The organism is Pseudomonas sp. CC11G, from assembly GCF_056174845.1.
Genome location: NZ_JBWBZC010000004.1, coordinates 1 through 115,343 on the forward strand (window position 1 = coordinate 1; position 115,343 = coordinate 115,343).

Genomic DNA, 115,343 nt, shown 5'->3' on the forward strand with positions numbered 1-115,343 from the left:
GAGCCGAAGCTTTTGCCGAGCAGATCGTGCTCCCAGAACAGTTGGCGGATGGCCACAGGGTTGGCGTGTTCGATTTGCCCGTGTTCGTCAATGATCACCAGGCCATCGTCGATGCTGTCGAGCACCGCCTGCAGGCGTTTCTGGCTGGCCACCAGGGCATCGACGTTGGTTTCCTTAACCTGACGCAACGCATCGGCCATGACGCCAAAGCGGCTGCTGAGCAAGGCCATTTCGCTGACGGAAGACACCGGCAATGTGACGTCGAAATCGCCCTGGCCAATTTTGTCGGCCGCCACCGCCAACGCCTCAATCGGCGTACCAAAACGGCGCGCAATGCTCTGCGCCGTCAGCACGCCGATCAACAATACGGCGAGGCCTAACAGACTAAGCAAGAACGCAATCAGTTTGGCCCGGTCGCGCGCCTGCGCTTCGGCCATGCTCACCTTGTTGATGGCCATCTGCTGAACTTCCAGCATCTGCTGGCGCACCAGATTGAAAGCCTGGCTGACATCGTTTCGTTATTCACCCCGCCCTCGGCCGGGTTGGCCTTGTCGAGGATGACCAGAAACTCGCTGTACACCTTTTCAATCCGCTCGAAGCCGGCGCGGTCGTTGCGGTCGTCGAAATCCAGGCTTTCTTCCAGCAGGTTGCGGAACTGTTTCCTGCGAAGCACGCAGTTTCTGCATGTCCGGTTTTTCGCGGAGCATGATGGTCAGCTGGTCGCCAAAGCTTGAGCGCAGGCGCTGGCTAAGGTCGATGGTGGCAAAGCTGTTTTGAATCAGTCCCTCCTGAGTCTGCGCCATACGCAGCACGCTCACTACGCCCAGCAACAAGCCGAGCAGCGCTACCGTGATCAGCGCCGAAAAGCTCAGGAAGAACCGCGTTCGCAGGGTCATGGCTGGCTTCATAGGGAGCACTTCACAGGTTGTACTGCTTGCGTTTGCGGTACAGCGTCGAGGCATCGATACCCAAGGTTTTCGCGGCCTGGTCGAGCGTATCGCTGGTGGCCAGCACGGCGGCGATATGGGCTTTTTCCAGGTCTTCGAGGCTGAGATCCGCCCCCACGCGCGGCGCGTTATTGCTGGTCGGCGCCACCAGCCCCAGGTGGCTGACATCCACCAACTCCTGCGGGCAGATAATGCTCGCGCGCTCGATCACGTTGCGCAGCTCGCGGATGTTGCCGGGCCATTGGTAATCCATCAGAGCATTGCGCGCGTCGTCACTAAAGGCGCGTGCCGGGCGCGCATAGTCTTTGACGAAGCGGGCCAGGAAGCGGTCGGCCAAGGTCAGCACATCGTCGGCGCGCTCGCGAAGCGGCGGCAGCTTGAGGGTGATGACGTTGAGGCGGTACAGCAGGTCTTCGCGGAACTTGCCTTCGCGCACCATGGCATCGAGGTCGAGGTTAGTGGCGGCCACGATGCGCACATCGGCGCGGCGGGTAACGGGGTCGCCGACGCGCTCGTATTCCTTGTCCTGAATAAAGCGCAGCAACTTGGGTTGCAGGCTCAGCGGGAAGTCGCCGATCTCGTCGAGAAACAACGTGCCGCCGTCGGCCTGGCTGACCCGGCCCAGGGTGCTTTCGCTAGCACCGGTAAACGCGCCGCGGCTGTGGCCGAACAGCTCGCTTTCCATCAGCTCGGCAGTGAGCGACGGACAGTTGATAGTGACCGAGCCTTTCTTCGAGCGCTGGCTCCAGCCGTGAATGGCCCGGGCCAGTTCGCCTTTACCGGTACCCGACTCACCGAGAATCAGAATGTTGGCATCGGTGCCAGCCACCTGCCGTGCGGTTTCCAGCACGGCCATCATCGCCGGGCTGTGGGAGTCCAGGTCATCGCCCGGCTTGCGCGCCTGGCCTTCCAACTGTTCAAGGCGCGCGGCCAACGAGCGGATTTCCAGTTGTTTGGAGGCAACCATACGCAGTTGGTCGGGGCTGCACGGCTTGACCAGGTAATCGCTGGCGCCGGCCTGCATGGCGTCTACGGCGGTGTCGATGGCCGAGTGGGCGGTGACAATGATCACCCGCATCCACGGCGCTTGCAGGCGCATCTGCGCGAGCACGTCGAGGCCGTTGTCCTCGCCCAGACGCAGGTCCAGCAGGCACAGGTCGAACACCTGGCGTTGCAGTAGTGTATCGGCCTGCTGAGCGCTGGTGGCGGTGGCTACGGTGTAGCCCTCGTCTTCCAGGCAATAGCGGAACGTACGCAGGATTGCCGACTCATCGTCGACCAACAAAATACGGCCACTTTTCGGGCTTGAGGCTTCCATGTGCGTTCTCAGATCGGTTGCAGTGAGCGTTAGTCACGGAAAGTACTAGCAAGTTCGTGCAACTTGCACGGTGGATTTAAACCCATCCTGCAAGGTGCATGGACTTGGAGTGCCATCACAATGGTTAACCCATTGTTTTTAAACAATTAAAAAACTGAAAGAAAGCTGGCACAGCGCTTGCGATATCCCTCTCAACAGGCCAAGACGGCCACGACCACAAGAGAGGAAATCATCATGAGCAGTCGCACCAGCCAACTGAACGAACTGATCGAAATCACTCGTGACGGCCAGCGCTTCTATGAGCACGCCATCACCGAGGTGAAAGACCCTCAACTGCAAGCCCTGTTCCGCGACATGTCGCAGGCCAAGATCCAGGTGATCCAGGCGCTGGCCGTAAAAGTTGCTGCCAACCACGACACCCCCGCTCAGGGCGGCACCGTGATGGGCAAACTGCGTCAGGTTTACGCCGACACCAAGGCCTCCATGACCAAGGATGAAGGCGCTGCTTACGTAGCCGAACTGGAAGATACCGAAGACCGCATCCTGCATGCCTTCGAAGACGCCATGGAAGATGCCGATCCGGACGTTCGCGCAGCCCTTGCCGTAGAGATGCCAAAAGTACGCGCCTGCCACGACCGTATGCGCGAACTGAAACACGCCCTGAAGTAAGCCTGCCTTGGCCAGGGAACGGCCCGGGCTTCGGCCTGCGCAGGTTTTGTTTTCCCCGAGCAACACGCAAATTTTTAACCGAGATGTACAGCAAAGGAACCTGAACCAAGCCCGCTGGGCACGGTTCCAACCCAGTAAGGGTTCCTGACAAACAGGGTTCAGACCCTAACCAAATGGAAGGAGAGACATCATGTTGAGTTGGGCCATTACCTTTCTGATCATCGCCATCGTCGCAGCGGTTCTGGGCTTTGGTGGTATTGCGGGCACCGCAACCGGCATCGCGAAAATTCTCTTTGTCGTGTTCCTGGTGATGTTCGTTGTTTCGCTGATCTTCGGCCGTCGCGGACGAGTCTGACGCATCAGCCGCACCACGCAAAACGCCCTCACAAGAGGGCGTTTTTTTATGCGTTTTTTGCAGTGGTGCGGTGGCAATTACGGTTTGAAATTGCGCGCATCCTTGGCCCACACATCCAACACCGGCTTCAGGTCTTTTACTGTCAGCTGGGTGGTGTCGTTTTCCAATGCGAGGCCCGTGCCTTTGCGCACAACCTCGGCCACCGGTTTGCTGGTGCCGCCATCCAGGGCCTGCATCTCTACATAGATATCAGTGGCCTCGTCGCGGGTACCGGCAGCGGTGCTTGCAGCGGCGACTACCAGCGCAATTGGAATCACCTCGTAGAACTTCAAGCCTTCGGCGGAGACATCCACCGCAGTAATCGCTGAGCGGATCACCAGCGTGTCGGCGTCTGCCTGATTGACCACCCGCAGGCGCCCGGCCAGTTCACGCTGCATGGCTTGCTGCAGGTAGGTGGATACGTCGTCGAGAGTCTTCTGGTTCACCTGGTCGGTCGGTTTTGGCTTGGGGTAGAACTGTGGTTTTTCTACATACACCGAGCTGTACTTGTTCAGGTCCAATCCCGGCTGTACCCAACGCATCACCGGCGCGCCGCTGGCCGAGGTGGCCGGCTTGAGAACCGAGTAGTCCGGCAGAAAACCCGAATACTGCTCAGGCTTGGTGGTGGAACTGGAGCAACCGGCCAAAAGCAGACTGGCGCTCACGGCAAAACTGGCAAGCAACTGTTTAGTCATCCTTGAAGCTCCCAATGGCGATAAAAGGCCGGATTTCACCGGCGGTTAATGCATAGCGACTTCAGCCTAGACGATAAAAATGACAGCGCTCGTCGGCAGTGAAAACTCTGTGCTTGGTGGCATTGCGAGCGGGTGCGCCGCTATCATCCGCGGCACATCAAGAGGACACACCATGCTCAACGGCTTGTGGCTGAGCTTTTTTATCGTCGGCACCATCGCCGCCCTGACCCAGTGGCTGGTGGGCGGCAACGCCGGCGTATTCGCCGCCATGGTCGAAAGCCTGTTCGCCATGGCCAAGCTGTCGGTGGAAGTGATGGTGCTGCTGTTCGGCACGCTCACCTTGTGGCTGGGTTTTCTGCGCATTGCCGAAAAAGCCGGCATCGTCGATTGGCTGGCCAAAGTGCTGGGCCCGTTGTTTCGCCGGCTGATGCCGGAAGTGCCGGCTGGCCACCCGGCGCTCGGCCTGATCACCATGAACTTCGCCGCCAACGCCTTAGGCCTGGACAACGCCGCGACCCCGATCGGCCTCAAGGCCATGCGCTCCTTGCAAGAGCTCAACCCCAGCAGTACGACCGCCAGCAACGCGCAGATTCTGTTTCTGGTGCTCAACGCCTCGTCGCTGACCCTGCTGCCGGTGACCATCTTTATGTACCGCGCCCAGCAAGGCGCGCTCGATCCCACCTTGGTATTCCTGCCGATTCTGCTGGCCACCAGTGCCTCGACCTTTGTCGGCCTGTTGTCGGTGGCGGTGATGCAACGCCTGCGGCTGTGGGACCCGGTGGTGCTCGCCTACCTGATTCCCGGCGCCTTGTTGCTGGGTGGGTTTATGGCGCTGTTGGCGGGGATGTCTGCCACCGCCATCGCCAGCCTGTCGTCTCTGCTGGGCAACCTCACGTTGTTTGGGTTGATTCTGATTTTTCTGCTGGTGGGCGCCGTGCGCAAAGTGCCGGTGTACGAAACCTTCGTCGAAGGTGCCAAGGAAGGATTCGACGTCGCCAAAAGTCTGCTGCCCTATCTGGTGGCGATGCTCTGCGCCGTGGGTGTATTGCGCGCGTCCGGTGCTCTGGAGTTTGGCCTGGATGGCATTCGCTGGGTGGTCGACCAATTGGGCTGGGACAACCGCTTTGTCGACGCCCTGCCCACCGCGCTGGTGAAACCCTTCTCCGGCAGCGCCGCGCGGGCGATGCTGATTGAAACCATGCAAAGCCAGGGCGTGGACAGCTTCCCGGCACTGGTGGCGGCCACCATTCAGGGCAGCACGGAAACCACCTTCTATGTGCTGGCGGTGTATTTCGGCGCGGTGGGCATTCAGCGGGCGCGGCATGCGGTGGGGTGTGCGCTGCTGGCCGAATTGGCTGGCGTGATCGCGGCAATCTTTGTCTGCTATTGGTTCTTCGGCTAACGCGACATTGCCCGTGCAGCCTCGCGCTCACTGACTAGACTCAACGAACCCCTTGGTATTTCTGGAGTTCGCCATGTCTTTGCGTTCCGTGAGTGTGGGCCTGCGTAATTTCATCGGTTTCGGCGCATTGACCCTGTGCTTGTTAATCACCGGTGGCGTGGCCTTGAGCGAGCTGTCCAGCCTGAAGAGCAATTTGCTGGAAGTGAAAGACGTGTGGATGGGCGGGCTCGATCTGATGGCCAAGATCAAATCCGACCGTCAGCTGATGCGCCTGGATGAAAACGAGATCGTCGCCCAGCCCAACGAACTCGCTTCGCTGACCAGCGAAATTCGCACTATCGAGCAGCGCGTGCGCGGCTACGACAAAGAATACGAAGGCACCATCATCCTCGACGAAGACCGTCGTCTGTTCGGTGCCTATCAGGAAAAAAGCGCGGCGTACGAAAAAGCCCTGGACGCCGTACTCACCGCCTTGGGCAGCGGTGCGGTGCCCCCGGCAGTCAGCAGCCAATCCGAGCAAAGCTTCGATGCTTTGATCACCTCACTGGACGCCCTCATCGCCCTCAACAACCGCGGCGCCGCCGATGCCGGCCAGCGCGCCGAAGCTAGCGCCAACAAAGCCACCATTACGTTTAGCTTGATTCTGCTGGCCTCGGTCATCTTCACCGTCTTTGCCGCCATACTGCTAAGCCGCAGCATCACCCGGCCGTTGGCCATGCTGGCCGCCTCGGCCGAGCGGATTGCTGCCGGTGATCTGACCCAACCTGTGTCCGCTGAAGGCGCCGACGAAGTGACTCAGGTGCAACGTTCGCTCGGCGGCATGCAAGGCACCCTGCGCGAGACGCTGCTGAATATTCAGAACTCCGCCACCCAGCTTGCGTCTGCGGCGGAACAGCTGCACGCGGTCACCGACGACTCTTCGCGCGGCATCACCCGTCAGAACGACGAAATCCAGATGGCAGCCACCGCCGTTACCGAGATGTCGGCCGCCGTGGATGAAGTGGCGCGCAACGCCAACCACACCTCCGACTCCTCCCGCGAAGCCCAGGAAACCGCCCAGGCCGGCCGCGAGCAAGTGAGCAGCACGCGCTCCACCATCGAACAACTGACCGAACGCCTGAACATCACCTCCACCACCATCGCCACCCTGGCCGATGAAGCCATCGCCATTGGCCGCGTGCTGGAAGTGATCCGCACCATTGCCGAACAAACCAACCTGCTGGCACTGAACGCCGCCATCGAAGCCGCACGCGCGGGCGATCAAGGCCGGGGCTTTGCCGTGGTCGCCGACGAGGTGCGGGCATTGGCGCAACGCACGCAAACCAGCACCCAGGAAATTGAACGGATGATCACCGCCATCCAGAACGCCAGCCAGCAATCGGTGAGCGCCATGGCGCAAAGCAGCGAATACGCCAGCCGCAGCCAGATCATGGCCAGCCAGGCCGATAGCGCGCTGGTACTGATTGCCGAGCGGGTCAACCAGATCAACGACATGAACCTGGTGATCGCCAGCGCCGCCGAAGAGCAAGCCAGTGTGGCGCGGGAAGTGGACCGAAACCTGGTGGCCATCCGCGACATCGCCGAACAGAACGCGACCGGGGCGCATGAGACGTCGGTGGCGAGTGATCAGTTGGCGAAGCTGGCGAGTGACTTGAATGGGATGGTGCAGCGGTTTCGGTTGTAGCGCGGCAATCACGATAAGGTTAAGAAAACCTCCGTCGTCCCAGCGAAGGCTGGGATCCAGAATGCCGGAGCGAACGTTGATTACCTGGACGATTCTGGATTCCTGCCTGCGCAGGAATGACGGTGGTGGGCCGAGGTGCCTCGGTCTTAGCTCACCAACTCATCCCACAAATCCACCCAGCGTGGATTTCGCGACTCTATCAACGATACCTTCCACTGCCGCTTCCACCACTTGAGCTGCTTCTCCCGCGCGATCGCGCCCTGCATGTCCTCGTGCACTTCGTAGTACACGAGCTTGTGAACGCCATAGGTCTGGCTAAAGCCCGGCAAGCAATCGTTGCGATGCTGCCAAATGCGCTGAATGGGGTTGGAAGTGACGCCGATATAAAGCGTGCCATTCTTGTGGCTGGTGAGGATGTAGACCGTGGGAGTCCGTTCCATAAGGCCTTCCTGGGCTGTGATGGGTGGTCACAGGCTAAGGGTGCTTATGGATAGGCGAAGCCGCTCGGGTCTCTATGTGTGGCTGAATATTCTGGGTCCCCGCCTTCGCGGGGACGACGGTGAGTTTTGAAAAGACTTCGTCATTCCCGCGCAGGCGGGAATCCAGAATCCCGAATTGAACGACGTACCCCCACCAACAGAAAAACTGCAAATTAGCGTTACGGCGTCACCTCAAACCGCAACACCCCAATCACCTGCCCATCCTCGGTCAACACCCGCACTTCCCAATCCCCCGCCACGTCCTGCGGGAAGTTCTGTTTGTGCGTCCACGAGCGATAGCCCTTGTCGCGGCCACCGTTGATATCCAGGGCAATGCGGTCCATCTCTTCGCCGTTATGCCGCCACACGTGATAAATGCGTTCGGCCAACCCGCGCGGGGCGTTGATCGCCGTGTAGGCGTACAGCCCCTTGGTGCGCAGATCGGTGGCGGTCATGGTGGTCAGGCTTTCGCCGGGCGAGCGGTTGAAGTCGTCGAGCTCGGTGGTTACCGCCACTTCCGTCAGCCATAACGTGGCCGGCGGCACCCAGGAGCGGAACAGCCAACCCACGCCGCCCAAAGCCAGGGTCAGCACAATCAACGCCAGCCCGCGCCACCAGCGCTGCACCGGGAAGGTCACCAGCAAGCTGGGGAACGACAGCGCTACGGCAATGCCTAGCGCGAGCTTGTAACTCTGCGCGGTGGTCAGGTGCAGGATGATCGGCAGCGCGGTCAGTAACGCGGCGAAAAGCGTCAGGGTGTGCATCGCCAGGTACAGCCAGCGGCGCGGCGCCAGCCATTTGTTGTAGATCGGGTCGATGATGCTCACCAGCCCGGCGCAGGCCAGCAGGCCGGTAAACATCAGCTGGCCGCTGTTCCACGTGGTGGTGATGATAAAAAACGGCAGCACGAAGAACAGGCTTTCCTGGTGGATCATCTGCGTCAGATAACGCACCAGCGGCTGCGGCAGCTCGCGCCCGAACAGGCGGGCAAACACGCGGGTGAATACGCTTTCCAGAGTCAGCCACAGCCAACTCACCAGCAGCATCACGGCGATGGGCGTGGCGAGCCGCGCCTGGCGATCCACCAACATGAAGCTGCAAATACCCGAAATAAAACCGAACGCCGCCACCGTCCCCGGGTAGCGTTGCAGCAGGGCAATTACGGCAAGAGCGCGGTTTTTCCAGATCAGCATCACGGTGGCAGGTCAGCAGGTAAGTGAAGAGGTGCGCAGGATACGGGTGAGCCTCTGTGGGGTCCATGTTCCTCGCGCTTAATGTGGGAGTGCGCGCGCGGCATTACGTTGCTCACCGTTGATCTTAAAAGCGCAGCGCTTGGCCGTGCGCTATAGCTATTGGCGCAAAAGGCCACAGCCCGTGTCGGGCTCTGCCACTGTTGCCCCTTGCCTGCGCCCTTACAGTGCTGCGGGCTAAAACAAAAAGAAAAGGCCCGTTTTTATGAACTACGACGCGAGTTCGCAACTTATCCTCGGCCTGGTGCTGGCGGCGCTGATCTTCGGCGTGTCGCTGGAACTGCGCCTCGAGCAATTTCGCGCAGTGTTGCGCCACCCGCAACCGGTGCTCGCCGGCATGCTGGGGCAATGCCTGCTGCTGCCCTGGCTGACGCTGCTGGTCACCCTCATGGTCGACCTCAACCCCGGCCTCGAATTGGGCTTGCTGTTGGTGGCTTGCTGCCCCGGCGGCAACCTCTCCAACGTGATGACCCACCTGGCACGCGGCAACACTGCGCTGTCCATGAGCATGACTGCGCTTTCCAGCTTGCTGGCCCTGGTGCTATTGCCGCTCAACTTCGCCCTTACCAGCTCCTGCAACCCCGAAGCGTCGGCTTATCTGGCTGAACGCCTGAGCACCCTGCACGTCGACCATATGAGCATCATCCTCAACCTGCTGTGGCTGCTCGGCCTGCCGCTGGTACTGGGCATGTTGGTCGGCAACCTGTGGCCGCACGTGGCCGAACGCATCATGCCGTGGTTCAAACGCTTCGCCCTGCTGGCCTTCGCTTTCTTCGTGATTGGCGCGCTGGCCAACAACTGGAAAATGTTTACCGCCTCCCTCGGCCTGGTGTTGGTATTGGTCGTGTTGCACAACGCCAGCGCCATCGGCCTGGGCTGGCTGATGGCCAAACTGGCCCGCCAGCGCGGCGCCAACCTGCGCGCCATGGTCATCGAGATTTCCATGCACAACTCCGGGCTCGCCCTGGGGCTGATCTTTTCCCAATTCGGCGGCGAGCCCAACATGGCCCTGGTGGCCGCACTGTGGGGCACCTGGCACCTGGTCAGCGGCCTGGCGCTGGTAGCGTTTTGGCGCAATCGCCCGCTGGCCGTTTCATCCACCCCCGAGGAGCCGCTGACATGCGCGTCCTGATTACCGGCGCTGCAGGTTTTATCGGCCAGCAACTGCTTAACGAACTCGCGGTACAGCACCCCAAGTGGACGCTGATTGCCGCCGACATCCGCCCGCAAACCAAGCAGGGCCTGAAAATGAATGTCGAGCCGGTGCTGCTCGATATCAGCGACCACCAACAAGTGCTCGAATGCGTGGCTGCCTGGAAGCCCGACGCCATCGTGCACCTGGCCTCGGTAGTGACCCCGCCGCGCGGCATGAGCGATGCGCAACTGCACGCCATTGATGTCGGCGGTACCCGCTCAATCGTTGAAGCGGCGCTGGCCAGCAAGGTGCAGCAACTGATCGTCACCAGCTCAGGCGCCGCCTACGGCTACTTCCCCGAAAACGCCGACTGGATCGACGAAAACGACCCACTGCGCGGCCACGACCACTTCGCCTACGCCAAGCACAAACGCGAAGTGGAAGAACTGCTGGCCCACACCCGTCGCAAACACCCCGAACTGAAACAGCTGGTGCTACGGCCGGGCACCATTCTGGGCAAACGGGTGAACAACCAGATCACCGACATGTTCAAAAAGCGCTCGGTGCTGGGCATCAAAGGCAGCGACAGCCGCTTCGTGTTTATCTGGGACCAGGACGTGGTCGCCATCATCCGCAAGGGCCTGGATAGCGGCGCACAAGGCATCTACAACCTGGCCGGCGACGGCGCGCTTAGCCTGAGCGAGATCGCCGGCATTCTCGGCAAACCCTACCGGCCATTGCCGGCCGGGTTGATCAGCGGCGCGTTGCGGATTCTCAAACCGTTGGGGCTGAGCCAGTACGGGCCAGAGCAGTTGGACTTTCTGCGTTACCGGCCGGTGCTTAACAACCGGCGGTTGAAGGAAGAGTTTGGGTACCAGCCGCGGTATACGAGTCGGGAGGCGTTTATGGCGTTTCTTGAGGCGCGCAATGGCTGACTCTCGCAGCGCTTGATCTTCAATGGAACAGTCTGACCTGAAGTGGTTTTGCTGGGGCAGGCTTGTGGAAATAGTCCGTGCCGGCTTACTGAAAACGTCGGTGCAAATCAGGAAATATTTCAGCGGCGAACCACGCGGGCAAACCAGGCTCAATGGTTCTCGACTTAGGGGTAGGGCTTACCACAATGCCTGCTTTGATCAGACGCGATAGCTCGTCAATCGCCGGTCGCTCCGTCAGGCCGGTAAAGGTTTTAAAGTCACTGCGCGGCATGGCGCCATGCAGTAACAAAGCAGCAACGGCAGGGCCACTCTCTGGGCGAATGCCCATTTCCAACAGGCGCTCATTGTTTTTGAAGGCACGGACAAGGCGCTCGTGCATACGCTTACGATCCAGCGCTGCGGTCATGTAGTCCACTTGGTCATGGCAGACATCAAGCATGAACTCGATAAACGCGAAGTAGTGTTTCTGGGACATTTGCCCACGGCCGTCCAGATCGCCTTCTCGTGGCCGGTCAGCCATCGCCAGCAGGCGGTAGTAATCCTGGTGCCGGCGCGCGATGCCGCGAGACAGTGACCACAGATGCGGATTCAGGCCCAGTTGAAACAGCTGCAAATGGGTCATCATCCGGGTAACACGGCCGTTGCCGTCGAGAAACGGGTGAACCCAGGCCAAACGATGGTGATAGGCCAGTGCCGAGAGGAGTTGGCGCCTGCCATCACGATTACGCCCAAAGGATGTTTGCAGGTGAGTGAGTAAGGCACTTACTGCGCTGGCGGCAGGCGCTGCATGGTTTCCCACCATCACTTCTTCATTGGGCAGCGCACGTAAGTGCCCCGGTTGCATCAGACGCCCGTCGGTGAGGCGTAACGCCTCTTCAGCAGCTCCACTGAAAAGCCGGCGATGCACTGCACAAAGCAGTTGCGGATCAAACATGTCTTGGAAGTCGGGGCCGGCCATGCGTGTCGCGCGCTCAAAGAGCAACTGCACTCCCATATGCTTGACGGCGATATCTTGCAGCAACTGGCGCTCTCGACGTGGCACGTTTTGCGCGCGCTGCATATCGGCCAGCTCGGTGTACTGGCCCTCAATCATGTTCGAGTAATAGGTGTTGGTGATCTGCAGCAGCGTTGCAAGGCAAGCCGAAGTTTCTGGCGCGAGAAGGCCATCCAGGAAGGCAACCTTGGCGGGCAACGCATCGGCCTTTTCAATCAGGGCCTGAGGGAGCTGCTCGGGAAGCACGGGGTCGACATAGTGAACGTTCGTGATGAGCGCGCTGGCCATGCTGCTTCCTGCATAAGCTGAAGTAAGGACAGGCACTCAATCCACCTATCAATCTTCACATTTTTTATCACATTTTTTATCGCTGTATGCCGCTATTTTACTGGCCTAAAGAAAATACACGGAAAGACAACCTTCACATTTTTTATCACATTTACTTCCCCGCCCGCTGCCGATACTCCCCCGGCGTCAGCCCCGTCCAATTTCTGAACGCGCGGAAGAACACGCTCGGCTCCGAATACCCCAACAGCAACGCAATCTCCGCTGCCGGCAACTGGCCGTCGTCGAGGTAGCGCTCGGCCAATTGCTGGCGGGTGTCGCTAAGCAGCTGTTGATAACTGCTGCCTTCATCGGCCAAGCGCCGCTGCAACGTGCGTTCGCTGAGGTTAAGCGTGCGCGCCAGCTCTGCGCGGTCCGGTTCGCCGTGGGCCAGCTGCGCGCCGAGCAATGTCACCACGCGGGCCACCAAGCCTTCGCTGGGCAAACGCGCCAGTAGCGCTTCGGCGTGTTGGCGCAGCAGGGTTTGCAGGGGCGGGTTGGCTTGTATCAGCGGTGCGGCGCGCAGCTCCAGGGGCAGCACCAACGCGTAATCGGCGCGCCCGAAGACCAACGGGCAAGCGAAGGCATCTTCGTAGGGCGTGAGGTCGTCGGGCTGCGGATGGGCGAACTCGGCGCGCAGCAGGCGGTAGTGGCTTACCAGCGGCGCCATCAGTTGAATCCAGAACACCATCAGCGCCAGCACACGCGTGCGGGTCACCGGCGCGTGCGGGTTTACCGGGCGGTAGAGCACGCGCAGTTCGTTGCCGTGTTCCTGCAACTGCAGCTCGCCGCCCTCGCCTACCAGCCGCTGGTAACGCAGCGCGGCGGCAAGCGCATCGCCGAGGGTGGCGCTGCTTTGCAGCAGGTAGCCCAAGACGCTAAAGGGGCCAGGTGCGAGCTTGGCGCCGATGGCCAGACCGGGCTCGCTCAGCGCCAGGCGGTTGTGCAGTTCCTGCCACAGCTGTTCGTGGGCGTGGAAGGGAATGCGACCGTCGGGGTCGCTGAGTTGGCTTTCACTTAAGCCGCTGGCTCCGAGCAGTTCGGCGCGCGGCACGCCCAGGCGCACGGCCGCGTGCAACACCCCGTGGGTGAGGCTGGCGCTGACTGAGGCGTGGCGTGGATCGATGGCGTTGGGCATGGCGCAAGATTCTGCCCAAGCCGTCCGTTAAAAGACAGCGCTCAGCGCGATGCCGGTTTCACCTCGTGCAGCGGCACCTCGTTGGCTTGCTGCTCGGCGGCTTCGGGGCGCTCGTCCTCAACGTCTGCCAGCGTGCCGTGTTCGTGGCTTTCCAGGGCCGCGTAGGCGCTGCTGCAGAACAGCGAGTTAAGGCGCTTCATATCGGCAATCAGCTCAAGGTGCAGCGAGCTGGTTTCGATGCTTTGCACCACGTTGTGATGCAGGCGGTGCACGTGGGCGTGGGCCATCTGCCGTTCCTGGGCGCGGAAGCGGCGTTTTTCCCGTAGGAGTTGGCGGGCGCTATGGGCGTCGCCGGAGAGAAACACGCTCAGGCCCAAGCGCAAGTTAGCCACCAGTTGCTGGAGCATATCGGTGAGTTCTTGCAGCCCGTTTTCCGAGAACGAATGCTGCTGCGCGGTCTTTTGGTGCTGCACTTTGCCGAGCATGCGTTCGATCAAGTCGGCGGCTTGTTGCAGGTCGACGCTAAGCTCAATGATTTCGGCCCATCGACGGCGATCGTGGTCGGCCAGTGCTTCGCCGGGTACTTGGGCGAGATAAAGTTTTACGGCGCTGTACAGCGCGTCCACATCGTCGCCCAGGCGGCGCAACTCTTTGGCGGCCAGCGGCTGCGGGGCACGCAGAATGACGCCCAAATGGCCGAGCATGGTTTCCACAATGTCGCCGATGCGCAGCGTTTCGCGCACGGCGTTGTTCAGCGCCAGGCTCGGGGTGTCCAGCGCGGTCATGTCCAGGTGGCGGGGTTTGGCCACGCCGTTGTCCAGCTGGCGGTCGGGCAGCAGCCAGTTGCAGAAGCGCGCCATTACGTTAACGGTGGGCAGCATCAGCAGGCAGCGACTGGTGTTGTAGGCCAGATGGAAACCGATCACCAGCGTCTGCGGGCTCATTTTCAGGGTGCTGAGCCAATGCACCAGCGGATGAATAAATGGGGTGATCAGCAGCAGCCCGATCACTTTGTACAGCAGGCTACCCAAGGCCACGCGGCGCCCGGCTTCGGTCTGCATGCTGCTGCTGAGCAGGGCCAGAATGCCGCTGCCGATATTGGCGCCAATCACCAGGCCCAGGGCCACCGGCAGGCTGATCAGGCCGGCGCTGGCCATGGTCGCGGTAAGCAGCACCGCGGCCAGGCTGGAGTAGGAAATCAGGGCGAATAGCGCGCCGACCAACGCATCGAGTAGCACATCGCCGGTCAGCGACTGGAACAGCACCTTGATGCCGTGGGCTTCGGTGATGGGTAGCGCAGCGCTGACGATCAGCTCCAGCGCCAGCACGATCAGCCCGAGGCCGATACCCACGCGCCCCAGCTGCCCGGCACGGCTCTGCTTGCGCGAGAGAAAGAAGACCACGCCGAGAAAAATCAGCAGCGGCGACAGCCACGACAGATCCAACGTGAGCACCCGCGCCATCAACGCCGTGCCGACGTCCGCGCCGAGCATGATGGTCAGCGCAGGCGTCAACGCCATCAGCCCTTGCCCCACAAACGAAGTCACCAGCAAAGCGGTGGCGTTACTGCTCTGCACCAGCGCGGTCACGCCGATGCCCGAGGCGAAAGCCAGCGTTCGCGTGTTCATGTTGTGGCTGAGGATTTTGCGCAGTTGCGAGCCGTACACCCGAAGGATGCCGGTACGCACGATATGAGTACCCCAAATCAGCAGGGCGACGGCGGATAGCAGATTAAGCAGGGTCAGCATAAGGCGGCCTCCCTGGCAGCGGTATATGAAGCTGGCGTGACACTTACGTTACGGGCATGGGACCGGATTAACACCCTAGTCGTTCGATTTTTTCTTGTCCGCCATGCCCTTAGCTTTAGTCGGCGAATGCCGTCGGCGCCAGTTTTTGCAGCGAGATTTGCCGATCCCGAAGGCGTTGCCGAGCTGTTAACCTACGCCCCACTTTCGCCTGTGATTGCGCCCATGCTCACGCTCTACCACGCCCCCGATCTGGAAACCCTCGGCGAGTTGGCCACCACCTTGTTGGCCCAACCGCAGCGTGAACCCTTTGCCCCGGCATTGGTGGTGGTGCCCAGTCAGGGCATGGGCCGTTGGTTGACGTTGGAGCTGGCGCGCAAGCAAGGCATTGCCATGCAGTTGGAAGTGCAACTGCCGGCCAAGTTTGTTTGGGAAGTATCGCGCCTGGTGCTCGGGCAGTTACCGGAGCAATCGGCTTTCTCGCCCACCACGCTCACCTGGCGGCTCTACGACTGGCTCTGCGAGCCCGCCAATCTCGAACAAGCACCGCGGCTCGCTCAGTATCTGGACGGCGGCGATGAGCGCCGGCGTTTGTCGCTGGGCGCGCGTATCAGCGACGTGTTCGACCAATACCTGCTGTACCGCGATGACTGGCTGGCCGCCTGGGAGCGCAACGAGCTGCTCGACCTGGGCACCGACGAAGCCTGGCAAGCCTTGCTCTGGCGCGAGCTGACCCGCGACGGCCACCCGCACCGCGCCCGCCTGCTGGAAGATTTACTGCGTCGCCTGCACGACGACACCCCGATTCCCGGCCTGCCCGAACGCCTACTGGTGTTCGGCATCAGCAGCCTGCCGCCGCACCATATGCGCGTACTGGAAGGCTTGGCGCGGCATGTGGAGGTGGTGATCTGCGCACTGAACCCGTGCCGCGAAGCCTGGGGCGATATCCGCGATGTGCGCGAGTTGGCGCGTCAGCCGGTGATTGCCAGCGCTACGGCTGCCGATGATTGGTACCTCGACGTCGGCCACCCGCTGCTGGCCAGCCTGGGCAAGCAGGGCCGCGACTTTTTCGATGCGCTGTTCAGCTTGAGTGGCCAGGAAATCGGCCTGTATTCCGAAGACGCCGACCTGCACGACACCTCGCTGCTGCGCGCCCTGCAAAACGACATTCTGCGCCTGCGCACCCGCAAGCCCGAAGAGCGCCTGGCGCTGCGTGAGGACGACCGCTCGCTGGAAGTGCATATCGCCCACTCGCCGCTGCGCGAAGTGGAAATTCTGCATGACCAACTGCTCGCTCGCTTTGCCGCCGACCCGACGCTGACGCCTGATCAGGTGGTGGTGCTCACCCCGGATATCGAACGCTACGCCCCGTATATCGAAGCCGTGTTCGCCAGCCGCGAAGCCAGGGTCGCGGCCCGCGTTCACCGCGTATTCCCTTCAGCCTGGCCGACCGCAGCCTGCGCGCTGAAGTGCCGCTGATCGAAGCCTTCCTCGGTTTACTGACCCTGGAACAAAGCCGCTTTGGCGCCGAAGAAATCCTTACCTGGCTGGAGCAACCCTCCATCGCCCGCCGCGCCGGCATTGAAAACGAAGACCTGCCGCTGCTGCGCGACTGGCTGCGTGAAGCCGGCGTGCGCTGGGGCCGCGATGCCGAGCACCGCGAGCAGCTGGGTTTACCGAGCGACGCCGCCTTCACCTGGCGCCAAGGGCTGGACCGTTTGCTGCTGGGCTTTGCCGCGCCGCCGCAACTGGCCGGCGATGCCGCGCCGCTCTTGGGCGACACCTGGCCGCTGGATGCGCTGGAAGGCGCACGCGCGCAATTGCTCGGGCGCCTGGCGGGTTTCGTTCAGCGTCTGGCCTCGCTTGCCGAAGACCTGCAACGCCCGCGCTCGCTCGCCGCCTGGGCCGACACGCTGCAAGCCCTGATCGACAGCCTGTTCGACGAACGTGAAGCCGGCGACACCTTGCTGCTGCTTAGCCAGGCCTGCGCCGCCCTGCGCGACCAGGCGACAGCGGCCGGCATTGAGCGCCCGCTGGAATTGGCGCTGGTGCGCCAGCAACTCAGCACGGCGCTGGAACAAGGCAGCGGCGCCTCGGGTTTTTTAACCGGCGCCGTCACCTTCTGCACCATGGTGCCCATGCGCAGCCTGCCGTTCCGGCTGGTGTGTTTGCTCGGTCTGGACGACGGCGCGCTGCCGCGACGCACCCCGGCTGCCGGCTTCGACCTGATCAGCCAGCACGCCCGCCGTGGCGACCGCGCGCGGCGTTTGGACGACCGTTATCTGCTGCTGGAAATTCTGCTCTCGGCCCGCGATGCGCTGTACCTCAGCTACGTCGGCCGCGACCCGCGCAATAACGCCGAACTGCCGCCGTCGGTGTTGATCAGTGAAGTGCTGGAATCGGTCGACCTGACTGCCTTTGTTCCAGGTGGCTCTGTATCTGCCAGCAAGCACCTGACCATCGCCCACCCTCTGCAACCTTTCGCCCCCGGCAACTTCGCCAGCGGCGCGCAGCGCAGTTACGCGGCCTCGTGGTATCGCGCGGCACAGCGTTTGTCCGAGCCACCGCAAACCAGCGCCGCCGCCTTTGCCGGGCGCCTGCCGGAACCGGATGCCGACTGGCTGCATATCGAGCCGTCGCAGTTGCTGCAATGCTTCCGCCACCCCGCGCGTTTTCTCTTGGAACAACGCCTGGGTCTGCGTCTGGCCGACAGCGACGAAGCCCTGGCCAGCGACGAGCCCTTTGCCCTCGAAGGCCCGGCCTGGCGTGGCCTGCGCCAGCTCGCGCTGGAAGCGGTGGAGCGCGAATGGACGCTGGAACAGGAACGCAATATCGCCCGCGCCGCCGGTTGGCTGCCCACCGGCGAACTGGGCCAGGCGCTGTGGGGCAAATTGCGCGGTCCGGTGCGCGCCTTTGCGCCACGGCTGTTCGAAGCCCGCCCGGAAGAACAACCGCAACCGCTGCTGGTGGATGTGCAATTGGCCGGCGTGCATATCCACGGCTGGCTCGACGGCGTTACCAGCAGCGGCCTGTTCGAATGGCGCCTGAATGCACCGAGTGCTTGGGACTTGCCCTCGTTCTGGCTGCGCCACTTGCTGCTTAACCTCAGCGCTACGCCGGATATTGCCCGGGAAAGTCTGCTGATTTCTCCGGCGCAGGATTGGCAGCTCGGCCTCTTGGTCACCCACGGGAGCTGCTGTTGCCCTGGCTCGAGGCCTACCGTGAAGCGCTGTGCGAGCCGCTGCCGCTGATGCTGAAAAGCAGCTACGGCTTTGCTGACGGCTTGCTCAAACCGGGCCGCAAAGAGCCGATTGAAGCCGCCCGCTACAAGGCCAAGGTCGCCTGGGAAGGTGCCGACTTCAGCCCGCTGCCCGGCGAGTCGCAAGACCCGTGGTACGCCCTGGCCTTCCGCGACCGCGAGGTGCTCGGCGAGCGCTTTGAAGCGCTGGCCCAGGAGCTGATTGTGCCGGCCTTGCAGGCATTGGCGCCGGCTGGGGAGGATGAGGAATGAGCTTGGATCTGCACACCTCATCCTTCGCCGGCCGCTCGCTGATCGAGGCCAGCGCCGGCACCGGCAAAACCTGGACGCTCACCGCGCTCTACGCGCGCCTGTTGCTGGAGCGCAAGCTAAGCGTCGGGCAAATTCTGGTGGTCACCTACACCACCGCCGCTACCGCTGAATTGCGGGAGCGTATTCGGGCGCGTTTGGCTGAGTTGCTGGCGGTGTATGAGGGCACGCCGAGCAAGGACGACTTCCTTACGCGACTGCATGCCGAGAACCCCGGCGAAGAGGCGCGGCGCCGGTTGTTGTTGGCGGTGCATGGCTTCGATGAAGCGGCGATTTTCACCATTCACGGTTTCTGCCAACGCGCGCTTCAGGACGCCGCCTTCGAGGCTGGCGGCGATTTTGATAGCGAGCTGGCCAGCGATGACCGCGAGGTGCTGGATGCCTTGCTTACCGACGCCTGGCGTCATGAACTGGCGGCTGCAGACCCGGCGTGGGCGCGCTTTTTAGCGAAGAAGAAAATCACCCCTGGCGTGCTGCGCCAGCGGTTGCGTCCGCACTTGGGCAAACCTTACTTGCGCATCGAACCGCGCTTTGACGAGTCGGCCCCGGTCTCGGATGAACTGGCGAACGCCAGCCAGGCCTGGAGCGATGCCGCCGCGTTGTGGCGGCGTAGCGGCTACAGCTGGGTGGAGCAATTGCAGGAGCATGGCGGGCTAAGCCAGAGCACCCACAAGCTGCCGAAATTTCCGCTGTGGTCGGCCGAGTTGGACAGCTATTTCGCCGACCCGGCCGCGTTGTTCGAAGTGCCCACGGGCCTGGAAAAATTCACCGCCAGTGCGCTGCACAAGGCCACGAAAAAAGGCCACGACGCGCCCAGCAGTGTCATCGCCGATGCCTTCGATACATTGCTGCTGGCGATTGCCGATGCCCTGCCGGCCGGCGAGCAACGGCTGATCGCCTTGCAGGTGCGCCTGCTCGACAAACTCAACGCCGAGCTGCCGGCGCGCAAAGCGGCGCAGCGCATGCTGGCGTTCGATGACTTGCTCAATCGCCTGAACGAAGCCCTGCACGGCCCCGCCGGTGATGCGCTGGCGCTGACCCTGCGCACCCGTTATCCGCTGGCCCTGATCGACGAATTCCAGGACACCGACCCGGTGCAGTACCAGATCTTTGATCGGGTGTACCAGGACGGCAGCGACCTGTGTTTTGTCGGCGACCCCAAGCAGGCGATCTATGCCTTCCGTGGCGCTGACCTGGCCACCTATTTGAAAGCCCGCGAGGCGGCCGAGCGACGCTACGACCTGCCGTTCAACTACCGCTCCACCGCCGAACTAATTGCCGCGCTGAATCTGTTGTTCGCCCGGCCGCAGCCGTTTGCGGTCGAGGGCCTCGACTATCCGCCGGTAAAAGCCGGGGTGAAGTCGCGCTCGCAACTGGTGCTGCCACCGGGCAACGAGGCGCCGTTGGCGCTGGTGTGGTTGGGCGAGGAGCCGTTGAACAAGGGCCGCGCCGATACGCTGGTGGCGCTGGATACCGCGCAACGCATCGCCACCTTGTTGGCCGCCAGCGCGCAGGGCCAGGCGTATTTCGACAAAGACGGCGAACGCACCCCGCTCAAGGGCGGCGATATTGCGGTGCTGGTCTCCAACCACCGCCAGGCCTCGGAAGTGGCCGAGCAACTGGTGGCCCGTGGCGTGCCGAGCGTGCGCCGGGGCAACCAGAGCGTGTGGCACAGCGAGGAAGCGGCGGAACTGTCTGCCGTGCTCGCGGCCTATGCCGAGCCGGGGCGTGAGGGTGTGTTGCGCTATGCGTTGTCGACCCGTTTGCTCGGCCGCGATGCGCAGCAACTGGCGCGCTGCCAGGACGATGAACGCGCCTGGGACCGTGAGCGCGAAGACGCCGAGTTGTATCACCAGCTCTGGCAACAACACGGGTTTATGCGTGCCTTCCGCGCCTGGCTGGATCAGGAGCAAGTGGCCGAGCGCCTGCTGGCAGCCGCCGATGGCGAGCGCCGTTTGACCAATCTGTTGCACCTGGCCGAGCTGCTGCAAACCGAAAGCCAGCAACGCCCCGGTCTGGAACCGCTGCTCGCCTGGCTGAATGCCCAGCGCGGCAGCGAGGGTGCCGGTGAAGACGCGTTGCTGCGTCTGGAGAGCGATGCTGAACGGGTGCAGATCGTCACCATCCACACCAGTAAGGGCCTGGAGTATCCGTTGGTGTTCTGCCCGTATTTGTGGAATGGCCGTCTGCTCGGTCAGCACAAAGACAGCGCCAACTGCCATGACGATAACGGGCAGCCGTTGCTGGATATGGGCAGCGAAAACCTGGAAGCGAATCTGCAGCGCGCCCGCGAAGAAGTGTTCGCCGAGCAACTGCGCCTGGCCTACGTGGCGCTGACCCGCGCCCGCGATCGCCTATGGCTGCATTGGGGTCCGGTGGCCGTGCCGGCGCCGGTGAAAAAGACCGGTTTGTTGCCGGAGGAAGGGCTGCACAGCAGCGCGTTGGCCTGGCTGTTACATGGCCGCGAACTGGCCGGTGCCGATGCCTTGGCCGAATTGGCGCAGCACCTGAATGAACGCAGCGGCGCCGAATTGGCTGCCGAAGTGGATGAGTTGGTGGCGCTTGGCGGCGGCACGTTTGCCCGCTTGCCGTTGCTCAATAGCGAAGCCAATGCGGCCGGCGAACAACGCGCGTCGGCGCCGCAACAGCTGGGCCAGTTCGATCGTAGTTTGCACAGCGCCTGGCGGATCGGCAGCTTCACTGGCCTGTCGGCCGGCATGCATATGGAAGCGCCGGACCGCGACAACCTGAGCATCCCCGATGCCAGCGATCCGGGCCTGGGCTTTTTTGCCTTTCCCCGTGGCGCCCGCGCCGGTACCTGCCTGCACGCGGTGCTCGAAGAATGGGCGCGCGGCAAAGGCGAGTTGCCGGTGTTGGTGGAAGAAGCACTGACCGATCACGGCCTGCCGCGAGACTGGACAGAACTGGCCGCTGCGCATTTGCAGTTGGTGCTGGACAGCGACCTCGACGGCCAGGGTCTGACCCTGGCCAGCCTGGTGTCGGCGCGGCGTTTGCCGGAGCTAGGCTTTACCTTCCGGTGGCCAACCTGGATGTGCAGCGCCTGCGCGCCATTCTCGCCGACCCGCAACACGGCCTGGCGGCGCCCATGCGTGAAGCCGCGCAACGCTTGGAATTCGACAGCCTCAAGGGCTTTCTCAAAGGCTTTATCGACCTGACCTTCGAGCATGAAGGCCGCTGGTATATCGCCGACTACAAGTCCAACTGGCTCGGCCCGGACGCCAGCTACTACAGCGGCGACCGCCTGCTGCAAGCCCTGGCCGGCGAGCATTACTACCTGCAATACCTGATTTACCTGGTAGCGCTGCGCCGCTTCCTGCGCCAGCGCCTGGCCGACTTTACCGACAACCAATTGGGTGGCGCGTATTACCTGTTTCTGCGCGGCATGCCGAGCGCCGGGGTTTACTTCTCGCGGCCCGCCGACAGCCTGCTGGATGCCCTCGATACCCTGTTCAACGAGGAGCAGCCATGAGCCTCGCCGATATGCCCCTCGGCCCGCTGGAGCGGGCATTTGTCGCCAGCCTGCAGCGGTTGGATCAAAGCGCCAGCGAGCCCGTTTTGGTGGCGGCTGCGTTGACCTGCGGTGCGTTGGTCAATGGCGATGTGTGTGTGCTGCTGCGGCGCTGGGCCGGGCAACGGGCGTGGCCGGAAGTCGGCGGCGGCATTTTGCTGCCGTCGCTGGAAAGCTGGACCGCGCTGTTGCAGGCCTCCTCACTGGTCGGAGCACCCGGCGCGTTTGCGCCGCTGATTCTGGATGGCGAGCGGCTGTATCTGGCGCGCTATCACCATTACGAAACCCAGCTGGCCGAGCAGTTGCTGGCCCGTGGCAGCGCCAACCCCGAGGTAGATGAAACGTTGCTGGCCGACGGCCTGGCGCGGCTGTTTGCGCGCAACACCCAGGCCGGCCCGGACTGGCAGCGCCTGGCCGCCGCGCAAGCGGTGCGGCGTAACCTGGCGGTGATTTCCGGCGGCCCCGGTACCGGCAAAACCACCACCGTGGTTCGTCTGTTGGCGGCATTGTTGGAGCAGCCGGGTGGGGAGCGTCTTGCAATTGGCCTTGCAGCGCCGACCGGCAAAGCGGCGGCGCGGATGGCCGAGGCGATTCGTAATGCCAAGGCCGAGTTGCCGGTGAGCGATGCCATCAAGGCCGCCTTACCCGAGGAAGCCCGCACCTTGCACCGCTTGCTCGGCAGCCGGGGCGACAGCCCCAAAGTACGTCACCACGCCGCCAGCCCGTTGCCGCTGGATGTGCTGGTGGTGGACGAAGCCTCGATGGTCGATCTGGCATTGATGGCCAAGCTGCTCGACGCCCTGCCGACCAACGCGCGGCTGATTCTGCTGGGCGACAAAGACCAACTCTCCGCCGTAGAGGCCGGCGCCGTATTTGCCGAGCTGTGCGAAGGTCGCGGATTCACGCCCGAAACGGCGGCGGCGTTGCAACGTCTCACCGGTCAACCGGTAGAAGCGCAAGTACCATTTTCGCGGCTCGGAGATGCCGTAGTACTGCTGACCCACAGCCACCGCTTTGCCGGCGACAGCGGTATTGGCGAACTGGCGCGGCGTATCAACGGCGGCGATGCGGCCGGCACGCTAAACCTGCTGAAAGAAAACCGCGCCGACCTTACCTGGCAAGCGGCTCCCACGCCTAACGCGTTACTGGATCGTCTGGAGCAGGGTTATGCGCCGTACCTGGCGGCCGCTCGCAGCGGCGATGTGGCGGCGACCTTTGCGGCCTTCAACGGCTTTCGCGCACTGACTGCACAACGGCAAGGCGCCTGGGGTGTGGAAGGCATCAACGAGGCGTTGGAAGCGCGCATCAAACGGCGTTTCAGCCTGCCCAGTCGTGAACGTTGGTATCCCGGCCGAGCCATCATGGTTCGGCAAAACGACTACGCCTTAAGCCTGTTCAACGGCGATATCGGCATTTGCCTGGCCAGTGAAAATGGCCTGCGGGTGTTCTTCGAAAGTGCTGGCGAAAGTGAGCCAACCTTCCGGCCGTTTTCGCCGGCACGCCTGCCGAGTCATGACAGCGCGTTTGCGATGACGGTGCATAAAAGCCAGGGCTCGGAATTCAGTGAAGTGCTATTGGCGCTGCCGGATACGGCGAGCCCGCTGCTCACTCGCTCGCTGTTTTACACCGGTATTACCCGGGCCAAGCACAAGGTGGAAATCTGGGCGCTGCCGGCGCGGTTGGCCGAGGCGGTGAGCACCCGTGCCGAGCGGGCGGCGGGGTTGGCGGAGCGGTTGAAGGTAGAGGGGTTTGTGGCGCCGGTGGCTGCGCCGATCAGTAAGCCTGCGGGCGATCAGGACCAACTCAGCCTGTTCTAGGCACAATAAAAACGGGACCTCGAAGGTCCCGTTTTTTTATCCACAGGGCAGCGTTACTCCCCCGGAATGTCCTTGCGCAGCTTCACCGCCTCGCCCTTCTTACGGTCGCGCGCCGAGCGCATCTTGATGTTCACCGCTTCCACCGCCAGCGAGAAGCCCATGGCGAAGTACACGTAGCCTTTTGGCGCATGCACGCCAAAGGCTTCGGCGATCAGCACGGTACCAACCATGATCAGGAAGGACAGCGCGAGCATCTTCAGCGATGGGTGCTTGTCGATAAAGTCGCTGATGGTGCCAGCGGCCAGCATCATCACCATGACGGCCACCACGATGGCGGCGATCATCACCGGTACATGGGAGACCATGCCGACGGCGGTGATCACTGAGTCCAGCGAAAACACGATGTCGATAATGGCGATCTGAATGATGGTGCCGATAAAACCGCCGCCCATGCCTTTTGGCTCGTCGCCGGTTTCGTCTTCGCCTTCGAGGCTGTGGTACATCTCGGTGCTGCTTTTCCACAGCAGGAACAGGCCGCCGAAGAACAGAATGAGGTCACGACCGGAGAACCCTTCGCCCATCACGGTGAACAGGTCGGCCGTCAGGCGCATCACCCAGGTGATGGATAGCAGCAGCAGAATGCGCGTGACCATGGCCAGCGCCAGGCCGAAGAAGCGGGTCTTGGGCTGCATGGCTTTGGGCATGCGGCTGACCAGGATCGAAATCATGATGATGTTGTCGATCCCCAGGACGATTTCCAGCGCCGTCAGGGTAAAAAATGCAATCCAGATTTCCGGGCTGGTCAGCCATTCCATTTACAGCTTCCTCTAAATTCAAATAGACCTTGTAGGAGCTAGCTTGCTAGCGAACTCCTGGAAAAGCCAAGTTTGCAGGGTTCGCCAGCAAGCTGGCTCCTACAGGCGATTGCGTTAGTTAGCCGCCAAACACCGGGAAAATTCCCATAAGCAGCGCGGCGACAAGGATACACAGGCAAACCAGAACTGCCCATTTCAAGGTGAAGCGCTGGTGGTCGCCGAATTCGATACCGGCCAGGCCCACCAGCAGGTAGGTGGACGGCACCAGCGGGCTGAGCAAATGCACCGGCTGGCCAACGATGGAAGCGCGGGCCATTTCCACGGCGCTGATGCCGTAGTGGCTGGCTGCTTCGGCCAGCACCGGCAGCACGCCGTAGTAGAAGGCGTCGTTGGACATGAAGAAGGTGAACGGCATGCTGACGACGGCCGTGATCACCGCCAGGTACGGGCCCATGGCGGGGGGAATTACCGCCAACAGGCTTTTCGACATGGCGTCGACCATGCCGGTTCCAGAAAGAATGCCGGTGAAAATGCCCGCCGCGAAGATCAGCCCCACCACTGCCAGCACGTTGGCCGAGTGCGCGGCGACGCGCTCTTTCTGCTGCTGCAGGCACGGGTAATTGACGATCATGGCGATGCCGAAGGCCAGCATAAACAGCACGGGCAGCGGCAACAGGCCTTTGATTAGTGCGGCCATCAGGGCCACGGTCAGCGCCGCGTTGAACCACAGCAGTTTCGGCCGGCGCGCATCGGGATACTGCGACACGCTGATCTCGCCGCCTTCCACCTCATCACCCGGCAAATGCAATTCGCCCAGGCGGGCGCGCTCACGTTTGCCGTAGAAATAGGCGATGGCCAGAATCGCCAGCACGCCGGCGATCATGGCCGGAATCATCGGCACGAAAATATCCGAAGGGTCGACATGCAAGGCACTCGCCGCGCGCGCGGTCGGCCCGCCCCAGGGCGTCATGTTCATCACGCCGCCGGCCAGAATGATCAGCCCCGCCATGATCCGCGGGCTCATGCCCAGGCGCTGATACAGCGGCAACATGGCAGCCACGCAGATCATGTAGGTGGTGGCGCCGTCGCCATCCAGCGACACCACCAGCGCCAGCACGGCGGTGCCGACCGACACTTTCAGCGGATCGCCTTTGACCAGCTTGAGGATCTTGCGCACAGCCGGGTCGAACAGGCCGGAGTCGATCATCAGGGCGAAGTAGAGGATGGCGAACATCAGCATCACCCCGGTGGGAGCGAGCTTGGTGATGCCTTCGAGCATCATCGGGCCGATCTCGCCGGCAAAACCGCCGAGGGCCGCGTACACGATGGGGATGATGATCAGGGCAATCAGCGCCGACAGGCGCTTGCTCATGATCAGGTACATAAAGGTGATAACCATGGCAAAGCCAAGGAGGGTCAACATAGCGGTTCTCCGGGTATCAGCGGGCGAGGTGGCGGACGGGGGTCAGCAACGGGCGCGAGGGGGACGGAGAGCGGGCGTACGAAGGGAGCAAGCAAACATGGCAATCACCACTTTTTATTGTTGGAAGTAGCCGGTCAGGTGCCGGCAGTGGGGCGATGCTAAGGGGCGAAACTTTCAGCCAGCTTTCAGCGGCCAATCCGGCGACGAATGCGCGCGCGGGCTAGGATGGTGAACGAACAAGGAGTTTGCCCATGACCGACATCCACACCGGCGGCTGCCAATGCGGCGCCCTGCGCTACCGCTTCAACGCCCCGCTCACGGACATCGCCCACTGCCATTGCACGATCTGCCGGCGCACCACGGGCGGCATCGTCACCACCTGGATTACCGTGCCGTTGGAGCGTTTTGAATGGCTGCAAGGGACGCCGCAGGGCTTTGTGTCTTCGCCCGGCTGCACGCGCTCGTTTTGCGGGCAGTGTGGCGCGCAGCTGACGTTTTTTACCGAGCAGAGTCCGCAGAGCCTGGATATCACCATCGCCACGTTCGACCACCCGGAACAGGCACTGCCGGATCGGCATATCTGGGTGACGACGCGGTTGCCGTGGTTGCGGTTGGATGAGCAGTTGCCGAGCGAGGATGGCGAGAAGCTCTAGGAGTTGCTCTACGTGGGAGAGGCTTCAGCCTCGATGCTTTTGATTGTGGCTATGAGCTGAAATACCCGCTTTCAGGCCTGACCAATCGAGGCTGAAGCCTCTCCCACAAAGACCTCGTTATTACGGGAGGATCAGACCGCCGGAGGCTTTGTGCAGCGCGCGCAGGTGCTCGCTGACTTGCTTGAGGTTCACGTCAATGGCATCCAGCTCGGCCAGACGTGCGGGTTCCAGCAGCGCGCGTACCTGGCCGTCGAGGTCGTCGCTCAGCTGGCGCAGTTGCTTCTGGCGGCTGTCGCTCTCTTGTTGCAGGTGCTGCCATTCGCTGGCTTGCGGCAGGCCGTAGCCCCCTTCCAACAGCTCCGCCGGACGACTTAAAAAACCGCTGTTGGCGAGGATTTTTTCCAAGGTTTTACCCGCTGGGCCGGAGCTGCCGTCTTCCAGCGCGCCGCTGCTCAGGTAGCGGCGTTTGAGTTCGTCCTGGGCCAATAACAGTTGCCGGCGTTGCGCGGCTTGCTCCAGTAACAGCATCGCCGCGCTCGCGCGCAGGTCGGCTTTTTCGAACCAGGTGCGGCGTTCGCTGGCCGGCAGGCTGATCCAGTCATCTACGGCTTTCTGCGGGATCGGCAGGCGCTCTTTGAGCACGTCGAACATCGCCTGGTAACGGTCGCGGAACGAGTCGAAACGGTAGCCGCGGCGCAGCGCTTCGCTGCGATCATCCAACACGCTGACATCGGCAAGCCCGCGCCCAGCCAGCACTTCCAGCAGGCCGTTAGGCATGATGTTGTCGAGGTTCTGCAACTGCGGTTCAGCGCTGCCGCTGCGCAGCAACTTGAGGGTTTCCACCGCGCAGTTGTTGGACAAAAAGTAGTAATTGCCGTCGTAGCTCCAGTGTTGTTCGGCGGCATGTTCCACCAGCGCTTCCAGCTGCGGACGGTCGAGTTTGATTGGCACGGAGACGAGGCCCCGCAACTCGACCTTGGTGTATTCCTCGATCACCTGGCTCAGCGGCAACACGAACAGGCGCGAAGGATAGACGCCGGTCAGGCCGTCCCAGCTGGAAAGCTGCAAGTCGCCGACAAAGGCGCGGTAGGACAGCACCAGGCTCTGGTCCATATCCAGCCGACAATCCGGCCCACGCGGCCGGCCGGGCGCACAGATGACCAGGCGCAACATGCTGTGGCCCCAGCGGCTGGCCCATTGGTCGTTGGCTTCGGCCAGCAAGTAGTCCACTTCATACACGCGCTCGGGGTCGAGCTTGCCCAGCGGCTGGCGAGCAAAGTCGCGGCCGGCGTTGAGGTAGGCGAAGGTGCTCGGGCACGGTTCGGCGTCGGCCGGCGCCCAGCCGTCGAAGTGGTCGCGGTAGTAGCGGTACAGCGCGGGGCGGCGGCAGGCGTAGGCAGGGTCGAGGAGGAAGTACTCCATGTTCACCGCCACGAATTCGCGCGGGTTGCTGAGCTCGTAGCTATCCGGGCTGCGCGCGACCTGGCCGTTTTTGGCTTCGCGCTCGCCGCGGCGGCCGACGTATTGCGGCCAGCCGGCCAAATCGAGCAGGCGCGGGTCGTCGCTCAGGGTAAAACGGCGTTCGGTCTGACCACGGCAGTTGTCCATCTGGCCGATCAGGCCCTGGCTTTTTGCCTGGCGCTGGCAGCGCAACAGCAGCGTTTGCTCGGCGGGGGACCAGAGGCGCGCGCGGTCGTAGATATGGGTGAGTTCGTGCAGCACGGTCGCCAGCAATTCCTGGCGCTGGGTTCCGTGGGGGCGGTTGGTTTTGGTTTGCGCGGCCGAGCCGTCGGTGAGCGCGGGCAATAACTTTTGGTTCAGCAGCAGCTGGGTGGGGCTGCGCGCCTGGCCGTAGGTGTCGGCGTCGAGGGCGTCGGTCCAGCTGACGTGCACCTGGCGGTCCAGACGCTGGACGAAGCTGGGCGGCAGTTTGCTCAGGGCTTCGTCCAGCAGGGTCTGGCTGGCGTGCTGCTGGCTGGCGCTCAGCCCTTCGCTATCGAGCTCAAGCTGCAGCTGCGCCTGGGCCGTGCTGGCGCCGCACAGCAGCGCCGCAGTCAGCAGCCAGGCGGCCAGTGGCCTCACAGAGCGAGGATGGCTTCGGCCAGGGTTTGGTCGCTGGCATCGCGTGCTTCGGGTACGCGCACGCGCAGGGTGCTGAAGGCGGCTTCCAGTTGGGCACCGCGAATGGCGCCTTCGCTGGCGACAAAGCTGGCGGCGTCGTCACGGGCTTCGAGCACGACTTTGGAGTCGCGTACCGAGGTGGTGGTGTCGGAGGTGAAGTCGATGGTGCGGCCGAAGGCGCGAACGATGATGTCGCTGGTGGCCACCAGAGTGTGGGCTTCAGCCATGCCGGTGGTGATCAGCAGGGCAAGAGCGGCGAGCGAAAGCGAACGGCGCATGAGAAATCTCCGAAACAAATGCGGGGTAATAGGTACTGGAACAGTTGGACGAAATTGTGCGGCGCCAGTTCCAAGCCAATTATGGCTATTTGATGGCGGGCACACAGCGCCCGTAACAGCGGGCGCCAAGGCTAGCTGAAGGCGCGGCGGGGAGCCAGCGTAAAGCCTGCGTTCTGTGGCTTAGAGCACCAGAATGGATTGGGCCAGTTGCAGGTCGCTGCTGGCCTGCAATTGCGGGGCTTTGAGGCGGATATGAGCCAAGGCCGCTTCCAGGCGCACGCCGCGGATGTCGCCGTTGGTGGCGACGAAGCTGGCGGCGTCTTCGCGGGCGGCCAGGACGATTTTGTCGTCATTAAAGGACGAGGAAATATCCGAAGTGACATCGGAGGTGCCTTTGAAGGCGCCGACGATACCGTCGGTGGTGTACACAAAACTGGTGGCCGAAGCACTGGTGGCGAGGGCCAGCAAGGTTGCAGCAGTGAGCAGGCGCAGTGTGGACATGGCGGAACTCCGGGTGAAGGCAGATGTGTGTGTGTCGAGGGATAGCCTAGCGCAGCGGAGGCGCTTGGGTGGGTTTGAGGGGGAATGGGGTGAAAGGTTCGCGCAGACGGTGCACCTGCCACCGCAGCCCTCTCCCCTAGCCCCTCTCCCGCAGGCGGGAGAGGGGAATCCAGCGCCGATCTAGCTGATTACGCGGTCTTGCCCCCTCTCCCGCTTGCGGGAGAGGGCTGGGGAGAGGGCCGCGGGAAAAGGTGAAATCAGGGAAGTGCTCTCACTCTCGCCAGAACGGTTTATCCAGCTCCATCTCCCGATCACACGAACTAATCCCCGCATCGGCCAGCTGCCGATCATCAAGGCGCGCCAACTGGCGGCGGGTGCGGGCGTTGCGACGCCATACGGTAATCATGGCGAGAATGCGCAGCGGCCAGTTGGTCGGTTTGGCAGCAGCAGTCGGTTGGGTAGCAGCAGGGCTGAGAGTGCGATCCATGGCACGCTCCTTCTCGCTTTGGCGCGAGTTCTGGGTATGGGGAAACAGAGTGCCCCAGCGCTACCCCAGCCCGTCAGTCACAGCTAAGCGCAATTGTATGGCTTCAGTTCTTAATTTATTGAAACTGTACTGCTTGTTGCGCCAGTAGCTGTACGCCCGCTCCAAAAAACCCCGGACCCGTAAACGACGAAGCCCGCCGGCAGTCTCCTGCGGCGGGCTTCGTTTTATTCAATTCGGTGGCTGATGCTCTAACGACGTGCCTCAGCCAGATACAACACTTAACGCCAGAACGGCTTGCTCAGCTCGGCGAAGCGTTGTGCTTCACTGATACCGGCATCGGCCAGAAGGCGTGGATCCAGGCGTGCCAGTTGGTGGCGGCTGGACATACGACGTTGCCAGAGCAGCAGGTTAGAGATAACGCGCAGTGGCATTGCGGCTTGGGCTTTCGAACTATCGCTTACGAAGTCGGAACTGAGGGTACGTTCCATGGTGTGCTTCCTTCCGCTTATGGCGGCATTGGTTATTTAACTGGAGGCTATGTTGCGCTTCGCACAGCTGACCTTGTAGTCACAGTTCATTGAAATTGTGCTGGTGGTGGGAAGTTCTTACTCAAACTGTTTTATCCATAACGGTGCAAACTGTACCGGTTTGCCCATATATGGGGCGTTTTTACTCAAATAAACCTGTCCTTTTCGTCAACTTTCCCTACAGACCTTTCCGAAGACCAGTACAGTTTCAGTTTCTTGAAAGGTGTTTTCCCTGTTGTGCCCCCTGGAAAACAGATTTTCTCGGGTTTTATCGCAACTGTGCGGGTGTCCCTGCTTAACGCGCCATTTCCGTTTCTTGCGCTACGCTCAACCAGCCAAGCAACAGACAGCAAAAAGGCGCATCAGATCGATAACCTGTTGCGCCTTTCTCACCGCTTACGCTATTCAAGCCAACTTGGCGTGCTCCGCTGTCGGCCAGAGCATGTGGCCGTTTTCGTCCAGATTGATATGCCACTGCAATGCTTCACGTAACAGATGTGGGGTGTGGCCACCCTTGGCACAGGCGTCGGCAAAGTATTGATTCAGCGCATCGCGGTAGTCGGGGTGCACACAGTTGTCGATCACCACCCGCGCCCGCTCACGGGGCGCCAGTCCGCGCAGGTCGGCCAGGCCTTGTTCGGTCACCAGAATGTCGACGTCATGTTCGGTGTGGTCCACGTGACTGACCATCGGCACCACGCTGGAAATGGCCCCGCCCTTGGCAATCGACTTGGTCACGAAGATGGCCAGGTGCGCGTTGCGGGCGAAATCGCCCGAGCCGCCGATGCCGTTCATCATCTTGGTGCCGCCGACGTGGGTGGAGTTCACGTTGCCGTACAGATCGAACTCCAGCGCCGTGTTGATCCCGATAATGCCCAGACGGCGGACCACTTCCGGGTGGTTGGAGATTTCCTGCGGGCGCAGCACCAGTTTGTCTTTGTAGTGCTCCAGATTGCCGAACACATCGGCATTGCGCCGCTGCGACAAGGTGATCGAACTGCCCGAAGCAAAACTCAGCTTGCCGGCGTCGATCAGGTCGAACGTGGAGTCCTGCAGCACTTCGGAGTACATGGTCAGGTCGTGGAACGGCGAGTCGATCAGGCCGCACATCACGGCGTTGGCAATGCTGCCGATGCCGGCTTGCAACGGCCCAAGGCTGTTGGTCATGCGCCCGGCGGCCACTTCACGCTTGAAGAAGTCGATCAAATGGTTGGCGATGCCTTGGGTCTCGGCATCGGGCGGCAGCACGGTGGACGGCGAATCGGGTTTGTCGGTGACCACGATGGCGACGATCTTGGCCGGATCAATCGGAATCGCGCCGCTGCCGATGCGGTCTTCCACGCGAGTCAGCGGGATGGGCGTGCGGGTCGGCCGATAGGTGGGGATATAGATGTCGTGCAGGCCTTCCAGATTCGGGTTGTGCGCGAGGTTGATTTCGACGATCACCTGCTTGGCGAAAATCGCGAAGCTGGCCGAGTTGCCCACCGACGTAGTCGGCACGATATGGCCTTGCTCGGTAATGGCCACCGCTTCGATCACGGCGATATCCGGCAGTTTGAGCTGGTGGTTGCGCAGCTGCTCCACGGTTTCGGACAGATGCTGATCGATAAACATCACCTCGCCGGCGTTGATCGCCTTGCGCAGCGTGCTGTCCACCTGAAACGGCATACGCCGGGCGAGCACGCCGGCTTCGGTCAGTTGCTTGTCGAGGTCGTTGCCCAGGCTCGCGCCGGTCATCAGGCTGATTTTCAGCGGCGAGTGCTTTGCTCGTTCGGCGAGCGCTTGGGGCACGGCTTTGGCTTCACCGGCGCGGGTAAACCCGCTCATGCCGACGGTCATGCCGTCTTCAATCAGCAACGCAGCGTCAGCCGCACTCATCACTTTGCCCAGCAGGGAGGGCAAGCGCACGCGATCGGTATACATGGGGGAAGCCTCGGACGGTACGGACGAACAAAGGCCGACAGTCTAAGGATTTGGCCAGGCGCCGCCTTTATACCTACGTCTAATAGGGATACTCCGTCCGTAGGAGCCAGCTTGCTGGCGAAGGGTAGCAACGCCGAATTCCGAACAGAGCTTCGCCAGCAAGCTGGCTCCTACAAGGAACGTGTGAGGGGCAGAAACGAAAAACCCCGGCTTTCGTGGGCCGGGGTTCAAGGGTGTAGCTACGCGGTTCTTACTCGACCGCTTTAACCATATCTTCGATGACTTTCTTGGCGTCGCCGAACACCATCATGGTCTTGTCCAGGTAGAACAGTTCGTTGTCCAGACCGGCATAGCCGCTGGCCATCGAGCGCTTGTTGACGATGATGGTCTTGGCTTTGTAAGCCTCGAGAATCGGCATGCCGGCGATTGGCGAGTTCGGGTCGTTCTTCGCCGCGGGGTTAACCACGTCGTTGGCGCCCAGTACCAACACCACGTCGGCCTGACCGAACTCGGAGTTGATGTCTTCCATCTCGAACACCTGGTCGTACGGCACTTCGGCTTCGGCCAGCAGTACGTTCATGTGGCCAGGCATACGACCGGCAACCGGGTGGATCGCGTACTTCACGGTCACGCCACGGTGGGTCAGCTTCTCGGTCAGCTCTTTCAGGGCGTGCTGGGCACGGGCCACTGCCAGGCCGTAACCGGGAACGATGATCACGGTGTCGGCGTTGGTGAGCAGGAAGGTGGCGTCGTCAGCCGAACCGGATTTAACCGGACGGGCTTCTTTCGCGCCGCCAGTGGCTGCTGCGTCAGTAGCGCCGCCGAAGCCGCCGCCGATCACGTTGAAGAACGAACGGTTCATCGCCTTGCACATGATGTACGAGAGGATCGCGCCGCTCGAACCCACCAGGGAGCCGGCAATGATCAGCATCGAGTTGTTCAGCGAGAAACCGATACCGGCCGCCGCCCAGCCCGAGTAGCTGTTGAGCATCGACACAACTACCGGCATATCCGCGCCACCGATCGGGATGATGATCAGCACGCCGAGAATGAAGGCCAGAGCCAGCATCGCAGCGAACGCGGCGTAGTTGCCGGTGAACATAAAGAACAGGCCCAGACCCAGAGTACTCAAGCCCAACACGAGGTTGAGTTTGTGCTGGCCAGCGAACTGCACCGGCGCGCCCTGGAACAGACGGAACTTGTATTTGCCCGAGAGCTTGCCGAACGCGATGACCGAACCGGAGAAGGTAATGGCACCAATGGCCGCGCCGAGGAACAGTTCCAGACGGTTACCGGCTGGAATGGCGTCGCCCAGTTGCTTGACGATACCCAGCGATTGCGGCTCAACCACGGCGGCGATTGCGATAAACACCGCCGCCAGGCCGATCATGCTGTGCATGAAGGCAACCAGCTCCGGCATTTTGGTCATTTCAACGCGCTTGGCCATGATGGAACCGGCAGTGCCGCCCACCAGCAAACCGACGATGACGTAACCAATGCCTTGGGTGGCGATGTCGGCGCCGAGCTTGTAGATCAAGCCCACGGTGGTCAGTACGGCCAGGGCCATACCGAGCATGCCGAAGAAGTTACCGCGACGCGATGTGGTCGGGTGCGACAGGCCCTTGAGCGCTTGGATAAAGCAGATCGAAGCGATCAGATACAGGGTCGTTACCAGATTCATGCTCATTACTTGTCACCCTCTGCTTTGGCCTTGGGCGCTTTTTTCTTGAACATTTCCAGCATGCGGCGAGTTACCAGAAAACCACCAAACACGTTCACAGCGGCCAGGGCCACAGCGAGGGTGCCCATGGTTTTACCCAGCGGCGTCACGGTGAGGGCGGCGGCCAGCATGGCACCGACGATCACGATGGCGGAGATGGCGTTGGTCACGGCCATCAGCGGGGTGTGCAGTGCAGGCGTTACGTTCCAGACCACGTGGTAGCCAACATAAATGGCCAGCACGAAGATGATCAGGTTGTAGATACCGGGGGAGATCAACTCTTCCATTTTCTAGTCCTCAGCCGTTCTTGCGTACGACTTGGCCGTCGCGGCACATCAGGCACGCGGCGACGATGTCGTCTTCGAGGTTGACGTGGAACTTGCCTTCGCCGTCGATGACGAGCTTCAGGAAGTCCAGCAAGTTGCGGGCGTACAGGGCCGACGCATCGGCTGCCACCAGGGCTGCCAGGTTGGTGTGACCGACAATGGTCACGCCGTGCTTGACCACTACCTGATCGGCTTCGGTCAGCGGGCAGTTACCGCCCTGGGCTGCCGCGAGGTCGATGACCACGGAGCCGGGTTTCATCTGCTCCACGGTTTCGGCGCTGAGCAGCACCGGCGCCTTGCGGCCCGGAATCAGTGCGGTGGTGATGACGATGTCGGCTTGCTTGGCGCGCTCGTGCACGGCAACCGCCTGACGCTGCATCCACGAGGCCGGCATCGGACGGGCGTAACCGCCAACGCCTACCGCGGCTTCGCGCTCTTCGTCGGTCTCGAACGGCACGTCGACGAACTTGGCGCCGAGCGATTCGATTTGCTCTTTAACCGCAGGACGCACGTCGGAGGCTTCGATCACCGCACCCAGGCGCTTGGCCGTAGCGATGGCCTGCAGGCCTGCTACACCGGCGCCGAGAATCAGCACGCGAGCGGCCTTTACGGTACCGGCAGCGGTCATCAGCATCGGCATAAAGCGCGGGTAGTGATGGGCCGCCAGCAGCACAGCTTTGTAGCCGGCGATGTTGGCTTGCGAGCTCAGCACGTCGAGGCTCTGCGCGCGCGAGGTGCGCGGCGCGGCTTCGAGGGCGAAAGCGGTCACGCCGCGTTCAGCCATCTGCGCGATGTTTTCGCTGTTGAAGGGGTTAAGCATGCCGACCAGTACCGCGCCAGATTTGAGCTGAGCCAGCTCGGCGGCATTGGGTGCCACGACCTTCAGCACCAGGTCGGCGCCCAAGGCTGCGGCGGCGTCGCCAATGCTGGCGCCAACGGCTTCATAGGCACTGTCCGGGACGCTGGCGCTAAAGCCGGCACCGCTCTGTACAGTCACCTGATGGCCCTGGGCGATCAGCTTCTTAATGGTTTCCGGCGTAGCGGCTACCCGCGTTTCGCCAGTAAAGGTCTCGAGAGGAACACCAATGTGCACTTCATATCTCCTGCGTGATCGTTTTTTCAAAAAAACCAGAGCACTGCGGGTGGCGCACTGGGGTGGATCAGCACAATCCCTGCTTCGGCACCTCTGGCGGTAGCCTTGCGATAGCGGGGCGCGGCATTTTGCAGGCGAACCGTAAGGCCATCAAGAAGTTCTGAAGGCCAACCTGGAGATAACTACAAGTCACGCTGTGACTGGTGGTATCTGTCATCTTCCCCAAAGCAGCGGCCGACAAGGCTTGCAGCTTGACGCCATGGCCATTACAGCGACATTGGCATCCCTGACGTGAATAACCGTTCATCAGGTCAAGGCAGGTAAGTGACACTACAAAACCAGTAGCTTGCTTTGCATCTGTAAATTGCTGTTTATTATGATAATTATCAGTTATTGCAGCGTTATTTCGGCGGCAAAACTGTAGCAAGCAGGTTTATTGACTACGGGGTCAGCTAATTGGCGCGATTCACTGTGTATATCGCTGCAAGCCACGTGGCTATTGATCTTGAGTCAATTTTGCACGCAGCGCAGGGGATGCTTTTTATCAGGCTTATGTCGCGTTTTCGACTTTTTTATCGCCAAGGGGCGGGGAGAGGACAAAAACGGCTGGTTTTTGTCGTAAATCCACTAGGGATTACCTGGGTGAATCGGGAGAAATAAGGAGCAGGGAGGGACGAATCTTAAAACTGAAGCCTCTCCCGCAGGTCATTCGTTCGCGGTAGACGTTTGCCGGTATTCCTTCGCCGTTTGCACCAACCAATCACGAAACGCGCGCAGCGCTGCCGTTTCGGTTTTGCGCTCGGGAATCATCAGGTGGTAAGCCTTGTCGCTCAGGCAAACGTGCTGCATAGCCACCACCAAACTGCCTTCGGCCAGTTCGCGCTGAATCAGAAACGGCGGAATCAGGGCGATGCCCATCTCATGCTGAGCCGCCTGCGCCAACATGGAAAACAACTCGTAGCGCGGCCCCGTCATATCCCGCGGCACGCTCATGCCCAACGAACCGAACCACTGCCGCCACGCATACGGCCGGGTGGTCTGTTGCAGCAGCGGCAAACTGGCAATGCGCTCGGCATCCAGCGCGCCACCGGCCGGCAGCAGCGCCGGGCTGCACACCGGCAGCGAGTTTTCCGGCATCAGAAAATGCGCCTCGGTGCCAGACCACACGGCATCGCCGAAATAAACCGCCGCATCAAACTCGGTATCGGCAAACAGAAACGGCCGGGTGCGGTTGGTGAGGTTCACCGTCACTTCCGGGTGCAGCGCCTGAAAGTGTTTGAGCCGCGGCAACAGCCATTGCGTACCAAAGGTCGGCACGATGGCCAGCTCCAGGCTATTGGCGCCGTGCTGGCCCATCACCGACAGGGTGTCGCGCTCCACCGCATCCAGTTGCGCCGCCACCCGCCGGCCGTAGCTCATCCCGGCTTCGGTTAATTGCACGCCCCGGCGCGAACGGCGGAACAGGGCAATACCGAGAAACTCCTCCAACCCGCCAATCTGCCGACAGATGGCGCTTTGCGTCAGCGAAAGCTCTTCGGCGGCCTTCGTAAAGCTCTGGTGGCGAGCGGCGGCCTCGAAGGCGACCAAAGCGGCGGTGCTGGGGATTTTGCGGCGCATGGGGCACTCGTATGCGTTAGTTGCACTTGAAACTGGCCTAACAAGGCTTTTTAACCGTTTCGGAGTGAGAAATTAGCACAGATGTGTGCGAAAACCTCGTTTGCGCCCTTTCCCTACGACTGTCTAGGATTAACCCCATTGCCAGCCACGGGCTGGAACGCACCCATCACTTGAGGATTTCGCACATGGCTTCCAACGCTCGCTTCAACTGGGAAGACCCGCTGATGCTGGACCAGCAGCTCACCGAAGAAGAACGCATGGTGCGCGATAGCGCCCAGCAGTTCGCCCAGGACAAGCTGGCGCCACGGGTTATCGAAGCGTTCCGCCATGAGCAAACCGACCCGAAAATCTTCCGCGAAATGGGTGAAGTCGGCCTGCTCGGCGCGACCATTCCGGAAATCTACGGCGGCAGCGGCCTCAACTACGTGAGCTACGGTCTGATCGCCCGTGAAGTGGAGCGCGTGGATTCGGGCTATCGCTCGATGATGAGCGTGCAGTCGTCCCTGGTGATGGTGCCCATCAACGAATTCGGCAACGAAGCCACCAAGCAGAAATACCTGCCAAAACTGGCCAGCGGCGAGTGGATCGGCTGCTTCGGCCTGACCGAACCGGACCACGGTTCCGACCCCGGCTCGATGATTACCCGCGCCAAGAAAGTCGACGGCGGCTACCGCATCAGCGGCGCGAAAATGTGGATCACCAACAGCCCGATTGCCGACGTCTTCGTGGTCTGGGCGAAAGATGACGAGGGCGCGATTCGCGGCTTCGTGCTGGAAAAAGGCTGGCAGGGTTTGAGCACCCCGACCATCCACGGCAAGGTTGGCCTGCGCGCCTCCATCACCGGCGAAATCGTGATGGACAGCGTGTTCTGCCCCGAAGAAAACGCCTTCCCCGATGTGCGCGGCCTGAAAGGCCCGTTCACTTGCCTAAACTCTGCTCGTTACGGCATCAGCTGGGGCGCGCTGGGCGCCGCTGAATACTGCTGGCACACCGCCCGCCAATACACCCTGGACCGCAAGCAGTTCGGGCGCCCATTGGCCGCCAACCAGTTGATCCAGAAAAAGCTCGCCGATATGCAGACCGAAATCACCATGGCCCTGCAAGGCTGCCTGCGTTTGGGCCGCATGAAAGATGAAGGCACGGCGGCGGTGGAAATCACCTCGATCATGAAGCGCAACAGCTGCGGCAAATCCCTGGATATCGCCCGCATGGCGCGCGACATGCTGGGCGGCAACGGCATCTCCGACGAGTTCGGCGTGGCGCGCCACCTGGTGAACCTGGAAGTGGTGAATACCTATGAAGGCACGCACGACGTGCACGCGCTGATCCTCGGCCGCGCTCAGACCGGTATTCAAGCGTTTTTCTAAGCCGCCACACCTCTCGTAGGAGCGAGCTTGCTCGCGAAGCTCTTGATCTAAAAGCTTCGCGAGCAAGCTCGCTCCTACGGGGATGTTTGCTCCCAAATCGATGTGAGAAACCCCATGCCCGGCGCCCTATCCCACCTGCGTGTTCTCGATCTTTCCCGCGTACTGGCCGGCCCCTGGGCCGGGCAGATTCTCGCGGACCTGGGCGCCGAGGTGATCAAGATCGAGCGCCCCGGCGTCGGCGATGACACCCGCGCCTGGGGCCCACCCTTTCTGCAAGATGCCGCCGGCGAAAACACCAGCGAGGCCGCCTATTACCTGTCGGCCAACCGCAACAAACAGTCGGTGACCGTCGACTTCACCCAGCCCGAAGGCCAGCGCCTCGTGCGTGAGCTGGCGTTGCAGTCGGACATCCTGCTGGAGAATTTCAAGGTCGGCGGTCTGGCTGCCTATGGCCTGGATTACGCCTCGCTCAAAGCTATCAACCCGCGCCTGATTTATTGCTCAATCACCGGCTTCGGCCAGTACGGGCCGTACGCCAAACGCGCCGGCTACGACTTTATGATTCAGGGCCTCGGCGGCCTGATGAGCCTGACCGGCAAGCCGGACGATGAAGCCGGCGGCGGCCCGGTAAAAGTGGGCGTGGCGCTCACCGATATCCTTACCGGCCTGTACTCCACCGTGGCCGTGCTGGCGGCGCTGGCCCACCGCAATGAAGGTGGCAGCGGCCAACATATCGACATGGCCCTGCTCGACGTGCAGGTGGCTTGCCTGGCCAACCAGGCGATGAATTACCTCACCACCGGCAACGCGCCCAAACGCCTGGGCAATGCGCACCCCAATATCGTGCCGTACCAGGATTTTTCCGACCGCCGATGGCGACTTTATTCTTACCGTCGGCAACGACGGCCAGTTCCGCAAATTCTGCGAAGTGGCCGGGCATGCCGAATGGGCCGATGACCCGCGCTTTGCCAATAACAAACAACGCGTGGCCAACCGCACCGTGCTGATTCCGCTGATTCGTCAGGCCACCGTGTTCAAGACCACCGCCGAATGGGTGGCCGCCCTGGAACAGGCCGGCGTGCCGTGCGGACCGATCAACGATCTGGCGCAAGTATTCGCCGACCCACAGGTGCTCGCCCGTGGCTTGCGCGTAGATGTGCCCCATAGCCTGGGCGGCACCCTGCCACAGGTGGCCAGCCCGATTCGCCTCTCCGAAACCCCGGTGGAATACCGTCAGGCGCCGCCGTTGTTGGGCGAGCACACCGACGCCGTATTGCAGCGCTTGCTCGGCATGCAAGCCGCACAGATCGCCGCGCTACGCGATGCCGGCGTGGTGTGATTGCCTAGTGGCGATGCGCTAGTTTTCGTAGCGCATCGTCAACTGTTTGTAACAAGGCCAACGCATAGTCCCCGCACTTTTCTTATAAGAGCGGTGCGAGCTATGTCTTTCCACACCTCCAGTTTTCGTTTGCTTCCCCTGGTAATTGCCCTGCAAGCCGCGACCATCGGCCTGGTGCAGGCAGCTGATTTCACCGTAGCCCCTGGCGCGACCGACAGCGCCGCCAAAACCCTCACCACTGGCAATACCGGTAGCGTCGGTGCAGGCGGCAGCCTGAGCACCAGCGCCGCTACCTCGGTGGATATCACCGGCACCAGCGGCACCGTCACCCTGAACAACAGCGGCACCATCGCCAACACCGGCAGTGGTCGCGGCATCGACAACAACACCAATGGCGTGAGCCTGGTTATCACCAACGACGGCACTATTTCGACCATCAGCAGCGACGCGCTGCGCCTGAACAAGGCCAACTCGTCCCTGGTGCTGAATAACAACGGCACCATCAAAGTCACCGGCAGCGGCACCAGCGGCGGCCAAGCGCTGGACCTGCGCGGCGCCGACGGCACGGGCACAAAAGTGATCAACAACGGCTCGGCCAGCAACCGCAACGCCGTTATCTCGTCGAGCAACGACGATGCCCTGCGCCCGGGCAGCAACACCACCATCAACAACTACGGCACGATCATCAGCACCGGCATCGTCAACACCAAATGCCCGGACTACATCAGTGCCTGCAGCAGCGCGGCCAGCGCCATGGACGCCATCGACTCCAAGCTCGCCGTCACCGTAAATAACTGGGGCACCATTTCCGGCCCACGCCACGGCGTCACCTCCGACGCCGGCGTCAACGTGACCAACTACGCGGGCGGGCAAATCATCGGCCGCAACGGCTCGGGCGTCGGCAGCGATGGCGTCGGCACCGTGGTCAACTATGGCCTTATCAGCGGCCGTTACGCCGGCGCCGGCAACGTGTACGAACACCTCGGCGGCAGCACCGGCTACAGCACCGCCAACAACGGTGACGGCGACGGCGTGGATATCGACGGCATCGCCAGCATCACCAACTACGGCCGTATCGAAGGCCTCGGTGCCGGCGGCGTGGACTCCGGCGGCTTCCCCAACGGCGCCGACGGCATTGCGGCCGGTGGCGGCACCATCATCAACAACGCGGGCGGCGAAATTTTCGGCCAGTCCAAAGGCATCCTGATCGACGACGGCTCCAACGGCACCGCCATCGCCGCCCAACGCGGCACGGCAACGGCGGTCGGTGGTGTGGCTACCATCACCAACGCCGGCAGCATCGTCGGCGCCGACAGCACGGCCATCGGTCTGGTCGGCAACTTTGCCGACAGCCTCACCAACCTGGCCGGCGGCGTGATTCGCGGCGGCGCGCAATCGGTACGTGTCGACCAACTGAACAGCACCACCGCTGCGGCGGCTGTGCAAATGGGCGCCGGCAACGACACCCTGAGCAATGCCGGTTCCATCGTCGGCCTCAACGGCCTGGCCGTGGACATGGGCACCGGCGACGACGGCCTGACCGTATTCACCGGCGGCACCTTCGGCGGTCTGGTGGACGGCGGCGCCGGCACCGACACCCTGACCTTGAGTGGCAGCGGCAAGGGCACGTTCGGCAACAGCCAAAACTTCGAAAACCTGGTGATCAGCGGCGGCAACTGGACCGTCAGCAGCACCGACTTCAGCAACGGCGGCAGCGTGGCCAGTGGTGCCAGCCTGATCAACCAGGGCAGCATCGGCGGCCTGCTGACCATCGCCAACGGCGCCAGCTACGGCGGCACCGGCCAGCTGCACAGCCTGCAGCTGAGCAGCGGTTCGGCCTTCAACTACGCCGTCACCGCCAGCAGCGCACCCGTGCAATTGAGCGGCAGCGCCAGCCTGGGCAACGCCACCCTAAACCTCGCGGTGAATGGCACAGGCTACGCCGAGCACACCACCCTGCTGACCGCCACGGGTGGCGTCACCGGCCACTTCGGCACAGTGACCAGCAACTTCGCCTTTCTGACGCCGACCTTGACCTACGGCGCCAATACGGTCGACCTGCAACTGACCCGCAACGACACCGCCTTCGCCGAACTGGCCACCAATGACAGCGCGCGCAACCTGGCCAACAGCCTCGCCGCGCAGAGCAATAACAGCCTCTACAACGCCCTGCTGACCACCGACAAAGCCACCGCCGCCCAGGCGTTGGAACAACTGTCCGGCTCCAGCAACGCCAGCATGGCTGCCGCGACCCTGGCCGGTTCCAGTCAGGTGAGCAACGTGATGCAAGGTGCAATGGCCCAGTTGGGTAGCCTGGGTGGCAGCCTGCAAGCCTCGATCCTGCGTGATGACGGCCCGCAACTGGTGGCCGTCGGCGTACCCAACGAAGCCCGCGGTTTGCACGATCCGAAAGCCGCCGGCCGCCTGTGGGTGCAAGCCCTCGGCAGCCACGGCAGCGTGGATGGCGAAAACGGTAACCACAGCGTCGACCAGAACACCGGCGGCACCTTGTTCGGCGCGGATTGGGCAGTAAATTCCGATTGGCGTCTGGGCGTGGTGGGCGGTTACTCGCGCACCGATATTGATGCCGGCCAAGGCGCGTCTGGCGATGTCGACAGCTACCACGTCGGCGTATATGCCCTGACCCAACTCGACCAGCTTGCCCTGCGTCTCGGTGCGGCCTACAGCACCCACGATGGCGAAAACAAACGCCGCGTTTCCTTCGCCGGGGTGAACGACAAACTGCATGGCGACTACGACGCCGACAGCCAGCAAGCCTTCGCCGAACTGGCCTACCCGATTGCCAGCGGCCGCTTGTTGGCCGAGCCGTTCGCCGCCCTGGGTTACCAGCGTTACGAGCGCGACGCGTACAACGAAAAAGGCGGCGACTCGGCCCTGCACGTGGACTCGCAAGACCAGCACAACGTGAGCAGCACCGTGGGTATCCGTATTGCCCGTCTGGATCAATTCGCCAACGGCATGAGTTTTACCCCGCGCATGAGCGTGGGCTGGCGCCACACCTACGGCGACGTGGACAGCGAAACCAGCCAGGCCTTTATCAGCGGCGGCAGCGCCTTCAGCGCGCAAGGCACGGCACTGGATCGCAACAGCTTTCTGCTGGAAGCCGGGTTCGATGTGGGCATTACCGCTACCCAGAGTCTGGGCCTGGGCTACACCGGCGAGATGGGCACCAACGCGCAGAACCATGGCGTGGTTGCGCAGTGGCAGTTGGCGTTTTAAACCCACCTCCGTCATCCCCGCGAAGGCGGGGATCCAGAATTTCGGATTGAGCGCGATATCGGGCTCGACTCAAGACTCTGGATTCCCGCCTGCGCGGGAATGACGGTGTGTTGTTTGAGGTGTGTATTTTCCCGAGCGGGCCTATTCGATCTCGAACAACCCATTGCTGATCGGCCCAACCGTCAGCCGCTGACGAATATCTTCGTCAATCCGCGGATCGTCGGGCCGGTACAGCATCACCTGCCGATACGCGCTCACCCGATTGATCTCATCCCCCAAGTACTCCCATACCACCCGGGTGCAGGCCGGCGTGCGCCGGTCGCCGCTGGAGACACCGGTCTTCAAGCCGTTCAAGCGGGTAATCCGGCTCTTGTAGCTGGGGATCAGAATGGTCTGGCTCATTTCATTGAGCGTCAGCGATTCATAGTCGATCAGAAACACCCGGTCCTGCAGGTGAAACGCCGCACCTAAATAGCGACAGCGCACCCAGTCCTCAGCCTGCACATTGGCCGTGGCCGAACGCTCTTGCCGTTCCTGCCGTTCGAACAGGAACGTCCCGCGCTCCTCGCGCAAATGCACCAACGACAGCAGGATCGTGCCCGGCACCGACATGCAGTTGGAGTATTCGAAGTAGTAACCGCAGTACCGCGACAGGCTGGTCGAATGCTCGCGCAGCGGTTGCAGCAGATTGGCAAGCGGATCGTTGGTCGGGGTGCTGGGTGTATCGGTGATGCGCGCACCGATCAACCGGGCGAACTGCTCCGGCGGCAAGCTCAGCTCGTACTCCTCCACACCGAAGAAATCACCGATGCGCTTGCGGTTGTAGCTCGTCGGCTGGCTTTGCCCGCTCAGGTACTTGTTGAACTGCGCCCGGTTGATCGACAGCAGCCGGCAAACCTCCGCAATAGAGCGGTAGTGGCTGCACAGCAGTTTGAGATTGATGCCCAGATTGTCCGACACAACGCTGCCCTCCGGTGATGCGAGCGGCGCGACTATAGCATCAACTCGCATCACTTCGAATCGACCCGCGAAATTGCCTATACGACGAGCACTGGCCAACCATGCGCCCCACGAATTTTCCGCACAGTTTTTTCTGCCAGCTGTACCGCTCCACCTATTGGCTGCAACCCACCGCTGCATTCGAACAATAAGAGTCGAGGAATCCTTCCATGCTTGAAATGCTCAATGACTTCCTGTCCGGCAAGCTGCTGATCGTGCTGATCGTCGGCCTGGGCAGCTACTTCACCATTCGCTCGCGCTTCGTGCAGTTCCGCCATTTCGGCCACATGTTCAGTGTATTCAAGCAGTCGTTGCGTAGCAGCGGCGGGCAACTCAGCTCGTTTCAGGCGCTGATGCTGAGCCTGGCCGGCCGCGTCGGTGCGGGCAACATTGCCGGTGTCGGCATTGCCGTTACCCTCGGCGGTCCTGGTGCGGTGTTCTGGATGTGGGTTACTGCATTGGTGGGCATGAGCAGCAGCTTCTTCGAATGCTCCCTGGCGCAGCTGTACAAGCGCGCCGACGGTGACGGCCTGTATCGCGGCGGCCCGGCTTACTACATTCAGCACGGCCTCAAGCTGCGCTGGATGGCCATGGTGTTCGCCGTGTTGCTGCTGGTGACCTACGGTTTTGCCTTCAACGGCTTGCAATCGTTCACCGTCACCCACTCGCTGGAAAACGCCTTCGGCTTCCCGGTGCAGTACACCGGTATCGGTCTGGCGGTGTTGTTGGGTCTGGTATTCATCGGCGGGATCAAGCGCATTGCGTCGGTCTCCGACCTGCTGGTGCCGGTAAAAACTCTCGCCTATATCGGCGTGACGCTGTACGTGATCTTCACCCAGATCGACCTGGTGCCGGGCATGCTCGCCACCATCGTGAAAAGCGCCTTTGGTCTCGAGCCAGCGTTTGCCGGTCTGCTCGGCAGCGCCATCGTGATGGGCGTAAAACGCGGCGTGTTCGCCAACGAAGCGGGCCTGGGCAGTGCGCCTAACGTCGCCGCCGTGGCCAGCGTGCACCACCCGGTTGCGCAAGGCGTGGTGCAAGCGTTCAGCGTGTTTCTCGATACCTTCGTGATCTGCACCTGCACCGCGTTGCTGATTCTGCTCTCCGGTTTCTACACCCCGGGTTTTGAAGGCGACGGCATTGTGCTCACCCAGAACTCCCTGGCCGCCGTGGTCGGCGATTGGGGCCGAATCTTCGTCAGCGTGGCGCTGAGCCTCTTCGTGTTCACCTGCATCCTCTACAACTACTACCTCGGCGAAAACGCCCTGCAGTTCCTGCTCGGCAAAAGCCGCGTAGCGCTGCTGACCTACCGCGGTCTGGTGTTGGCGCTGATCTGCTGGGGCTCGATGCAGAACCTCTCTACCGTATTCGCCTTCGCCGACATCACCATGACGTGCCTGGCCTTCGTAAACCTGGTGGCCCTGGCCATGCTGATCAAGGTCGGCCTGCGGGTGATGCGTGACTACGACGAGCAGCGCAAAGCGGGTGTCGCCACCCCGGTGTTCGACGCAAGCAAATTCGCCGATCTGGACCTGGATCGCGATGCCTGGCCTACCGCGCCACAAGCGCAGGCCAGCAGTGAAGTGGTACCTGGGCGGCTGGCTACCAGCCACCGATAACCCACGCTTCACTTTTCAATGAATGCCGCTCCCGTTTGAACGCGGGCGCGGCATTCTCGTCTCTGGGGTATGGTTGGGCTTCGCTACGCTCAACCCAACCTACGGCAGTTTATTCAAGGAATCCGGCATGAAGCTTTTCGTGCTCTATACCGGCGGCACCATCGGCATGCTGCAAACCGCTCAGGGCCTCGCGCCGGCCGGCGGCTTCGATGTGCGCATGGGCGAACACCTGCGCAGCCTTTCGCCGCGCGTGGATATCGACTGGCAGTTTCATGAACTGCTGCCGCTGCTCGACAGCGCCAATATGAGCCAGGCCAATTGGCTGGCGATGCGTGATGTGATCGTCGAGGCCGTGGCCAACGGCGCCGTCGATGGCGTGCTGGTGCTGCACGGCACCGACACCCTGGCCTATAGCGCCGCCGCCTTGAGCTTTCTGTTGCTGGGCCTGGAAGTGCCGGTGGTGCTCACCGGCTCCATGCTGCCGGCCGGCGCCGAGGGCAGCGATGCCTGGGGTAATTTGCTCGGTGCCATGCAGGCGTTGCAGACCGGGGTCAGCCCGGGCGTGCATTTGTACTTCAATGGTCAGCTGATGCACGGCGCACGCGTAAGCAAACTGCGCAGCGAGGCGTTCGATGCCTTTACCGTGCAGCCGCGCCATCGCGTGGGTGAACGCGCTGACAGCACTCCGGCGGCGTTGGGTTATCGGGTGCGCCGTCAGCCGGTGAATATCGCCGTGTTGCCGCTATACCCCGGCGTGCTCGCCAGCCATGCCGAAGCACTGCTCAATACCGGCGCGCAGGCGTTGCTGCTGGAGTGTTATGGCGTGGGCACCGGGCCTTCCGATAACGCCCAGTTGCTCGCCGTGTTGAAAGACGCCCATGACCGTGGCGTGGTGCTCGCAGCCATCAGCCAATGCCCGCAGGGGCATGTGGAGTTCGGGGTATATGCAGCCGGTAGCGCGTTGCTCAGCACCGGGCTGATTTCCGCCGGCGGCATGACCCGCGAAGCGGCGTTGGGCAAGTTGTTTGGCTTACTGGGGGCGGGGTTGAATCAGACAGATGTGGAGCAGTGGTTTGCGCTCGACCTGTGTGGTGAGCGGGTTTCGTAGAAGATCAAAAGCTCGAGGCTGAAGCCTCTCCCACAAAGGACGCAAATCCCCTGTGGGAGAGGCTTGAGCCTCGATTCCTGCAAAAGGCGATACCGGCCTTACGCCTCGATTTCCACCAACACTTCACCCGGATTAACGCGGTCGCCCTTGGCCACGTGAATGGCTTTGACGGTACCGGCAATCGGTGCCTGCACTTCGGTTTCCATCTTCATCGCTTCGGTGATCAGCACGGCCTGGCCGGCTTTCACCACGTCGCCTTCTTTCACCAGCACATCCACGATATTGCCCGGCATGGTGGTGCTCACATCGCCCGGGGCGCTGGCGTTTTTGCGTTTGCTGCCACCCGCGCCGCCGACGAATTCGTTCAGCGGCTCGAACACCACTTCTTCCGGCATGCCGTCGATGGACAGGTAGAAGTGGCGCTTGCCGTCGGTTTTCACGCCCACGCCGGTGATGTCCACGCGGTAGCTTTCGCCGTGCACGTCAATCACGAACTCGGTTGGTACACCTTCGCCGCCGGCGCTGGCTACACGACCGGCTTCGGGAATCGGCAGCAGCACTTCCGGGGTCAGGGTGCCGGCAGCGCGTTCTTCGAGGAACTTGCGCCCGATGTCCGGGAACATGGCGTAGGTCAGCACGTCTTCAGCCGACTTGGCCACGGAGCCGATTTCGGCACGTAGCTTGTCCATTTCCGGCTTGAGCAAATCGGCCGGGCGCACGTCGATCAATTCTTCGTTGCCGATGGCCTGACGGCGCAGTTTTTCGTCCACCACGCCCGGCGCTTTGCCGTAACCGCCTTGCAGGTACAGCTTCACTTCGTTGGTGATGGTTTTGTAGCGCTCGCCGGCCAGCACGTTGAAGAACGCCTGGGTGCCGACAATCTGCGAGGTCGGGGTTACCAGCGGCGGGTAGCCGAGGTCTTTGCGCACGCGCGGGATTTCGGCCAGCACTTCGTTCATGCGGTTCAGCGCGCCCTGCTCTTTGAGCTGGTTGGCCAGGTTGGAGATCATGCCGCCGGGCACCTGGTTGACCTGCACGCGGGTATCCACCGAGGTGAATTCGCTTTCGAACTGGTGGTACTTCTTGCGCACGGCGTAGAAGTACAAACCGATTTCCTGCAGCAGTTCCAGATTCAGGCCGGTGTCGAATTCGCTGCCTTTAAGGGCGGCGACCATCGACTCGGTGCCCGGATGGCTGGTGCCCCAGGCGAAGCTGGAGATGGCGGTGTCGATATGGTCGGCGCCGTTCTCGATGGCTTTCAGCTGGCACATAGCGGCCAGGCCGGCGGTGTCATGGGAGTGGATAAACACCGGCAGCGATTGTTCGGCTTTCAGCGCTTTGACCAGCTCGCCGGTGGCGTACGGGGTCAGCAGGCCGGCCATGTCTTTGATGGCGACCGAATCGCAACCCATGGCTTCCATCTGCTTGGCCTGGGTAACGAAGGCGTCAATGGTGTGCACCGGACTGGTGGTGTAGGCGATGGTGCCCTGGGCGTGTTTGCCAGCGGCCTTCACCGCTTCGATGGCGACGCGCAGGTTACGCACATCGTTCATGGCGTCGAAGATGCGGAACACGTCGATGCCGTTGACGGCGGCCTTGGCGACGAAGGCTTTGACCACGTCGTCGCTGTAGTGCCGGTAGCCCAGCAGGTTCTGGCCGCGCAGCAGCATTTGCAGGCGGGTGTTGGGCAAGGCAGCGCGCAGTTGGCGCAGACGCTCCCACGGGTCTTCCTTGAGGAAGCGCACGCAGGCGTCGAAGGTGGCGCCGCCCCAGACTTCCAGCGACCAGTAGCCGACTTTGTCGAGCTTGTCGCAAATCGGCAGCATGTCTTCGGTGCGCATGCGGGTGGCCAGCAGCGACTGGTGGGCGTCACGCAGGATGGTGTCGGTTACGTGGATCTTCTTGCTCATGAAATTATTCCTCACAGGCCTGCGTGGGCGGCAATGGCGGCGGCGATGGCCAGGGCCAGCTCTTCGGGTTTGCGCTTGACGGAGTAGTTGGTCAGTTCCGGGTGGGCTTCAACGAAGCTTGTATTGAACTGGCCGCTGCGAAATTCCGCGTTACGCAGAATTTCCTGGTAATAGGCGGCGGTGGTTTTCACCCCTTGCAGGCGCATGTCGTCCAGCGCGCGCAGGCCACGGTCCATCGCCTCTTCCCAGGTCAGGGCCCAGACCACCAGCTTCAGGCACATGGAGTCGTAGTACGGCGGAATGGTGTAGCCGGTGTAGATCGCCGTGTCGGTGCGCACACCGGGGCCGCCGGGGGCGTAGTAGCGGGTGATCTTGCCGAACGAGGGCAGGAAGTTGTTTTTCGGGTCTTCGGCGTTGATCCGAAACTGCAGGGCGAAGCCGCGGTACTGAATGTCTTCCTGCTTCACCGACAACGGCAGGCCGGAGGCGATGCGGATTTGCTCGCGGACGATGTCGATCCCGGTAATCTCTTCGGTGATGGTGTGTTCCACCTGCACCCGGGTGTTCATCTCCATGAAGTACACCTCGCCCTCGGCGAGCAGGAACTCCACGGTGCCGGCGTTCTCGTAGCCCACGGCTTGCGCGGCGCGCACGGCCAGGTCGCCGATATAGGCGCGCTGTTCGGGGGTCAGCTGCGGGCTGGGGGCAATTTCGATCAGCTTCTGGTTGCGGCGCTGAATCGAGCAGTCGCGCTCGTACAGGTGCACGGTGTTGCCAAAGCTGTCGGCCAGAATCTGCGCTTCGATGTGCTTGGGGTTAACGATGCATTTTTCCAGGAACACTTCGGCCGAGCCGAACGCCTTGGTCGCTTCGGAAATTACCCGAGGAAATGCCTGTTCAAGTTCTTCGCGGCTGTTGCAGCGACGGATACCGCGGCCGCCACCACCGGAGGTGGCCTTGAGCATCACCGGGTAGCCGATGCGCTCGCCTTCGCGAAGGGCTTCGGCGATATCCGCCACGTTGCCTTCGGTGCCCGGAGTTACCGGCACGCCGGCCTTGATCATGCTGCGGCGGGCTTCGGTCTTATCGCCCATGCGGCGAATCACTTCCGCCGACGGGCCGATGAACTTGATGCCGCGCTCGACACAAATGTCAGCCAGCTCGGCGTTTTCCGAGAGAAAACCGTAGCCGGGATGCAGGGCATCACAGCCGGTTTCCACCGCCAGGTTCACCAACTTGCGTGGGTTGAGGTAGCCGGCGAGCGGCTCTTCGCCAATGCTGTGGGCTTCGTCGGCACGCTTTACGTGCAACGCCATGCGGTCGGCATCGGAATAAATCGCCACCGAGCGAATGCCCATTTCGGCGCAAGCACGCACGATACGGACGGCAATCTCGCCACGGTTAGCGATCAGGATTTTCTTGATCACGGAAGCTGGCCCTCAGCCGGTTGAACGGGGCAACGCCAGAAGCGTCAACGTGCTGACACCGTAGCCCCATGTAACAATTACCTAAAATGATTAATTATTGGGTTAGACATAAGCAAAGGCTTATAGTCTGCCGACTGACCAGCCACCCAGGGACCACTAGCGATGCGTAAGTCATTGCTGCGTATGACATTACGCCAGCTTCAGGTTTTTCAGGCGGTGTGCGAAAGCCGCTCGTACAGCCGCGCCGCCGAGGAAATTTCTCTGACGCAGCCTGCCGTTTCCCTACAAATTCGGCAGTTGGAAGCGCTGATTGGCCAGCCGTTGTTCGACTACATCGGCAAAAAGCTCTACCTCACCGAAGCCGCCGACGCCCTTCTGCGGGCCAGCAGCGATATTTTTGGGCGCCTGGAAAGCCTGGATATGCAGCTGTCGGATTTGCAGGGCTCCTTGCAGGGCCAGCTCAACCTGGCGGTGGAATCCAGCGCCAAGTACTTCGTGCCGCACCTGTTCGCCGCGTTCAAGCGCCAGTACCCGGAAGTGAACCTGCAACTGGTGGTGGTCAACCATGCGCAAGCGGTGCGCCGGCTGAGTGCCAACCGTGATGACTTGCTGATCATGTCCCAGGTGCCGCAGGACATGTCGCTGGAGTTTTTGCCGTTTCTGGATAACCCGATCATTGCCGTGGCGCCGCCCGACCATCCACTGGCGGCCCAGGCCAACCTCACCCTGCAAGACCTCTGCACCTCGCCGCTGCTGGTGCGCGAACAGGGTTCGGGCACGCGCAAGGCCATCGAAGATTACTGCCACCAGAAGCGCGCGCACTTTCAGCAGACCATCGAGCTGGGGTCCATGGAGTCGCAGCGTGAAGGGGTGATTGCCGGGCTCGGCATTGCCTTGCTGTCGCGCCACGCCGTGCGCCGCGAACTGGAAACCGGCGCCCTGCGCGAATTGCCGGTGAAGGAATTGCCGCTGATGCGCAGCTGGTGCCTGGTGCACCCGCGCGGCAAATACCTGTCACCGGTGGCGCAGACCTTCTTCGCCTTTATTCGCGCCGAGCGTGCGCAGATCAGTGGCTTGGCGGCCCGCTTCGGCGCGGTGCCTGGCTAGCGGCCACGTAGTTGGCGGCAAGCAGATCGGGATAGTCGGCCAGTTCCAGCTGCAGACGACGCTCTTCAGTGAAGTCTTCGATAGCACGGCGGTAGGCCATGCGGCGCTGGTCTTCCTGCTGGCGTTTGGTCTTGCTGGCAGAGTTTTCGTACTGTTTTGCTTCATCCAGATAACGAGTCATTGGCCTGCTCCCATCGGTGGATTCGGGAGGTTTAGCCTGGGCGCCGAAAACGACAGTCGTGTGCCAGGACGATGAAGATCCGATGACGGCCGCCCACCGGCCACTTGCGCTCCGGCCAACCTCAGCTATCCCTTAACTGCGAATCGATGTGGCCACGCCAACGGCTACATCGCGCGCCATGTTGGCCGCAATTATCCCCTTTTGACCGTTTCTATCGTTCTGCCGCCGGGGGCTGGGATGCAGAATCGAGGCATACGGTTGGCAAGCGCTTATCAGCCATTAAAAAGCCAACAATAACAATCGGTTAGAGATATCTATGGGTACTTCCAGCGCGATCAGTATCGAACAGCTCAGCATGGAATTCGGCGACCCTGGCCAGGGCGTCAAAGCCCTCGACACGGTCTCCCTGGAAATCCAGTCCAACGAATTCTTTACCCTGCTCGGCCCCTCCGGCTGCGGCAAAACTACCCTGCTGCGCCTGATTGCCGGCTTCGAACAACCCAGCGCCGGCACCATTCGGCTGTACGGCGAGCCGATGCAGGATTTACCGCCCTTCCGCCGCCCGGTGAATACCGTCTTCCAGAGTTACGCGCTGTTCCCCCATATGACCGTGGCGCAGAACATCGCCTTCGGGCTGGAAATGCGCGGGTTGAGCAAAAGCGAAATCAGCGAAACCGTCACCCGCATGCTGGAGCTGGTGAAGTTGCCCGATGTAGGCGGCCGCCGCGCCGATCAGTTGTCCGGCGGCCAGCAGCAACGCATCGCCCTGGCCCGCGCGCTGGCCAATCGGCCGAAGGTGTTGCTGCTTGATGAGTCGCTGTCGGCGCTGGACCAGAAGCTGCGCAAAGACATGCAAATCGAGCTCAAGCGCCTGCAGAGCGAGACCGGCATCACCTTTATTTTCGTGACCCACGATCAGGAAGAAGCCCTGACCATGTCCGACCGCATTGCGGTGATGAGCAAGGGCCGGATTCTGCAGGTGGGCACGCCGACCGAAATTTACGAAGCGCCGGTGAACCGCACCGTGGCGGACTTTATCGGCGAAACCAATTTCCTTACCGCCGACGCCGTGGAAGACGGCGTGCGCCTAAGCGACGGCCAGGTGCTGGGCGCCTTCAGCGAGCAGCGCGGCCCGGTTACCTTGGCCATCCGCCCCGAGCGGGTCAGCCTGGCCGCCGACGGCCAATTGCTCGGCAAGGTGGAGAACGTGGTGTATGTCGGCACCGACACGGTGTACCACCTGAACGTCGCCGGCCAGGGCGGTTTTCGCGTGCGCCAGCAGAACCGCGACGGCGCGTTGAGCGGCTATCACGTCGGTGACTCGGTGCGCGTGCAGGTGCCCAGCGCCGCCATCAAGGTGCTGGTGGAATGAGCACGCCACGGCTGATCGCCGCCCGCCGCCAACTGCGCCGCCGCTTGTTGCTCAGCGCGCCGGCGATGCTGACCTTGCTGGTATTCATGCTGCTGCCGCTGGGCATCATGTTCGTGGTGTCGATTCTGCAATCGGGTGACTACGGCGGCGTGAAGTGGGGCGAGTACTCGGTCGAGGCCTACCGCAATTTTTTCTACGAGCGTGATCTGGACGACCAGCTGGTGTTCAACACCGACTACCTGGAAATCTTCCAGCGCTCGTTCTGGCTGTCGATTCTGACCACCGCCGGCTGCCTGTTGATCGGCTTTCCCACGGCGCTGTACCTGGCGCTGCAAACCGAGCGCAAACGCAACCTGCTGCTGTTTCTGGTGACGGTGCCGTTCTGGACCAACCTGCTGGTGCGCGCCTACGCCTGGATGTTGCTGCTGCGTAACGGCGGCCTGGTGGACGAGGGTTTGCAAGGCCTCGGCATCACCGACAGCGGTCTGGGCCTGCTGTACACCAACAACGCGGTGACCATCGGCCTGCTCTACACCTACCTGCCCTTTATGGTGCTGCCGATTTACACCAGCCTGGAAAAAATGGACTGGCGCCTGGTGGAGGCCGCGTTCGATCTGGGCGCCAATCGCTTCCATGCGCTGAAACGCATCATCGTGCCGCTGGCCATGCCGGGCATCGTTGCCGGCAGCATTCTGGTGTTTATCCCGTCACTGGGTAACTACATCATTCCCGAGCTGCTGGGGGGCGGTAAGACGCTGATGATCGGCAACCTGATTCAGCTGCAGTTCGGCAGTTCGCACAACTGGCCGCTGGGCGCGGCGCTGTCGTTTGCCCTGCTGAGTTTCGTGCTGCTGGCCATGCTGGTGTACAGCCTGCGCTTTAAACCGGGCACCGCCGGGGGCCACCCATGAATACGCAGAATCCGCTGTGGCGCTTCGCCGGCATGCGCCCGGCCGCCTGGTTCTTCTTTATCTTTCTGTACCTGCCGATTGTGGTGCTGGTGGTGCTCAGTTTTAACGGCGGGCAGTCGGCGACCCTGTGGGGCGGTTTTAGCCTCAAGTGGTACAGCGTGGTGGCCAATGATGCCGAGGTGGTACGGGCGGCGAAAAACTCGCTGATCGTCGCCACCCTGGCCACCCTGATAGCTACTTCGCTGGCGACCTTGGCCGCGCTGGGCATGCGTGGCCGCGCCTTTCGCGGGCAAACATTAATGAGCGGCGTGCTCGGCCTGCCGCTGCTGGTGCCGGAGATTGTCACGGCGGTGTCGACGCTGATGTTCTTCTCGTTTATCAGCCTCAAGCTGTCGCTGTTCACCATCCTGATTGCCCACGTGGTGTTCTGCATTCCGTTTGCCTACCTGCCGATTCGTGCGCGCCTGGAAGGCATGAACCCGTACCTGCTGGAAGCGGCAGCCGACCTGTATGCCTCGCCGTGGAAGGCGTTCTGGAGGGTGACCTTCCCGCTGCTGAGCCCGGGAATTATTTCCGGAGCGATGTTGGCGTTCATCATTTCCATGGACGATTTCGTCATCACCTACTTCGTGGCCGGCGCGGGCGCCACCACGCTGCCGGTGTACATCTTCAGTTCGATTCGCATGGGTATCTCGCCGAAGATCAATGCGATCTCGTCGATCATCCTGGTCATCTCCATCGCTTTTGTTGCGCTGTCGTACTACGTCGGTCAGCGCAAACGCTGACTTCTCACCGATCCAGCTAGGAGCTTTGCCATGCACTTTCGCACCACCTCGCTCGCGCTGTCCCTGCTCTGTGCTCTGGGCGTCGCCACCTCGGCCCAGGCCGCCGGCACCCTGCACTTCGCCAACTGGTCGGACTACTTCCCGCCCGAGCTGCTGAAAAAATTCGAAGCCGATACCGGCATCAAAGCGACCCTCGACGCTTACGACTCCAACGAAACCCTGCTGGCCAAACTGAAAGCCGGCGGCGGTGCGTATGACGTGGTGGTGCCGTCGGACAGCTTTATCGAAATCATGGTGAAAGAAGACCTGCTGCAGAAGTTCGACAAGAGCAAGCTGACCAACCTGGCCAACCTCAAAGAGACCTTCAAAACCCTCAGCTACGACCCCGGTCACGACTACAGCGTGCCGTATCTGTGGGGCACCACCGGCTACAGCTACGACAGCGCCCAGGTGCCTGGCGGCAAACTGGAGGAAAGCTGGAAACCGTTCTTCGAACCGAGCCCGGAGCTGAAAGGCAAAGTGGTGGCGCTGAACTCGATTGAAGAGTTGTTCGTGCCAGCCGCCTTCTACCTGGGCGTCGACGAATGCACCGAAGACCCTAAAGCGGCGCAGAAAATCCAGGACCTGCTGCTCAAGCAAAAACCTTCGCTGGCCATGTACAACAGTGACGGCACCATCGAGCGTATGGCCGCAGGCGAAGTGGCGATGCATGAACAGTGGAACGGCGCGTTCCACCGCGCTCAGGCGCAGCGGGCCAGCCTGGTCTACGTGTACCCGAAAGAAGGCATCCGGGTGTTTATCGACAACCTGGTGATCCCTAAAGACGCCACCAACGTTGCCGAGGCCCACGCCTTTATCAACTGGATGATGGCCCCGGAAAACATCGCCGCCGCCTCCAACTTCGCCAAGTACAACAACGCCATCGAAGGCTCCGACAAGTTCATGGACAAGGAGCTGTTCGAAGACCCGGCGATCAACACCCCGGCCGACAAGCTCAGCCTGCTCAAGCCTTTCAAACTCTGCTCGCCCAAAGCCCTCGCCCTGCGCGCCAAGGTGTGGACGAAGCTGAAGAAATAAGCGGTACACGGTCCCTGTAGGAGCGAGCTTGCTCGCGAAGCTCTTGAATCAAACGCTTCGCCAGCAAGCTGGCTCCTACAAAAAGCTGACCGCACAACAACAAAAACCCTCTTCACAGGCCTGCTCCTGAGGGCACTCCCATGCTGACGATCTATAGCGACGACCATCACCTGCACCACGGCAAATATGAGTTGATTGGCGGGCAGTTCACGCCCTGTTTCGAAATGCCCAGCCGCGCCGACATGGTGCTCGACCGGGCCAAAGCCGTGGGCCTGGGCGATATTCATGCACCGCTGGATTTCGGCCTGGCGCCGATCCGGCGGATTCATACCGAAGGCTTTCTGCGCTTTCTGCAAAACGCCTGGAGCGACTGGCAGGCCATCGGCCGTAACCACGACATGCTGCCCATCGCCTGGCCAACCCGGCGTTTGCGGCAAGTGGAGCCGACCGCCATCGACGGCCGTCTGGGCTACTACTCCTTCGATGCCGGCGCGCCGATCACGGCTGGCACCTGGCAGGCGATTCTGAGCTCTGCCAACGTCGCCCTCACCGGCCAGGCCGAACTGGCCAAAGGCGCGCGCGGGGTGTTTTCCCTGTGCCGCCCGCCGGGCCACCACGCCTCTGCCGATTACATGGGCGGCTACTGCTACCTGAATAACGCGGCGATTGCCGTGCAGGCCTTACTCGACCTGGGCGCCAAGCGCGTGGCGGTGCTGGATGTGGACTACCACCACGGCAACGGCACGCAAGACATCTTCTACGAACGCGCCGACGTGCTGTTCACCTCGATCCACGGCGATCCGCGTTTCGAGTACCCGTACTTCCTCGGTTTTGCCGATGAAAAAGGCGCGGGCGTGGGCGCCGGCTTCAACATCAATTACCCGTTGGCCGAAGGCAGTGACTGGTCGGTGTGGAGCCTGGCCTTGGCCGATGCCTGCCGGCAGATTCAGGAATACGCGCCGGACGCGCTGGTGGTGTCGCTGGGTGTGGACACCTACAAGTCCGACCCGATTTCACAATTCAAACTCGACAGCCCGGACTACCTGCGCATGGGAGAAGTCATTGGCAAGCTGGGGCTGCAGACGTTGTTTGTGATGGAGGGCGGGTATGCGGTGGAGGAGATCGGCATTAATGCCGTGAACGTGTTGCAGGGGTTTGAGAGCGTGGCGTGATCGAGGTTTCCAGGAAATCGAGGCTGAAGCCTCTCCCACAAGGACATGCAACATCCTGTGGGAGAGGCTTCAGCCTCGATGTTTTTGACCTACGACGGATCGGCGTTTTTGTCTTTGCGGAACACGTAAAACAGATTCGGCTCACTCACCATGTAAATGGTGCCTTCCTCATCAATGGCCACCCCTTCAGCGCGTGGAATGCTGTTGTACAGGCCGTTCATGCCGCCCCACAGGCTGATAAAGCTCACCGGCTGGCCGTGTTCATCCAGCTCCAGCAGCAACTTGGATTGCGCCGACAACACCAGCGAATGCCCGGTGCGCGGATCGACACTCAGGGCCGAGATATTGCGCATATACAGCTCGTCACTGGGCAACGGCTCCATCTTGCCGGCCAGCCCCGCTGTGCCGTCGCTGGCCCAGCTGAACATAGCCAGGGGCGAACGCTCTTTGCCGAGCAGCAGGCGCTGTTGCCGAGGGTCCCAGGCGATGCCTTCAAAGCCCTTGTTGCCGGACTCGGCATAGCCCAGGTCGAATTCGCGGGTGTCGATGGCGCGCAGTTCCAACGCCACCGGGCCGAGCTTGAAAATCGACAGCGTGCGGCGACGCTCGTCGGTGATCGCCATATTGCCGTTGCTGAGCATGGCCACCCCTTCCGGGTTGGAGAAGCCGATCAGCGCAATGCGCCGCAGCACTTCGCCGTCCAGGCTCAACTCCACCAACAGCGGCTCTTTGCCGGTGACGGTGAACAGGGTTTTGGTGTCGGGGTTATAGGTGAGGTCCGAGGTTTCATCGTCCTCAAGATCTTTCAGCGGCTTGGCCTGAATAACCGGGCGGTAGCCGGGCAACCAGATGCTGGCGTCGCGCTCAGCTTTGTCGAAGTTGTCTTCGTCAGCCCAGTACTTCATCTGCCCCAGCCAATGCTGGGTGTAGGTCAGCACGGCAACTGTCAGCAACGCGAAAGCAAACAACAACCAGGGCCAGCGGCGACGCAGGGAAAAGGAACGGGTGGGCATAAGGCTGTCTCGGTTACTGCGGCGGCACACTAGCGGCCAAAGCAGGAGATTCCGGTGCGATCGTCCGTGATCAACCGTAAACCCGCGCACAAGGGCGCGGGGGGTGCCGAACTGTACAACAGCCTTTCGCGGTTATGACAGCCGCGGGTGTTACAACTTTTTTGCCAAGCACGCGCGTTACAGAACGCGGGTGGTCACGCTCGAATGGCCGACCAGTTCCAGCAGCAATTCATCGCCCTGGTTCAGCGGGCCAACACCAGCCGGGGTGCCGGTCAGAATCACGTCACCCGGTTGCAGGCTGAAGTGCCCGGCAATGTGGGCAATGATCGGCAGAATCGGGTTGAGCATGGAGGCGCTGCTGCCATCCTGGCGTACTTCACCGTTGATACTCAGACGGATACCGATATCAGTCGGATCGCTTACCGCGTCGCTGCTGACAAAGGGCGCGAGCACGCAGGCGCCGTCGAACGACTTGGCGACTTCCCACGGATAACCCTTTTCCTTGAGCTTGGCCTGCACGTCGCGCAGGGTCAGGTCCAGGGCCGGAGCGAAGCCGGAGATGGCGTCGAGCACTTCTTCTGCATTCGGTTTGCGCGACAGCGGCTTGCCGATCAGCACGGCAATCTCGGCTTCGTAATGCACGCCGCCACGGTCGGTTGGAATGCTGAAACCGCCTTCAGCCTCCACCACGCAGCTGCCCGGCTTGATAAACAGCAGCGGCTCGGTAGGCACCGGGTTGTTCAGCTCTTTGGCGTGTTCGGCGTAGTTGCGGCCAACGCAAACCACTTTGCCGATCGGGAAATGGATGGTGGTGCCATCCAGATAACGGTGTTGATAGCTCATGGGCGACTCCTGAGTGAGGTGGAGAACGAGAGCCGCTTGTGGCCGCTCCCGCAGAGGCGGAAGCGGCGTTACAGGGCGAAAATCTTGCCCGGGTTCATGATGCCGTTCGGGTCGAACACCGCTTTGATGGCTTTCATATAGGCGATTTCAGCTTCCGAGCGGCTATAGGTCAGGTAATCGCGCTTGGTCATGCCCACGCCGTGCTCGGCGGAGATTGAGCCGTTGTACTTCTGCACGATCTCGAACACCCACTTGTTCACCGTGGCGCACTTGGCGAAGAACTCGTCCTTGCTCAGGTTGTCGGGTTTGAGGATGTTCAGGTGCAGGTTGCCGTCGCCGATATGGCCGAACCAGACGATTTCGAAATCCGGGTAGTGCTCGCCAACGATGGCGTCGATGTCGTGCAGGAACGCCGGCACCTGGGCCACGGTGACCGAGATATCGTTCTTGTACGGCGTCCAGTGCGAGATGGTTTCGGAGATGTACTCGCGTAGCTTCCACAGGTTTTGCAGCTGTTGCTCGCTCTGGCTCATCACGCCGTCCAGCACCCAGCCTTGCTCCACGCAGTGCTCGAAGGTAGCCAGGGCGGCCTCGGCGACTTCTTCGGTGGTGGCTTCAAATTCCAGCAGGGCATAGAACGGGCATTCGGTTTCGAATGGCGCCGGTACATCGCCACGGCCCATGATTTTCGCCAGAGCTTTGTCGGAGAAGAATTCGAAGGCGGTGAGGTCGAGCTTGTTCTGGAACGCGTGCAGCACCGGCATGATCGAGTCGAAGTCGGCGGCGCCGAGCACCATGGCGGTGAGGTTTTGCGGTTGGCGGTCCAGGCGCATGGTGGCTTCGACGACAAAGCCCAACGTGCCTTCGGCGCCGATAAACAGCTGACGCAGGTCGTAGCCGGTGGCGTTTTTGATGAGGTCTTTGTTCAGCTCCAGCAGTTCGCCCTTGCCGGTGACCACTTTCAGGCCGGCGACCCAGTTGCGGGTCATGCCGTAGCGAATAACCTTGATACCGCCGGCATTGGTGCCGATATTGCCGCCAATCTGGCTGGAACCGGCAGAAGCGAAGTCCACCGGGTAGTACAGGCCTTTTTCTTCGGCAAACAGTTGAAGCTGTTTGGTCACCACGCCTGGCTGGCAGACGGCGGTGCGGTCGAATTCGTTGAAGGCCAGCACCTGGTTCATATAGTCGAAGGCCACGACCACTTCGCCATTGGCGGCGACGGCGGCAGCCGAAAGCCCGGTACGACCACCGGACGGCACCAGCGCCACCTTATATTCATTAGCCCAGCGCACGATGGCCTGAACCTGCTCGATAGTCTTGGGAAAAGCGATGGCCAGCGGTGCCGGAGCGAAGTGTTTGGTCCAGTCTTTACCGTAGGCATTCAGCGAATCGGCGTCGGTCAGGACCTTGCCAGGCTCGACCAGGGCTTTGAGTTGTTCAATCAGGGCAACGTCGGTCATCTACGGAACTCTCGCAATATTCATGGTCGCCCTGAGAACGTTTCAGGTCGTAACCGAGCAAGGAAAAAGGAAGACATGCTAGCATACGCCCCCCGCGAATCGTGCTCTGTGCTCGGTTTGCGGCCGCGGCGCGACGCCGTTACGGGCTGCCCGCCACGCTGGCTTTCCCTGACTTTTCTACCGGGACAAACAGGTACTCAGATGAGCAAGACCTCTCTCGACAAGAGCAAGATCAAGTTCCTTCTTCTCGAAGGTGTGCACCAGAACGCTGTCGACACGCTGAAAGCGGCCGGCTACAGCAACATCGAGTACCTCAAAGGCGCCTTGTCGGACTCGGAGCTGAAAGAAAAGATTGCCGATGTGCACTTCCTCGGCATTCGCTCGCGCACCCAGGTCACCGACGAAGTCTTCGACCGCGCCAAGAAACTGATCGCCGTCGGTTGCTTCTGCATCGGCACCAACCAGGTCGACCTCAACGCCGCCCGTGAACGCGGTATCGCCGTGTTCAACGCGCCGTACTCCAACACCCGTTCGGTTGCCGAACTGGTGCTGGCCCAGGCCATCCTGCTGCTGCGCGGCATCCCCGAGAAGAACGCTTCCTGCCACCGCGGTGGCTGGATCAAGTCGGCGGCTAACTCCTTCGAAATTCGCGGCAAGAAACTCGGCATCGTCGGCTACGGCTCGATCGGTACCCAGCTGTCGGTCCTGGCTGAAGCGCTGGGCATGCAGGTGTTCTTCTACGACGTCGTCACCAAGCTGCCACTGGGCAACGCCACTCAGGTTGCCAAGCTGCACGACCTGCTGGGCATGGCTGACATCGTTTCCCTGCACGTGCCTGAGCTGCCGTCCACCCAGTGGATGATCGGCGAGAAAGAAATCCGTGCCATGAAAAAGGGCGGCATTCTGATCAACGCCGCACGCGGCACCGTGGTTGAGCTGGACCACCTGGCCAACGCCATCAAGGACGAGCACCTGATCGGCGCGGCCATCGACGTGTTCCCGGTCGAGCCCAAGTCCAACGACGAAGAGTTCGAAAGCCCGCTGCGTGGCCTGGACCGCGTGATCCTCACCCCGCACATCGGTGGTTCCACCGCCGAAGCCCAGGCCAACATTGGTCTGGAAGTGGCCGAGAAGCTGGTGAAGTACAGCGACAACGGTACCTCGGTATCTTCGGTCAACTTCCCCGAAGTGGCCCTGCCGGCGCACCCGGGCAAGCACCGCTTGCTGCACATCCACGAGAACGTGCCCGGCGTGATGAGCGAAATCAACAAGGTGTTCGCCGACAACGGCATCAACATCTCCGGTCAATTCCTGCAGACCAACGACAAGGTTGGTTATGTGGTGATTGACGTTGATGCGGAGTACTCCGATCTCGCTCTGGAAAAACTCCAGCACGTCACCGGCACCATCCGCAGCCGCGTATTGTTTTAACTCAACCGATCGGCTGCGCGTCGGCCGGGCGGCGTTGAAAAAAGAAAGGGAGGCCTCGGCCTCCCTTTTTTATTGCCTGCAATTTGGCCGTTCGCTATTTCACCGTCACATTAATCACCGGCGAAACCACCGGCAGCGGCGCCAGCACGCCGTTCTTGTCGGTCTGCACGAGCTGCAACCGGTGCGGGCCGCTAGGCAAAATAAATTTCTCTTTCTGGTCGGTGGTAAGCAGGCGGATCTGGTCGCTGCGCAGCACCGGCATATTCGACGACACCGGCGGCGCATCGATCAGCAGGTGAATCTGGTTATCCGTTGCGGCCATAACCGGCGGCGACATGCCGGGCGTCACTGTCACGGTGCGTACGCCAAACTTGATCGCGAACGGCCGGTCCACGGTCGCGCCGTCCATGGGTTCGAGAAAGTACAGCTGCGCCGTCTGCGTCACTTCAATCGGCACCGCCGGCTCGGGGGTGGGGGTAGCGGCGTGGGCAGTGGCGCCAACGCCAAGTGCCATGGCGATCAGCACTGCAAACTGGGTTTTCATGCGTGAGCCCTCCAGGGTCCTTATTAGAAACCGCCCGTTGTCCGAGCTGCTCATTTAGTGACCACCAGAGTGTAGGAGGGTTCAGGCTTATCGCCCCGCTTTACCGATGCAAGTCCAGAGCCTGCAAGGCTTCAAGCGCAACGGCCAGTTCCTCTTCGTTGAACACCTGCACGCCGGCGCGGCGCAGTAGCGCAGCGGTAACGCCCTCGCCCTCGACCTTCTGCCCGGAAAAACTGCCGTCGTAGGTCTCGCGGTTGCCGCAGGAAGGGCTACGTGATTTGAGCACCGCCAGGCGGATGCCGTGCTGCTGCACCAACGCCAGGGCCTGATGCGCGCCATCGAGAAACGCGGCGCTCACATCCTTGCCCGCTTCGGTCAGTACCTGCGCCGCGCCATCGAGCACCTGCACACCCTGGCCGCCGGGAATTTCCGCTGGCGGGCGCGGCGTAGGCAGGCCGCCGGCCACTTCTGGGCACAGCGCCACGACCCGGCCTTCGACCAGCCACTGACCAAGCTGATCGAACGGCCCATGGGCGCCGCCGTCGTAGCGCACGCGGTGGCCCAACAGGCAGCGACTGACCAGAATCTTTTCCATCACCACTCTCCTCACTTGGCGCCAGCAGCCTGCCTCAGGTCACCGCCGGTAACACCGCTGAAATTCACCCCTATCGAAGGTGAGGCTTGGCCGGCAATAACCTGCAAAAGCGCTTTATCACACGGCTTGCAGGCCGATCCTTCGACGGGAAGCGCCGCCAGCCGCTGGCTTCACTCCCGCGCGCTGCCCAGACTGCCGGCACCCGCATAGGAAGCGCCGTCATGATAAGAACAATCACCTCTGCTGCTCTTGCTCTACTGATCACCACCCCGTGCCTGGCCGACCTGCAGGCGCTGGACAACCCGGCGCTCAGCGAAGTCTCCGGCCAGGCCGGCATCAGCATCCGCCTCGACCTGCAGGCGCGCATCAACGCCATCCGCTTTAGCGACACCACCGGCAATGTCTCGCTGCGTAACCTGAAAATCGATAACGGCTGCGTAAATCCCAGCGACTGCCCGAACGGCGCGGGCGGCAGCTTGCCCTGGGCCCGGCGCAACTGGGCCTGGTGCTGCCGATTTTCGGCGTGAACCAGCCAACCTTGATGGTGGATGTGGTGACCGGCACCGACGGCCAGCAGCGCCTGCAATTCACCCTGCCCGACCTCACCACCATCAATGACCAACTGATCGCCAGCGGCCTGCCGGCACAGCGCATTCGTCTGCGGGTGGCCAGTGATATGTATGTGGGGGAAAGCCGCCTGGGCAGCCTGGAGATCCGCGATATCACCGACCTGCATGGCACGGTGAAGGTGTGGGGGCATTAACAGCCCCTCTCCCCCGGCCCCTCTCCCGCAAGCGGGCGAGGGGTGCAGAGCAGTTGAGTTTGTCAGGCTCGTCGCCTGAACCAGCCGGTCAACGAGAGCCGCTCGCGCGTTGCCGGCAACACTTCATGGGGCAACTCAGCCGACATAAAGATCACCAGCCGCCCGCCCAAAGGCGCCACGTCGTGCGCCTCATCCTGCGGATAAATCCGCAGCGCCCCACCCTGCTCGGCTAACCAGTCTTCGTTCAGGTACACCACAGCCGACACCGTGCGCCGGTCGTCATCGCGAAAGCGGTCGACATGCCTTTGGTAAAACGCGCCCGGCGGGTAGCAGGCAAAGTGGCTTTCGTAGTCGTCCAGGCCCAGGTACAGCGCCTGGTTTAACGCCTGACGCAGCTGGTCCATCAGCGCCAAATAGGCATCAGTGGCGGCGCCTTCACCGGCTTCCAGCCATTGAATGCTGTCGCCGCGTACCCCTTCGCGCACCTGCGCCGTCGCGCCCCGGCCCACGGCTGCGGGCGCCAGACGGCCGTCGGCCGCACGTTGTTGGCACTCTGCAGCCAGTTCGCGGGTCAGAGCCTCTGGAATAAACAGATCGTGCTGCGACCAGCCCTTGGCGGCGAGGTCGTCGACGATAGTCGTCAGCACCGTGTGGTCGAGCAGTAGCGTTGCGGATGGTTTAGGCATGCCGGCGATTCTAACAGCGCCGCTCACGCGCCTCGACAAGCCCAGGCGATGCCGCTGAAAATAGCGGCCTGCCCGACAGGAGTCTTTATGCGCGCCCTTCTCACCCTTGTGTTGTTGTTCTGCTCGTTGCCCAGCCAGGCCGACGAGCACAGCCAGCTGTATGAAACCGCCGGCTGGCCGCAGCAACGCGCGCATTTCAATGCCGCCCTGCAAGCCGCGCAACAGCGCTACCGCAGCAGTCTGCCGGATGCCGTGTACCAGGCGCTGGTGACCAACAGCAACCAGCGCTTCGCCCCGCAAGGCATGGACCAGCGCGGCGCCGCTACCCTGCGGGAAAAACTGCCCAACCCGGCGCCGGCCCTGGCGTTTTTTCAGTCGCCTTTGGGGCACAAGATCGTCCAGGCCGAGGTCAACGCCACCCGCCCGGAAGAGCTGGCCAAACACGCCAACGGCATTCCCCGTATTCAGGCCGAAAGCACCCGCGCATTGCTGATTCGCCACCTCGCGCAAGCCCTGCCGGCCAAGGAAGCGGGCGCGGAAGTCAGCCTGGCGCTGGCCGGTGTCGCGGCCGACAGCCTGAGCCAGATGATTCCCGGCCTGCTTGGCGGCGGCCAGGCCCAGGGCATGCTCGATAGCCAGCGGCAGCGGCTGATGCAGCAGATTGGCGCGGATGTGGATAACACCTTGCTGTATGTGTACAGCGGGCTGTCCGATCCGGAGTTGGATGAGTTTGTGACGTTCGCCGAGTCGGCCGATGGCAAGGCGTATTACCAGGCGGCACTGGCGGCGATGCGCGCGGCGTTGGCGGTGGGGCAGGCGGCGCCGGCAACTACCAATACCAATCCCGGCATCTAGCTCCTGCGAAGATCAAAAGCTCGAGGCTGAAGCCTCTCCCACAGGGGCCAGGTTTTACTGTGGGAGAGGCTTCAGCCTCGATTCCTGGAAACATACTTGCTCGGTCAAAAACGCAAAATACCGCTCACGAATCTCGCCGCTCTCATTGGCCAAATGATGCCGCCCGCCTTCCACCATCAACACCTTCACCTCAGCAAACTTGGCGCGCAGCACTTCAAGGTTGTGGCGCCAGTCCACGGTCATATCCGCATCGCCCTGCACGACTACGACGCAACGTTCGCTGCGCGGCGCCTGTTCGATCTGCGGCACCCAACGCGATAACGCGCCGACCCACGCGGTGGGCAAACTCAGCGGCTGCAACGGATCGGTCTGGATAAAGGCGAGAAACTCGGCGTCGTTGGAGTTGGGGCTGAAGCGCCGGGGGATCTGCGTGACGAAGGGTTTGAGCACGCGGTAGCTGAGCTTGGACCAGCCCCAGGCCCGTGGTCGCACCAACGGCGCCAGCAGCAGCACTTCGCCGATCTGTGGCCAGGGCTGCGCAGAGCGCAGCAGAAAATCGATGATGATCGCCCCGCCGGTGCTCTGCCCGCACAGGTGCCAGGGCTGGGGCAGATTCAGGCCGGCCGCTTCGCTCAACAAACGTTGGAACACCGCCTGGTATTCGCTGAACTCACCAATGCTGGCGCGCGTGCCGCTGGAAAGACCGTGGCCCGGCAGGTCGCACGCCAACACCGCGAAGCCCATGCCCAACGCCCAGCCAATCACATGGCCGTACAAACCCATATGGTCGTAATAGCCGTGTTGCAGCACCAGCGTGGCTTTAGGTTGGGGGGGTAACCACAGCTGCGTCACCACCTCGTAGCCACCCACTTCCATGCGCCCAAGTTGGCTGGTGGCGCCGGGGAAGTTCAGCCGATAGAGCTGCCGGTACGCCTTGGCCTCAGGCGGCTCGGCCTGCGCTGCGGCCAAGGGTCGCAACTGGGCGCGCAGTACATCGGGCTGAAAGGGTTCTGACATAGGGCATCCAGGGGGTGTCGAGGAAAAAGGCGCGTCCATGCAGATTGCGCCGCAACGGCTGGGAATATTCTGCTGCAACGCCGTCCGTGGCAAGCTACGCACCCGCCATCGAACGATTAGCCATGCGCCTGCCTCCTCGCAAAACCATTCTTGCCACCCTGCTAGCCATCGTCTGGCTGGGCGCCATGGTGAGCGCCTTCTGGTGGTACGAAGCGCGGTATATACGTCCGTTCGCGGAAACCACTGCGCTGTTTTCCGGCGACCCACTGCAACTGCCCGCCAGCCTGGCCGGGCCGGGGCCGATTCGCGTGGTGCATTTCTGGGATCCGGCCTGCCCGTGCAATGTCGGCAACCAGCAACACCTGGCCGAGCTGCTGGCCCGCTTCGGCCCGCAAGGTGTGGCGTTCTACGCCGTGCAAAAACCCGGCAGCAAGGGCCAGTTGCCGGACACCCTCAGCGCGCTGCAACCGCTCACCGCCTTCCCCGGCGCCGAGCATTTGCCGGCCAGCCCGGCGGTGGGCATCTGGGACAAGAACGGCAATCTCGCCTACTTCGGCCCCTACAGCGAGGGCGCCACCTGCACCTCCAGCAATAGCTTTATCGAGCCGATTCTTGAAGCCCTGGCTCAGGGCCGCGCCGTGAGCGCCACCCACACGCTGGCGGTCGGGTGCTTTTGTCAGTGGGCAGCACCTGCGCCCTGACAGGTTCGCCAAGCTGTACAACACTCAGTAGACCCAACTGCATCCTGCCCGCCGCTTGCGCTTGTACGCCTTGACCGCGCCGGGCCTTGCCTGAGGTCTGCCTGTGACTACCCAGCGCTTTACCCTCGACGCTCATTACCGCAAAGCCGACCGCATCATGCTCGCCGTGTTGTGGCTGATGTTCTTCTGGGCCCTTGGCCTTGCCGGCTGGCACGGCTCCTGGGGCCAGGCGCTGGTGGTGGGTGGGCTCACGGTGGCGGTCATGACGGCCATGCATTTGCTGATACCGGGCCGGCGCCTGCTGCGCTGCTGCATGGGCGCGGCGTTTATGGTGATGTCGGCGCTGCATGTGAACGAGAGCAACGGTCTGCTGGAAATGCACTTCGGCATCTTCGTGCTGCTGGCCTTTCTGGTGTATTACCGCGACTGGCTGCCGATTGTCGTGGCCGCTGCGGTGATTGCCACGCACCACCTGGCCTTCTTCGCCATGCAGAGCCAGGGCATCGACGTGGCGGTGATACCGCAGGGCACCTGGCCGCGGATTTTTCTCCACGCGTTTTACGTGGTGCTGGAAAGCGCGATCCTGATCTACCTGGCCCAGCAAACCTACGTGGACGCCCAGGAAAACCTGGCCCTGATGACCACCGCTGCGCACCTTACCCAGCGCGACGACGGCATTGATCTGCGCTACCGCAGCGAGGCCTCCGGCGACACGGCGGTGCGCTTCAATCACTTTCTCGAATTGCTCGACGAACTGGTCAGCGCGGTGATCACCGACACCCGCGGCCTGACCGATATGGGCCAGCAGCTGGGCCAGGCCACCGGCAAGCTGCGTGACGGTGCGCAGCGTCAGGAGGCAGAGGTCAACTATATGAGCCAGGCCATGCAGCAGATGAGCAGGGCCATTGATGAAGTGGCGGCGCACGCCGACCAGGCCGCCCATTCCGCCGAGACGGCCAACCAACAGGCGAGCGCGGGCAACCGCTCGGTTATCCAGGTGCGCGAGGAAATCGAAAAGCTGGCCGAACATATCGTCGGCACCGACCGAGAGGTGCAATCACTGGCCAGCCAGTCCGAGCAGATCGGCCGGGTGCTGGAGGTGATCCGCAGCATCGCCGAGCAAACCAACCTGCTGGCACTCAACGCCGCCATTGAAGCGGCGCGGGCCGGCGACCAGGGCCGGGGCTTTGCGGTGGTGGCCGATGAAGTGCGCAACCTGGCGCAGAAAACCGCGCTGTCCACCGCCGAAATCCAGGACATCATCGCCCGTCTGCAACACAGCAGTCGCCAGGCCGCCACTGCTATGCACGAAAGCCAGACCAGCGTGCAGCGCTGCGTCTCGGACAGCCAGGCCGCCGCCGATCTGCTCAGCGCGGTGGCGCAGGATATCGGCGCCATTACGCGCCTTAACCAGTCCATCGCCAGCGCCACCCATTTGCAGGTGGAGGTCAGCCAAGAAGTCAGCGAGCACTTGAGCAGCGTGCAGCAAGTGGCCGAGCAGAATGTGGGCGATGCCGCCGAGCTGGACAGCAATGGCCAGCGCCTACGGCAACTGGCTGACCGGCTTAATCGTCTGAGCCAGCGTTTTCAGGTCAGCGCCTAAAGCCGCTGGGCCAACGCCTGCGCCTTGAGCTGATAGGCCTGTGGCGTCATGCCCTGCCAGCGGCGAAACGCGCGGTAGAACGGCGACAACTCGGCAAACCCGCACGCCCGCGCCACCTCGCGAATCGGCTGGCCCTGCTCCAGCAGTTGGCTGGCGTGCAGGCGCCGCACTTCTTCATGCAGCACACGAAAACTGCTGCTCTGTTGCGCCAGTCCGCGCTGCAACACGCCGGCATTCATATGCAGCGCGTCGGCGCAGCCCACCAGCGTGCAGCTCACCTGGCCCAGGTGACCTTGCAGCCAATAACGTACTCGGTTGAGCAACTGGTCCTCCCCTAGCTCCTGCAGCTCCAGCTCAGCCTGTTGGCTTAGCAGGGTGAACAACCGTGGGTTGGCACTACGTGAGGGGCGGGTGAGCAAACTGCTGGAAAACACCAGCGCGTCGTGGGCCTGGGCGAAGCGCGGCGCCAGGCCGAACAGGCGTTTGTGCTCGCTTAGGCGGCGCGGCGCGGGGTGACGGAAATCCACACCCTGCACCTGAAAGTCATCGTCGGTGACGCTGCCGAGCATCTTGATCAGCAACAGCGCCAGGCACTCGATCTGCTGGCGCAGCGAGCCAAAGCCGCGGTAGTTGAGGTCCAGCACCAGGCGCACGCTGTCGCCTTGTTCATCGAGGTACGCGGCAAAGCCACCGGAGAGAATGTGCTGGTAGCGCACAAAGCTTTGCAGCGCCTCACGCAAATCGCGGCTAGCCAGCAGCAGATAACTCACCACATCGAGCGGGCGTGGCTTCATCACTTCGGCCAGGTGCAGGCCGATATCGACATCGCCGGTCAGCTCCTGCAACGCTTCCCAGAACAGCGGCGCGTTGTCGTGCTCTTCGCGGCCGGAGATGGTCGGCGGCAGCAGCGGCACGCCCTGGTAGGCGCGGCGGTAGGTGTCGGTGGGGTCCCACCCGAGGCTAAGCAAGCCTTCATAGAGCAGGCGGCGCATGGTCGGTGAATGGGTGAGCACGGCGCTGGCGGTGGACATGGTGGCGGCTTGGCAGTGAACAGGATTGACCAGAGACTTTCACCATTGCGGCCTATGGTCAATGCCGATGAACGACGGTGCTGCGCAAAATGCAGTTCGCGCGCCCAGCCGTAGAGCCGCGCCATAACAATAAGGACACTTCAATGAAACGCACCCTGACCGCCCTCGCCGTGGTGGTAGCCGCCGTTGCCGCTGGCGCCACCTGGTATATCCACAGCAAACAGCCGATGCGCGATGGCCAGGTACAACTGGCGCATCTGGATGGGGCCGTCAGTGTGCGTTACGACGAACGCGGCGTGCCGCATATCAAGGCGCAGAACGAGGCGGATATGTACCGCGCGCTGGGCTATGTGCACGCCCAGGACCGGCTGTTCCAGATGGAAATGCTCCGCCGTCTGGCCCGGGGCGAACTGGCCGAAGTGCTCGGCGCCAAGCTGGTGGACACCGACCGCCTGTTCCGCACCCTGCGCATCCGCGAACACGCCGACGAATACGTGCCCAAGCTCGACCACCAGACCCCCGCCTACAAGGCGCTGGAGGCGTACCTGGATGGCGTCAACCAATTCCAGGACACCCACCCGAAACCCATCGAGTTCGACCTGCTGGGCATCAAGCCGCGCCCCTTCACCGCCGAAGACACCATGAGTGTCGCCGGCTATATGGCCTACAGCTTTGCCGCCGCGTTCCGCACCGAGCCGGTGATGACCTATGTGCGTGACGAACTCGGCGCCGATTACCTGAAGATTTTCGACCTGAACTGGAAACCCGAAGGCGCCATCGGCCAGGCCGCCCTGGCCAGCAACGACTGGAAAGACCTCAACGCCATCGCCCGCATCAGCCACGACGCGCTGGTGGACGCCGGCCTGCCGCAATTCGAAGGCAGCAACGCCTGGACCATTTCCGGCAGCCGCACCCAGAGCGGCAAACCGCTGCTGGCCGGCGACCCGCATATTCGCTTCGCCGTACCGGCGGTGTGGTACGAGGCGCAATTGTCGGCGCCGGGCTTTGAGCTGTATGGCCACCACCAGGCGCTCAACCCGTTTGCATCCTTGGGTCACAACATGGATTTCGGCTGGAGCCTGACCATGTTCCAGAACGACGACATCGACCTGGTGGCCGAGAAGGTCAACCCGGACAACGCCAACCAGGTCTGGTCCAACGGCCAGTGGGTAGACCTGCAAACCCGCGAAGAAGAGATCAAGGTCAAAGACGCCGCGCCAGTGAAACTTACCCTGCGCCAGTCGCCCCACGGCCCGATCATCAACGACGCCCTCGGCGCCGCCGCTGCCGGCAAAACGCCGATCGCCATGTGGTGGGCTTTTCTGGAAACCGAGAACCCGATTCTGCAGGGCTTCTATGACCTGAACCGCGCCGACACCATCGAGAAAATGCGCCATGCCGGGGCCGAGATTCACAGCCCGGGTCTGAACCTGGTGTGGGCCAACGCCAAAGGCGATATCGGCTGGTGGGCCGCGGCGCAATTGCCGGTTCGCCCGGAAGGCGTCAACCCGACCTTTATCCTCGACGGCAGCACCCACGAGGCCGACAAGACCGGCTTCTACCCGTTTAGCGCCAACCCGCAGGAAGAGAACCCGGCACGCGGCTATATCGTGTCGGCCAACTTCCAGCCGGTATCGCCCACCGGCATGGAAGTGCCGGGCTACTACAACCTGGCCGACCGTGGCGCGCGCATCAACTCGCACCTGGCCGACAACAGCGTGAAGTGGAACCTGGAAAACAGCCAGGCGCTGCAACTGGATACCGCCACCGAGTACAGCAACCGTGTGCTCAAGCCGCTGCTGCCGGTGCTGCGTACCGTGGTCACCGACCCGCAAGAACTGGCCCTGCTGGAACAGCTGAGCACCTGGAAAGGCGACTACTCGCTGGATTCGGTGAGCGCCTCGGTGTTTAACCAGTTCCTCTTCCAACTGGCCGACAGCGCGCTGCACGACGAACTGGGCGATGCCTTCTTCACCAACCTGATCGCCACCCGCTCCCTCGACGTCGCGTTGCCGGTGCTGGCTGCCGATGCCGATTCGCCGTGGTGGGACAACCGCGCAACGCCAGCCAAGGAAACCCGTGCCGATACCGTGAAGGCGGCGTGGCAAGCGACCATTGCGCACCTCAAAGCCACCGCTGGCGACGACCCGAAAGCCTGGAAATGGGGCAAGCTGCACACCCTGACCCATGGCCATCCACTGGGTGCGCAGAAGCCGTTGGACAAGATTTTCAACGTCGGCCCATTCGCGGCACCGGGCGGCCACGAAGTGCCGAACAACCTCAGCGCGCCGGTGGGTCCGGCACCGTGGGGCGTGATCTACGGGCCGTCCACGCGCCGCCTGATCGACTTCGCAGACCCGGCGCACAGCCTGGGGATCAACCCGGTGGGTCAGAGTGGCGTGCCGTTTGACGCGCACTACTCCGACCAGGCGCAAACCTACGTCACGGGTGGGTATGTGCCGCAGCATTTCGAAGAAAGCGAAGTGGCGGCCAATACCAAGGGCACGTTGAAGCTGGTGCCGGCGAAGTAAGGTTGCAGCAATGAAAAAGCCCCGCGGATGCGGGGCTTTTTTATGGGCGCAATTCTGCGTTGGATCCGGCCCTCACCCCTAGCCCCTCTCCCGCACGCGGGAGAGGGGAACCAATCGGAGTTAGTGCCGCTTTTCGCCTGCTTGCGGGAGGACCGTAGGATGGGTAGAGCTGCAAGCGAAACCCATCACGATGGTGCGCCAGGCGCGATGGGTTTCGCTACGCTCTACCCATCCTACGAGTTCCGGTTCGGGCCATAAAAAAACGCCCCGAAGGGCGTTTTTTTATTACCGCTCAATCAAGCCGGTGCATGTTGCTGCGACGGATCACGACGACTATCCGGCCCAGCCAAGTTGGCCGCCCCAGTAGTCTCATCCATAGCCTGCTGAATCGCTTTCAAGCGACGCTTCTCTGCCTTGCGGCTAAAGAACCAGACCAGGAAGGTGAAGATCGACACCACCAGCAGAATCAAGCTGGCCACGGCGTTGATCTCCGGTTTCACGCCCAGACGCACGGCGGAGAACACTTCCATCGGCAGGGTGGTGGAACCCGGGCCCGACACGAAGCTGGCCAACACCAGGTCGTCCAGCGACAGGGCGAAGGACATCATGCCGCCCGCTGCCAGCGACGGTGCGATCATCGGGATGGTGATCAGCATGAACACTTTCCAGGGCTTGGCGCCCAGGTCCATGGCCGCTTCTTCGATGGACATATCCAGCTCACGCAAGCGCGCCGAAACCACTACTGCCACGTAAGAGGCGCAGAAGGTGGTGTGGGCGATCCAGATGGTGAAGATGCCACGCTCTTGCGGCCAGCCGATCATCTGCGCCATCGCCACGAACAGCAGCAACAGCGACAGACCGGTGATCACTTCCGGCATTACCAGCGGTGCTGTCACCAGACCACCGAACAAGGTGCGACCCTTGAAGCGGGTGATACGGGTGAGTACGAACGCCGCCAGGGTGCCGAGCACTACGGCGGAAATCGCGGTGTAGAAGGCGATTTCCAGCGAGCGGCCCACCGAGTTCATCAGTTGGGTGTTGTCCAGCAAGCCCACATACCACTTCACCGACCAACCACCCCATACCGTTACCAGCTTGGAGGCGTTGAAGGAGTAGATGACCAGAATCACCATCGGCATGTAGATAAACAGCAGACCCAACACCAGCATTACGTTTGAGAAACTGAAGCGCTTCATGCTTTGCCCTCCAGTTCTTTGGCTTGGCTACGGTTGAACAGAATGATGGGCACAATCAGGATCGCCAACATCACTACCGCCAGAGCAGATGCCACCGGCCAGTCGCGGTTGTTGAAGAACTCTTGCCACAACACCTTACCGATCATCAGGGTTTCCGGGCCGCCCAACAGTTCCGGAATCACGAACTCACCTACTACCGGAATGAACACCAGCATGCAGCCGGCGATGATGCCGTTCTTGGCCAGCGGTACGGTGATTTTCCAGAAGTTGTTGAGGTTGGTCGAACCCAGGTCCGAGCCCGCTTCGAGCAACGACAGGTCGTGTTTCACCAGGTTGGCGAACAGCGGCAGCACCATAAACGGCAGGTACGAATACACAACGCCGATATACACCGCGAGGTTCGTGTTGAGGATCTGCAGCGGCTCGTTGATCACGCCGATGTACAGCAGAAACGCGTTAAGCAAACCGTTGTTGCTGAGAATGCCCATCCACGCATATACGCGGATAAGGATCGCCGTCCAGGTCGGCATCATGATCAGCAGCAGCAGAACGGTCTGGGTGTCCTTGTTGGCGCGGGCAATGCCGTAGGCCATGGGGAAACCGATAAACAGACACAGCACGGTGCTGATAAAGGCCATCTTCAGCGAGCCGAGGTAGGCCGAGATATACAGCTCGTCCTCGCTGAGCATCACGTAGTTGCCCAGGTTGAGGATCACCTGCAGCTTCTGCTCCACGAAGGAGTAGATTTCGGTGTACGGCGGAATGGCGACGTCTGCTTCTGCAAAGCTGATCTTCAGAACGATGAAGAACGGCAGCATGAAGAACAGGAAGAGCCACAGGAACGGCACGCCGATTACGGCGGTCCTGCCCGTGGGCATATACCGTTTTAGTTTTCTGTTCATGAGCGCAACGCGACCCCGCTATCGTCTTCCCACCACACGTACACTTCGTCGCCCCAGGTAGGACGCGCGCCGCGACGTTCGGCGTTGGCTACGAACGATTGCACGATCTTGCCGCTTGGCAGTTGCACGTAGAACACCGAGTGACCACCCAGGTATGCGATGTCATGCACCTTGCCGCGCGACCAGTTGTATTCGCAGGTCGGCATTTCGGTGGTGACCAGCAGTTTTTCCGGGCGAATGGCGTAGGTGATTTGCTTGTCCTGCACCGAGGTGGTCACGCCGTGGCCTACATAGATGGCACGTTCCAGATCCGGGCTGGCGATCAGGGCGTGGCCTTCCATGTCTTCAACCACACGGCCGTCGAACAGGTTCACGTTACCGATGAACTCGCAGACCATGCGGCTGGTTGGGGTTTCGTAGATGTCGATCGGGCTACCGATCTGCGCGATCCAGCCCAGGTGCATGATGGCGATGCGCTCGGCCATGGTCATGGCCTCTTCCTGGTCGTGGGTCACCATCACGCAGGTCACGCCAACGCGCTCGATGATTTCCACCAACTCGAGCTGCATTTGCGAACGCAGCTTTTTGTCCAGGGCGCCCATGGGCTCATCGAGCAGCAGCAGTTTCGGGCTCTTGGCCAGCGAACGGGCCAGGGCCACGCGCTGACGTTGACCACCGGACAGCTGGTGCGGCTTGCGCTTGGCGTACTGGCTCATCTGTACCAGCTTGAGCATCTCGGCCACGCGGTCGTCGATTTCAGTCTTGGACATGCGGTCCTGCTTCAGACCGAAGGCGATGTTCTGCGCCACGGTCATGTGCGGGAACAGCGCATAGGACTGGAACATCATGTTGATCGGCCGCTCGTAGGGCGGCATATCGGTGATGTCTTGGCCGTCGAGGAAAATCCGTCCCTCGGTTGGGCGTTCAAAGCCTGCCAGCATCCGCAGCAAGGTGGATTTACCCGACCCGGAGCCGCCGAGCAGGGCGAAAATTTCGCCTTTGTTGATTGTCAGGGACACATCGTCCACTGCAATCGTCTCGTCGAACTTCTTGGTCACCCGATCGATTTTGACCAAAACCTCTTTAGGTTTCTGGTCGCCCTCGAGGGCTTTCTTGTAGGCGCCGGAGGCAACTGCCATTACAAAACTCCCAACTTTATTTTGAGGGCCAGCCCACTACGGGCCGGCCTTTTTTCATCGTCACCTGACGGGGTCAGGTGATTACTGGGTTACTAGCGCAGGGCGCACTTACTTGCCGGACTTGATCTTCGTCCAGGAGCGGGTCTCGATGCGTTGCAGTTTTGGCGGCAACGGCACGGACACGTAAAGGTGGTCGAGCACCTCTTGCGGTGGGTAAACCGCAGGATCGTTACGCAGCTCTTGATCCATCACCGCATCAGCTTTGCTGTTTGGGTTGGCGTAACCGACGTACTCGCTGATCGGCGAGATCACCTTGGGGTCCAGCAGGTAATTGATAAAGGCGTGGGCCTGTTTGGCGTTCGGTGCGTCAGCCGGAATGGCGAGCATGTCGAACCACAGGTTGCCGCCCTCTTTGGGAATGGAGTAGGCGATCTCGATGCCTTTGCCGGCTTCCTTGGCGCGCGAAGCGGCCTGGAAGATATCGCCGGAGAAGCCGGCCGCGATGCAGATATCGCCGTTGGCCAGGTCCGAGATGTATTTCGAGGAGTGGAAGTAGGTGACGTAAGGGCGAACGGCCAACAGTTTGGCTTCAGCCTTTTTGTAATCTTCTGGGTTGGTGCTGTTTGGGTCCAGGCCCATGTAGTTCAGCACGGCCGGGAACATTTCATCCGGCGAGTCGAGGAAAGCGACGCCGCATTGGCTCAGCTTCTTGATGTTCTCGGGTTCGAACAGCATGGCCCAGGAATCGATATGGTCGACGCCCAACGCCTTTTTGATTTTCGCTACGTTGTAGCCGATGCCATTGGTACCCCACAGGTACGGCACAGCGTACAGATTGCCCGGATCGCTCTTTTCCAGTTGCTTGAGCAACTTGGGATCCAGGTTACTGAAATTGGGCAGTTGGCTGCGGTCGAGTTTCTGGAACACGCCGGCCTTGATCTGCTTGGACAAGAAGTTGTTCGAGGGCACTACAACGTCGTAGCCAGTGTGGCCAGCGAGCATTTTGCCTTCGAGGGTTTCGTTGGAGTCGAAGACGTCGTAGACCGGTTTGATCCCGGTGGCTTTCTGGAAGTCCGCCAGGGTGGTTTCGCCGATGTAGTCGGTCCAGTTGTAGACATGCACTGTCTGTTCGGCCTGAGCCAGGGCGCTGAAGCCCAACAAGGCTAGCGCGCTTATCAGGGTTTTGCGGAAGGGAATTCGCACATGTCCATCCTCATTTTTGTTAGATCACTATGGCCATCAACGGTGGCCAGTTGGTTACCGCTTGGTCCGCGTTTTTCCTGCCATAACGGCGGGTAAACAGGGGCCAAATAACAATTCCAGGGCGCAAAAAACTGCAAACGCCAACTGCTTAGAGCCCGGCACTTCAACTACTGAGCAATACATCTACTTGAAACCGTGAGCCCCAAGGCCCCGGACGGGCCTCCGGCAGATTGCGCCGCCGGAGGTGTCTTTTTGATTACTTGCCGGACTTGATCTTGGTCCAGGAGCGAGTCATCAAACGCTGAACCTTGGCCGGAAGGTCAGGGAACGCGTACAGCTTTTTCATTACGTCGTCGCTTGGGTAGATGCCCGGGTCTTTACGGATTTCTTCGCTTACCAACGGAGTGGCTGCGGAGTTGCCGTTCGGGTAGGACACCTCGTCGCTGATTTCAGCAATGATTTCCGGCTTGAGCAGGAAGTTGATGAACTTCAGAGCGCCTTCCGGGTTTTCAGCATCTTTCGGAATGGCCACGGTGTCGAAGAATGCGCCAGCGCCTTCTTTCGGAATGTTGTAGCCAACATTCACCTTGTTCTTCGCTTCAGCAGCGCGGGACTTGGCTTGGTAGATGTCACCCGAGTAACCGACGGCTACGCAGATGTTGCCGTTGGCCAGGTCCGAGATGTACTTGGACGAGTGGAAGTAGGTGGTCGAAGGACGCACTTTGAGGAACAGTGCTTCGGCAGCGGCCAGCTCTTTCGGGTCTTGGCTGTCTGGCTTGTAGCCCAGGTAGTGCAAGGCGGCCGGGAGCATTTCGGTCGGCGAATCGAGGAAGCTCACGCCGCACTCTTTCAGCTTGGCCATGTTCTCTGGCTTGAACACCAGGTCCCAGGAATCCACCGGAGCGTTGTCGCCCAGGATGGCTTTGACCTTGTCGACGTTGTAGCCGATACCGATGGTGCCCCACAGGTAAGGAATGGCGAACTTGTTGCCCGGGTCACTGATTTCCAGGGTCTTCATCAGCTCAGGGTTGAGGTTCTTGTAGTTCGGCAGCTTGGCGCGATCAAGCGGCTGATAAACGCCGGCTTTGATCTGTTTGGCCAGGAAGGAGTTGGACGGAACCACGATGTCATAACCCGACTTGCCGGCCAGCAATTTGGCTTCGAGCACTTCGTTGCTGTCGTACACGTCGTAGACCACTTTGATGCCGGTCTCTTTGGTGAACTTTTCAACGGTGTCCGGGGCGATGTAATCGGACCAGTTGTAAACGTGCAGCACTTTGTCATCGGCCTGAACCGCGCCGGCCATCAATCCCAACAAGGACAACGCGAGAAAGGACTTGCCGAATGTTTTCATGCGTACAGCTCCTGTTTTATTTAGTTATCCGAACAGTGGCGTTTGCTTTCGGGTTGTTGCATCCAACCCCTTGGCGGCCACCCTTCGGTGAGCCTGGCCAACGCACCGTGCAGTCTGGCAAGGACCAGCGCGGGTTTACAACTTTTCAACGCGCTCTAACGCGATATTTCCCGTGTCAGAGCGCTTGCCCACAACTACTTAACCGAGTACTGCACTGGCGGTTAGGTCCAGACACTTGCGTGCCTTTTCCACCAGCTCATCGATTTCTGCTTTGCTGATTACCAGCGGCGGCGCAATGATCATGGTGTCGCCTACAGCGCGCATGATCAGACCGTTGTTGAAGCAATGGCCGCGGCAGATCATGCCAACGCCCTTACCCTCGAACCGCTCGCGGGTCTTTTTGTTCTTCACCAACTCGATCGCGCCCAGCATCCCAAGACCGCGCACCTCACCCACCAACGGGTGATCCGCGAGCTCACGCAAACGCTTTTGCAAATACGGTGCCGTTTCGGCTCGAACCTTCTCGAGAATTTTTTCCTCGCGAATAATCCGCAGGTTTTCCAGCGCGACGGCTGCCGCTACCGGGTGCCCGGAGTAGGTAAAACCGTGGTTGAAATCGCCGCCTTCATTAATAACGTCGGCCACTTTGTCGCTGACGATCAGGCCACCCATGGGGATGTAACCGGAGGTCAGGCCCTTGGCGATGGTCATGAGGTCCGGGTATTGCCGTAATAGTCGCTACCGAACCACTCGCCGGTGCGGCCAAAGCCACAGATCACTTCGTCGGCGGCGAACAGGATGTCGTACTTGGCGAGGATTTCACGCACGCGCGGCCAGTAGGTGTCAGGCGGCACGATCACGCCGCCGGCGCCCTGGATCGGCTCGGCAATAAAGGCGGCAACTTTGTCTTCGCCGACTTCGAGAATTTTCTTTTCCAGCTGATCAGCGGCCCAGATACCGAACTCGGCCGGGCTCATATCGCCGCCTTCACCGAACCAGTACGGCTGCGGAATATGCACGATGTCCGGCAAGGTTCCGGCCTGTTCGTGCATGCCTTGCATACCGCCCAGTGCAGCACCGGCTACGGTGGAGCCGTGGTAGCCATTGAGGCGACCGATGATGACTTTCTTCTGCGGCTTGCCTTTCACCTGCCAGTAATGACGGACCATACGCAGCATGGTGTCGTTACCTTCGGAGCCCGAACCGGTAAAAAACACGTGGTTCATGTGCGGCGGCGCCAGGTCAGCGATGACCTTGGCCAGCTCCAGCACCGGCGGGTGCGCGGTCATAAAGAAGGTGTTGTAGAACGGCAGCTCTTTCATCTGCTTGGCGGCGGCATCGGCCAGTTCGTCACGGCCGTAGCCGATAGCTACGCACCAGAGGCCGGCCATGGCGTCGAGAATCTTGTTGCCTTCGCTATCCCACAGGTACACGCCATCGGCACGGGTGATGATGCGCGGGCCCACTTCCTTCAGCTGTTTATAGTCACTGAACGGCGCCAGGTGATGGTTGTTGCTCAGTTCTTGCCACTGGCGAGTCTGTGGATTTTTCAACGGGCTGGTCATTGCAAACCTCAATTCAAACAGGCCCGGCGTGTGCCGGGCCTGGTGAGTCTCTGATTAAACCGAGAGCAGCAGGAACTCGCGTTCCCAGGAGCTGATTACGCGCTTGAAGTTCTCGTGCTCGGCACGCTTCACGGCGATGTAACCGCTGACAAACTTGTTGCCCAGGTACTTCTCGACGGTCTTGGAGTTTTCCATGCGTTCCAGGGCGTCTTCGATGGTCAGCGGCAGGCGCAGGTTGCGGCGCTCGTAGCCACGGCCTTTAACCTGGGCGCTCGGGTTCAGCTGCTCAACCATACCGATGTAACCGCACAGCAGGCTGGCGGCGATGGCGATGTACGGGTTGGCGTCGGCACCCGGCAGGCGATTTTCCACCCGACGGTTTTGCGGCGAGGCGTCCGGAACCCGCAGGCCCACGGTGCGGTTCTCTTCGCCCCACTCCACGTTTACCGGCGCCGAGGTATCGGGCAGGAAGCGGCGGAACGAGTTGACGTTGGGCGCGAACAGCGGCAACAGCTCAGGGATGTATTTCTGCAGACCACCGATGTGGTGCAGGAACAGCTGGCTCATGGTGCCGTCTTCGTTGGAGAAGATGCTCTTGCCGGTGGCGATGTCGATGATGCTCTGGTGCAGGTGCATCGCGCTGCCAGGCTCGCCGGTCATGGGCTTGGCCATAAAGGTGGCGGCCACATTATGTTTGAGCGCGGCTTCACGCATGGTGCGCTTGAAGATGATGATCTGGTCGGCCAGGTGCAGGGCATCGCCGTGGCGGAAGTTGATTTCCATCTGCGCGGTGCCGTCTTCGTGGATCAGGGTGTCCAGATCCAGCTCTTGCAGTTCGCACCAGTCGTACACGTCTTCGAACAGCGGATCGAATTCGTTGGCAGCGTCGATGGAGAACGACTGGCGACCAGTCTCGGCGCGGCCGGAGCGGCCGATCGGGGCCTGCAACGGGTAGTCCGGGTCGTCGCTACGCTTGGTCAGGTAGAACTCCATCTCCGGTGCGACGATAGGCTGCCAGCCTTTCTCGGCGTAGAGCTTGAGCACCTTTTTAAGGATGTTGCGCGGCGACAACTCGATCGGGTTGCCTTGCTTGTCGTAGGTGTCGTGGATCACCTGAGCGGTAGGCTCAATAGCCCACGGTACGAGGAACACGGCATTTTCGTCCGGGCGGCAGATCATATCGATGTCAGCCGGGTCGAGCAGGTCGTAATAAATGTCGTCTTCCACGTAGTCACCGGTGACGGTCTGCAACAGCACGCTCTCAGGGAGGCGCATGCCCTTCTCATCGATGAACTTGTTGGTTGGAGCAATTTTGCCGCGAGAAATGCCGCTCAGATCACTAATAAAGCACTCAACTTCGGTGATCTTGCGCTCTTTCAGCCAACTGGTGAGTTGGTCGAGTTTGGTACTCATAAAAACCTCAGGGGGGATTGAAAACCTAGCTATATAGCTAAGCTCAGCGTTGACTCGCCCGCTTGCGACAGGCATCTCCAAATGCCTGGAAGATGGCGAGGTATTCGGGGTTGGAGCGTACTTGCCATTCTGGGTGCCACTGCACCCCGAGAGCAAAGCTCAACGCGCCCTCGACCGAGATCGACTCGATCAGTCCGTCAGGTGCCAGAGCCTCTACACGCAGGCCCGGCGCCAGACGTTCAACGCCCTGGCCATGAATGGAATTGACGCGAATCTCGCTCGGCAAGCCGAGGCCGGCGAGAACGCCACCCGGCTGCACATGCAGCGGATGACTAGGTGCATATTGGACTTCCACGGGCTCGTTTTCCGGCTCGCGGTGGTCCATGAAGGTGCCGGTTTCGTGAACCTTTTGGTGCAGGGTGCCGCCGAACGCCACGTTCAGTTCCTGAAACCCGCGGCAAATACCGAATACGGGCACGCCGGCGGCAACAGCCGCACGAATCAGGGGCAGGGTGGTGGCATCGCGAGCAGGGTCATGCAACGTGCCGGGCGCACTGGCCGGGCCGTTATAAAGATGAGGTTCTACGTTGGATGGCGAGCCGGTTAAAAGCAGGCCGTCTAGACTGTCCAGCAGGGCTTCGAGATCGAGTACATCGCCAAGCGATGGAATGATCAGAGGCAGGCCACCTGCGCCGACGGCCACTGCCCGAACGTATTTATCACCCGCTATATGGTAGGGATGGAGGCCGACCTGCTTGGTGCAGGCGGTAACGCCGATTAACGGCAGGCGCGACATGGGACACCCGTTTTATTGCTGTTATGGGTTTGAACCGGAGCTTAGCCTTGTTCATTTTTTTACACAATAGCGATGTAAAAAATCTAACACGGCCCGCTGAGCGCCGCGCCAGACAAGGGCGCCAAGGGGGTTAAGATGCCCTGAAACGCCCTAAAAATGGCCACTGCGCCCCGTTTCAGGGCAAAATGTGGCACTATTGACAGGCTGAGGCGATTAAGATTGACTCACACCCCATCAGTCTAATGATTGATATTTTTAACAATAAAGGTGTTGCATCATGTCGGTACCCCCGCGTGCCGTTCAGCTTAACGAAGCGAACGCGTTCCTTAAGGAACATCCTGAGGTCCTGTTCGTCGACCTTCTTATTGCAGATATGAATGGTGTGGTGCGCGGCAAGCGCATCGAGCGTGCGAGCCTTCACAAGGTTTACGAACGCGGCATCAACCTCCCGGCTTCTTTATTCGCACTTGATATCAACGGCTCGACAGTGGAAAGCACTGGCCTGGGTCTGGATATCGGCGATGCCGACCGTATCTGCTACCCCATTCCCAACACTCTGTGTAATGAGCCTTGGCAGAAGCGTCCGACCGCGCAACTGTTGATGACCATGCACGAAATGGAAGGCGAGCCGTTCTTCGCCGACCCGCGTGAAGTGTTGCGGCAGGTGGTCGCGAAGTTCGACGAACTGGGCCTTACTATTTGCGCCGCGTTTGAACTTGAGTTTTACCTGATCGACCAGGCAAACGTGAACGGCCGGCCTCAACCGCCGCTGTCGCCGCTGTCGGGCAAACGTCCTATCTCTACCCAGGTGTATCTGATTGACGACCTGGACGAGTACGCCGAATGCCTGCAAGACATCCTCGAAGGCGCCAAAGAGCAGGGCATTCCTGCCGACGCCATCGTCAAGGAAAGTGCCCCGGCGCAATTCGAAGTCAACCTCCACCATGTGGCCGATCCGATCAAGGCGTGCGACTACGCCCTGCTGCTCAAGCGTCTGGTGAAAAACATCGCCTACGACCATGAGATGGACACCACCTTCATGGCCAAGCCGTACCCGAACCAAGCGGGCAACGGTCTGCATGTGCATATCTCGATTCTGGACAAAGACGGCAACAACATCTTTGCCACCGATGAACCAGAAGAGAACGATGCTCTGCGCCACGCCATTGGCGGTGTGCTGGAAACCATGTCGGCCTCGATGGCGTTCCTCTGCCCTAACGTCAACTCCTACCGTCGTTTCGGTGCCGCGTTCTACGTGCCGAACTCGCCGAGCTGGGGCATTGATAACCGTACTGTTGCGCTTCGCGTACCGAACGACACCCGCGATGCCGTGCGTATCGAACACCGTGTCGCCGGCGCTGATGCCAACCCGTACCTGCTGCTGTCGGCCGTACTGGCTGGCGTGCACCACGGCCTGACCAACAAGATCGAGCCGCCCGCACCCGTAGAAGGCAACTCCTACGAGCAGAACGAGCAGAGCCTGCCCAACAACCTGCGTGATGCCCTGCGCGAGTTGGACGACAGCGAAATCATGGCCCGTTATATCGACCCGAAATACATCGACGTCTTCGTCGCCTGTAAAGAGAGTGAACTCGCCGAGTTCGAAAACTCCATTTCGGACCTCGAGTACAACTGGTACCTACACACCGTGTAAGTACCCATTCGACGCCGGCACAAGCCGGCGTCGTTTTATCTGCTGCTTCACCCCAGAATTTTTGCCTGCACCGCCGCTCTGTGACCAAGCGCTGCGGTGTTGTTTGTGTGCCACGGCCAGCCCAGACGTGCATCGAGACCACAAGACATGTCGCGGCTCGCTCAGTTGTAAAGGATTTGAGCGATAACTCCATTCGCCGCAGCCGTTGCTGCGGCCCATGCTGTGAACCGACATCTAAGGAAAGTCGACATGCCCCGTTTCTTAGCCGCACTGCTGTTTGCTGGCTCATCCCTTCTTGTCACATGCGCGAGCGCCCAGGCCGACGAGCTGGTGGTCTACAACTGGAACGACTACATCGCCCCGCAAGTGCTGGCCGACTTCGAAAAAGAAACCGGCATCCATATCGACTACCACACCTACAGCACCGCTGAAGAACTGGAAAAAGCCCTGGCCAGCGGCGAGTCCATCGACGTGGCCGTGCCCTCCCATGACACCCTGCCAGCGCTGATCAAAGCCGGGCGCCTGCAACCGTTGGACATGACCCGCCTGCCCAACCGCTCGCACCTGGACAAACAGCTGCTGAGCAAGCTAAACGCCGTCGACCCGCAGAACCTCTACGCCATTCCCTACCTGTGGGGCGCCGTCGGCCTGGCCATCAACGTGCCGCTGGCCGAGAAAGCCTTTGGCGGGCCATTGCCCAATAGCTGGAGCCTGCTGTTCGACCCGGTGCAAAGCGCCAAGCTGGCCACGTGCGGGATCAGCGTGCTGGATGCGCCGGATGAAGTGATGTCGGTGGCCATGAACTACATGGGCCGCAGCCTGGCCCACAGCCCGTCCACCCAGATCAAGCAGGGCGGCAGCATGCTCGATGCCGTGCGCCACAACGTGCGATACGTGGACAGCGAGCGTTATATCGACGACCTGAAAACCGGCAAGCTGTGCATGTCGCTGGCTTGGGTGGGTGATGCCTTAGGCGCTGCGGCGGCGGGGCAGAACGTGCACTTTGTGGTGCCGGATGAAGGCTCGGTGCTGTTTATCGACAACCTGGTGATCCCCAGCAGCGCGCGCCGCGCCGACCTCGCGCACCGCTTTATCGACTACCTGATGCAGCCGAAAGTGGCCGCGCAGATCACCACCGAAACGCTGTACCCGAGCGGCAACGCCGACGCCCGCGAATTCCTCGACCCCACCTTGCGTGACCAACCGGGCCTGTACCCGGACCGCGCCACCAAGCGCCGCCTGGCGGCCCTGGAAGTGCTGCCGGAGAAAACTTCGGCGATCAAGGATCAGGTGTGGGGCAAGTTTCGCGACGGGAGCTGATGGGTTCACGCCACACCACCTTCATCCCAGCGCAGGCTGGGATCCAGAACGTTGTGACGAACACCGTGCTCCTTGAGACTCTGGATCCCTGCCTTCGCAGGGATGACGGATGTTCGTTTTGCGATCGAACTCCCCCGCCCTACCGCTCATGACTCCTATGCCGAATCGCGGCAAAGCGGTTGAAGAAGCGGTGCAACGCAAACACCGCCAGCAAGGTGATAAACACCGACGCACACACCGAGCTGAGCCGATACGCCAGGCTGAACATCATGTCCTGGCTCGGCGTCAGGTACTGACCGAACACGATGGCAATCGTGGTCAGCGCGCCAAAGCCCACCCCTTGGGCCCCTTCACGGGCGTGGATGCGCGCGCAGCAAAACGTGGCAATCCAATACAGCAGCGTCACCAGCGGCAGCACGTCGTAGTGGTCGTACAGCACCAGTTGCAACACCAACCCGACCGCACAGCCCAATAACGTGCCCAGCGCGCGAATGCGCCCGGCAAAGCGAATGCCGGTCCAGTGCATGGGAAATAGCACAAGGATCGAGGCGATCTGCGCCGACAGTGAATCGCGCAAATCGAAGGTCTGAAACAGCATGAACGATAGCGTGGCAATGCACGCACCGAGCAGCGCTTCATGCCGTTGGCTGGGCAAGTCTTTAACCGCAGGCGTGGGGGCTGGCCGCGGCTCGGCATCGGGGAACACAAAAAACATCAGCCAGGCGATCAACACCGTTTGCACCGCGGCCACCACATTGCTGGTCACCAGGTCATAAAGGTGCGTGTCGGGGTAGCTGGCAAAGTGCAGCAGCATCGACAGAAACACACAGCCCAGCGCGCCGAACATAAAGAGCGGCCCCTGCGCCATCAGGCGGAAACGCCAGAAGAACGAGGCGAACACCAGCGGCACGATCAGCAACGGCCGGTCGCCGAACAGGCCGTAAATCAGCAGCACTTCCAGGCAGGCCAAAAAGGCTTGGGCGAGAAACTGGCGAATCACGTGCGCGTTGATCACCGGCGTCAGCCCCAGCAGCAACATCGGGTACACGGCGAAAAACGAGCCGTTGTCCCAATCCATCAACTTGCAGATAAACAACCCCAGCGTGCCGCCCGTGGCGATGCGCAGGCATTGGCGCAGGCCATTGTCAGTGAGAGCGGGCAGGCTCATGGCGAGGGCCTAGTAGATGTAGTGCAGCAGGCTGATCAGACGGATCTGCACCCGGCCGAAAAACGCGGCCAGTGGTGCGTCGTGCGGGTACAGCTGCACCGTCGCTTTCGCACCGCTGGGCAAGGGCTGCGGCAATGCGTGGGTCAGTGCGACATGCAGGCGTTGGCGTTGCGCGTCGCGTACCCAGCGGTCGGAGGTGGCGGGGGCGGCGAGGTCGCCGTTGGCTTCCAGCTGGCCTTCTTTCACGCCGGCATCGATGGCGCTGACCGTCGCTGAAAATACCTGGCCGGGCAATCCGTCGAACACCACCGAGGCGGGGTCTTGCAGGCCCACATAGCGCAGGGCTTTTTCGCGGAAGTCAGCGCTGATATCCGCCTCGTCGGCAACCAATGCTGCCACTGCACTGCCGGCCGCCACATAGGCGCCTGTGGATAACTGCAGGTTGCTCAGGGTGCCGCTACGCTCGGCGCGCACTTCGCTGTAGGCCAGTTGCAGCTTGGCTTGCTCCAACGCATTGCGGGCCAGACGCAGGGCCAGGTTGCCGCTGCCCGGCTCGCCCCGCTCCACCAGCAACTCGCGGATCCGCGCGTTGGCCGACGCCACCTTGGCCTGGGCCGTCGCGGTTTGCGAGGTGGTTTGTTCATAGAGCTGGCGCGACACATGCTGGGTGGCGAGCAGTTTTTCCAGCCGCGCGCCTTCGCGCTGCAACTCGCTGGCGGTGGCCATGGCGGCCTGATGGTCGGCGCGGGCGGCGGCCAGGGCCGCGTCCAATTGCTGGTTGTTCTGCTCAGCCTGCTCCTGCGCCAGCTCCGCGGCATGCACGGCCAGGCGGAACGGCTCGGGGTCAAGGCGAAACAACAGTTGCCCGGCTTGCACATGGGCGTTGTTGCCCACGGCAATCTCCAGCACCTGGCCGCTCACCCGTGGCGCAATGCGCAGTACCGGGCGCGTCAGCTGGGCCTGCGGGGTGATGGGCATCCACAGGTCGGCGGCGAGAAAATAACCAAACAACAGCACGAAGGCCGCAATGGCGACCCGCACGCGGCGAGCAAAGCGCTGCTCCGCAGTCATGCGCACCTCTGAAAAACGCTGGGGTTAAAGGAGAAAGAACCGGCATCGGCGAAGCCGAGCGGTGACAGCTCAGGGCAGGCAGTATATTTTGCCGCCAAAGCCAGATAATCAGCGGCTTTGGTGAAGCAGCGTTACGCTGGGCGCAATAGTTGGGAGACGTGATGGACACCTTACAAAGCATGCGCGTGTTCGCCCGGGTGATCGACGCCGGTAGCTTTACCGCCGCGGCTCAGGCGCTGGGCCTGTCCACGGCGCAGGTCTCGCGGCTGGTCTCGGAGCTTGAGCAACAGCTCGAGGCGCGCTTGCTGCACCGCACCACCCGCCGCCTGGCCCTGACCGAAACCGGCGAACGCTATTTGCAGCGCTGCCGGCAGATTCTCAGCGAGGTGGACGAAGCCGCCGCCGAAGCCCGTGGCGCGCACCTGATACCCAGCGGTCGTCTGCGGGTGCACACCATGACCGGCCTGGGCCTGCAGCACATTACTCAGCTGGTGGCCCGCTACACCGAGCGTTATCCACAGGTGGTGGTCGACCTCACCCTGTCGCAACGTAACCCCGACCCCATCGAAGACGGCCACGACGTCATCATCGCCTTCGCCCGCGAGCTGCCCGACTCCCAGCTCGTGGCGCAAAACCTCGGCCCCATGTACAGCGTGCTGTGCGCCGCGCCGGCCTACCTGGAAAAGCACGGCACACCGCAAGGCCCGGCCGACCTCCGCCAGCACCGCTACCTGCGCCTGCTCGACCCGCTGTATGTGGATAACTGGCTACTCGACGATGCGAACGGCAGCTACGAAGTGCTGCCCACCGAAGCGTTTCAGGTAAATATTGCCGAGTCGCTGGCCAAGGCGGCGCAGGCCGGTATGGGCTTTTGCCTGCTGCCTTCGTTTGTGGCCTGCCCCTCCTTGCTGGACGGCAGCCTGGTGCGCCTGCTGCCGCAATACCGCCTACGCGAGCGCAATATTTACGCGCTGTACCCGTCGCGGCGGTTTCTGGATGCCAAGATCAAAACCTGGGTGGAATTTCTCAAGGCCGAGTTGCCGCCATTGTTCGCCCAGGACGAGGCCATTCTGGATAACCCGGCGCATTGGGCACCCTGAACGACTGTTGCATTCCAGGTAACAGCTCATCTCCAAAAGTGCGGTTTTTCTCCGTTTCCTGCCTCATTACACTGGCCATCGTTTCCATTGATGAGCCCGTATGAGGATCACACTATGCAACGCACTTTGATTTTTACTGCCCTGTTCGCCACCAGTTCGCTGTTTTTCGCCCAAGTTAGCCAGGCTGAAGAGTCGCCTGCGTTTGTTGCGCGCAATGCTGCAATCGCCCAGCACCAGCAAGAGGCCCAATCCCAAGCAGTTGCCGCACAAAAGGCGACCGAGAAGGCCGCGCAAGACAGCTGATTTCTCCCCCGTGCAGTTCTCCTGACGTTGATGGCGGTAGCTCCTCAGTCAACGTTACTTCCCGACCGCTCCGCCTTTGGTTGAGCGGTTTTTTTTCGCCTGTTTTTGGCCCCAATCATCCTTGCCGAGGTCGCGGCAGCCGAGGCTTGGCGCGATCAGTAGCACTTTCGGCCCATGGCATCGGTAAAAAACGACCACTCGGTCACGTAACGCCGCATAAATCACTCTTTGGGGCTAATTTCCATTGGGCGGCCGTGCAGTACCCTACGGCGCGGGGAAGAACACAAAAATAATAAGGAGCACCTCGGTATGCGTTGTACGTCCATGCTTCATATCGTGCTCGGCTGCGTGCTGGCCGGACTCGCCACACTCTCGCCAGCGGCCGTGCAGGCCCAGACGCCACAGGAACAAATGCAGGTGCAGGCCTGCCGCGCGGTGGGCAGCCTGCTGCTGTACCGCGGTGAAGGCTTTCAGGCCAGCTACGCCGAACGAGTCGACAGCGATATCGCTGCGTTGGCCGCCGCCGTACAAAGCGCCCCCCAGGCCAGCGCCGAACTACGTGCCGCGCAGCAGATTCTTGTTACCCAGATAAAACGCGGTGTTTCCTTCGGCCCCAACGAGGAAGACGTGCCGTGGGGTTACCAGAAAGAACTGAGCAAAGCCCTGCGCGATTTCCTGATCAGCGCCCATGGCCTGGGCGTGGCCACGCCGGTGGATGAACTGCCGGTGAAGCTGGAGTACTTGTCGGTGCAGTACCTGTTCCGCTCCTACGTCGGCAGCCTGGAACTGGCGCGCGAGCACGCCGACCAGTACATCGGTCAGGACGAGCGTTTGTTGGTGCCGGAAATCGATGGGGAGATGAACGCGTTGCCGGAGTCAGACCCGGCGGTGAAGAAGAAACTGGATACCCGTTGGGGCTACCTGCGCGTGGCGCTGGCGGATATGAACAGCGGCGTGACGGCGATGACCAGCCTGTCGGGCCGACCCTTCGCGCCCACCATCGTCGACCGCCATGCGCGGGCGATGAGTGAGCAGTTGATGAGTTCGAACTGATACCGCTATCGAGGCTAAAGCCTCTCCCACAGGGGACAGTGTTCAACTGTGGGAGAGGCTTCAGCCTCGATTCCCGGAAAAGATGATCGCGCTGAATTACACCAACGCGTCTTTCCCGCGAATGTGCGTCGGGCCGGCGCGCTCTTCGATAGCCACGCGCACGTCATCGCGAATGCCCACCAGAAACAGCAACTCGACCACCACGAACAGCGGGCCGACGATCAGGCCGACCAGGTCATCGACAAACGCCGGCTTGCGGCCTTCGTAGTAATGGCCAACGAACTGGATGATCCAGCCCACCACAAACAGGCCAACGCCGGCGCTGAGCCAGACCATGGTGCCCTGTGCAGCCAGGTTGGCGCCGCCCCACAGGCTCAGGCCGAGCAAGGCGCTCATCAGCAGACCAAGGCGCAGGTCCAGACGCAGGTAGAACACGGCGGAGGCCAACGCACACAGCGTGGCCGGCGACAGCCAAAAGCCGAGCGCGCTGAAACCTGGGCGGGACAACAGCACGGTTACCGCGAAGGCAATCATCGGCACGCCAATGAAGTGGGTGAAGATATTGCGCCGGTCACGGTGGTAGGTGGCGTACTGAGCAAGGTGGTCGATCAGGGTTTTCATCTTATGTCCTCGGAGGCTGCCTCTATTCGGGCTGGATGAATCATGCAGGTTGGGTAAGCTGCAACTCTGTCAGGTAGCTGACAAATCCTCTACCGCCCACGGAAACATCATGGACCATTCTCTGCCGTATCTCCCACTGCTGCGCACCGGCCATTGGTTCAGCTCCTTGCCGCCGGCACTGCAGGACGAGTTGCTGAATGTGGCGGCGGTGCGTCGCCTGCAAGCGGGCGAGCGGCTGTTCAATCGCGGCGATCAACCGTGCGGGCTGTATGCCGTGGTGGAAGGCGCCATGCGCGTGGGCGCAGTCAGCATAAACGGCAAGGAAGCGCTGCTGACGCTGGTGGAGCCGCCCTACTGGTTTGGCGAGATCTCGCTGTTCGACGGCCAGCCGCGCACCCATGACGCGTTTGCCGAAGGCCCGACCGTGCTGCTGCATGTGCCGCAACAGGCGCTGACCGCGCTGCTGAAGCGTGAGCCGGCGTACTGGCGCGACTTTGCCTGCTGATGAGCCAGAAACTGCGCTTGGCATTTATCGCCCTGGAACAGATCAGCCTGCTGCCCGCCGCCCCGCGCCTGGCGCAGCGGCTGCTGATGATTGCCGACAACTACGGCGAGGGCGACCCACGTCGGGTGCTGCACCTGGCGCAGGAACAGCTGGCGCTGATGCTCGCCATTTCCCGGCAGACCACCAACCAGATTCTCAAAGACCTGCAGGCCCAGGGCATCGTGCGTTTGACCTATGGGGAGATTGAGATTGTGGATATGCAGCGGTTGCGTGAGATGGCGCAGGCTGGCGCATAACTCAGCCTTAACTCCGTCATCCCCGCGCAGGCAGGGATCCAGAATCTCGCGCCGGCCGCAGCACTTCGCTCCATCCAGAAATCTGGGTCCCCGCCTGCGCGGGGACGACGGTGGGTTGGATGAAGCAAAGTGCTGTGGGGAGATTGAGATTGTGGATATCGAGCGGTTGCGGGACGTGGCGGAGGCTGGCGCATAACTCAGCCTTAACTCCGTCATCCCCGCGCAGGCGGGGATCCAGAATCTCGCGCCGGCCGCAGCACTTCGCTCCATTCAGAAATCTGGGTCCCCACCTACGCGGGGATGACGGTGGGTTGGATGAAACACACCGTCACGCCTGCGGCCGATAACCCAACCGCAATCCACCCCAATGCCGGCCCTGCACCGTAATCGGCACCGACAGGTCATGCATCAACTCACCCGTGTCGCGGCTATAGGTTTGCAACAACAGCGCCTGCTGGTGGCTGCCGCAGCGAATGCCAGTGGGGTCGTTGAACAGGCGTTTGCTGCGGCTTTTCAGCGTATCCACCGCCCGGTCGCCGGTTTGCGCATGGTTAAACGCGCGGTTATGTGTCGGCACATAGCCTTCCGGAGTGCTAGCGATGGCAAACACCAGGCCTTCGTGACGCGCCAATAGCGGCTCCTGAATCGTCGGCAACACCTGATCGGCATAGGCATCGAAGCGCGTGCGGTATTTGGCCGGGAAGCTATTGGCGATGGGCTCGTACTTGCGGTCGAACAGGTCGCTGAGGCTCACTCGCCCAGCTTCAATATCGGCCTCGAAGTGCGCGCCGATGGCCGCCGCACCTTCACGCGCCAGGTCGTAGATACGTTGGTGGTAGTCATCCAGCCCCACGGCCGCCAATTGCTCGCTGACGCTTTCCGCCTGGCCTACCAGCCGCTGCGCCGCCTGCGCCAACTCACGGGTTTGCGCCTCGCTGCCGTGCACGTCGCTGCGCAGTTGCTCCAGCGCGACAAACAAGGCCGCCAATTGCTGGTGATTGCTTTCAGTGCCGCGGGTGATAAATGCCACCTGGCTTTCCACATCGCTGGCCAGTTCGGTAATGCCGAGCAAATGGCCGCCACTGGCTTCTACCTGCGCCGCCGCCTGATCCAGCTCAGTCGCCTGCTGCTGGATATGGCTGACCACCGCACTGCTCTGCTGACGGATATCGGTGACGATCTGCGCCACCTCTTCCGTTGCCTCGGCGGTGCGCCCGGCGAGCTTGCGCACTTCGTCTGCCACCACGGCAAAACCACGGCCCTGATCACCGGCGCGGGCGGCTTCGATGGCGGCGTTCAGCGCCAGCAGATTGGTCTGGCTGGCGATGGACTGAATCACCTGGGTGACTTGCTGGATCTGTTCGGTGCGGCTGCTCAAGCCATCCATCAACTCGCGGCTGTCGGCGGCCTGCACGCTCAATTGCTGCATGCGCACGATGGCCTGTTGCAGCGCCTGCTGCCCCTCATCGCTGCGCTCGCGCACGGCGTGGGCGGCGCTCAGAGTTTGCTCGGCGCGGTGGGCGCTGGCTTCTTCGGTGGTGGTCATGGCCTGGGCGCCGACGCTGACCTGCTCCACGACTTGCAATTGCGACTGCAGCTTGTCGGCCATGCGCTGCACGCCAAAGGCCACCTGCGCGGCGGCCAACGCGTTATGGCAGGTGCTGCGCGACAAGTTCTGGCTGAGTGCGTTGAAGGCCGGTTGCTGTGCTGGGGTAGCGGACTGCTCGGTCGGCGTTTCCCACGGGCCTAGCCACGGCCACAGCGCCAGCAACAGGTACGCGGGAAGGCTGAGGTACAGCGGCAGCTGCATCTGCTGGTACACCACCATCAACACGGTCAGGCCAACGGCATGCAGCAGGCAAGCCCAGGGACGGCGGGAGTAGGCAGGACGCATGGGCAAACCTCTTGTTCTTATGGGTGCTTGGCCTGGGGGTACGCAAAGCCTCTCCCAGCGCGTATTCGAGCATGTCATCGGCCGCGCTGCCAGTACGCTTTAGTCCTAAGTCACCTATCCCTTGGTCAGCACACTGTCGCGGTATTGGCTGGGCGCTACTCCGGTCCAGCGTTTGAACGCGCGGCTAAAGCTGCTGCTGTCGGCAAAGCCCAGCAGGTAGGCGATTTCGCTGATGGAGCAGTGCGGGTCGCGCATATGTTGCAGGGCCAGGTTCTGGCGGGTTTCGCTGAGCAGGTTTTCGTAGCTGCAGCCTTCGTCCGCCAGGTGGCGCTGCAAGCTGCGCAGGCTCAGGTGCAGGCTGCTGGCGATTCGTTCGGCCGAGGGTTCGCCATTGGGCAGCTGGCTTTCCAGGCAGGTGCACACGCGGCGGCGCCAGGTGAGCGGGTGCAGTTGTTCGAGGGTGCGCTTGAGCACGGTTTCGTTGTGCTCGGCCAGTTCCTGATTGCCGTCTTCGAGCGTGCTGTCGAACGCCTCGCGGGGGAATTGCAGCAGGTCTTGCGCGGCGCCGAAATGCACCGGCGCACGCAAGGCGTCATGCCATGGGCTGGGGTCGGCTGGTGCGGGGCGCCGTAAAAAAACCGCCAGCGGCGCGAAGTCGCGACCCAGCCGATTGCGGCAGGTGCGCACGTAAATGGCGATAAATGCATCCACCGCTTCCAGCGCCGGCGCCGGGCTGCCCACCGGCACCTTCAGGTAAAACTCGTAGCGGTCCGGCAGGGTTTTCAGTTCCAGACTCAGGGCGTCGCTGACCACCTGGTGATAGCGCACGATGCGCTCGAACACCTCACGCAGGCTGCTGCTGGCCACCAGCGCATAACCCAGCGCATGAAAGCTGGTGGGGCTGACGTACTGCGAGGTTTTCAGGCCCAACGCCGGGTCGCCGCTGGCCTCCACCGCCAGGTGCCACAAACGGGTGGTCGCCGACAGCGGATAGCGCGCATTGGGGTGTTCCATCAGCGCCGGGTCGAGGCCGGCTTGCTGGCATAGCTGCGCGCTGTCCAGGCCCAGTGCGTCGAGCTGCTTGCGCAGGGCACGGGTCCAGCTGGCGAGGGAAGTGGGTTCAGCAGTCATGCAGATTGGCGCATCCGGTCAACAGGTTGGCGTTCGAGGTCAGGCCGACGAGCGCCCGGCCCGGCACAGTAGCCTCACGTTAAATAGAGGATGTAAGCATGTCCCACTCTCCTGCAAGCCCCGTGAGCCAGAATGCGCAACAACGCGCAGCGCATATTCGCGAAGTGGTGATGGCGCACGGCGTCGAACTGCGCCAGCGTTTCCCGATTCTCAAGCACCAGGACGCCCTCGGCGCCGGCATCCTCGCCTTCGCCCTGCTCGGCATGATCGGCAGCGCCGCGTTGTACATCGAAGGCTATATGGCCTGGTGGGCGTGCCTGCTGCTTAACGCGTTCTTTGCCTCGCTCACCCACGAGCTGGAACATGACCTGATCCACTCGATGTACTTCCGCAAAAAACGCGTGCCGCACAACCTGATGATGGCGCTGGTGTGGCTGGCCCGCCCGAGCACCATCAACCCGTGGGTACGTCGCCACCTGCACCTCAATCACCACAAGGTGTCTGGCACCGAAACCGATATGGAAGAACGCGCCATCACCAACGGCGAGCCGTGGGGCATCGCGCGCTTGCTGATGGTGGGCGACAACATGATGTCCTCGTTTATCCGCTTTCTGCGCGCCAAGACCTGGAGCCACAAGTGGATGATCGTCACCCGCACCCTGAAGGTTTACTCGCCACTGGGCCTGATGAACTGGGGCACCTGGTATGTGTTCCTCGGCTTTCATATCAGCACCTTCGTCGCCACCTTGCTGGGCTCGCCGATTGAATGGTCGGCTACCACCCTGGACGTGATGCATGTGGTGAACATTGCCGTGGTGGTGCTGGTCGGCCCCAACGTGCTGCGCACCTTTAGCCTGCACTTCGTCAGCTCCAACATGCACTACTACGGCGACATCGAGCCGGGTAACGTGATCCAGCAATGCCAGGTGCTCAACCCGGTGTGGCTGTGGCCGCTGCAGGCGTTCTGCTTCAACTTCGGCAGCAGCCATGCGATCCACCATTTCGTGGTCAAAGAGCCCTTTTATATCCGTCAGCTCACCGTGCCATTTGCCCACAAGGTGATGCGTGAAGCCGGCGTGCGGTTCAACGACTTCGGCACCTTTGCTCGTGCCAACCGTTGGACCCGCACCGAAGAAAAGAAAGCGGCGCCACAGCAAACGCAAACGGCCTGATCGGTTTTTGCCCTGACCTCCAGCGGCGCTTCGGCGCCGTTTTTTCGTCTCCGTTACAAGGCTTATCCATGAACGTTTTTATCGTCCACGCGCACCCCGAACCGCAGTCGTTCTGCACCGCCATGAAAGACCTGGCCGTCACCACCTTCGAGGCCGCCGGCCATAACGTGCAGGTGTCCGACCTTTACGCCATGAACTGGAACCCGATCGCCAGCGCCGCGGACTTTGGCGTTCGCAGCAACCCGGACTACCTGGTGTACGCCCTGGAACAACGCCACGCCCATGGCCAAGGCGCGCTGGCCGCCGACATCAGCACCGAGCTGGAAAAACTGCTGGCGGCCGACCTGGTGATCTTCAACTTCCCGATTTTCTGGTGCTCGGTGCCGGCCATTCTCAAAGGCTGGATCGACCGCGTGCTGGTGTCCGGCGTGTGCTACGGCGGCCTGCGCTTCTATGACAAAGGCGGGCTGGCCGGCAAGAAAGCCATGCTCAGTTTCACCCTCGGCGCGCAGCCGCACATGTTTGCCGATGAGGCGGCGATTCACGGGGAGCTGAATCTGATGCTGCGTCACGTGCAGCGCGGCACATTGGCCTATGCCGGGCTTAGCGTGCTACCGCCATTTGCGGCGTATCACGTGCCCTATATCGACAACGAGGCACGCACCGCCATGCTCGCCGATTACCGCGAGCAGTTGGTGCAAGTGGAGGACGTGGAGCCGCTGCGCTTTCCGAAGATGGCGGAATTTGATCGGCAGTTGAATCCGTTGGGTTGATGCTGATCGAGGTTTGCAGGAGATCGAGGCTGAAGCCTCTCCCACGAAGCAACGCAGTACTTTGTGGGAGCGGCTTCAGCCTCGATGATTTTGACCTTATGGCGTGGAGGCGTGCGCCTCCTGCTCCTGCGGTAATTCCTTCACCACCCGCGCCGGCAGCATGCTTTGCAGCTTGTGCTCGTTAACATTCAACTGCTGCGCCGCCTTGCTGGCGGCCAGCGCTTTCAGCGGTTCATCGTCCGGCCAGCGGGCCATTTGCGCCGCCAGGTTGAGCACCATCGATTCACGGCCATACACGCCGGTGAGCTGATACGTGGCGGCGATCAACTCGCGCAGCTCCAACGGCAACCGCCAACGGGTGCGCAATGCCGAGCCAAAGCCGGCGCCGAATTTGCGCAGGGCTTTGACGATGGCGTCGTCCTCCAGCGTGCCGCCGGCGTGCAGCCAGTTTTGCAGGCAGCGCAGCAGCGCCAGGTCGCCGATGCTGTGCAGCAGGCCGGCGCAGTAGCAGCGTTCGGCGTCGATGCCCTGTTCGCTGGCCAGTAACCGCGCGTAGTCCGCGGTGCGTTGTGACAAGCCCCAGAAATGCTCGCCCTGCGCCGCCAGCCGCGAATCGGTGAGACTGGTGCCGCGCTGCAAGGCCATGCCCATCACCAGGTTGACGCTGTGCGCGACACCCAAACGAGGCAGCGCCTGCCCCAGGGTCTGGCAAGGGCGCCCCATGTGCTGGGCAGCGCTGTTGGCGGCGGCGATCAGGCGCGCGGTAATTTGCGGGTCGCGGCCAAATTTCTGTTCGAGCTTGCCAAGGTCCAGCTCCGCCGCATTGAGCACCATGCTCAGGGCGTCTTTGACCTCGTCCAGCAATGGCGCGCCTTCAGACTCGTTGCGCAGCCCTTCCAGAAACGCGTCGAGGCTCTGCCCCTCGGCAAGGCTGGGCAGTTCGCAAAACACCTCCTGCCCCGGCGCCAGCAACAGGTCGCGCAAGCGCTGTTGCAGCTTGTCCATATTGAACGGATGCACCAGGTACATGGTGGGCGCCAACGGCAGCACTTCGCGCACGCTGGCGCTGTCGGTGCGGTCGGTCATCAGAATGAAGGGCAGCGGCGGTTTGCGCTGCAGGCGACGAACGTCGGCGAGGAAATCCAGGCCGTTGAGGCCCGGAAGCGCCCACTCGGCAATGATCAAATCCGGCAGGCGTTTTTTACACGCGTCCAGCGCGCTGCTGCCATCGGCGAACTGCAGCACCTGCGCGTCGCAACGGACATTACCCAGCAGTTGCCCCAGCAACTCCCGAGTCCATGGGTCTTGCGCCGCGATCAGAATGCGCGGCGCGGCTTTGGAATCCTGGCTCATTAAGCTCCTCCGTCTGACAACAACCTTAGCCAACCTCTGGCCGGCAAGCCAACACGCCATTGGTGGGATTGCCGAGGCAAAAAAAGACCCGCCGAAGCGGGTCTCAAACTTGCCGAGCTGGTGAGCCCTAGGCGAGTTCGTCGAAGCACTCAGCGACAATGGCCAGGCCTTTGTCTAGTTGCGCCTCAGGAATGGTAACCGGCATCAGGAAGCGGATGACGTTGTAGTAGGTGCCGCACGACAGCAGGATCAGGCCTTTTTCGCGGGCGCGAACGACGATCTTGCTAACCAGCTCAGCCGCCGGCTTGTGGGTGTCGCCGCCTTCGAACAGCTCGATGGCGATCATCGAGCCCAGGCCACGCACGTCACCAATCACCTTGTGCTTGGCTTGAATGTCGCGCAGGCCAGCCTTCAGGCGTTCGCCCAAGGCTTGCGAGCGTTCCAGCAGTTTTTCTTCGTCGAACACTTTCAACACGGCCAGGGCCGCGGCGCAGGCGATCGGGCTACCGGCGTAGGTGCCGCCCAGGCCGCCCGGAGCGATGGCGTCCATGATTTCGGCTTTACCGCTGACGCCGGAAATCGGGAAACCGCCGCCAACCGATTTGGCGAAAGTGGTCAGGTCCGGGATCACGCCCAACTGCTCGGTGGCGAAGAAAGTGCCGGTACGGCCAGCGCCGGTTTGCACTTCGTCGGCGATCAACAGAATTCCGTGCTGGTCGCACAGGGCGCGCAGACGCTGCATAAAGGCTTTGGAGTTGGTGTAGAAACCACCTTCGCCCTGCACCGGCTCGATGATGATGGCGGCGATGTCCGACGGCTGTGCGTCGTTCTTGAAGATGCGCTCGATGCTGGCGATGGACTCGTCTTCGCTCACACCGTGCAGCTCACACGGCGACTGGGCGCGGTACACACCGGCAGGCATCAGGCCCATGCCAGCGGAGTACGGCACCACTTTACCGGTGAGGCTCAGGGTCATCATGGTGCGGCCGTGGTACGCGCCGGTGAAAGCAATCACGCCGACGCGGCCAGTAGCAGCACGGGCGATTTTCACGGCGTTTTCGACGGCTTCGGAACCGGAAGTCACCAGCAGGGTTTTCTTGGCGAAGTCGCCCGGTACGCGCTTGGCGATTTCTTCGCACAGCTCGACATAGGGTTCATAGGCCAGCACCTGGAAGCAAGTGTGCGACAGCTTGGTCAGTTGCTCTTGCACCGCGGCAACCACTTTCGGGTGCAGGTGACCGGTGTTGAGCACGGCGATACCGCCGGCAAAGTCGATGAACTCACGGCCTTCGACGTCCCACACGGTGGCGTTCTCGGCGCGCTCGGCGAAAATCGGGTGAATCTGGCCCACACCGCGCGGTACGGCGGCCATGCGGCGTTGCATCAGGGATTCGTTAGTCTTGCTCATGGTGCAGTCCTCATTCGCCGCTCATCGGGCGGCGCAGCTCAAGGATGAACGCAACCGGGGAAAGGCGCGTGCAGCATTCGATGATCGACTGCCACGCCCTGCCGGTTGCTCAGGTTCTTTATTACGGTGCTGCATGCCCGGGTGGGCCGGCTCGTTGGTTCCACCCCGGGGTACTACAAAACATATTTCTTGTAGAGCGTAGCGAGCGAAGGTCAGGCAAGGCGGCGGGGTCGGAAAAAAGCGGAGTTGGCTGTAGCCAATGAGCATTTTTTACGACCCCGCCAACGCAGCATGACCGAAGCGCAGTAGCTCCTACACGCCCAAGCAGAGATATTTGATTTCTAGGTAGTCTTCGATGCCGTATTTGGAACCTTCACGGCCAAGACCGGAGGCCTTGATACCACCAAACGGCGCGACTTCGTTGGAGATCAGACCGGTGTTGATACCCACCATGCCGTATTCCAGCGCTTCGGCGACACGGAACACACGGCCCAGGTCGCGGGCGTAGAAGTACGAAGCCAGACCGAACTCGGTGTCGTTCGCCTGGGCGATAACATCGGCTTCGTCTTTAAAGCGGAACAGCGGCGCCAGCGGGCCGAAGGTTTCTTCTTTGGCCACGGCGGCGTTTTTCGGAACGTCGACCAGAATGGTCGGTTCGAAGAAGCTGCCACCCAGGCTGTGGGCCTTGCCGCCGAAGACGATTTTGGCGCCTTTGCTCAGGGCGTCGGCGATGTGCTCTTCAACTTTGGCCACAGCCTTGTTGTCGATCAGCGGGCCGGTGGTGGTGCCGTCTTCAAGACCGTTGCCGATTTTGAGCTTGGCCACGGCCACTTTCAGTTTTTCCACAAACGCGTCGTACACGCTGTCTTGAATGTACAGACGGTTGGCGCAGACGCAGGTCTGGCCGTTGTTGCGGTATTTGGAGATCAGCGCGCCTTCTACGGCGGCGTCCAGATCAGCATCGTCGAACACGATAAACGGCGCGTTGCCGCCCAGTTCCAGCGACACTTTCTTGATGTCGTGGGCGCATTCAGCCATCAGCTGACGACCGATTTCGGTCGAGCCGGTGAACGACAGTTTGCGCACGATTGGGTTGCTGGTCAGCTCGCTGCCGATGTCGCCGGCGCTACCGGTTACCACGCTGAACACGCCTTTCGGAATGCCGGCGCGCTCGGCCAGTACGGCGAGGGCCAAAGCGGAGTACGGCGTTTGGCTGGCAGGCTTGAGCACCATGGTGCAACCGGCGGCCAGAGCTGGGCCGGCTTTACGGGTGATCATCGCGGCCGGGAAGTTCCACGGGGTGATGGCAGCGGTAACACCGATGGGCTGCTTGAGCACCAGCAGGCGTTTGTCCGGCTGGTGGCCCGGAATCACGTCGCCATACACGCGCTTGGCTTCTTCAGCGAACCACTCCAGGAAGGAGGCGGCGTATGCGATTTCGCCTTTGGCTTCGGCCAATGGCTTGCCCTGCTCGAGGGTCATCAGGCGACCGAGGTCGTCTTGGTTTTCAATCATCAACTCAAACCAGCGACGCAGCTTGTTCGCGCGCTCTTTGGCCGTCAGCGAACGCCAGCCCGGCAGGGCTTTATCAGCGGCTTCGATGGCACGTTTGGTTTCAGCGCCGCCCATTTTCGGCACGGTGCCGAGAATCTCGTTGGTGGCCGGGTTGTTGACCTTGATGGTCTGGCCGCTGTCTGCGTCTACCCACGCGCCGTCGATAAAGGCTTGCTGGCGAAACAATTGAGCGTCTTTGAGTTGCATAGCCGTCTCCTTTAGCCCGCCGCCTTGGCGCCAGGCAAAATTGTTGTAAGCCGCCGCAGCGGTTCAGGGCGGCAGCGAAGAATAGTGGATGACACGTGGAACGGATTGAGCGCTGATGACGGGCTTTTGGAACAGCAACGGATCGCAGGGTTCGGTCTGTGGCTGTGAGCGTCGAGGGCGTTTGAAATCTCAAACGAATCCTAGGGTCGTCACCGCTAAAGGGCAATAGGATGTTCGAAAAAATGTACGAAAAACCTTAAAAGCTGGTGGTTTTTTGATCAATCGTGAGCAGGTACTACTACTTTCGTTTGATAAAGCGAACAAAACGCCCGCCATGGACGCCTGCGAGCGACATGCGTATCATGGCGCCGCGCTGCACCAGTAGCTCAGCTGGATAGAGTACTGCCCTCCGAAGGCAGGGGTCGTGGGTTCGAATCCCGCCTGGTGCACCAACTAAATGAGAAAGCCCCAGGTGGAAGCCTGGGGCTTTTTTTGTGGGTGCAAGGATCAGCGTACCGGCGAATATCGCCTGCGCCGATATTCGCCCTACCCCCGCGGCCCAACCTTATCCAGCACCTGCTTCGCCAATGCGTGATACAGCGACACCGGCGAAATCCACCCGGAAATGGCGCTGCTCAGCAGCGTGGTCGCCAGCAGCGGAATCGCCAGGTCCGGGCTGTGGGACAGCTCTAGCGTAATCACCGTCGCAGTCAGAGGCGCGCGGGTGACGCCGGCCAGGTAGCCGCCCATGCCCAGCAGCGCACAGGTTTGCGGGTTGAAGTTGGGGAGCCAGCTCAGCCACGGCGAGATGCCGGCGCCCACGGCTAGCGATGGAGAGAACAAGCCGCCTGGAATGCCGGCCAGGTACGAGGCGATATTGGCAACGAATTTCCAGAATACAAAGTCGCTGCCGGTTACTGGCTGGCCATCGAGAATGGCTCGGGTTTCTTCATAGCCGGTGCCAAATACATGCCCGCCAGACAACAACCCCACCACCGCCAACACCACGCCGCACACAGCGGCAAACCGCACGGGAAAGCGATTGCGCACCGCGCACAGGCGGCCCAGCAGGCCTTTGTCGGTGGGCAATATCAGGCGCACATACAGGCCGCCAAGAATGCCGGTAACGAGCGCGCAGGCCGGCACTTCGCTCCATCCCCAGCCCCACGCCAAGTGGCTGCCCAGCTCGCCAAAGTAGGTATACGGACCCAACAACCCCAGGGTGACAATGCCGCCAATCAGTACGGCAGTCAGCACCAGACCGTTGAAGCGCTGCTCAAAGGTGTGGCTCAACTCTTCGATGGCGAACACCACGCCTGCCAGTGGTGTATTGAAGGCGGCGGCAATACCGGCCGCGCCGCCGGCCAGGATCAAGCCCGCGACCGTGCGCCGGCCGTGCAGACCCAGACGCCGGCCGAAGGCATACATCACCGCCGCGCCAATATGTACCGTCGGCCCTTCACGTCCTACCGAGCCGCCGACCAATAACGCCACCACGGTAAACAGCATCTTCACCCCGGCAATCGGCAGCGCCAGCACCCGTTGGCGAAAGCTGTGCACCGGGTGCTCGAGCGCGGCAATCACCTGGGGAATGCCGCTGCCCTTGGCTTCGCTGAACCAGCGCTGAGTCAGCCAGGCCAGCAAGGCAAACCCCGCTGGCGTCACCAGCAACGGCGCCCAGGGCGCGATGCTGGTCATGTGCTGAAAGAGGGCAAAGGCTTTGTCCGCCAGCCAGGCAAACGCCAACGCGGCCAATCCCACCAAGAGCGCGCCCAGCCAGAACGCTAGGCGCTGACGCCACTCACGCGCACGTTGGCGCCATAGGCGGCGACGTGTGTGTTCCTGGCGACGGAGCGCGAGGTTGGAGGGTTGTTCAGAGTTGGAGTCGGGCAAGGGGGTCATGCAGTGGCCTTGGTGGGCGAAGCATGGGGTAAGCCTAGGAACAATTCCGGGGTCGCTCCAGCGCCTACGGATTATCCAACGGATCAGGAATGAAACCCTGGTCACGGAGCGCTTTGATCACGCCGCGAATCAGAAAGTTGTTGGAAAAGCCGATGGTGTACTGGCGGGCTCCTGAAGCGATGGGCAAGAGCATGCCCTGGTCCACCAGTTTGCGGATTTGATACGTGCGCTGCCCAGCAGTTAGCTTTGGTAAAACGGCGGCGATATCGCCGGACTTCACCACCTTGGCTTCGATAGCAGCCCCCAGCACCAACCGCTCGGCGTCCGTGATCCACTCCCGTTCCCGGGCCATGGTTACGGCCGGACCGAGAATGTGTTTGGTCAGGTAGTCGTAGTGCGTCAGCCTGTCTACCTTCTCCAGTTCCACTCGAATGCCGTCGAGGACGTAGGTACACCAGGCCTCTAACCCGACATGGGTGCCTTGGTCGGCGGTCGCCAACATGGCGTAGTAACGCTCGCGGTCATTGCAAAAAACTGCAGTAGGGTTGAGTACCCGACCACCCGTGGTGACATTGAAACCGTACTTGATCAACAGCGCATAAGTGAGCAGCCGTACAACGCGACCATTGCCATTGCTGAATGGGTGGATCCAGCCGAATCGATGATGAGCCAGGGCGACCTTCATCAAGTCGTACTTGGGCGGGTCCTTCTTATTTACGAAGGCGACCAGCTCCTCCATGTAGCCGGGAACCATCACGGCTTCGGGTGGCAGATGCTCAGATTGGGCGATGCGCACCCCAGCAGTCCGATAGGCGCCCGGCGTTCGATCACCCTCTCGCTCCAACCCTTGCACAGCAATGCTGTGTAGCTCGCGAATGGTTCGCTCGGTCAATGGTTCGCCAGGGGCCATCACGGTCTCAACGAAATCCATAGCTTTTTCGATATTGGCAACTTCGCGCAGCTGGTCCGTGGCCTCGGCCCCGCCTGCAACTTTGCTGTCGATGTAGTCGGCCAATGTCGTGTGGTTTCCTTCGATGCGGGCAGAACCGAGACTTTCCAAGGCATGGAATAGCGATTTCAACTGGAAGAAAACCGAAGGCGGCGTATCACCTTCAAGACGCAATCGACGAAGTTGCTCAAGCTCCATCAACACATCAGCCAGCCCCGAATCGAAAGACGGATTCAGCAGCTGCAGCGGGTGATGAAAAAACTCAGCCATCTTTAATTATCTCGAAAGGGCTTTGAGGTTATCTTAAAAAAAATAGCATGAGCCCTCTGATTATAAGGGCTATAGCGAAATTACCGAAAACCAACATCTTAAAAACCTAGTTAAGCTAAGTTAAAAGAACAAAGGGGGGAAGTGGAAACTTCCGGGTTTTCAGTCTCCATTTCCTTGCTCCGCCCGTCACCCAACAAAAAAAGCCGCCCACACCCCTCAACCACGACGCTCACAAATCATGGCCAGCAGGCTGGGCGGCAAAAAAACGCCTCTCGCGTGGCGTTCTACAGGCGGCTTGCACGGGGAGCGCAAGCCGCCAGAGGTGGTCAGGGTTTCAACCCGTCGAACAGGGTCTGGGTCAGTTGGCGGATGCGCTGGGCGTGGCCGTCGAAGTCGGGCACATCGGCTTGCACCAGGCGCATAAACAGCATGGAGCTGTAGTCGTTGAGGAAGTAGGCGACAAAATCCACGTCCACCGTCGTGCTGAGCATCTCCCGGCTTTGTAACTCGCGCAGCAGGTTGGCGATTTCGCCCACCAGGCCGGCGTTGAGGTTGGACACCTGCTCGGGCGGCGCGGTGATCATGCTCAGCGGCAGCAGCTCGCGCCAGATGGCCGGCGGCAGCACTTTGAGTTCGTGGCGCACGATCAGCGATTCGAGGTGGCACATGGCGTCCACGGCATTATCGAAGTCGGGAATCTGCGAGCGCGCGTCGATGATGGCCTGCTTGTCGGCATGCTCCACGAGGGCCAGGAGAATCTCCTGTTTGTTGCCGAAGTAGTTGAACACCGTGGGCGTCGACACCCCGGCCTGCACCGCGATCTGCTCCACGGTGGTGGCGGCGAAACCCTGAGTCTCAAAAAGCCCCAGCGCAGCGGTGACAATCGCCTCCCTGCGCGCTTCCTTTTGCCGTTGCCGTAGACCACTCACGCCACGCCCTCCCAGGGCACCTTGATAGGCTGCCGATTCTAGATAAATTTAGACTTCAGTCAATTCTTTTAGTTGACTATAACTTTTTATATGAATAAAACATGTCATCGCCAACGACGAGACATGCCCCATGAACAGCGAGTTCGCCCAGGCCCTGCTGGGCGCGTATGAAGCCGGTGCCGAGCCTTCCCCTCCGTTGATGCAGGGCTTTCCGCCGCCTGCCGAGCAGCGGGTTACTTGGCATAACTTTATGAGCCCGCCGCACAACCGCTGGGCTTTTCATAATCTGGGGCGCATTCGCCCGAGTATCAGCGTGGAGCGCGGCGCCAAGCCCAGCGCGCCCCTGGCCATCGCGGCCAAACGCCTGAACGATTTCAGCTTTGAAAGCGCCGCCGGAAAATCCATCACCCTGCAACACCACCTGGCGGCCAGCTGCACCGATGGCTGGCTGGTGATGAAGAACGGCGCGGTGATGCAGGAGAGCTATTTCAATGGCCACCAGCCGCACAAGCGCCACATCATGTTTTCCGTCACCAAATCGCTGATTGGCGTACTGGCCGAAGCCATGGTCGGCAGCGGCCAATTGCGTGAAGCCGCGCTGGCCAGCGACTACGTTCCGGAGCTCACCGGCAGCGCCTTTGGTGATGCCACCGTGCGCCAGCTGCTCGATATGGCGGTGGCCATCGACTACGACGAGGTCTACGACGACCCGCTCTCCGGCAGCTCGCAATTCGGTTATGCCTGCGGCCTTACCGTGCCGCCACCCGGCATCCACGCCAGCCAGTCGCTGTACGAATACCTGCCGGCCACCCGCAAAAAAGGCGAGCACGGCGGCTTCTTCCATTACGTCACCGCCACCACCGAGGCCCTGGCCTGGGTGATGGAACGCGCCAGCGGGCGCAGTTGTGCCGAGCACTTGCGTGAGGTGTGGCAAGGCCTGGGTTGTGAGCGCGATGGCTTTTTTGTTGCCGACCCCTGGGGCCGCAACGTCGCCGGTGCCGGTTTTAACGCCACGCTGCGCGATATGGCGCGCTTCGGTTCGCTGCTCTTGGCCAAGGGTCAGGCGCAGGGCGTGCAGCTGATTCCGGCGGCGGCCATCGAGTCGGTGCTGCAAGGCGGCGACCCGGCCATTTATGCGGCCAACGAAAACTTCGCCCAGTGGAGCCCCGGCGCCACCTACAAGAGCCAATGGTATGTGTACCCCAACGAAGCACTGCTGGCGGTGGGCATCCATGGGCAGATTCTGTATATCGATTTCAACCACCAGGTGGTCATCGTCAAACAGTCCTCGCTACCGATTGCCGAGAGCGTGCTGGATGTCGATACCCTGCGTCTGATCCGTTCCCTGGCCCAGGCGCTCTGAGCCGGCCTTTAGGAGTTGCCATGAAACACGTATTCAAACGCTGTGTGCTCGGGCTGATGATCAGTGGCGCCACCGTGGCCGCCCATGCCGAACAGATTGGCGGCGAGCTGCGCATTTACAACTGGATCGAGTACCTGCCCAACGATGTGCTGCAAGACTTCAAGGCGCAGACCGGCATCAATGTCGTGTACGACGTCTTCGACAGCCCGCAAACCCTGGAGGCCAAACTGCTCACCGGTTCGGCCGGTTACGACGTGGCCTTTCCCAGCAGCAGCCAGGTGCCCAACCTGATCGGCGCCAAGGCACTGCAACCGCTGGACCGCCAGCACCTGCCGCACTTCAACCAGCTCGACCCGGCCTTTATGGCCCAGCGCGAACAGCTCGACCCCGGCAACCGCTACGCCGTGCCATACCTGTGGGGCAGCACGCTGATTGGCTACAACAAGGCCAAGGTGGAAGCCGTGCTGGGCAAAGACGTCGATATGCGCGACTACGATTTGCTCTTCAAGCCCGAGAACATCAAGAAGCTCAGCCAATGCGGCGTAGCCATTCTCGACAGCCCGGACGAAGTGGTGCCCATCGCCCTGCACTACCTCGGCCTGAACCCCAGTAGCGACAAAGCGGAAGACTTTGCCAAGGCCGAAGCCTTGATCAAATCCATTCGTCCGTACGTGCGTTATTTTAACTCGGCCAAGTATCCGCAAGACCTCGCCAACGGCGATATCTGCGTGGCCCTGGGTTGGTCCGGCGGCATGCTGGCGGCGCGCAATATGGCCCTGGCGGCCAACAACGGCATCGACATTCGCATGGCCCTGCCGCGTCAGGGCACGCTGCAATGGTCTGACGATATGGTCATTCCCAAAAGCGCAAAAAACATCAAACAGGCCCATGCCTTTATCGACTACCTGCTGCAGCCGGAAGTGATCGCGCGCATCACCAATCAGATCGGTTATCCCAACCCCAACCCGGCCAGCACCCCGCTGATCAACCCCGAGTTGATGACCGAGAAAAACCTGTTTGTGCCCGAGGCTGATCGCCATCTGCTGTTCCAGATCGAGCCGCCGAAGATGGCCGCACAGCGTTTGCTCACGCGCCTGTGGAACCGGATTCGCTCCGATGCCTGAACCGGCCCTGCACCTGGCGATGTACCTGACCGTAAAAATCGGCCCCGGCATTGACCGTGGCCGCACCGACCAGGGCCTGCGTATCGATTACCCGATTCTGGGTGGTCGTTTCGCCGGCCCCGGCCTGGCGGGGGAAGTACCGGCTGGCGGCGCTGATTTCTACCTGGAACGCGACGACGGCACTGGCGTGCTCGACGCCCACTACCACCTGCACTGCGACGACGGCACGGTGATTGGCGTGCGTAACCGTGGCTTGCTTACGCTGACTGAAGAAGGCGAACGGCTGGCACAAAGTCAGTGGCCGGTGCCCGAACGGGAATACCGCTGCCGCTGCGCGCCGCGCTTTACCACCAATAACCCGCGTTATGCCTGGCTGATGCAGCACCTGTTTATTGGCAAGGTTAGTTACCCGAGTGACGACAGCGTGTGCATCGAGTTTTATCGGGTGGATTGAGTGGTTCGATTGCTTATCGACTGATCGAGGCTGAAGCCTCTCCCACAGGGTTACACGATCCACTGTAGGAGAGGCTTCAGCCTCGATGCTTTTGACCTTCAAGACTCGCTATCACGCCTCAACAGCACCGCCGCCGCACACGCCGCAATCGCCACCAACGGCGAAGCCGCCAGCAGCAAACCGCCCACTCCCGCCCCCGCCGCTAGCAATTGCCCTGCCGCCAACGGCCCGCTCATGGACCCCAACCGCCCCACCGCCACCGCAACCCCCACACCCGTTGCGCGTACCGGCGCGGGGTAAAGGCGCGGCGCCAACGCATACAAAATCAGCTGCCCGCCAACGGCGCAGGCACCCGCCGCCAGCCCGGCGAAATACAAGCCCTGTGCTTGCTCAACCGTACCGAGCGCCAGCAAGGCGGCGAGCATGCCGACATACGCCAACACCACCGCCAGCAGCGCCTTACCGTGGTCCATCAACCGCCCGGCCAGCAACGAACCGGCTACGCCGCCGATGTTGAATAGCACTTGAATGGTCGCCGTATCCAGACGACTCAGGCCGCGCTGAATCAGCAAGGTCGGCAGCCAGTTGAGCAGCATGTAGAGAATGGTCAGGGTGCAGAAACAGGCGCCCCACAGCAGCAAGGTCGACAGGCCGCGTCGCTGGCCAAGCAGTTCCTGGGTGATGCTGCCCACGGGCATTGCCTGGCCTTGTCGCGCCACCGGCGTCGGCAGCCACAGCATCAGCAGCCCGGCGATTATCAAGGGCGCAACACCGCCTACATAGAACACCAAGCGCCAATCGCCGCTCACGGAAAAAATGCCAAGCAACGCGGCAACCGCACCACCCAACGGCACGCCGCAATAGGTCAGGCTGACTGCCAGATTGCGCAGGCCTGGGCTCGCCACTTCCGAGGACAACGCAATCAGAATCGGCAGCGCCGCGCCCATGCCCAAGCCGGTAACCAAGCGCGCCGCCAGCAGCTGCTCATACGAGGCGCTATGGGCCGTAAGCAGGGAGAACAATCCAAATAAAACGACCGCCGCAATCAGCACGCTTTTGCGCCCCAAACGGTCGGCCAACCATCCACCGAATACCGCGCCGGGCAGCAGGCCGAAGAGGCCTGCGCTAAATACCCAGCCCAGCGCTGCCGGGCTCAGGGCAAAGCTTTGCGCCATGGCCGGCGCGGCCACGCCGACGGCTTGCAGGTCCAGGCCTTCGAGCATGGCGACGATAAAACACAAGGCGATGGTGCGCAGCGACGAGTCGGTCTGCGCGAATGACGTAGGCATATAAACCTCGAATTTTTATTGTTGTGTGCCGCGCCGCTGGCCGCCGAAATGGCGGTCCAGCGGCGGGAAAGATCACGCTTGGTAGCGGATTATTTGCGGTGCTCGGCCGCGATACAGCGCCTCGACCAACGCGCCGCGGTGCTGCAATACGGCCCGCTGATTGATCGAGCCCTTGTCGGTGATTTCACCGCGATCAATCGACGGCGGCTCGCTCAACAGACTGATCCATTCGAGCCGATTGGCATTGCCAGTGGCTTGTCGATTGAGGCGCTGCAGCCAACCGGCGAACCAAGCGCGTACCCGTTCATGGGCCAGCACCTGGGCATCGCTGGCCGCTGCCGGTAGACCGCAAAGCGCACGGCACTCAGCCAGCCGTGGAAACACCAGCAAGCCCAGGCATTCACGATCCGGGCCGGCGACCACCACGTCTTGCACATACGGCGTGCCATCCAGCACTGCCCGGTTGCGCAGCGGGCCGACGCTGACAAATACGCCCGACGACAACTTGAAGTCTTCGGCAATCCGGCCATCGAACATCAGGCCCAGCTCCGGTTGCGCGGGGTCGGCGAATTTCAGCGCATCGCCGGAGCGGTAAAAGCCTTCGGCATCGAAGGCGTCGAGGGTTTGCTGCGGCGCGCCCCAGTAGCCGGCCATGATGTGCGGGCCGCGAAACCGCGCTTCCAGCTTGCCGTCCACCGGCACTAGTTTGGTTTCGCAGCCGGGTGCCGGCAGGCCGACATAACCGGCCATCGACAGCGGCCCGGTGGTAAAGGTGCACGAGGGCGATGCCTCGGTCATGCCCAGACCCGCCATCATGCGAATGCGCTCGCCGCAGTGCTGTTCGGTCACGCGGTCGAGGCGGTCCCAGATGCTTTGCGACAGGCCGGCGGCGGCAAAAAAGAACAGCTTGGCCTTGGCAAAAAAGCGCGTGCGCAATTCGCCGTCTTGCTCCAGCGCAGCCACCAATTCCTCCCAGCCCTTGGGCACGGTGAGGTAAGCCGTGGGCGAAATTTCCTTGAGGTTGCGCAGCGTATCGGCCATGCCTTGCGCGGTCGGTTTGCCGTTGTCGATATACAGGCTGCCGCCGTTGTAGAGCACGATGCCGACGTTATGGCTGCCGCCAAAGGTGTGGTTCCACGGCAGCCAGTCCACCAGCACTGGCGGCTCCAGGGCAAACTCGGGGAAGGTCTGCAGCAACATCTGCTGATTGGCGCACAGCATGCGCTGGGTGGTGGGCACCGCTTTGGGCAACTTGGTGGAGCCGGAGGTAAACAGAAACTTGGCGATGGTGTCCGGGCCGGTGGCTTCGAAGGCGAGATCGGCGGCGGCCACATCGGTGGGCTCAAGCAACTGGGCGAAACTCAGGCTCTCGCGGCCGGGCAGTTCGCCTCGGGTAAACACCAGCGGCACCTCGCTCGGCACCAGCGTTTCGATGGCGCGTTGGAAGGGTTCGGCATCGGCGGCGAACACCAGCCCGGGTTGCAGCAAGCTGAAGATATGCCGCAGCTTTTCCAGGTCTTGCGAGAGCAGCGAATAGGCCGGCGACACCGGGCAATACGGCACGCCGACATACTGCGCGGCGAAGGCCAGTTGCAGGTGCGCGAGGTCGTTGCCGGACAGAATCACCAGCGGCCGTTGTTCGCTCAAGTCGTAGCGCAATAGCGCCTGGCCAATGGCGCGGACGCTAGCGAGCATGTCGCCGTAGCTGAGGGTTTGCCACGCGCCATCGGCGCCCCGCTGCGCGGCGAAAACGGCGTGCGGCGTTACCCGCGCCCAATGCACCAGGCGGTCGAGCAAACGCGCCGGCAACGGACGCAGTTGCTCCTGCGGGCGCAGGTAAATCGTACCGTCTTGCACCCGGGTAATCGCCACGCCCGCGCTGCCGATGGCTACTTCGCGATAGCGCACCACGTGGTCAGCGCGGGTTGCTACTTGATCTCCATTCACGTGCCTTTCCTCTCTGTGGCGCACGCACTCGCCTAGGCGGTGCGGGCGCTCAATTGTTTTTGTCAGGTCGGGTGCTTCGCGTAGCAGTTTTCAAATGGGGTAGTGGCGTGGCCCGTTCTGCACCGTGACCCAGCGCAGCTGGGTGAAATGCTCGATGGAAGCGCGGCTACCAAAGCTGCCGTAGCCGCTGGACTTCACGCCGCCAAAGGGCATTTGCGCTTCGTCGTGCACGGTCGGCCCGTTGATGTGGCAGATGCCCGATTCCACCCGTTGCGCCAGCGCCAAGGCGCGGGACACATCGCGGCTGAAGATCGCCGCCGACAGGCCGAACTCCGAGTCATTGGCCAGGCGCAGCAGTTCCTCATCGCCCTCGCCGCGCAGCACCACTGCCACCGGCCCGAAGGATTCCTCGCGGTACAGGCGCATGGTGTCGGTAACCCCATCAAGCAAAACGGGCTGCATGATGCTGCCGTGCAAACCGCCGCCGGCGGCCAGGCGCGCGCCTTTGCCGAGGGCATCGTCCACCAGGGTTTGAATGCGCTCACCGGCGCCGGCGTCGATCAACGAGCCGAGCACGGCGTTCTCGTCGTCCGCCGGCCCGGCACGCAGTTCGGCGACCTTGGCCGCCAGCTTGCGCACAAACGCATCGGCCACCTTCGCATCCACAATCAGGCGCTCGGTGGACATGCAAATCTGGCCCTGGTTGAAGTACGCGCCGAAGGCGGCAGCCGCCACGGCGGCGTCCAGATCGGCATCGTCCAGCACCAGCAACGGCGCCTTGCCACCCAGCTCCAGCAATGCCGGTTTCAACTGCCGCGCACACAGCTCGGCGACGATGCGCCCGACATGGGTGGAACCGGTGAAATTCACCCGGCGCACCGAAGGGTTGGCAATCAGCCGGGCAACGATGGCGGGTGCGTCTTCGGGCGCATTGCAGATCACGTTCACTACGCCGTCACCCAGCCCGGCATCGTGTAACACCTGACCGATCAATCGGTGGGTAAACGGGCTGGCTTCCGACGCTTTTAGCACCACGGTATTGCCGCAGGCCAACGGCATGGCCAGGGCACGTACGCCGAGAATCACCGGCGCATTCCACGGCGCAATACCCAGCACCACACCGCACGGTTGGCGCAGGCCCATGGCGAAACTGCCGGGCACGTTGGAGGGAATAACCTCACCCAAAATCTGCGTGGTCATTGCCGCCGCCTCGCGGAGCATGCCGGCGGCCAGCTGCACATTGAAGCCGTACCAGTTGGCGGCAGCGCCGGTTTCACTGGCCGCAGCCATAAACTCGGCGGCGCGCGTTTCCATCAGTTCGGCGGCCTTGAGCAGGCGCATGCGCCGCTCGCCGGGGGCCAACGCCGCCCAGGCCGGGAACGCTGCCTGCGCGGCAGCGACCGCCGCATCGGCGTCTTCCAGGGTGGCCGCCGCTACGCGCGAGACCACCTCACCGGTGAACGGGCTTAGCCGGTCGAAGGTGCGGCCATCGGCGGCGGCTTGGGCGTTACCGGCAATCAACAAGGGCACGTCGAACATGGACTCTCTCCTGGCGTGAATCAGCGCTTATAGGTTTGCAGACCCGGCTTGATGCTCTTGTCGTCGAGGAACTGTTTCATGCCCTCTTCGCGGCCGCCTTCGGTGTCCAGCAGGCGCGACTGGTCGAGCTTGGCGTACAGGTAATCCTCGTTCTGCTCCCAGGTAAGTTCGCGGCAACGCTTGAAGCCGATTTTGGCCGCGCGCAGCACCACCGGGTTTTTCTCCAGCAGGTTATTGGCCAGCTCCAGCACGGTTTCGCGCAGCTGTGCCAACGGCACGCTCTGGTTGACCAGGCCCATGGCGGCGGCTTTCTGCCCGCCGAAGGTCTTGCCGGTCATGATGTAGTACAGCGATTCGCGGTGGCCGCAGGTGTCGGCCATGGCTTTGCTCACCAGGTTGCCCGGCGGAATGCCCCAGTTGATTTCCGACAGGCCAAACGTGGCCTCATCGGCACAGATGGCCAAGTCGCAGGCCACCAGCGGGCTGAAGCCGCCGCCAAAGCACCAGCCGTTGACCATGGCGATGGTCGGCTTGCTGTACATGCGCAGCAGCTTCCACTGCCAGTACGAGGCTTCGCGGCGGATTTTTTCCTGGAGGATTTCCGGGCCGGCGTCCACTTCGCGGAAGTATTCCTTGAGGTCCATGCCGGCAGTCCACGACTCGCCGGCGCCGGTCAGCACCAGCACGCGGGCCGCGGCGTCCTGCTCCAGGGTTTCCAGCACATCGGCCATTTCGCGGTTGAGGGTGGGGCTCATGGCGTTGCGTTTTTCCGGGCGGTTCAGCGTTACCCAGGCAATGCCCGCGTCCACGTCCACTTTCACGGTTTGCCAACGGCCTTCATACGTACTCATGTCACTGCCTCATGTCTGGGTTAGATGAGGCGAAATTAAGCGGGTTTTTTAGTTATGTCAATTAACTATATTTTCATTTTAAAGCAGAACATATGAACTCACAGAAGCGTATATACGCGGCAAAACCACAGAAACACTGGCCTTATCTGTTAATGAACATAACCAAACGCCACGATCAGCCGTGCAACCCAATGAAAAAATTATTAACATGCCTAACCAGTTTCCCCGCCCCAGGACCTTTCCATGCCCCGCAAAGCCAAAACCCAGGCACCGCTCGCCGACCCGGCCACGCTCGATAGCGGCCTGGGTAATCTGGTGGGGTATGTGATGCGGCGGGTGCAGCTGAAAATCTCCCAGCACCTGGCCACGCGCCTCGAAGAACACGCCATTCGCCCTGCGCAATTCACCGCGCTAAGCATCATTGAGCAGTCGCCGGGGCTGATGCAGGCGGACCTGGCCAAAGCCCTGGCCATCGAGCCACCGCAAGCGGTGCTCATGGTGAACAAGCTGGAAGAACGCGGCCTGGCCATGCGCGTGCGCAGCAACCCGGACAAACGCTCCTACGGCCTGTTCCTCAGCAAAGCCGGCGAGCAGCTGCTGAAAAGCCTGAAAGACGTGGTGGTGCAGAGTGATCTGGATGCGACGGCGGCGCTAAGCGCTGAGGAGCGCGAACAGCTGTTGGCGCTGCTAAACAGGCTGTACCGCGAGGGTTGATCGTCCCTCCAACTGTAGGAGCGACCTTGGTCGCGAACCCTGCAAAAGGTATTCGCGACCGGTGTATGCAGGGTTCGCCAGCAAGTTGGCTCCTACAGGAATGCGCCGTTATTTCTGCGAACGGAAATCCGCCCACGCCCGGGTGCGTTCACGCAGCACTTTGGCTGGCAGCATCTCTTCGCTGAACAACTTCGCCCGCACTGGCTGCGGTGGGTAGATGTTCGGGTCTTCGCTCACCACTTTATCCACCAGCGGCGTAGAAGCCTTGTTGGCATTGGCGTAGTACAGCGCATTGGTCAGCTCGGCCATCGACGCCGGGCGCATCATAAATTCGATAAACGCCTTGGCGGCTTCCGGGTGCGGGGCGTTGGCGGGCATGGCCATGGAGTCGGCCCACAGCAGCGTGCCTTCGCGCGGAATGCGGTAAATCACTTCGAAGTTCTGCTTCGTCTCGACCACTTGGGCCTGCGCCGTACTGGCATCGCCGTTGTAGGTCAGGGCGATGCAGATATTGCCGTTGGCGAGGTCGGTGCTCATGGTGCCGTAGCCCACATACCGAACGTTGGGGCGCAATTTGGCCAGCAGCTGCTGCGCGGCTTTAAGGTCGGCCGGGTCTTTGCTGTACGGCGATTTGCCGAGGTAGTTGAGGGCGATGCTGATCACTTCTTGCGGTGCATCCAGCACTGCGATGCCGCAGTCTTTGAGCTTGCTCGCGTACTCGGGTTTGAACAGCAAATCGAGGCTGTCGATGGGCGCATCGGGAATGCGTTTTTGCACGGCCTGCAGGTTCATCGCCAGGCCCGTGGTGCCCCAGGTGTACGGCACAGCGTAGCGATTGCCGGGGTCAACCTGGGCAAATTTGCTGAGGATTTCCGGGTCGATGTTTTCCAGCCCTTTGAGCTTTTGCGGGTCTACCGGTTGCAGCGCCTTGGCCGGCAACAAGCGGCCGACGATGGTGTTGGTGGGGAACACCACGTCGTAGCCGGTGTGCCCGGTGAGCAGTTTGCTTTCGAGAATCTCCAGGCTGTCGAAGGTGTCGTAGTGCACCTTGATGCCGGTCTCGGCTTCGAAATCTTTCAGCGCCTGCGGGCCGACGTAATCGCCCCAGTTGTAGATATTCACCACCTTCTCTTCAGCATGCAGCGGCAAGGCCATGCTGCTCACCAACAACCCTAGTGCGATCAGTCTCATGCTAACTACCCCGGTTCGATGTTTGATTGTTGTGTGAAGCGCAACGGGCAGTACAAATCAGCAACGCAAAGGCCGGTCTAACGCCGGCTCGATGGGTGGTTCTACAGTGTTTGTTCGGTCTCCAGTTCCTGCCAGAGTTCTTCGGCCCAGCGCTTGATGGTGAGCGCTTCTTGCCAGCGGTCCGAGAGCTCCAGGCCGTCGGCGCCGGTAATAGCATAGGGGGGCGGGCCCAGCTCGCAGAGAAACACGCAGGTGGCGTCGGCGGCATTGCGGGCACGCCAATTGGCCATGCCCTCTTTCCACCAGGTTTTGAATTGCTGCACCCAGGGTTGATGCTGGGCAAAGCCGATCTGAATCTGCACCTGCTCGGCGGTGGCGATACGCCCTTGCAGGCAATCGGTGCGCTCATGAATGCGCTGGATAAAAGCCTGGTCGCGGGCGCTGATGGGCAGCGGAAATTCGCGGTCGACCAC

Annotated in this window: 91 protein-coding genes, 1 tRNA gene and 7 pseudogenes (1 of these 99 running past the window's edge); 41 read left to right on the forward strand and 58 right to left on the reverse strand. The window is 61.6% G+C overall.

Annotation, left to right across the window (positions count from 1 at the left end; genetic code table 11):
• From AC0V2S_RS06330 to algB, 3 genes are all read right to left on the reverse strand, one after another.
• Positions 1-488 (reverse strand): HAMP domain-containing protein (locus tag AC0V2S_RS06330; protein WP_475508999.1); only part of this gene is annotated, 488 nt, incomplete at its 3' end.
• Positions 489-584: 96 nt separating this feature from the next.
• Positions 585-896, reverse strand: a complete 312-nt coding sequence (locus AC0V2S_RS06335; protein ID WP_475509000.1) for a KinB sensor domain-containing domain — start codon at positions 894-896, stop codon at positions 585-587.
• A 22-nt stretch (positions 897-918) separates the two neighbouring features.
• Positions 919-2,265 carry a sigma-54-dependent response regulator transcription factor AlgB gene (gene algB / locus AC0V2S_RS06340; protein ID WP_475509001.1) on the reverse strand — a complete coding sequence of 449 codons (1,347 nt, stop codon included), beginning with the start codon at positions 2,263-2,265 and terminating at the stop codon, positions 919-921.
• Positions 2,266-2,499: 234 nt separating this feature from the next.
• Between algB and AC0V2S_RS06345 the strand changes: the two genes are divergently transcribed.
• On the forward strand, positions 2,500-2,934 hold the full coding sequence (locus AC0V2S_RS06345) for a PA2169 family four-helix-bundle protein (protein ID WP_475509002.1): 435 nt from the start codon (positions 2,500-2,502) through the stop codon (positions 2,932-2,934).
• Between the two features lie 190 nt (positions 2,935-3,124).
• Positions 3,125-3,289, forward strand: coding sequence for a DUF1328 family protein (locus tag AC0V2S_RS06350; protein ID WP_110615871.1), 165 nt, complete (start codon positions 3,125-3,127; stop codon positions 3,287-3,289).
• Positions 3,290-3,366: 77 nt separating this feature from the next.
• Here the strand turns inward: AC0V2S_RS06350 and AC0V2S_RS06355 are convergent, their stop codons facing one another.
• Positions 3,367-4,023, reverse strand: coding sequence for a DUF3313 domain-containing protein (locus AC0V2S_RS06355; RefSeq protein WP_475509003.1), 657 nt, complete (start codon positions 4,021-4,023; stop codon positions 3,367-3,369).
• Positions 4,024-4,195: 172 nt separating this feature from the next.
• Here AC0V2S_RS06355 and AC0V2S_RS06360 point away from each other — a divergent pair, with 172 nt between their 5' ends.
• The 3 genes and pseudogenes from AC0V2S_RS06360 to AC0V2S_RS06370 all read left to right on the forward strand — a co-directional run bounded on the left by AC0V2S_RS06360 (position 4,196) and on the right by AC0V2S_RS06370 (position 7,109).
• On the forward strand, positions 4,196-5,425 hold the full coding sequence (locus AC0V2S_RS06360; RefSeq protein ID WP_475509004.1) for a nucleoside recognition domain-containing protein: 1,230 nt from the start codon (positions 4,196-4,198) through the stop codon (positions 5,423-5,425).
• A gap of 73 nt (positions 5,426-5,498) precedes the next feature.
• A pseudogene (locus AC0V2S_RS06365) lies at positions 5,499-6,254 on the forward strand (MCP four helix bundle domain-containing protein); the annotation flags it as partial.
• Positions 6,255-6,380: 126 nt separating this feature from the next.
• Positions 6,381-7,109: a methyl-accepting chemotaxis protein gene (locus tag AC0V2S_RS06370; RefSeq protein ID WP_475509330.1), complete on the forward strand. Its 729-nt coding sequence runs from the start codon at positions 6,381-6,383 to the stop codon at positions 7,107-7,109.
• 146 nt (positions 7,110-7,255) lie between these two features.
• On the opposite strand, the gene AC0V2S_RS06375 is transcribed toward AC0V2S_RS06370, so the two are convergent.
• Complete coding sequence (locus AC0V2S_RS06375; protein ID WP_475509005.1) at positions 7,256-7,549, reverse strand: GIY-YIG nuclease family protein; 294 nt, start codon at positions 7,547-7,549, stop codon at positions 7,256-7,258.
• Positions 7,550-7,767: 218 nt separating this feature from the next.
• The gene (locus AC0V2S_RS06380; RefSeq protein WP_475509006.1) at positions 7,768-8,781 is read right to left on the reverse strand and encodes a DUF5924 family protein; all 1,014 of its coding nucleotides are present in this window, start codon (positions 8,779-8,781) and stop codon (positions 7,768-7,770) included.
• A 262-nt stretch (positions 8,782-9,043) separates the two neighbouring features.
• Between AC0V2S_RS06380 and AC0V2S_RS06385 the strand changes: the two genes are divergently transcribed.
• Both AC0V2S_RS06385 and AC0V2S_RS06390 read left to right on the forward strand, forming a co-directional pair.
• A complete protein-coding gene (locus AC0V2S_RS06385; RefSeq protein WP_475509007.1) occupies positions 9,044-9,970 on the forward strand; it encodes a bile acid:sodium symporter family protein in 927 nt (308 codons plus the stop codon).
• Positions 9,958-10,908 carry an SDR family oxidoreductase gene (locus AC0V2S_RS06390; protein ID WP_475509008.1) on the forward strand — a complete coding sequence of 317 codons (951 nt, stop codon included), beginning with the start codon at positions 9,958-9,960 and terminating at the stop codon, positions 10,906-10,908. The genes AC0V2S_RS06385 and AC0V2S_RS06390 overlap by 13 nt, the downstream gene beginning before the upstream one ends.
• Positions 10,909-10,993: 85 nt before the next feature.
• Here the strand turns inward: AC0V2S_RS06390 and AC0V2S_RS06395 are convergent, their stop codons facing one another.
• From AC0V2S_RS06395 to AC0V2S_RS06405, 3 genes are all read right to left on the reverse strand, one after another.
• Positions 10,994-12,190: a Fic family protein gene (locus AC0V2S_RS06395; RefSeq protein ID WP_475509009.1), complete on the reverse strand. Its 1,197-nt coding sequence runs from the start codon at positions 12,188-12,190 to the stop codon at positions 10,994-10,996.
• A gap of 151 nt (positions 12,191-12,341) precedes the next feature.
• Positions 12,342-13,364, reverse strand: a complete 1,023-nt coding sequence (locus tag AC0V2S_RS06400) for an AraC family transcriptional regulator (RefSeq protein ID WP_475509010.1) — start codon at positions 13,362-13,364, stop codon at positions 12,342-12,344.
• 41 nt (positions 13,365-13,405) lie between these two features.
• Entirely contained in the window at positions 13,406-15,112 is a 1,707-nt protein-coding gene (locus AC0V2S_RS06405) for a Na/Pi cotransporter family protein (RefSeq protein ID WP_475509011.1), read from the reverse strand.
• A gap of 222 nt (positions 15,113-15,334) precedes the next feature.
• On the opposite strand from AC0V2S_RS06405, the pseudogene recC reads away from it, so the two are divergent.
• From recC to recD, 3 genes and pseudogenes are all read left to right on the forward strand, one after another.
• Positions 15,335-18,620: pseudogene (gene recC, locus AC0V2S_RS06410) on the forward strand (exodeoxyribonuclease V subunit gamma).
• Positions 18,617-22,167: pseudogene (recB, locus tag AC0V2S_RS06415) on the forward strand (exodeoxyribonuclease V subunit beta). Before recC ends, recB begins: the two co-directional pseudogenes overlap by 4 nt.
• On the forward strand, positions 22,164-24,023 hold the full coding sequence (gene recD, locus AC0V2S_RS06420) for an exodeoxyribonuclease V subunit alpha (protein WP_475509012.1): 1,860 nt from the start codon (positions 22,164-22,166) through the stop codon (positions 24,021-24,023). The pseudogene recB and the gene recD overlap by 4 nt, the downstream one beginning before the upstream one ends.
• Positions 24,024-24,076: 53 nt before the next feature.
• On the opposite strand, the gene AC0V2S_RS06425 is transcribed toward recD, so the two are convergent.
• Both AC0V2S_RS06425 and AC0V2S_RS06430 read right to left on the reverse strand, forming a co-directional pair.
• Positions 24,077-24,838, reverse strand: a complete 762-nt coding sequence (locus AC0V2S_RS06425) for a TerC family protein (RefSeq protein ID WP_475509013.1) — start codon at positions 24,836-24,838, stop codon at positions 24,077-24,079.
• Positions 24,839-24,956: 118 nt separating this feature from the next.
• A complete protein-coding gene (locus AC0V2S_RS06430; protein WP_475509014.1) occupies positions 24,957-26,261 on the reverse strand; it encodes a CitMHS family transporter in 1,305 nt (434 codons plus the stop codon).
• Positions 26,262-26,512: 251 nt separating this feature from the next.
• On the opposite strand from AC0V2S_RS06430, the gene AC0V2S_RS06435 reads away from it, so the two are divergent.
• A complete protein-coding gene (locus AC0V2S_RS06435; protein ID WP_475509015.1) occupies positions 26,513-26,914 on the forward strand; it encodes a GFA family protein in 402 nt (133 codons plus the stop codon).
• A 120-nt stretch (positions 26,915-27,034) separates the two neighbouring features.
• Here the strand turns inward: AC0V2S_RS06435 and AC0V2S_RS06440 are convergent, their stop codons facing one another.
• From AC0V2S_RS06440 to AC0V2S_RS06485, 10 genes are all read right to left on the reverse strand, one after another.
• Positions 27,035-28,996, reverse strand: a complete 1,962-nt coding sequence (locus tag AC0V2S_RS06440) for a DUF7844 domain-containing protein (RefSeq protein WP_475509016.1) — start codon at positions 28,994-28,996, stop codon at positions 27,035-27,037.
• The gene (locus AC0V2S_RS06445; RefSeq protein ID WP_475509017.1) at positions 28,993-29,313 is read right to left on the reverse strand and encodes a DUF2388 domain-containing protein; all 321 of its coding nucleotides are present in this window, start codon (positions 29,311-29,313) and stop codon (positions 28,993-28,995) included. Before AC0V2S_RS06445 ends, AC0V2S_RS06440 begins: the two co-directional genes overlap by 4 nt.
• A gap of 180 nt (positions 29,314-29,493) precedes the next feature.
• Positions 29,494-29,814: a DUF2388 domain-containing protein gene (locus AC0V2S_RS06450; RefSeq protein ID WP_475509018.1), complete on the reverse strand. Its 321-nt coding sequence runs from the start codon at positions 29,812-29,814 to the stop codon at positions 29,494-29,496.
• 271 nt (positions 29,815-30,085) lie between these two features.
• Entirely contained in the window at positions 30,086-30,301 is a 216-nt protein-coding gene (locus AC0V2S_RS06455; protein ID WP_475509019.1) for a DUF1127 domain-containing protein, read from the reverse strand.
• Positions 30,302-30,579: 278 nt separating this feature from the next.
• Positions 30,580-30,789 carry a DUF1127 domain-containing protein gene (locus AC0V2S_RS06460; RefSeq protein WP_475509020.1) on the reverse strand — a complete coding sequence of 70 codons (210 nt, stop codon included), beginning with the start codon at positions 30,787-30,789 and terminating at the stop codon, positions 30,580-30,582.
• Positions 30,790-31,233: 444 nt separating this feature from the next.
• A complete protein-coding gene (locus AC0V2S_RS06465; RefSeq protein WP_475509021.1) occupies positions 31,234-32,751 on the reverse strand; it encodes an acetyl-CoA hydrolase/transferase family protein in 1,518 nt (505 codons plus the stop codon).
• 250 nt (positions 32,752-33,001) lie between these two features.
• Positions 33,002-34,438: an NAD(P)(+) transhydrogenase (Re/Si-specific) subunit beta gene (locus tag AC0V2S_RS06470; RefSeq protein WP_475509022.1), complete on the reverse strand. Its 1,437-nt coding sequence runs from the start codon at positions 34,436-34,438 to the stop codon at positions 33,002-33,004.
• Positions 34,438-34,758, reverse strand: a complete 321-nt coding sequence (locus AC0V2S_RS06475) for an NAD(P) transhydrogenase subunit alpha part 2 (RefSeq protein WP_108099125.1) — start codon at positions 34,756-34,758, stop codon at positions 34,438-34,440. Before AC0V2S_RS06475 ends, AC0V2S_RS06470 begins: the two co-directional genes overlap by 1 nt.
• A gap of 10 nt (positions 34,759-34,768) precedes the next feature.
• Positions 34,769-35,890: a Re/Si-specific NAD(P)(+) transhydrogenase subunit alpha gene (locus tag AC0V2S_RS06480; RefSeq protein ID WP_475509023.1), complete on the reverse strand. Its 1,122-nt coding sequence runs from the start codon at positions 35,888-35,890 to the stop codon at positions 34,769-34,771.
• 705 nt (positions 35,891-36,595) lie between these two features.
• Positions 36,596-37,507 (reverse strand): LysR family transcriptional regulator, encoded by a 912-nt coding sequence (locus tag AC0V2S_RS06485; protein ID WP_475509024.1) that lies wholly within the window; start codon positions 37,505-37,507, stop codon positions 36,596-36,598.
• Between the two features lie 185 nt (positions 37,508-37,692).
• Between AC0V2S_RS06485 and AC0V2S_RS06490 the strand changes: the two genes are divergently transcribed.
• The 3 genes and pseudogenes from AC0V2S_RS06490 (at position 37,693) to AC0V2S_RS06500 (ending at position 43,453) form a co-directional block, all read left to right on the forward strand.
• Positions 37,693-38,874, forward strand: coding sequence for an acyl-CoA dehydrogenase (locus AC0V2S_RS06490; protein WP_475509025.1), 1,182 nt, complete (start codon positions 37,693-37,695; stop codon positions 38,872-38,874).
• 114 nt (positions 38,875-38,988) lie between these two features.
• Positions 38,989-40,213: pseudogene (locus AC0V2S_RS06495) on the forward strand (CaiB/BaiF CoA transferase family protein).
• 102 nt (positions 40,214-40,315) lie between these two features.
• The gene (locus AC0V2S_RS06500) at positions 40,316-43,453 is read left to right on the forward strand and encodes an autotransporter outer membrane beta-barrel domain-containing protein (protein WP_475509026.1); all 3,138 of its coding nucleotides are present in this window, start codon (positions 40,316-40,318) and stop codon (positions 43,451-43,453) included.
• A 141-nt stretch (positions 43,454-43,594) separates the two neighbouring features.
• Here AC0V2S_RS06500 and AC0V2S_RS06505 read toward each other — a convergent pair whose 3' ends face one another.
• A complete protein-coding gene (locus AC0V2S_RS06505) occupies positions 43,595-44,413 on the reverse strand; it encodes an XRE family transcriptional regulator (protein ID WP_475509027.1) in 819 nt (272 codons plus the stop codon).
• A 209-nt stretch (positions 44,414-44,622) separates the two neighbouring features.
• On the opposite strand from AC0V2S_RS06505, the gene AC0V2S_RS06510 reads away from it, so the two are divergent.
• Entirely contained in the window at positions 44,623-46,071 is a 1,449-nt protein-coding gene (locus tag AC0V2S_RS06510; RefSeq protein ID WP_475509028.1) for an alanine/glycine:cation symporter family protein, read from the forward strand.
• 127 nt (positions 46,072-46,198) lie between these two features.
• Complete coding sequence (locus tag AC0V2S_RS06515; protein ID WP_475509029.1) at positions 46,199-47,179, forward strand: asparaginase; 981 nt, start codon at positions 46,199-46,201, stop codon at positions 47,177-47,179.
• Between the two features lie 98 nt (positions 47,180-47,277).
• Here the strand turns inward: AC0V2S_RS06515 and oadA are convergent, their stop codons facing one another.
• On the reverse strand, positions 47,278-49,089 hold the full coding sequence (gene oadA, locus AC0V2S_RS06520) for a sodium-extruding oxaloacetate decarboxylase subunit alpha (RefSeq protein ID WP_475509030.1): 1,812 nt from the start codon (positions 49,087-49,089) through the stop codon (positions 47,278-47,280).
• Between the two features lie 11 nt (positions 49,090-49,100).
• Complete coding sequence (locus AC0V2S_RS06525) at positions 49,101-50,516, reverse strand: acetyl-CoA carboxylase biotin carboxylase subunit (protein ID WP_475509031.1); 1,416 nt, start codon at positions 50,514-50,516, stop codon at positions 49,101-49,103.
• Between the two features lie 162 nt (positions 50,517-50,678).
• Between AC0V2S_RS06525 and AC0V2S_RS06530 the strand changes: the two genes are divergently transcribed.
• Positions 50,679-51,623 (forward strand): LysR family transcriptional regulator, encoded by a 945-nt coding sequence (locus tag AC0V2S_RS06530; protein ID WP_475509032.1) that lies wholly within the window; start codon positions 50,679-50,681, stop codon positions 51,621-51,623.
• Here the strand turns inward: AC0V2S_RS06530 and AC0V2S_RS06535 are convergent.
• Entirely contained in the window at positions 51,583-51,804 is a 222-nt protein-coding gene (locus tag AC0V2S_RS06535; RefSeq protein ID WP_475509033.1) for a PA3496 family putative envelope integrity protein, read from the reverse strand. The genes AC0V2S_RS06530 and AC0V2S_RS06535 overlap by 41 nt on opposite strands.
• Before the next feature lie 316 nt (positions 51,805-52,120).
• On the opposite strand from AC0V2S_RS06535, the gene AC0V2S_RS06540 reads away from it, so the two are divergent.
• The 5 genes from AC0V2S_RS06540 to AC0V2S_RS06560 all read left to right on the forward strand — a co-directional run bounded on the left by AC0V2S_RS06540 (position 52,121) and on the right by AC0V2S_RS06560 (position 57,121).
• Positions 52,121-53,176, forward strand: a complete 1,056-nt coding sequence (locus AC0V2S_RS06540; protein WP_475509034.1) for an ABC transporter ATP-binding protein — start codon at positions 52,121-52,123, stop codon at positions 53,174-53,176.
• The gene (locus AC0V2S_RS06545) at positions 53,173-54,087 is read left to right on the forward strand and encodes an ABC transporter permease (RefSeq protein ID WP_475509035.1); all 915 of its coding nucleotides are present in this window, start codon (positions 53,173-53,175) and stop codon (positions 54,085-54,087) included. The genes AC0V2S_RS06540 and AC0V2S_RS06545 overlap by 4 nt, the downstream gene beginning before the upstream one ends.
• Complete coding sequence (locus AC0V2S_RS06550) at positions 54,084-54,872, forward strand: ABC transporter permease (protein WP_475509036.1); 789 nt, start codon at positions 54,084-54,086, stop codon at positions 54,870-54,872. The genes AC0V2S_RS06545 and AC0V2S_RS06550 overlap by 4 nt, the downstream gene beginning before the upstream one ends.
• A gap of 30 nt (positions 54,873-54,902) precedes the next feature.
• Positions 54,903-55,949: an ABC transporter substrate-binding protein gene (locus AC0V2S_RS06555; protein WP_475509037.1), complete on the forward strand. Its 1,047-nt coding sequence runs from the start codon at positions 54,903-54,905 to the stop codon at positions 55,947-55,949.
• A 140-nt stretch (positions 55,950-56,089) separates the two neighbouring features.
• Positions 56,090-57,121 carry a histone deacetylase family protein gene (locus tag AC0V2S_RS06560; protein ID WP_475509038.1) on the forward strand — a complete coding sequence of 344 codons (1,032 nt, stop codon included), beginning with the start codon at positions 56,090-56,092 and terminating at the stop codon, positions 57,119-57,121.
• 89 nt (positions 57,122-57,210) lie between these two features.
• Here AC0V2S_RS06560 and AC0V2S_RS06565 read toward each other — a convergent pair whose 3' ends face one another.
• The 3 genes from AC0V2S_RS06565 to AC0V2S_RS06575 all read right to left on the reverse strand — a co-directional run bounded on the left by AC0V2S_RS06565 (position 57,211) and on the right by AC0V2S_RS06575 (position 60,440).
• Entirely contained in the window at positions 57,211-58,134 is a 924-nt protein-coding gene (locus tag AC0V2S_RS06565) for an SdiA-regulated domain-containing protein (protein WP_475509039.1), read from the reverse strand.
• 177 nt (positions 58,135-58,311) lie between these two features.
• Positions 58,312-58,977 (reverse strand): fumarylacetoacetate hydrolase family protein, encoded by a 666-nt coding sequence (locus tag AC0V2S_RS06570; RefSeq protein ID WP_475509040.1) that lies wholly within the window; start codon positions 58,975-58,977, stop codon positions 58,312-58,314.
• A 68-nt stretch (positions 58,978-59,045) separates the two neighbouring features.
• Complete coding sequence (locus AC0V2S_RS06575) at positions 59,046-60,440, reverse strand: FAD-binding oxidoreductase (RefSeq protein ID WP_475509041.1); 1,395 nt, start codon at positions 60,438-60,440, stop codon at positions 59,046-59,048.
• 201 nt (positions 60,441-60,641) lie between these two features.
• Here AC0V2S_RS06575 and serA point away from each other — a divergent pair, with 201 nt between their 5' ends.
• Entirely contained in the window at positions 60,642-61,871 is a 1,230-nt protein-coding gene (gene serA, locus AC0V2S_RS06580) for a phosphoglycerate dehydrogenase (RefSeq protein ID WP_475509042.1), read from the forward strand.
• 94 nt (positions 61,872-61,965) lie between these two features.
• On the opposite strand, the gene AC0V2S_RS06585 is transcribed toward serA, so the two are convergent.
• The gene (locus tag AC0V2S_RS06585) at positions 61,966-62,415 is read right to left on the reverse strand and encodes a DUF4399 domain-containing protein (protein ID WP_475509043.1); all 450 of its coding nucleotides are present in this window, start codon (positions 62,413-62,415) and stop codon (positions 61,966-61,968) included.
• A gap of 100 nt (positions 62,416-62,515) precedes the next feature.
• Entirely contained in the window at positions 62,516-63,010 is a 495-nt protein-coding gene (locus AC0V2S_RS06590; protein WP_475509044.1) for a 2-thiouracil desulfurase family protein, read from the reverse strand.
• Between the two features lie 221 nt (positions 63,011-63,231).
• On the opposite strand from AC0V2S_RS06590, the pseudogene AC0V2S_RS06595 reads away from it, so the two are divergent.
• Positions 63,232-63,773 (forward strand): annotated as a pseudogene (locus AC0V2S_RS06595) (DUF6160 family protein).
• A gap of 62 nt (positions 63,774-63,835) precedes the next feature.
• On the opposite strand, the gene AC0V2S_RS06600 reads toward AC0V2S_RS06595, so the two are convergent.
• Positions 63,836-64,459 carry a 2OG-Fe(II) oxygenase gene (locus AC0V2S_RS06600; protein WP_475509045.1) on the reverse strand — a complete coding sequence of 208 codons (624 nt, stop codon included), beginning with the start codon at positions 64,457-64,459 and terminating at the stop codon, positions 63,836-63,838.
• 87 nt (positions 64,460-64,546) lie between these two features.
• On the opposite strand from AC0V2S_RS06600, the gene AC0V2S_RS06605 reads away from it, so the two are divergent.
• Complete coding sequence (locus AC0V2S_RS06605) at positions 64,547-65,314, forward strand: hypothetical protein (protein WP_475509046.1); 768 nt, start codon at positions 64,547-64,549, stop codon at positions 65,312-65,314.
• 54 nt (positions 65,315-65,368) lie between these two features.
• On the opposite strand, the gene bipL is transcribed toward AC0V2S_RS06605, so the two are convergent.
• Positions 65,369-66,331 (reverse strand): phospholipase BipL, encoded by a 963-nt coding sequence (gene bipL, locus AC0V2S_RS06610; RefSeq protein WP_475509047.1) that lies wholly within the window; start codon positions 66,329-66,331, stop codon positions 65,369-65,371.
• A gap of 122 nt (positions 66,332-66,453) precedes the next feature.
• Between bipL and AC0V2S_RS06615 the strand changes: the two genes are divergently transcribed.
• Positions 66,454-67,032: a DUF6436 domain-containing protein gene (locus tag AC0V2S_RS06615; RefSeq protein ID WP_475509048.1), complete on the forward strand. Its 579-nt coding sequence runs from the start codon at positions 66,454-66,456 to the stop codon at positions 67,030-67,032.
• A 103-nt stretch (positions 67,033-67,135) separates the two neighbouring features.
• Entirely contained in the window at positions 67,136-68,635 is a 1,500-nt protein-coding gene (locus AC0V2S_RS06620; protein WP_475509049.1) for a methyl-accepting chemotaxis protein, read from the forward strand.
• On the opposite strand, the gene AC0V2S_RS06625 is transcribed toward AC0V2S_RS06620, so the two are convergent.
• On the reverse strand, positions 68,632-69,666 hold the full coding sequence (locus tag AC0V2S_RS06625) for an AraC family transcriptional regulator (protein WP_475509050.1): 1,035 nt from the start codon (positions 69,664-69,666) through the stop codon (positions 68,632-68,634). The genes AC0V2S_RS06620 and AC0V2S_RS06625 overlap by 4 nt on opposite strands.
• Positions 69,667-69,809: 143 nt before the next feature.
• Here AC0V2S_RS06625 and AC0V2S_RS06630 point away from each other — a divergent pair, with 143 nt between their 5' ends.
• On the forward strand, positions 69,810-72,197 hold the full coding sequence (locus tag AC0V2S_RS06630) for a penicillin acylase family protein (RefSeq protein WP_475509051.1): 2,388 nt from the start codon (positions 69,810-69,812) through the stop codon (positions 72,195-72,197).
• A gap of 296 nt (positions 72,198-72,493) precedes the next feature.
• Here AC0V2S_RS06630 and AC0V2S_RS06635 read toward each other — a convergent pair whose 3' ends face one another.
• The 8 genes and pseudogenes from AC0V2S_RS06635 to AC0V2S_RS06670 form a co-directional block, all read right to left on the reverse strand.
• A complete protein-coding gene (locus AC0V2S_RS06635; protein ID WP_475509052.1) occupies positions 72,494-73,393 on the reverse strand; it encodes an ABC transporter permease subunit in 900 nt (299 codons plus the stop codon).
• The gene (locus AC0V2S_RS06640; RefSeq protein ID WP_475509053.1) at positions 73,390-74,271 is read right to left on the reverse strand and encodes an ABC transporter permease subunit; all 882 of its coding nucleotides are present in this window, start codon (positions 74,269-74,271) and stop codon (positions 73,390-73,392) included. Before AC0V2S_RS06640 ends, AC0V2S_RS06635 begins: the two co-directional genes overlap by 4 nt.
• 20 nt (positions 74,272-74,291) lie before the next feature.
• Complete coding sequence (gene potA / locus AC0V2S_RS06645) at positions 74,292-75,434, reverse strand: polyamine ABC transporter ATP-binding protein (protein ID WP_475509054.1); 1,143 nt, start codon at positions 75,432-75,434, stop codon at positions 74,292-74,294.
• A gap of 108 nt (positions 75,435-75,542) precedes the next feature.
• Complete coding sequence (locus AC0V2S_RS06650) at positions 75,543-76,637, reverse strand: polyamine ABC transporter substrate-binding protein (protein WP_475509055.1); 1,095 nt, start codon at positions 76,635-76,637, stop codon at positions 75,543-75,545.
• Positions 76,638-76,893: 256 nt separating this feature from the next.
• Positions 76,894-77,991 (reverse strand): extracellular solute-binding protein, encoded by a 1,098-nt coding sequence (locus AC0V2S_RS06655; RefSeq protein WP_475509056.1) that lies wholly within the window; start codon positions 77,989-77,991, stop codon positions 76,894-76,896.
• A 198-nt stretch (positions 77,992-78,189) separates the two neighbouring features.
• Positions 78,190-79,556 (reverse strand): annotated as a pseudogene (locus tag AC0V2S_RS06660) (aspartate aminotransferase family protein).
• A gap of 54 nt (positions 79,557-79,610) precedes the next feature.
• Positions 79,611-80,969, reverse strand: coding sequence for a glutamine synthetase family protein (locus tag AC0V2S_RS06665; protein WP_475509057.1), 1,359 nt, complete (start codon positions 80,967-80,969; stop codon positions 79,611-79,613).
• Positions 80,970-81,012: 43 nt separating this feature from the next.
• The gene (locus AC0V2S_RS06670; RefSeq protein ID WP_475509058.1) at positions 81,013-81,765 is read right to left on the reverse strand and encodes a gamma-glutamyl-gamma-aminobutyrate hydrolase family protein; all 753 of its coding nucleotides are present in this window, start codon (positions 81,763-81,765) and stop codon (positions 81,013-81,015) included.
• Between the two features lie 277 nt (positions 81,766-82,042).
• On the opposite strand from AC0V2S_RS06670, the gene AC0V2S_RS06675 reads away from it, so the two are divergent.
• Positions 82,043-83,419 (forward strand): glutamine synthetase family protein, encoded by a 1,377-nt coding sequence (locus AC0V2S_RS06675; RefSeq protein ID WP_475509059.1) that lies wholly within the window; start codon positions 82,043-82,045, stop codon positions 83,417-83,419.
• A gap of 249 nt (positions 83,420-83,668) precedes the next feature.
• Complete coding sequence (locus AC0V2S_RS06680; RefSeq protein WP_475509060.1) at positions 83,669-84,739, forward strand: extracellular solute-binding protein; 1,071 nt, start codon at positions 83,669-83,671, stop codon at positions 84,737-84,739.
• A gap of 139 nt (positions 84,740-84,878) precedes the next feature.
• Here AC0V2S_RS06680 and AC0V2S_RS06685 read toward each other — a convergent pair whose 3' ends face one another.
• Together AC0V2S_RS06685 and AC0V2S_RS06690 are read right to left on the reverse strand one after the other, a co-directional pair.
• On the reverse strand, positions 84,879-85,907 hold the full coding sequence (locus tag AC0V2S_RS06685; protein WP_475509061.1) for a DUF2955 domain-containing protein: 1,029 nt from the start codon (positions 85,905-85,907) through the stop codon (positions 84,879-84,881).
• 9 nt (positions 85,908-85,916) lie between these two features.
• Positions 85,917-86,978, reverse strand: coding sequence for an HlyD family secretion protein (locus tag AC0V2S_RS06690; protein ID WP_475509062.1), 1,062 nt, complete (start codon positions 86,976-86,978; stop codon positions 85,917-85,919).
• A gap of 161 nt (positions 86,979-87,139) precedes the next feature.
• Here AC0V2S_RS06690 and AC0V2S_RS06695 point away from each other — a divergent pair, with 161 nt between their 5' ends.
• From AC0V2S_RS06695 to AC0V2S_RS06705, 3 genes are all read left to right on the forward strand, one after another.
• Positions 87,140-88,078, forward strand: coding sequence for a LysR family transcriptional regulator (locus AC0V2S_RS06695; RefSeq protein WP_475509063.1), 939 nt, complete (start codon positions 87,140-87,142; stop codon positions 88,076-88,078).
• A gap of 114 nt (positions 88,079-88,192) precedes the next feature.
• The gene (locus AC0V2S_RS06700) at positions 88,193-88,381 is read left to right on the forward strand and encodes a hypothetical protein (protein ID WP_475509064.1); all 189 of its coding nucleotides are present in this window, start codon (positions 88,193-88,195) and stop codon (positions 88,379-88,381) included.
• A gap of 309 nt (positions 88,382-88,690) precedes the next feature.
• A complete protein-coding gene (locus AC0V2S_RS06705; RefSeq protein ID WP_475509065.1) occupies positions 88,691-89,434 on the forward strand; it encodes a hypothetical protein in 744 nt (247 codons plus the stop codon).
• A gap of 96 nt (positions 89,435-89,530) precedes the next feature.
• Here AC0V2S_RS06705 and AC0V2S_RS06710 read toward each other — a convergent pair whose 3' ends face one another.
• Positions 89,531-90,055 carry an Mpo1 family 2-hydroxy fatty acid dioxygenase gene (locus tag AC0V2S_RS06710; RefSeq protein WP_475509066.1) on the reverse strand — a complete coding sequence of 175 codons (525 nt, stop codon included), beginning with the start codon at positions 90,053-90,055 and terminating at the stop codon, positions 89,531-89,533.
• A 109-nt stretch (positions 90,056-90,164) separates the two neighbouring features.
• Here AC0V2S_RS06710 and AC0V2S_RS06715 point away from each other — a divergent pair.
• Positions 90,165-90,856 (forward strand): annotated as a pseudogene (locus AC0V2S_RS06715) (Crp/Fnr family transcriptional regulator).
• Between the two features lie 328 nt (positions 90,857-91,184).
• Here the strand turns inward: AC0V2S_RS06715 and AC0V2S_RS06720 are convergent.
• Together AC0V2S_RS06720 and AC0V2S_RS06725 are read right to left on the reverse strand one after the other, a co-directional pair.
• A complete protein-coding gene (locus AC0V2S_RS06720) occupies positions 91,185-92,828 on the reverse strand; it encodes a methyl-accepting chemotaxis protein (protein ID WP_475509067.1) in 1,644 nt (547 codons plus the stop codon).
• Between the two features lie 36 nt (positions 92,829-92,864).
• A complete protein-coding gene (locus AC0V2S_RS06725) occupies positions 92,865-93,881 on the reverse strand; it encodes an AraC family transcriptional regulator (RefSeq protein WP_475509068.1) in 1,017 nt (338 codons plus the stop codon).
• A gap of 98 nt (positions 93,882-93,979) precedes the next feature.
• On the opposite strand from AC0V2S_RS06725, the gene AC0V2S_RS06730 reads away from it, so the two are divergent.
• Positions 93,980-95,053: a fatty acid desaturase gene (locus AC0V2S_RS06730; RefSeq protein WP_475509069.1), complete on the forward strand. Its 1,074-nt coding sequence runs from the start codon at positions 93,980-93,982 to the stop codon at positions 95,051-95,053.
• Positions 95,054-95,121: 68 nt separating this feature from the next.
• A complete protein-coding gene (locus AC0V2S_RS06735) occupies positions 95,122-95,826 on the forward strand; it encodes an NAD(P)H-dependent oxidoreductase (RefSeq protein WP_475509070.1) in 705 nt (234 codons plus the stop codon).
• A gap of 96 nt (positions 95,827-95,922) precedes the next feature.
• Here the strand turns inward: AC0V2S_RS06735 and AC0V2S_RS06740 are convergent, their stop codons facing one another.
• The 3 genes from AC0V2S_RS06740 to gabD all read right to left on the reverse strand — a co-directional run bounded on the left by AC0V2S_RS06740 (position 95,923) and on the right by gabD (position 100,348).
• Positions 95,923-97,179 carry an HDOD domain-containing protein gene (locus AC0V2S_RS06740; RefSeq protein ID WP_475509071.1) on the reverse strand — a complete coding sequence of 419 codons (1,257 nt, stop codon included), beginning with the start codon at positions 97,177-97,179 and terminating at the stop codon, positions 95,923-95,925.
• Positions 97,180-97,306: 127 nt separating this feature from the next.
• Positions 97,307-98,587, reverse strand: a complete 1,281-nt coding sequence (gene gabT / locus AC0V2S_RS06745) for a 4-aminobutyrate--2-oxoglutarate transaminase (protein ID WP_475509072.1) — start codon at positions 98,585-98,587, stop codon at positions 97,307-97,309.
• Between the two features lie 312 nt (positions 98,588-98,899).
• A complete protein-coding gene (gene gabD / locus AC0V2S_RS06750; protein WP_475509073.1) occupies positions 98,900-100,348 on the reverse strand; it encodes an NADP-dependent succinate-semialdehyde dehydrogenase in 1,449 nt (482 codons plus the stop codon).
• 375 nt (positions 100,349-100,723) lie between these two features.
• On the opposite strand from gabD, the gene AC0V2S_RS06755 reads away from it, so the two are divergent.
• A tRNA-Arg gene (locus AC0V2S_RS06755) sits at positions 100,724-100,800 on the forward strand.
• A 94-nt stretch (positions 100,801-100,894) separates the two neighbouring features.
• On the opposite strand, the gene AC0V2S_RS06760 is transcribed toward AC0V2S_RS06755, so the two are convergent.
• The 3 genes from AC0V2S_RS06760 to AC0V2S_RS06770 form a co-directional block, all read right to left on the reverse strand.
• Positions 100,895-102,250: a chloride channel protein gene (locus tag AC0V2S_RS06760; protein WP_475509074.1), complete on the reverse strand. Its 1,356-nt coding sequence runs from the start codon at positions 102,248-102,250 to the stop codon at positions 100,895-100,897.
• A 64-nt stretch (positions 102,251-102,314) separates the two neighbouring features.
• The gene (locus tag AC0V2S_RS06765; RefSeq protein WP_475509075.1) at positions 102,315-103,469 is read right to left on the reverse strand and encodes a Fic family protein; all 1,155 of its coding nucleotides are present in this window, start codon (positions 103,467-103,469) and stop codon (positions 102,315-102,317) included.
• A 326-nt stretch (positions 103,470-103,795) separates the two neighbouring features.
• Entirely contained in the window at positions 103,796-104,398 is a 603-nt protein-coding gene (locus AC0V2S_RS06770; protein WP_475509076.1) for a TetR/AcrR family transcriptional regulator, read from the reverse strand.
• A 130-nt stretch (positions 104,399-104,528) separates the two neighbouring features.
• On the opposite strand from AC0V2S_RS06770, the gene AC0V2S_RS06775 reads away from it, so the two are divergent.
• From AC0V2S_RS06775 to AC0V2S_RS06785, 3 genes are read left to right on the forward strand one after another with little or no spacing between them, the layout of a single operon-like run.
• A complete protein-coding gene (locus AC0V2S_RS06775) occupies positions 104,529-105,761 on the forward strand; it encodes a serine hydrolase domain-containing protein (RefSeq protein WP_475509077.1) in 1,233 nt (410 codons plus the stop codon).
• Positions 105,762-105,781: 20 nt separating this feature from the next.
• Positions 105,782-106,885, forward strand: a complete 1,104-nt coding sequence (locus tag AC0V2S_RS06780) for a polyamine ABC transporter substrate-binding protein (protein ID WP_475509078.1) — start codon at positions 105,782-105,784, stop codon at positions 106,883-106,885.
• Entirely contained in the window at positions 106,878-107,339 is a 462-nt protein-coding gene (locus AC0V2S_RS06785; protein WP_475509079.1) for a DUF3237 domain-containing protein, read from the forward strand. The genes AC0V2S_RS06780 and AC0V2S_RS06785 overlap by 8 nt, the downstream gene beginning before the upstream one ends.
• A 98-nt stretch (positions 107,340-107,437) precedes the next feature.
• On the opposite strand, the gene mhpT is transcribed toward AC0V2S_RS06785, so the two are convergent.
• The 4 genes from mhpT to AC0V2S_RS06805 form a co-directional block, all read right to left on the reverse strand.
• A complete protein-coding gene (gene mhpT, locus AC0V2S_RS06790) occupies positions 107,438-108,628 on the reverse strand; it encodes a 3-(3-hydroxy-phenyl)propionate transporter MhpT (RefSeq protein ID WP_475509080.1) in 1,191 nt (396 codons plus the stop codon).
• Between the two features lie 72 nt (positions 108,629-108,700).
• On the reverse strand, positions 108,701-110,575 hold the full coding sequence (locus tag AC0V2S_RS06795) for a feruloyl-CoA synthase (protein ID WP_475509081.1): 1,875 nt from the start codon (positions 110,573-110,575) through the stop codon (positions 108,701-108,703).
• Positions 110,576-110,665: 90 nt separating this feature from the next.
• Positions 110,666-112,114, reverse strand: coding sequence for an aldehyde dehydrogenase (locus AC0V2S_RS06800; RefSeq protein ID WP_475509082.1), 1,449 nt, complete (start codon positions 112,112-112,114; stop codon positions 110,666-110,668).
• Positions 112,115-112,134: 20 nt separating this feature from the next.
• Entirely contained in the window at positions 112,135-112,965 is an 831-nt protein-coding gene (locus AC0V2S_RS06805; RefSeq protein WP_475509083.1) for a p-hydroxycinnamoyl CoA hydratase/lyase, read from the reverse strand.
• A 243-nt stretch (positions 112,966-113,208) separates the two neighbouring features.
• Here AC0V2S_RS06805 and AC0V2S_RS06810 point away from each other — a divergent pair, with 243 nt between their 5' ends.
• Positions 113,209-113,679 carry a MarR family winged helix-turn-helix transcriptional regulator gene (locus tag AC0V2S_RS06810; RefSeq protein ID WP_475509084.1) on the forward strand — a complete coding sequence of 157 codons (471 nt, stop codon included), beginning with the start codon at positions 113,209-113,211 and terminating at the stop codon, positions 113,677-113,679.
• 108 nt (positions 113,680-113,787) lie between these two features.
• Here AC0V2S_RS06810 and AC0V2S_RS06815 read toward each other — a convergent pair whose 3' ends face one another.
• Entirely contained in the window at positions 113,788-114,870 is a 1,083-nt protein-coding gene (locus AC0V2S_RS06815) for a polyamine ABC transporter substrate-binding protein (RefSeq protein ID WP_475509085.1), read from the reverse strand.
• A gap of 101 nt (positions 114,871-114,971) precedes the next feature.
• A protein-coding gene (locus AC0V2S_RS06820; protein ID WP_475509086.1) for a sugar phosphate isomerase/epimerase family protein crosses the window boundary here: on the reverse strand, positions 114,972-115,343 show its 3' portion. The gene runs 480 nt beyond the window's last position; only the last 372 of its 852 coding nucleotides appear in the window; its start codon lies beyond the right edge, outside the window; it ends in the stop codon at positions 114,972-114,974.

Coding starts and splice junctions, on each gene's coding strand:
- AC0V2S_RS06530 (WP_475509032.1), top strand. CDS start 50,679: ATGCGTAAGTCATTGCTGCGTATGACATTACGCCAGCTTCAGGTTTTT.
- AC0V2S_RS06815 (WP_475509085.1), bottom strand. CDS start 114,870: ATGAGACTGATCGCACTAGGGTTGTTGGTGAGCAGCATGGCCTTGCCG.
- AC0V2S_RS06765 (WP_475509075.1), bottom strand. CDS start 103,469: ATGGCTGAGTTTTTTCATCACCCGCTGCAGCTGCTGAATCCGTCTTTC.
- AC0V2S_RS06350 (WP_110615871.1), top strand. CDS start 3,125: ATGTTGAGTTGGGCCATTACCTTTCTGATCATCGCCATCGTCGCAGCG.
- AC0V2S_RS06655 (WP_475509056.1), bottom strand. CDS start 77,991: ATGAAAACATTCGGCAAGTCCTTTCTCGCGTTGTCCTTGTTGGGATTG.
- AC0V2S_RS06670 (WP_475509058.1), bottom strand. CDS start 81,765: ATGTCGCGCCTGCCGTTAATCGGCGTTACCGCCTGCACCAAGCAGGTC.
- AC0V2S_RS06545 (WP_475509035.1), top strand. CDS start 53,173: ATGAGCACGCCACGGCTGATCGCCGCCCGCCGCCAACTGCGCCGCCGC.
- gabD (WP_475509073.1), bottom strand. CDS start 100,348: ATGCAACTCAAAGACGCTCAATTGTTTCGCCAGCAAGCCTTTATCGAC.
- AC0V2S_RS06425 (WP_475509013.1), bottom strand. CDS start 24,838: ATGGAATGGCTGACCAGCCCGGAAATCTGGATTGCATTTTTTACCCTG.
- AC0V2S_RS06730 (WP_475509069.1), top strand. CDS start 93,980: ATGTCCCACTCTCCTGCAAGCCCCGTGAGCCAGAATGCGCAACAACGC.
- AC0V2S_RS06725 (WP_475509068.1), bottom strand. CDS start 93,881: ATGACTGCTGAACCCACTTCCCTCGCCAGCTGGACCCGTGCCCTGCGC.
- serA (WP_475509042.1), top strand. CDS start 60,642: ATGAGCAAGACCTCTCTCGACAAGAGCAAGATCAAGTTCCTTCTTCTC.
- AC0V2S_RS06370 (WP_475509330.1), top strand. CDS start 6,381: ATGGCAGCCACCGCCGTTACCGAGATGTCGGCCGCCGTGGATGAAGTG.
- gabT (WP_475509072.1), bottom strand. CDS start 98,587: ATGAGCAAGACTAACGAATCCCTGATGCAACGCCGCATGGCCGCCGTA.
- AC0V2S_RS06355 (WP_475509003.1), bottom strand. CDS start 4,023: ATGACTAAACAGTTGCTTGCCAGTTTTGCCGTGAGCGCCAGTCTGCTT.
- AC0V2S_RS06605 (WP_475509046.1), top strand. CDS start 64,547: ATGCGCGCCCTTCTCACCCTTGTGTTGTTGTTCTGCTCGTTGCCCAGC.
- AC0V2S_RS06560 (WP_475509038.1), top strand. CDS start 56,090: ATGCTGACGATCTATAGCGACGACCATCACCTGCACCACGGCAAATAT.
- AC0V2S_RS06395 (WP_475509009.1), bottom strand. CDS start 12,190: ATGGCCAGCGCGCTCATCACGAACGTTCACTATGTCGACCCCGTGCTT.
- AC0V2S_RS06600 (WP_475509045.1), bottom strand. CDS start 64,459: ATGCCTAAACCATCCGCAACGCTACTGCTCGACCACACGGTGCTGACG.
- AC0V2S_RS06575 (WP_475509041.1), bottom strand. CDS start 60,440: ATGACCGACGTTGCCCTGATTGAACAACTCAAAGCCCTGGTCGAGCCT.
- AC0V2S_RS06460 (WP_475509020.1), bottom strand. CDS start 30,789: ATGGAACGTACCCTCAGTTCCGACTTCGTAAGCGATAGTTCGAAAGCC.
- AC0V2S_RS06500 (WP_475509026.1), top strand. CDS start 40,316: ATGTCTTTCCACACCTCCAGTTTTCGTTTGCTTCCCCTGGTAATTGCC.
- AC0V2S_RS06445 (WP_475509017.1), bottom strand. CDS start 29,313: ATGCGCCGTTCGCTTTCGCTCGCCGCTCTTGCCCTGCTGATCACCACC.
- AC0V2S_RS06685 (WP_475509061.1), bottom strand. CDS start 85,907: ATGAGCCTGCCCGCTCTCACTGACAATGGCCTGCGCCAATGCCTGCGC.
- AC0V2S_RS06625 (WP_475509050.1), bottom strand. CDS start 69,666: ATGTCCACCGCCAGCGCCGTGCTCACCCATTCACCGACCATGCGCCGC.
- AC0V2S_RS06775 (WP_475509077.1), top strand. CDS start 104,529: ATGAACAGCGAGTTCGCCCAGGCCCTGCTGGGCGCGTATGAAGCCGGT.
- AC0V2S_RS06590 (WP_475509044.1), bottom strand. CDS start 63,010: ATGGAAAAGATTCTGGTCAGTCGCTGCCTGTTGGGCCACCGCGTGCGC.
- AC0V2S_RS06615 (WP_475509048.1), top strand. CDS start 66,454: ATGCGCCTGCCTCCTCGCAAAACCATTCTTGCCACCCTGCTAGCCATC.
- AC0V2S_RS06735 (WP_475509070.1), top strand. CDS start 95,122: ATGAACGTTTTTATCGTCCACGCGCACCCCGAACCGCAGTCGTTCTGC.
- AC0V2S_RS06565 (WP_475509039.1), bottom strand. CDS start 58,134: ATGCCCACCCGTTCCTTTTCCCTGCGTCGCCGCTGGCCCTGGTTGTTG.
- AC0V2S_RS06470 (WP_475509022.1), bottom strand. CDS start 34,438: ATGAGCATGAATCTGGTAACGACCCTGTATCTGATCGCTTCGATCTGC.
- potA (WP_475509054.1), bottom strand. CDS start 75,434: ATGGCAGTTGCCTCCGGCGCCTACAAGAAAGCCCTCGAGGGCGACCAG.
- AC0V2S_RS06435 (WP_475509015.1), top strand. CDS start 26,513: ATGACCGACATCCACACCGGCGGCTGCCAATGCGGCGCCCTGCGCTAC.
- AC0V2S_RS06510 (WP_475509028.1), top strand. CDS start 44,623: ATGCTTGAAATGCTCAATGACTTCCTGTCCGGCAAGCTGCTGATCGTG.
- AC0V2S_RS06555 (WP_475509037.1), top strand. CDS start 54,903: ATGCACTTTCGCACCACCTCGCTCGCGCTGTCCCTGCTCTGTGCTCTG.
- AC0V2S_RS06780 (WP_475509078.1), top strand. CDS start 105,782: ATGAAACACGTATTCAAACGCTGTGTGCTCGGGCTGATGATCAGTGGC.
- AC0V2S_RS06375 (WP_475509005.1), bottom strand. CDS start 7,549: ATGGAACGGACTCCCACGGTCTACATCCTCACCAGCCACAAGAATGGC.
- AC0V2S_RS06490 (WP_475509025.1), top strand. CDS start 37,693: ATGGCTTCCAACGCTCGCTTCAACTGGGAAGACCCGCTGATGCTGGAC.
- AC0V2S_RS06640 (WP_475509053.1), bottom strand. CDS start 74,271: ATGCCCACGGGCAGGACCGCCGTAATCGGCGTGCCGTTCCTGTGGCTC.
- AC0V2S_RS06400 (WP_475509010.1), bottom strand. CDS start 13,364: ATGCCCAACGCCATCGATCCACGCCACGCCTCAGTCAGCGCCAGCCTC.
- AC0V2S_RS06455 (WP_475509019.1), bottom strand. CDS start 30,301: ATGGATCGCACTCTCAGCCCTGCTGCTACCCAACCGACTGCTGCTGCC.
- AC0V2S_RS06390 (WP_475509008.1), top strand. CDS start 9,958: ATGCGCGTCCTGATTACCGGCGCTGCAGGTTTTATCGGCCAGCAACTG.
- AC0V2S_RS06720 (WP_475509067.1), bottom strand. CDS start 92,828: ATGACATGCTCGAATACGCGCTGGGAGAGGCTTTGCGTACCCCCAGGC.
- AC0V2S_RS06585 (WP_475509043.1), bottom strand. CDS start 62,415: ATGAAAACCCAGTTTGCAGTGCTGATCGCCATGGCACTTGGCGTTGGC.
- oadA (WP_475509030.1), bottom strand. CDS start 49,089: ATGAGCAAGAAGATCCACGTAACCGACACCATCCTGCGTGACGCCCAC.
- AC0V2S_RS06675 (WP_475509059.1), top strand. CDS start 82,043: ATGTCGGTACCCCCGCGTGCCGTTCAGCTTAACGAAGCGAACGCGTTC.
- AC0V2S_RS06680 (WP_475509060.1), top strand. CDS start 83,669: ATGCCCCGTTTCTTAGCCGCACTGCTGTTTGCTGGCTCATCCCTTCTT.
- AC0V2S_RS06405 (WP_475509011.1), bottom strand. CDS start 15,112: ATGCTGACCCTGCTTAATCTGCTATCCGCCGTCGCCCTGCTGATTTGG.
- AC0V2S_RS06475 (WP_108099125.1), bottom strand. CDS start 34,758: ATGGAAGAGTTGATCTCCCCCGGTATCTACAACCTGATCATCTTCGTG.
- AC0V2S_RS06785 (WP_475509079.1), top strand. CDS start 106,878: ATGCCTGAACCGGCCCTGCACCTGGCGATGTACCTGACCGTAAAAATC.
- AC0V2S_RS06690 (WP_475509062.1), bottom strand. CDS start 86,978: ATGACTGCGGAGCAGCGCTTTGCTCGCCGCGTGCGGGTCGCCATTGCG.
- AC0V2S_RS06485 (WP_475509024.1), bottom strand. CDS start 37,507: ATGCGCCGCAAAATCCCCAGCACCGCCGCTTTGGTCGCCTTCGAGGCC.
- bipL (WP_475509047.1), bottom strand. CDS start 66,331: ATGTCAGAACCCTTTCAGCCCGATGTACTGCGCGCCCAGTTGCGACCC.
- AC0V2S_RS06800 (WP_475509082.1), bottom strand. CDS start 112,114: ATGTTCGACGTGCCCTTGTTGATTGCCGGTAACGCCCAAGCCGCCGCC.
- AC0V2S_RS06570 (WP_475509040.1), bottom strand. CDS start 58,977: ATGAGCTATCAACACCGTTATCTGGATGGCACCACCATCCATTTCCCG.
- AC0V2S_RS06635 (WP_475509052.1), bottom strand. CDS start 73,393: ATGAAGCGCTTCAGTTTCTCAAACGTAATGCTGGTGTTGGGTCTGCTG.
- AC0V2S_RS06450 (WP_475509018.1), bottom strand. CDS start 29,814: ATGTCCACACTGCGCCTGCTCACTGCTGCAACCTTGCTGGCCCTCGCC.
- AC0V2S_RS06805 (WP_475509083.1), bottom strand. CDS start 112,965: ATGAGTACGTATGAAGGCCGTTGGCAAACCGTGAAAGTGGACGTGGAC.
- AC0V2S_RS06665 (WP_475509057.1), bottom strand. CDS start 80,969: ATGAGTACCAAACTCGACCAACTCACCAGTTGGCTGAAAGAGCGCAAG.
- AC0V2S_RS06535 (WP_475509033.1), bottom strand. CDS start 51,804: ATGACTCGTTATCTGGATGAAGCAAAACAGTACGAAAACTCTGCCAGC.
- AC0V2S_RS06380 (WP_475509006.1), bottom strand. CDS start 8,781: ATGCTGATCTGGAAAAACCGCGCTCTTGCCGTAATTGCCCTGCTGCAA.
- AC0V2S_RS06550 (WP_475509036.1), top strand. CDS start 54,084: ATGAATACGCAGAATCCGCTGTGGCGCTTCGCCGGCATGCGCCCGGCC.
- AC0V2S_RS06630 (WP_475509051.1), top strand. CDS start 69,810: ATGAAACGCACCCTGACCGCCCTCGCCGTGGTGGTAGCCGCCGTTGCC.
- AC0V2S_RS06465 (WP_475509021.1), bottom strand. CDS start 32,751: ATGTATACCGATCGCGTGCGCTTGCCCTCCCTGCTGGGCAAAGTGATG.
- AC0V2S_RS06810 (WP_475509084.1), top strand. CDS start 113,209: ATGCCCCGCAAAGCCAAAACCCAGGCACCGCTCGCCGACCCGGCCACG.
- AC0V2S_RS06705 (WP_475509065.1), top strand. CDS start 88,691: ATGCGTTGTACGTCCATGCTTCATATCGTGCTCGGCTGCGTGCTGGCC.
- AC0V2S_RS06740 (WP_475509071.1), bottom strand. CDS start 97,179: ATGAGCCAGGATTCCAAAGCCGCGCCGCGCATTCTGATCGCGGCGCAA.
- AC0V2S_RS06515 (WP_475509029.1), top strand. CDS start 46,199: ATGAAGCTTTTCGTGCTCTATACCGGCGGCACCATCGGCATGCTGCAA.
- AC0V2S_RS06710 (WP_475509066.1), bottom strand. CDS start 90,055: ATGAAAACCCTGATCGACCACCTTGCTCAGTACGCCACCTACCACCGT.
- AC0V2S_RS06700 (WP_475509064.1), top strand. CDS start 88,193: ATGCAACGCACTTTGATTTTTACTGCCCTGTTCGCCACCAGTTCGCTG.
- AC0V2S_RS06345 (WP_475509002.1), top strand. CDS start 2,500: ATGAGCAGTCGCACCAGCCAACTGAACGAACTGATCGAAATCACTCGT.
- AC0V2S_RS06335 (WP_475509000.1), bottom strand. CDS start 896: ATGACCCTGCGAACGCGGTTCTTCCTGAGCTTTTCGGCGCTGATCACG.
- AC0V2S_RS06540 (WP_475509034.1), top strand. CDS start 52,121: ATGGGTACTTCCAGCGCGATCAGTATCGAACAGCTCAGCATGGAATTC.
- mhpT (WP_475509080.1), bottom strand. CDS start 108,628: ATGCCTACGTCATTCGCGCAGACCGACTCGTCGCTGCGCACCATCGCC.
- AC0V2S_RS06430 (WP_475509014.1), bottom strand. CDS start 26,261: ATGTTGACCCTCCTTGGCTTTGCCATGGTTATCACCTTTATGTACCTG.
- AC0V2S_RS06360 (WP_475509004.1), top strand. CDS start 4,196: ATGCTCAACGGCTTGTGGCTGAGCTTTTTTATCGTCGGCACCATCGCC.
- algB (WP_475509001.1), bottom strand. CDS start 2,265: ATGGAAGCCTCAAGCCCGAAAAGTGGCCGTATTTTGTTGGTCGACGAT.
- AC0V2S_RS06760 (WP_475509074.1), bottom strand. CDS start 102,250: ATGACCCCCTTGCCCGACTCCAACTCTGAACAACCCTCCAACCTCGCG.
- AC0V2S_RS06695 (WP_475509063.1), top strand. CDS start 87,140: ATGGACACCTTACAAAGCATGCGCGTGTTCGCCCGGGTGATCGACGCC.
- AC0V2S_RS06385 (WP_475509007.1), top strand. CDS start 9,044: ATGAACTACGACGCGAGTTCGCAACTTATCCTCGGCCTGGTGCTGGCG.
- recD (WP_475509012.1), top strand. CDS start 22,164: ATGAGCCTCGCCGATATGCCCCTCGGCCCGCTGGAGCGGGCATTTGTC.